The 115343-nt window shown below is 34.3% G+C and carries 102 protein-coding genes, 2 tRNA genes, 4 pseudogenes and 2 other annotated features (2 of these 110 only partly in view); of the genes and pseudogenes, 92 read left to right on the plus strand and 16 right to left on the minus strand.

Annotation, left to right across the window (positions count from 1 at the left end):
• Positions 1 to 584 carry the 5' portion of a ribonuclease H-like domain-containing protein gene (locus VZL98_03885; GenBank protein WVH64090.1) on the minus strand. The gene continues 388 nt to the left of window position 1, outside the view, so only the first 584 of its 972 coding nucleotides appear in the window; its start codon is at positions 582 to 584; its stop codon lies beyond the left edge, outside the window.
• A 125-nt stretch (positions 585 to 709) separates the two neighbouring features.
• Here VZL98_03885 and VZL98_03890 point away from each other — a divergent pair, with 125 nt between their 5' ends.
• The 11 genes from VZL98_03890 (at position 710) to VZL98_03940 (ending at position 13308) form a co-directional block, all read left to right on the plus strand.
• Entirely contained in the window at positions 710 to 1849 is a 1140-nt protein-coding gene (locus VZL98_03890) for a cysteine desulfurase family protein (GenBank protein ID WVH64091.1), read from the plus strand.
• Entirely contained in the window at positions 1842 to 3011 is a 1170-nt protein-coding gene (thiI, locus tag VZL98_03895) for a tRNA uracil 4-sulfurtransferase ThiI (GenBank protein ID WVH64092.1), read from the plus strand. Before VZL98_03890 ends, thiI begins: the two co-directional genes overlap by 8 nt.
• Positions 3012 to 3044: 33 nt before the next feature.
• Positions 3045 to 3272, plus strand: a binding site (T-box leader).
• Between the two features lie 40 nt (positions 3273 to 3312).
• Complete coding sequence (gene trpS / locus VZL98_03900; GenBank protein ID WVH64093.1) at positions 3313 to 4305, plus strand: tryptophan--tRNA ligase; 993 nt, start codon at positions 3313 to 3315, stop codon at positions 4303 to 4305.
• A gap of 498 nt (positions 4306 to 4803) precedes the next feature.
• Entirely contained in the window at positions 4804 to 5343 is a 540-nt protein-coding gene (locus tag VZL98_03905; GenBank protein WVH64094.1) for a helix-turn-helix domain-containing protein, read from the plus strand.
• An 8-nt stretch (positions 5344 to 5351) separates the two neighbouring features.
• Positions 5352 to 6389, plus strand: a complete 1038-nt coding sequence (potA, locus tag VZL98_03910; GenBank protein ID WVH64095.1) for a spermidine/putrescine ABC transporter ATP-binding protein — start codon at positions 5352 to 5354, stop codon at positions 6387 to 6389.
• Positions 6389 to 7219: an ABC transporter permease gene (locus VZL98_03915; protein ID WVH64096.1), complete on the plus strand. Its 831-nt coding sequence runs from the start codon at positions 6389 to 6391 to the stop codon at positions 7217 to 7219. The genes potA and VZL98_03915 overlap by 1 nt, the downstream gene beginning before the upstream one ends.
• Positions 7213 to 7983, plus strand: coding sequence for an ABC transporter permease (locus VZL98_03920; GenBank protein WVH64097.1), 771 nt, complete (start codon positions 7213 to 7215; stop codon positions 7981 to 7983). Before VZL98_03915 ends, VZL98_03920 begins: the two co-directional genes overlap by 7 nt.
• A 3-nt stretch (positions 7984 to 7986) precedes the next feature.
• Complete coding sequence (locus VZL98_03925; protein WVH64098.1) at positions 7987 to 9021, plus strand: spermidine/putrescine ABC transporter substrate-binding protein; 1035 nt, start codon at positions 7987 to 7989, stop codon at positions 9019 to 9021.
• 185 nt (positions 9022 to 9206) lie between these two features.
• The gene (locus VZL98_03930) at positions 9207 to 10367 is read left to right on the plus strand and encodes an FAD-dependent oxidoreductase (protein ID WVH64099.1); all 1161 of its coding nucleotides are present in this window, start codon (positions 9207 to 9209) and stop codon (positions 10365 to 10367) included.
• The gene (locus tag VZL98_03935) at positions 10364 to 11989 is read left to right on the plus strand and encodes an MBL fold metallo-hydrolase (GenBank protein WVH64100.1); all 1626 of its coding nucleotides are present in this window, start codon (positions 10364 to 10366) and stop codon (positions 11987 to 11989) included. Before VZL98_03930 ends, VZL98_03935 begins: the two co-directional genes overlap by 4 nt.
• 26 nt (positions 11990 to 12015) lie before the next feature.
• Positions 12016 to 13308 carry a MurT ligase domain-containing protein gene (locus tag VZL98_03940; GenBank protein ID WVH64101.1) on the plus strand — a complete coding sequence of 431 codons (1293 nt, stop codon included), beginning with the start codon at positions 12016 to 12018 and terminating at the stop codon, positions 13306 to 13308.
• Between the two features lie 21 nt (positions 13309 to 13329).
• On the opposite strand, the gene VZL98_03945 is transcribed toward VZL98_03940, so the two are convergent.
• Positions 13330 to 14379 (minus strand): DNA polymerase IV, encoded by a 1050-nt coding sequence (locus VZL98_03945; protein ID WVH64102.1) that lies wholly within the window; start codon positions 14377 to 14379, stop codon positions 13330 to 13332.
• Between the two features lie 224 nt (positions 14380 to 14603).
• Here VZL98_03945 and VZL98_03950 point away from each other — a divergent pair.
• Positions 14604 to 15828 (plus strand): annotated as a pseudogene (locus tag VZL98_03950) (IS256 family transposase).
• A gap of 424 nt (positions 15829 to 16252) precedes the next feature.
• Here the strand turns inward: VZL98_03950 and VZL98_03955 are convergent.
• Positions 16253 to 17599: an MATE family efflux transporter gene (locus VZL98_03955; protein WVH64103.1), complete on the minus strand. Its 1347-nt coding sequence runs from the start codon at positions 17597 to 17599 to the stop codon at positions 16253 to 16255.
• 208 nt (positions 17600 to 17807) lie between these two features.
• Here VZL98_03955 and VZL98_03960 point away from each other — a divergent pair, with 208 nt between their 5' ends.
• The 3 genes from VZL98_03960 (at position 17808) to argJ (ending at position 21067) form a co-directional block, all read left to right on the plus strand.
• A complete protein-coding gene (locus VZL98_03960) occupies positions 17808 to 19259 on the plus strand; it encodes a YdiU family protein (protein ID WVH64104.1) in 1452 nt (483 codons plus the stop codon).
• 21 nt (positions 19260 to 19280) lie between these two features.
• Entirely contained in the window at positions 19281 to 19721 is a 441-nt protein-coding gene (locus VZL98_03965; protein WVH64105.1) for a transposase, read from the plus strand.
• A 134-nt stretch (positions 19722 to 19855) separates the two neighbouring features.
• Positions 19856 to 21067 (plus strand): bifunctional ornithine acetyltransferase/N-acetylglutamate synthase, encoded by a 1212-nt coding sequence (gene argJ / locus VZL98_03970; GenBank protein ID WVH64106.1) that lies wholly within the window; start codon positions 19856 to 19858, stop codon positions 21065 to 21067.
• A gap of 47 nt (positions 21068 to 21114) precedes the next feature.
• Here the strand turns inward: argJ and VZL98_03975 are convergent, their stop codons facing one another.
• Positions 21115 to 22410: a M18 family aminopeptidase gene (locus VZL98_03975; GenBank protein ID WVH64107.1), complete on the minus strand. Its 1296-nt coding sequence runs from the start codon at positions 22408 to 22410 to the stop codon at positions 21115 to 21117.
• A 658-nt stretch (positions 22411 to 23068) separates the two neighbouring features.
• On the opposite strand from VZL98_03975, the gene VZL98_03980 reads away from it, so the two are divergent.
• From VZL98_03980 to VZL98_04025, 10 genes are all read left to right on the plus strand, one after another.
• Positions 23069 to 23629, plus strand: coding sequence for a hypothetical protein (locus VZL98_03980; protein WVH64108.1), 561 nt, complete (start codon positions 23069 to 23071; stop codon positions 23627 to 23629).
• 10 nt (positions 23630 to 23639) lie between these two features.
• Positions 23640 to 24044 carry a hypothetical protein gene (locus VZL98_03985; GenBank protein WVH64109.1) on the plus strand — a complete coding sequence of 135 codons (405 nt, stop codon included), beginning with the start codon at positions 23640 to 23642 and terminating at the stop codon, positions 24042 to 24044.
• A gap of 28 nt (positions 24045 to 24072) precedes the next feature.
• The gene (locus VZL98_03990) at positions 24073 to 24798 is read left to right on the plus strand and encodes a Cache 3/Cache 2 fusion domain-containing protein (protein WVH64110.1); all 726 of its coding nucleotides are present in this window, start codon (positions 24073 to 24075) and stop codon (positions 24796 to 24798) included.
• A gap of 471 nt (positions 24799 to 25269) precedes the next feature.
• Positions 25270 to 25512: a hypothetical protein gene (locus tag VZL98_03995; protein ID WVH64111.1), complete on the plus strand. Its 243-nt coding sequence runs from the start codon at positions 25270 to 25272 to the stop codon at positions 25510 to 25512.
• Positions 25513 to 26052: 540 nt separating this feature from the next.
• Positions 26053 to 26700: a hypothetical protein gene (locus VZL98_04000; protein ID WVH64112.1), complete on the plus strand. Its 648-nt coding sequence runs from the start codon at positions 26053 to 26055 to the stop codon at positions 26698 to 26700.
• Positions 26697 to 28745: a hypothetical protein gene (locus tag VZL98_04005; protein WVH64113.1), complete on the plus strand. Its 2049-nt coding sequence runs from the start codon at positions 26697 to 26699 to the stop codon at positions 28743 to 28745. The genes VZL98_04000 and VZL98_04005 overlap by 4 nt, the downstream gene beginning before the upstream one ends.
• A complete protein-coding gene (locus VZL98_04010; GenBank protein ID WVH64114.1) occupies positions 28735 to 30423 on the plus strand; it encodes a hypothetical protein in 1689 nt (562 codons plus the stop codon). The genes VZL98_04005 and VZL98_04010 overlap by 11 nt, the downstream gene beginning before the upstream one ends.
• 310 nt (positions 30424 to 30733) lie before the next feature.
• Positions 30734 to 31090, plus strand: coding sequence for a hypothetical protein (locus tag VZL98_04015; protein WVH64115.1), 357 nt, complete (start codon positions 30734 to 30736; stop codon positions 31088 to 31090).
• 101 nt (positions 31091 to 31191) lie between these two features.
• Positions 31192 to 31866: a hypothetical protein gene (locus VZL98_04020; GenBank protein ID WVH64116.1), complete on the plus strand. Its 675-nt coding sequence runs from the start codon at positions 31192 to 31194 to the stop codon at positions 31864 to 31866.
• Between the two features lie 123 nt (positions 31867 to 31989).
• Positions 31990 to 33309, plus strand: coding sequence for an IS1380 family transposase (locus tag VZL98_04025; GenBank protein WVH64117.1), 1320 nt, complete (start codon positions 31990 to 31992; stop codon positions 33307 to 33309).
• Positions 33310 to 33871: 562 nt separating this feature from the next.
• Here VZL98_04025 and VZL98_04030 read toward each other — a convergent pair.
• On the minus strand, positions 33872 to 35188 hold the full coding sequence (locus VZL98_04030) for an ISL3 family transposase (protein ID WVH64118.1): 1317 nt from the start codon (positions 35186 to 35188) through the stop codon (positions 33872 to 33874).
• Between the two features lie 257 nt (positions 35189 to 35445).
• Here VZL98_04030 and VZL98_04035 point away from each other — a divergent pair, with 257 nt between their 5' ends.
• From VZL98_04035 to VZL98_04050, 4 genes are all read left to right on the plus strand, one after another.
• Positions 35446 to 35847: an SRPBCC family protein gene (locus VZL98_04035; GenBank protein ID WVH64119.1), complete on the plus strand. Its 402-nt coding sequence runs from the start codon at positions 35446 to 35448 to the stop codon at positions 35845 to 35847.
• Positions 35844 to 36557: a DNA alkylation repair protein gene (locus VZL98_04040; protein WVH64120.1), complete on the plus strand. Its 714-nt coding sequence runs from the start codon at positions 35844 to 35846 to the stop codon at positions 36555 to 36557. Before VZL98_04035 ends, VZL98_04040 begins: the two co-directional genes overlap by 4 nt.
• Positions 36558 to 36642: 85 nt before the next feature.
• Positions 36643 to 37674, plus strand: coding sequence for a virulence RhuM family protein (locus VZL98_04045; protein WVH64121.1), 1032 nt, complete (start codon positions 36643 to 36645; stop codon positions 37672 to 37674).
• 80 nt (positions 37675 to 37754) lie between these two features.
• Positions 37755 to 39155, plus strand: a complete 1401-nt coding sequence (locus VZL98_04050; GenBank protein WVH64122.1) for a relaxase/mobilization nuclease domain-containing protein — start codon at positions 37755 to 37757, stop codon at positions 39153 to 39155.
• Between the two features lie 200 nt (positions 39156 to 39355).
• Here VZL98_04050 and VZL98_04055 read toward each other — a convergent pair whose 3' ends face one another.
• Positions 39356 to 39718 carry a helix-turn-helix transcriptional regulator gene (locus VZL98_04055; protein ID WVH64123.1) on the minus strand — a complete coding sequence of 121 codons (363 nt, stop codon included), beginning with the start codon at positions 39716 to 39718 and terminating at the stop codon, positions 39356 to 39358.
• A 159-nt stretch (positions 39719 to 39877) separates the two neighbouring features.
• Between VZL98_04055 and VZL98_04060 the strand changes: the two are divergent.
• From VZL98_04060 to VZL98_04105, 10 genes and pseudogenes are all read left to right on the plus strand, one after another.
• Positions 39878 to 40018: pseudogene (locus tag VZL98_04060) on the plus strand (conjugal transfer protein).
• A 254-nt stretch (positions 40019 to 40272) separates the two neighbouring features.
• Complete coding sequence (locus VZL98_04065) at positions 40273 to 41187, plus strand: ABC transporter ATP-binding protein (GenBank protein WVH64124.1); 915 nt, start codon at positions 40273 to 40275, stop codon at positions 41185 to 41187.
• Between the two features lie 2 nt (positions 41188 to 41189).
• Positions 41190 to 42137 carry an ABC transporter permease subunit gene (locus VZL98_04070; GenBank protein WVH64125.1) on the plus strand — a complete coding sequence of 316 codons (948 nt, stop codon included), beginning with the start codon at positions 41190 to 41192 and terminating at the stop codon, positions 42135 to 42137.
• 59 nt (positions 42138 to 42196) lie between these two features.
• Complete coding sequence (locus VZL98_04075; protein WVH64126.1) at positions 42197 to 42580, plus strand: GntR family transcriptional regulator; 384 nt, start codon at positions 42197 to 42199, stop codon at positions 42578 to 42580.
• A complete protein-coding gene (locus VZL98_04080) occupies positions 42573 to 43436 on the plus strand; it encodes an ABC transporter ATP-binding protein (GenBank protein WVH64127.1) in 864 nt (287 codons plus the stop codon). The genes VZL98_04075 and VZL98_04080 overlap by 8 nt, the downstream gene beginning before the upstream one ends.
• The gene (locus tag VZL98_04085; protein WVH64128.1) at positions 43420 to 44091 is read left to right on the plus strand and encodes an ABC-2 transporter permease; all 672 of its coding nucleotides are present in this window, start codon (positions 43420 to 43422) and stop codon (positions 44089 to 44091) included. Before VZL98_04080 ends, VZL98_04085 begins: the two co-directional genes overlap by 17 nt.
• Positions 44092 to 44929: 838 nt before the next feature.
• Complete coding sequence (locus VZL98_04090) at positions 44930 to 45355, plus strand: sigma-70 family RNA polymerase sigma factor (GenBank protein ID WVH64129.1); 426 nt, start codon at positions 44930 to 44932, stop codon at positions 45353 to 45355.
• Complete coding sequence (locus VZL98_04095) at positions 45348 to 45587, plus strand: helix-turn-helix domain-containing protein (protein ID WVH64130.1); 240 nt, start codon at positions 45348 to 45350, stop codon at positions 45585 to 45587. The genes VZL98_04090 and VZL98_04095 overlap by 8 nt, the downstream gene beginning before the upstream one ends.
• 407 nt (positions 45588 to 45994) lie before the next feature.
• Positions 45995 to 46207 (plus strand): helix-turn-helix domain-containing protein, encoded by a 213-nt coding sequence (locus tag VZL98_04100; protein ID WVH64131.1) that lies wholly within the window; start codon positions 45995 to 45997, stop codon positions 46205 to 46207.
• Positions 46208 to 46312: 105 nt separating this feature from the next.
• Positions 46313 to 47872: a tyrosine-type recombinase/integrase gene (locus VZL98_04105; GenBank protein ID WVH64132.1), complete on the plus strand. Its 1560-nt coding sequence runs from the start codon at positions 46313 to 46315 to the stop codon at positions 47870 to 47872.
• A 14-nt stretch (positions 47873 to 47886) separates the two neighbouring features.
• On the opposite strand, the gene VZL98_04110 is transcribed toward VZL98_04105, so the two are convergent.
• Positions 47887 to 47973 (minus strand) — tRNA-Leu (locus tag VZL98_04110).
• Between the two features lie 321 nt (positions 47974 to 48294).
• On the opposite strand from VZL98_04110, the gene polA reads away from it, so the two are divergent.
• From polA to VZL98_04160, 10 genes are all read left to right on the plus strand, one after another.
• Positions 48295 to 51024 (plus strand): DNA polymerase I, encoded by a 2730-nt coding sequence (gene polA, locus VZL98_04115; protein WVH64133.1) that lies wholly within the window; start codon positions 48295 to 48297, stop codon positions 51022 to 51024.
• Positions 51011 to 51607 (plus strand): dephospho-CoA kinase, encoded by a 597-nt coding sequence (coaE, locus tag VZL98_04120; protein ID WVH64134.1) that lies wholly within the window; start codon positions 51011 to 51013, stop codon positions 51605 to 51607. The genes polA and coaE overlap by 14 nt, the downstream gene beginning before the upstream one ends.
• 17 nt (positions 51608 to 51624) lie before the next feature.
• Positions 51625 to 52269, plus strand: a complete 645-nt coding sequence (locus VZL98_04125; protein ID WVH64135.1) for a lytic transglycosylase domain-containing protein — start codon at positions 51625 to 51627, stop codon at positions 52267 to 52269.
• An 85-nt stretch (positions 52270 to 52354) separates the two neighbouring features.
• Positions 52355 to 52441 (plus strand) — tRNA-Leu (locus VZL98_04130).
• A gap of 40 nt (positions 52442 to 52481) precedes the next feature.
• A complete protein-coding gene (gene rsxC, locus VZL98_04135; GenBank protein ID WVH64136.1) occupies positions 52482 to 53807 on the plus strand; it encodes an electron transport complex subunit RsxC in 1326 nt (441 codons plus the stop codon).
• Between the two features lie 12 nt (positions 53808 to 53819).
• Positions 53820 to 54776 (plus strand): RnfABCDGE type electron transport complex subunit D, encoded by a 957-nt coding sequence (locus VZL98_04140; GenBank protein ID WVH64137.1) that lies wholly within the window; start codon positions 53820 to 53822, stop codon positions 54774 to 54776.
• Positions 54776 to 55351 (plus strand): RnfABCDGE type electron transport complex subunit G, encoded by a 576-nt coding sequence (locus VZL98_04145; protein ID WVH64138.1) that lies wholly within the window; start codon positions 54776 to 54778, stop codon positions 55349 to 55351. Before VZL98_04140 ends, VZL98_04145 begins: the two co-directional genes overlap by 1 nt.
• Positions 55352 to 55361: 10 nt before the next feature.
• Positions 55362 to 55973 (plus strand): electron transport complex subunit E, encoded by a 612-nt coding sequence (locus VZL98_04150; protein WVH64139.1) that lies wholly within the window; start codon positions 55362 to 55364, stop codon positions 55971 to 55973.
• Entirely contained in the window at positions 55973 to 56548 is a 576-nt protein-coding gene (gene rsxA, locus VZL98_04155) for an electron transport complex subunit RsxA (GenBank protein ID WVH64140.1), read from the plus strand. Before VZL98_04150 ends, rsxA begins: the two co-directional genes overlap by 1 nt.
• Positions 56549 to 56557: 9 nt before the next feature.
• Positions 56558 to 57433 carry an RnfABCDGE type electron transport complex subunit B gene (locus VZL98_04160; GenBank protein ID WVH64141.1) on the plus strand — a complete coding sequence of 292 codons (876 nt, stop codon included), beginning with the start codon at positions 56558 to 56560 and terminating at the stop codon, positions 57431 to 57433.
• Between the two features lie 154 nt (positions 57434 to 57587).
• Here the strand turns inward: VZL98_04160 and VZL98_04165 are convergent, their stop codons facing one another.
• Complete coding sequence (locus VZL98_04165) at positions 57588 to 57749, minus strand: hypothetical protein (protein ID WVH64142.1); 162 nt, start codon at positions 57747 to 57749, stop codon at positions 57588 to 57590.
• Positions 57750 to 58150: 401 nt separating this feature from the next.
• Between VZL98_04165 and VZL98_04170 the strand changes: the two genes are divergently transcribed.
• From VZL98_04170 to VZL98_04235, 14 genes are all read left to right on the plus strand, one after another.
• Positions 58151 to 58531, plus strand: coding sequence for a NusG domain II-containing protein (locus VZL98_04170; GenBank protein WVH64143.1), 381 nt, complete (start codon positions 58151 to 58153; stop codon positions 58529 to 58531).
• Positions 58532 to 58544: 13 nt separating this feature from the next.
• The gene (locus tag VZL98_04175; GenBank protein WVH64144.1) at positions 58545 to 59063 is read left to right on the plus strand and encodes a Gx transporter family protein; all 519 of its coding nucleotides are present in this window, start codon (positions 58545 to 58547) and stop codon (positions 59061 to 59063) included.
• Entirely contained in the window at positions 59060 to 59842 is a 783-nt protein-coding gene (gene radC / locus VZL98_04180) for a DNA repair protein RadC (protein WVH64145.1), read from the plus strand. Before VZL98_04175 ends, radC begins: the two co-directional genes overlap by 4 nt.
• Before the next feature lie 13 nt (positions 59843 to 59855).
• Positions 59856 to 60878 carry a rod shape-determining protein gene (locus tag VZL98_04185; GenBank protein ID WVH64146.1) on the plus strand — a complete coding sequence of 341 codons (1023 nt, stop codon included), beginning with the start codon at positions 59856 to 59858 and terminating at the stop codon, positions 60876 to 60878.
• A gap of 9 nt (positions 60879 to 60887) precedes the next feature.
• Positions 60888 to 61742, plus strand: a complete 855-nt coding sequence (mreC, locus tag VZL98_04190; protein WVH64147.1) for a rod shape-determining protein MreC — start codon at positions 60888 to 60890, stop codon at positions 61740 to 61742.
• Positions 61729 to 62223, plus strand: coding sequence for a rod shape-determining protein MreD (gene mreD, locus VZL98_04195; protein ID WVH64148.1), 495 nt, complete (start codon positions 61729 to 61731; stop codon positions 62221 to 62223). Before mreC ends, mreD begins: the two co-directional genes overlap by 14 nt.
• A gap of 8 nt (positions 62224 to 62231) precedes the next feature.
• Positions 62232 to 65558, plus strand: a complete 3327-nt coding sequence (locus VZL98_04200) for a penicillin-binding transpeptidase domain-containing protein (GenBank protein WVH64149.1) — start codon at positions 62232 to 62234, stop codon at positions 65556 to 65558.
• Positions 65555 to 66220, plus strand: coding sequence for a hypothetical protein (locus VZL98_04205; protein ID WVH64150.1), 666 nt, complete (start codon positions 65555 to 65557; stop codon positions 66218 to 66220). The genes VZL98_04200 and VZL98_04205 overlap by 4 nt, the downstream gene beginning before the upstream one ends.
• On the plus strand, positions 66213 to 68063 hold the full coding sequence (locus VZL98_04210; protein WVH64151.1) for a TIGR03960 family B12-binding radical SAM protein: 1851 nt from the start codon (positions 66213 to 66215) through the stop codon (positions 68061 to 68063). Before VZL98_04205 ends, VZL98_04210 begins: the two co-directional genes overlap by 8 nt.
• Positions 68054 to 68752 (plus strand): TIGR03936 family radical SAM-associated protein, encoded by a 699-nt coding sequence (locus tag VZL98_04215; GenBank protein ID WVH64152.1) that lies wholly within the window; start codon positions 68054 to 68056, stop codon positions 68750 to 68752. The genes VZL98_04210 and VZL98_04215 overlap by 10 nt, the downstream gene beginning before the upstream one ends.
• Positions 68753 to 69832, plus strand: a complete 1080-nt coding sequence (locus tag VZL98_04220; protein ID WVH64153.1) for a ribonuclease E/G — start codon at positions 68753 to 68755, stop codon at positions 69830 to 69832.
• Between the two features lie 87 nt (positions 69833 to 69919).
• On the plus strand, positions 69920 to 71020 hold the full coding sequence (locus VZL98_04225; GenBank protein WVH64154.1) for a TAXI family TRAP transporter solute-binding subunit: 1101 nt from the start codon (positions 69920 to 69922) through the stop codon (positions 71018 to 71020).
• The gene (locus VZL98_04230; GenBank protein ID WVH64155.1) at positions 71020 to 71550 is read left to right on the plus strand and encodes a DUF1850 domain-containing protein; all 531 of its coding nucleotides are present in this window, start codon (positions 71020 to 71022) and stop codon (positions 71548 to 71550) included. Before VZL98_04225 ends, VZL98_04230 begins: the two co-directional genes overlap by 1 nt.
• Positions 71547 to 73634, plus strand: a complete 2088-nt coding sequence (locus VZL98_04235) for a TRAP transporter permease (protein WVH64156.1) — start codon at positions 71547 to 71549, stop codon at positions 73632 to 73634. Before VZL98_04230 ends, VZL98_04235 begins: the two co-directional genes overlap by 4 nt.
• A gap of 27 nt (positions 73635 to 73661) precedes the next feature.
• Here VZL98_04235 and VZL98_04240 read toward each other — a convergent pair whose 3' ends face one another.
• The 5 genes from VZL98_04240 to VZL98_04260 all read right to left on the minus strand — a co-directional run bounded on the left by VZL98_04240 (position 73662) and on the right by VZL98_04260 (position 79146).
• Positions 73662 to 74612, minus strand: coding sequence for an oligopeptide/dipeptide ABC transporter ATP-binding protein (locus tag VZL98_04240; protein WVH64157.1), 951 nt, complete (start codon positions 74610 to 74612; stop codon positions 73662 to 73664).
• The gene (locus tag VZL98_04245) at positions 74612 to 75601 is read right to left on the minus strand and encodes an ABC transporter ATP-binding protein (GenBank protein ID WVH64158.1); all 990 of its coding nucleotides are present in this window, start codon (positions 75599 to 75601) and stop codon (positions 74612 to 74614) included. The genes VZL98_04240 and VZL98_04245 overlap by 1 nt, the downstream gene beginning before the upstream one ends.
• 11 nt (positions 75602 to 75612) lie before the next feature.
• A complete protein-coding gene (locus VZL98_04250) occupies positions 75613 to 76503 on the minus strand; it encodes an ABC transporter permease (protein ID WVH64159.1) in 891 nt (296 codons plus the stop codon).
• 11 nt (positions 76504 to 76514) lie between these two features.
• Positions 76515 to 77441, minus strand: coding sequence for a nickel ABC transporter permease (gene nikB, locus VZL98_04255; protein WVH64160.1), 927 nt, complete (start codon positions 77439 to 77441; stop codon positions 76515 to 76517).
• 61 nt (positions 77442 to 77502) lie between these two features.
• Entirely contained in the window at positions 77503 to 79146 is a 1644-nt protein-coding gene (locus VZL98_04260; GenBank protein ID WVH64161.1) for a glutathione ABC transporter substrate-binding protein, read from the minus strand.
• 537 nt (positions 79147 to 79683) lie between these two features.
• Here VZL98_04260 and VZL98_04265 point away from each other — a divergent pair.
• Together VZL98_04265 and VZL98_04270 are read left to right on the plus strand one after the other, a co-directional pair.
• Positions 79684 to 81060 carry a C40 family peptidase gene (locus VZL98_04265; protein WVH64162.1) on the plus strand — a complete coding sequence of 459 codons (1377 nt, stop codon included), beginning with the start codon at positions 79684 to 79686 and terminating at the stop codon, positions 81058 to 81060.
• A 200-nt stretch (positions 81061 to 81260) separates the two neighbouring features.
• Entirely contained in the window at positions 81261 to 82112 is an 852-nt protein-coding gene (locus VZL98_04270) for a bifunctional 5,10-methylenetetrahydrofolate dehydrogenase/5,10-methenyltetrahydrofolate cyclohydrolase (GenBank protein WVH64163.1), read from the plus strand.
• Between the two features lie 61 nt (positions 82113 to 82173).
• On the opposite strand, the gene VZL98_04275 is transcribed toward VZL98_04270, so the two are convergent.
• A complete protein-coding gene (locus VZL98_04275) occupies positions 82174 to 85080 on the minus strand; it encodes a transglycosylase domain-containing protein (protein WVH64164.1) in 2907 nt (968 codons plus the stop codon).
• Positions 85081 to 85460: 380 nt separating this feature from the next.
• Here VZL98_04275 and hflX point away from each other — a divergent pair, with 380 nt between their 5' ends.
• The 24 genes from hflX (at position 85461) to cysS (ending at position 111750) form a co-directional block, all read left to right on the plus strand.
• On the plus strand, positions 85461 to 86720 hold the full coding sequence (gene hflX, locus VZL98_04280) for a GTPase HflX (GenBank protein ID WVH64165.1): 1260 nt from the start codon (positions 85461 to 85463) through the stop codon (positions 86718 to 86720).
• Position 86721: 1 nt separating this feature from the next.
• The gene (locus tag VZL98_04285; GenBank protein ID WVH64166.1) at positions 86722 to 87360 is read left to right on the plus strand and encodes a YigZ family protein; all 639 of its coding nucleotides are present in this window, start codon (positions 86722 to 86724) and stop codon (positions 87358 to 87360) included.
• Between the two features lie 13 nt (positions 87361 to 87373).
• Positions 87374 to 88111 carry a YebC/PmpR family DNA-binding transcriptional regulator gene (locus VZL98_04290; GenBank protein ID WVH64167.1) on the plus strand — a complete coding sequence of 246 codons (738 nt, stop codon included), beginning with the start codon at positions 87374 to 87376 and terminating at the stop codon, positions 88109 to 88111.
• On the plus strand, positions 88112 to 88756 hold the full coding sequence (locus VZL98_04295; protein ID WVH64168.1) for a TIGR01906 family membrane protein: 645 nt from the start codon (positions 88112 to 88114) through the stop codon (positions 88754 to 88756).
• A gap of 3 nt (positions 88757 to 88759) precedes the next feature.
• The gene (lgt, locus tag VZL98_04300) at positions 88760 to 89524 is read left to right on the plus strand and encodes a prolipoprotein diacylglyceryl transferase (GenBank protein ID WVH64169.1); all 765 of its coding nucleotides are present in this window, start codon (positions 88760 to 88762) and stop codon (positions 89522 to 89524) included.
• A gap of 196 nt (positions 89525 to 89720) precedes the next feature.
• On the plus strand, positions 89721 to 90155 hold the full coding sequence (mraZ, locus tag VZL98_04305) for a division/cell wall cluster transcriptional repressor MraZ (protein ID WVH64536.1): 435 nt from the start codon (positions 89721 to 89723) through the stop codon (positions 90153 to 90155).
• A gap of 9 nt (positions 90156 to 90164) precedes the next feature.
• On the plus strand, positions 90165 to 91097 hold the full coding sequence (gene rsmH, locus VZL98_04310; GenBank protein ID WVH64170.1) for a 16S rRNA (cytosine(1402)-N(4))-methyltransferase RsmH: 933 nt from the start codon (positions 90165 to 90167) through the stop codon (positions 91095 to 91097).
• A 67-nt stretch (positions 91098 to 91164) separates the two neighbouring features.
• Entirely contained in the window at positions 91165 to 91650 is a 486-nt protein-coding gene (locus VZL98_04315; GenBank protein WVH64171.1) for a cell division protein FtsL, read from the plus strand.
• Between the two features lie 2 nt (positions 91651 to 91652).
• Complete coding sequence (locus tag VZL98_04320) at positions 91653 to 93890, plus strand: penicillin-binding transpeptidase domain-containing protein (protein WVH64172.1); 2238 nt, start codon at positions 91653 to 91655, stop codon at positions 93888 to 93890.
• Positions 93891 to 93957: 67 nt separating this feature from the next.
• Entirely contained in the window at positions 93958 to 94923 is a 966-nt protein-coding gene (gene mraY / locus VZL98_04325) for a phospho-N-acetylmuramoyl-pentapeptide-transferase (protein ID WVH64173.1), read from the plus strand.
• Positions 94924 to 94935: 12 nt separating this feature from the next.
• Positions 94936 to 96276: a UDP-N-acetylmuramoyl-L-alanine--D-glutamate ligase gene (gene murD, locus VZL98_04330; GenBank protein WVH64174.1), complete on the plus strand. Its 1341-nt coding sequence runs from the start codon at positions 94936 to 94938 to the stop codon at positions 96274 to 96276.
• A 23-nt stretch (positions 96277 to 96299) separates the two neighbouring features.
• The gene (ftsW, locus tag VZL98_04335; GenBank protein ID WVH64175.1) at positions 96300 to 97406 is read left to right on the plus strand and encodes a putative lipid II flippase FtsW; all 1107 of its coding nucleotides are present in this window, start codon (positions 96300 to 96302) and stop codon (positions 97404 to 97406) included.
• 4 nt (positions 97407 to 97410) lie between these two features.
• Positions 97411 to 97590: a glycosyltransferase gene (locus tag VZL98_04340; protein ID WVH64176.1), complete on the plus strand. Its 180-nt coding sequence runs from the start codon at positions 97411 to 97413 to the stop codon at positions 97588 to 97590.
• Positions 97547 to 98509 carry a UDP-N-acetylglucosamine--N-acetylmuramyl-(pentapeptide) pyrophosphoryl-undecaprenol N-acetylglucosamine transferase gene (locus tag VZL98_04345; protein ID WVH64177.1) on the plus strand — a complete coding sequence of 321 codons (963 nt, stop codon included), beginning with the start codon at positions 97547 to 97549 and terminating at the stop codon, positions 98507 to 98509. The genes VZL98_04340 and VZL98_04345 overlap by 44 nt, the downstream gene beginning before the upstream one ends.
• A 14-nt stretch (positions 98510 to 98523) precedes the next feature.
• Positions 98524 to 99336 (plus strand): FtsQ-type POTRA domain-containing protein, encoded by an 813-nt coding sequence (locus VZL98_04350; GenBank protein ID WVH64178.1) that lies wholly within the window; start codon positions 98524 to 98526, stop codon positions 99334 to 99336.
• Positions 99337 to 99589: 253 nt separating this feature from the next.
• Positions 99590 to 100642: a cell division protein FtsZ gene (gene ftsZ, locus VZL98_04355; protein WVH64179.1), complete on the plus strand. Its 1053-nt coding sequence runs from the start codon at positions 99590 to 99592 to the stop codon at positions 100640 to 100642.
• Positions 100643 to 100651: 9 nt separating this feature from the next.
• Positions 100652 to 101101, plus strand: a complete 450-nt coding sequence (gene nrdR, locus VZL98_04360; protein WVH64180.1) for a transcriptional regulator NrdR — start codon at positions 100652 to 100654, stop codon at positions 101099 to 101101.
• Positions 101102 to 101155: 54 nt separating this feature from the next.
• The gene (locus tag VZL98_04365; protein ID WVH64537.1) at positions 101156 to 102469 is read left to right on the plus strand and encodes a replication-associated recombination protein A; all 1314 of its coding nucleotides are present in this window, start codon (positions 101156 to 101158) and stop codon (positions 102467 to 102469) included.
• An 18-nt stretch (positions 102470 to 102487) separates the two neighbouring features.
• A complete protein-coding gene (locus VZL98_04370; protein WVH64181.1) occupies positions 102488 to 103960 on the plus strand; it encodes a DUF1538 domain-containing protein in 1473 nt (490 codons plus the stop codon).
• Positions 103957 to 104622, plus strand: coding sequence for a P-II family nitrogen regulator (locus tag VZL98_04375; protein ID WVH64182.1), 666 nt, complete (start codon positions 103957 to 103959; stop codon positions 104620 to 104622). Before VZL98_04370 ends, VZL98_04375 begins: the two co-directional genes overlap by 4 nt.
• Before the next feature lie 61 nt (positions 104623 to 104683).
• Positions 104684 to 104872: a binding site (T-box leader), on the plus strand.
• Between the two features lie 34 nt (positions 104873 to 104906).
• Positions 104907 to 106292 (plus strand): asparagine--tRNA ligase, encoded by a 1386-nt coding sequence (gene asnS / locus VZL98_04380; GenBank protein WVH64183.1) that lies wholly within the window; start codon positions 104907 to 104909, stop codon positions 106290 to 106292.
• Positions 106293 to 106295: 3 nt separating this feature from the next.
• The gene (locus tag VZL98_04385) at positions 106296 to 107186 is read left to right on the plus strand and encodes a DMT family transporter (protein WVH64184.1); all 891 of its coding nucleotides are present in this window, start codon (positions 106296 to 106298) and stop codon (positions 107184 to 107186) included.
• A 15-nt stretch (positions 107187 to 107201) separates the two neighbouring features.
• Complete coding sequence (leuS, locus tag VZL98_04390) at positions 107202 to 109613, plus strand: leucine--tRNA ligase (GenBank protein WVH64185.1); 2412 nt, start codon at positions 107202 to 107204, stop codon at positions 109611 to 109613.
• A gap of 724 nt (positions 109614 to 110337) precedes the next feature.
• Entirely contained in the window at positions 110338 to 111750 is a 1413-nt protein-coding gene (gene cysS / locus VZL98_04395) for a cysteine--tRNA ligase (protein WVH64186.1), read from the plus strand.
• Positions 111751 to 111866: 116 nt separating this feature from the next.
• Here cysS and VZL98_04400 read toward each other — a convergent pair.
• Positions 111867 to 111968 (minus strand): annotated as a pseudogene (locus VZL98_04400) (transposase).
• 291 nt (positions 111969 to 112259) lie between these two features.
• Positions 112260 to 113484: pseudogene (locus VZL98_04405) on the minus strand (IS256 family transposase).
• A gap of 123 nt (positions 113485 to 113607) precedes the next feature.
• Between VZL98_04405 and VZL98_04410 the strand changes: the two are divergent.
• From VZL98_04410 to VZL98_04420, 3 genes are all read left to right on the plus strand, one after another.
• The gene (locus VZL98_04410; protein WVH64187.1) at positions 113608 to 114612 is read left to right on the plus strand and encodes an MBL fold metallo-hydrolase; all 1005 of its coding nucleotides are present in this window, start codon (positions 113608 to 113610) and stop codon (positions 114610 to 114612) included.
• Positions 114599 to 114868 (plus strand): rhodanese-like domain-containing protein, encoded by a 270-nt coding sequence (locus tag VZL98_04415; protein ID WVH64188.1) that lies wholly within the window; start codon positions 114599 to 114601, stop codon positions 114866 to 114868. The genes VZL98_04410 and VZL98_04415 overlap by 14 nt, the downstream gene beginning before the upstream one ends.
• Positions 114869 to 115005: 137 nt before the next feature.
• A protein-coding gene (locus VZL98_04420; GenBank protein ID WVH64189.1) for an L-threonine 3-dehydrogenase crosses the window boundary here: on the plus strand, positions 115006 to 115343 show its beginning. 607 nt of this gene lie beyond the right edge of the window; the window shows 338 of its 945 coding nt (coding positions 1-338); it begins with the start codon at positions 115006 to 115008; the stop codon falls past the right edge of the window.

Here is a 115343-nt window from a genome sequence, read left to right on the forward strand (position 1 = left end):
TTTTTATTTTCTACATTATAATAAATTACAAATAATTCCGCTAAATACAGAACATCAAGCTTATTATATAGGCTCATTTTTTGGTATAATTCAGGATTTCCTGTCCTTAAGTATTCCTTATAATGGTCAACGGCAATTCTACCGTCCATTTTAAAGGGACGCTTTAAACCCATAAGCAATTCGAGCTGCTTTTGATTGGTAGCGGGTATATCTGTAAATATTTTATTATTCTTCAAATATACATATAGATCAATTTGATAAATATCTTTTAGGCTAAATTCTATATTATGGTACTCAAATCTCTTTTCTATGAAAGGGATATCAAATCTCATACCATTAAAAGTTAGAATTTTATGGCTTTCTTTTATTGATTGTACTAAATTTAAGAGTAGGATTTTTTCATCTTCAATTGATTCCGCAAAATACTGATGAAAATTAAAGTTATGTTCATCTTCATCATACATAATATAACCTAATATTGTTATCATATTATTAATTGCAGAAAATCCTGTAGTTTCTATATCCAGTACGATACAATCATGGGGAATTGTTTTTATGTCAGTATTTTCAACTAATATCTTCATTTTAACCTCCAAGTATTGCATAAAATTAGTAAAGTTATATTTTACCAATACACGCTCAAATGATATAATTATGAGTGGTATTTGTCAATAGGTATGCACTACCTTAAATACTATAGGAGGACTTAATGATTTATTTAGATAATGCAGCGACTACCAGAATGAGAGAAGAGGTAGCTGAGCATATAATAGAATATTTAATCGAGGATTATTCTAATCCTTCTTCAGTGTATAAATTTGGGTTTGAAATGGAAAAAAAAATCAATGATGCCAGATCTATTATCGCCTCAGCTTTAAAGGTAAAAGCTGAGGAAGTGTATTTTACGCCTGGAGGTACATGGAGTAATAATATTGCAATCAGAGGTATTCTGGATAAAGGAGATTTCGGAAAAATAATTACAACTGAGACGGAACATTCTTCAGTATTAAATCCAATCAAAAAATTTGGAGAGGGAAGAGAAATAAAATATGTTAAAGTAGATGAGTTTGGGTTTGTGGATTTAAAAGATTTAGAAATCCTATTGGACAAGGATACTGCTTTAGTTTCAATAATGCATGTCAATAATGAACTTGGAACCATACAAGATATAGAGAGAATTGGAAAACTGATTAAAGAAAAATCTAAAGCACTATTCCATGTCGATGGCGTACAGGGATTTTGTAAAGTACCTGTAGATATAATAAAATCCAAGGTAGATTTTTATACCTTTTCTTCCCATAAAATACATGGACCCAAGGGTATTGGAGCTCTTTATATTAAAAATGGTATTAAACCCATGCCTATTGCGTATGGAGGAGAGCAGGAGAGTGGTATAAGTCCCGGCACAGAAAACACTACCGGGATTTTAGGCTTTGCCCATGCTGTAAAAATCGCAATTGATAATTATGAAGAAGAATTGAGCTATGTAGAAAGACTAAAAAGCAGAATAATTGATGGAATAGGTGAAAAAATAAAAGGATTTAGAGTTAATTCACCTGGTGAAAACAGTTCTCCATTTATTATAAACATTGGATTTTCGGGAATCAAATCCGAAATCCTTCTTAGGATGCTCGATGATGAAGGTATTTGTATTTCAGCCGGTTCCGCTTGTAGTAAGAATAAAAAGAGCAAAACTCTTGAAAGTGTAGGCGTTCCAAAAGAATTTATTGACGGATCTATTAGGATTTCGCCATCACATTCGAATACACCGGAAGAATGCGATATATTTATTGAAAAACTAAATAAATGTTTAGTGAATATTAGAAAGGTGATTGGAAAAAATGGATAAAGTAATAAGTGTGAGCTTTGGAGAATTAGTGCTCAAAGGTGCTAATAGAAGAGTTTTTGTAAATAGAGCAATAAAAAAGATTAAAAAGGCCATTTCTCACTTTAATTATAAATCTTTGTATATGGAGCAAGGTAAGGTTTATATAGAAGCGGATGAAAGTCTATTTGAAGAAATGATAGCTGCTATACAAAAAGTTTTTGGCCTAATCTACATTAGTCCATGTATAAGAACCGAGAAAGCAATCGATTCAATTTATGAAGCACTTAGTGAAGAAATAAATCAGTATAAAGGCATGGAGAAGACTTTTAAAGTGCATACAAATAGAGTTGATAAGAGCTTTAAACCGATTTCGCCTGAACTGAATAAGATGTTTGGGGCTCATATCCTAAAAAATTATGATAATTTAAGTGTGGATGTCCATAACCCGGAGATCGAAGTTTTTGTTGATATTAAAGAGCATGCATATATATATACTAGAAGATATAAAGGGCTTGGTGGTTTACCAATGGGATCCAGCGGTAGAGGATTGGTTTTATTTTCTGGAGGGATTGATAGTCCTGTAGCAGCTTTTCAAATGGCAAAAAGAGGTGTGGAGATTTCAGCACTACATTTTCATTCCTATCCTTATACGGGCGAGAGATCTTTAGAAAAAGTAAAAAAACTTGTTAGCATAGTCTCTGATTATATAGGACCAATTACGATGTATAGCGTAAATATTCTACCAATCCAAACAGCCATCAATGAAAACTGCCCGGCTAGAGAAATGACGGTTTTATCTCGTAGGTTTATGATGAGGATAGCCGATAGAATTGCTAAAACAGAAGGACATCAGATGATAATTACAGGTGAGAGTCTAGGTCAGGTCGCAAGTCAGACGATTGAAGGCTTAACAGCTGTAAATGTAATCACGGATATTCCAATACTCAGACCACTTATAGGAAATGATAAAACCGAAATAATTGAGATTTCGAATTTTATAGGTACTTATGAAACATCTATTTTACCTTATGAAGATTCGTGTACGGTGTTCCTACCTAAAAAACCCGTAATCAAGCCTAGAATTATTGATTTAGAAATTTCAGAAGAAAAATTGGATATAGAAGCCCTCGTAGACGATGCAATCGAAAAGATGGAAAAGTTTAGAATAGTAAACGAAGATTGATTGACTTATTTATTAAATTGATGTATTATAGCAATATATTCTAAGATAGAGAATAGTAATGAAAGTTTAAACCATACAGAGAGCTCCGTAAGGTGGAAAGGAGTTGGATAGCTATCATGAATGGACTCTTGAGAAGTCAGAGGGAATAAAGTATCTTTGACCGTATGCCTACGTTACAAGGACGGAGCATTATTGTGCTCTATTGAGAGGTCTTAGGCCTAAAATTAAGGATGGTACCGTAAACACCTGTTTGCTCCTTTGGAGTTAACAGGTTTTTTTATTATAGTAAAGGAGCGAGAAAATGGAAAAGAAAACAGTCTTTAGTGGAGTACAACCTTCAGGCGATTTAACTATAGGAAACTATTTGGGAGCAATTCAGTATTTTAGTAGATTACAAGAAGAGTACAATTGCTATTATTGTGTTGTTGATATGCATTCAATAACAATTAACCAAGTACCGGCTGAACTTAGAAAAAATAGCTTATCTCTTATGGCATTATATATTGCTACGGGGATTGATCCGGATAAATCTGTTCTATATATGCAGTCGCATGTTCCGGAACATGCTCAGCTGGCTTGGGTTTTAAACACCATATCTTACATGGGGCAGTTGTCTAGGATGACTCAATATAAAGAAAAAATAAGTAAGAATCCCGACAACCAAAATGTTGGACTCTTTACTTATCCGGTCCTCATGGCAGCGGATATCCTGTTATACCAAGCTGATTTTGTACCTGTCGGAAGTGATCAAAAACAACATCTTGAACTTACCAGGGATTTGGCAGAGAGATTTAATAATAAGTATAGTCCAACTTTTGTAGTTCCAGAGCCTTTAATTCCTGATAGTGGTGGAAGGATTATGAGTTTAAAAGACCCTAGTGCAAAAATGAGTAAGTCGGATGAAGATGAAAGTGCAAGTATATATATACTAGACAATACTGATGCGATAATCAGAAAGATAAAAAGAGCTGTAACAGATTCCATAGGAGAGTTTAATTATAGAGATGAGCAACCGGGGCTTATGAATCTAATCAATATTTATTCCTCATTTAGCGGATTAAAACCGGATGAAATTGTAGGAAGATATGAAGGCGAAAACTATGGAAGATTTAAAGAAGAATTAGGAATATTGGTGGCTGAAGGTTTAAAACCAATACAGGAAAGATATAATGAGATTTTTGCAGACAAGGAATACTTACAAAAAATCTGTAAACAGAATGCAGAAAGAGCGTCATATGCAGCTCAAAAAACACTCAGAAAAGTATATAAGAAAGTCGGCTTTTATCAACCATAAACTTCGGAACATGCTCATTTTTATGGTAATTAACTAGGGCATACAATTCAAAACTATTCAAGATCTAAACTATTAAAAGGTGTCTGCTAATTATCCTACGGATGAGGTAGACACCTTTTCTAATTACTACTTAAGACTAAACAGGAATGTCAGTAATATAATATTAAGTAATTTTCTATTTCTCATCACATTTATTTTGTCAGAAGAATTAGTTTAATTATGAGTTAATGATTATTACTAAGCATTTAACTCAATATATTAGTAGTATCATTGTGGATATTTAACTCCTTAACCATTAATTAATAAAAATAATATGCATATAGCCAATGTAAGATATAATGAAATTCAAGTAAAGGTCATGAAGATGCTTGAATTGTCGCATTATCTTTATATGCTTAAATGATAAAATATTTGTTGACTATAAAACTAAATACTGTATAATATTATATGCTAGTTTAATATACTATATTTTATGTTTAATATAATAGGAGAAGACAGATGGACATTGGAGAGAGATTAAAGCAGCATAGATTGCAATTGGGACTTACACAAGAAGAATTAGCTGAAAGATCTGAACTAACGAAAGGCTTTATATCGCAAGTCGAACGTGATCTTACCTCGCCATCTGTTGCATCTTTAGAAGATATATTAGAAGCGCTCGGAACAAATCTGGGAGATTTTTTCAATGAGGAAAAACCATCCCAAATAGTTTTTAGGGATGAGGACTATTTTATTTCTAAAGATGAAGAACATGGGGTTGAAATTTCATGGATTGTACCAAATGCGCAAAAAAATGATATGGAACCAATAATGGTAAAAATTGATAAGAATGGTGAAACTAAACAATACTTACCTTATGAAGGACAGGAGTTTGGTTATGTAATAAAAGGTTCAGTAGTATTGATTTCCAATAACGAGGAATTTACTGTAAGTGAAGGTGAATGCTTTTATTTAGACGTTAATGGAACCAGACAATTAAAAAATAATTCAAATAAAGTGGCAGAGGTACTTTGGGTTTCTTCGCCACCAGGATTTTAGGAGGTCATATGTCAACGATTATACAACTAAATGGAGTATCTAAATCTTTTGATGAAGATAAAGTGCTGGATAATATAAATTTAACTGTACAAAAGGGAGAATTTATGACCCTCCTCGGTCCAAGCGGTTGCGGAAAAACTACAACACTTAGGATTATAGGAGGTTTTGAAACACCTGATGAAGGCTCTGTAATATTTGATGGAAAAGATATAACTAATGTCCCTCCATATGAGAGACAATTAAATACCGTATTTCAAAAATATGCCCTTTTTCCTCATCTAAATGTATACGATAATATTGCGTTTGGATTGAGAATTAAAAAAGTAAACAAATCTGAGATAGAGAGAAGAGTTAAAGAAATCTTAAGATTAGTAAATCTATCAGGTTTTGAAAACAGAAGAATTGATAGATTAAGTGGGGGACAACAGCAGAGAATTGCAATTGCAAGAGCACTTGTAAATGAACCGAATTTACTATTGTTAGACGAACCTCTTGGAGCATTAGACCTTAAACTTAGAAAAGAGATGCAGCATGAGCTAAAGGCTATTCAGCAAAGGGTAGGTATTACCTTTATATATGTAACACATGATCAAGAAGAAGCTCTTACAATGTCCGATACAATAGTGGTAATGGATCACGGTAGAATCCAACAGATAGGTTCGCCGGTTGATATCTACAATGAACCTGTCAATTCATTCGTTGCAGATTTTATAGGAGAATCCAATATAATAGATGGAATCATGCTTAAGGATTATCTTGTAAACTTCTCAGGAAAAGATTTTGTATGTCTTGATAAGGGGTTTGCAGAAAAGGAAAATGTTGAGATAGTAGTTAGACCTGAAGATGTTGAAATAACTACACCTGAAAGTGGTATGTTAGTTGGTGAGGTAAAATCAGTAGTATTTATGGGCGTTCATTATGAGATGATTGTCGATGTAGATAATTATGAGTACCTAATACATTCTACCAGATACTCTGAAGTGGGAGAAAAAGTCGGTTTGATACTGGAACCCGATAGTATTCATATAATGAAAGCAGGCAAATGATGAGATTTAAGAAGATGGCTTATCCTTATCTAGTGTGGCTTGCAATTTTTATAATTGTGCCGCTACTATTGGTTTTGTATTACTCTATTACAACAGGAAAAATAGACTCATTTAGCGATATGAGTTTAAGCCTTGACAGTTTTTCGAGGTTTTTTACTCCTCAGTATTTATTAATATTGGTAAAGTCCTTAAAAATTGCACTTTATACAACCTTGCTTTGTTTAGTCATAGGTTATCCAATGGCATATTTAATATCAAGGCTAAAAACTAAAATACAAAATACTATGATACTCTTGGTAATAATTCCAATGTGGATGAATTTTCTTCTAAGGACCTATGCATGGCTTAGCATTCTGAGCAAGAATGGACTGATTAACAGTTTTTTAAGCATAATCGGTATTGAGCCTCTGGATTTACTCTATACTGAAGGAGCTGTAATGATTGGTATGGTGTATAACTTTTTGCCATTTATGGTACTTCCAATTTATTCAGTACTGGCAAAAGTAGAACATGAACTTGAAGAAGCTGCATGGGATCTTGGAGCAAATAGAAATTATACATTTTGGAAAGTTATATTTCCTATGAGTATACCCGGTGTTATAACCGGAATTACAATGGTATTTATACCAGCAGTGTCGACCTTTGAAATATCTTCATTACTCGGAGGTAATAAAGTAAATCTGATAGGAAATATTATTGAACAGCAGTTTAGAGTCACAGGAGACTGGCATTTTGGATCATCTATGAGCATGATATTAATGGTACTTATAGTAATATCCATGTTAATAACCAATAAATTTGGGGAAGAAGGTGGTGGAGAACTATGGTAAAGAAAAGAATTTCAAACTTTTATCTTATTCTTACATTTATCTTCCTCTATGCACCTATAGCTGTACTGATAGTTTATTCTTTTAATGACTCTAAACTTAGAGGTCAATGGGGCGGTTTTACTTTTAAATGGTATTTTGAATTGTTTAAAGATAGAGAGGTAATGGCTGCTCTATATCATACATTATTGGTTGCCGGACTAACTACGATTATATCAACAATTACAGGCGTATTTGCGGCAATGGGGCTCTCTAATTTTAAGAAAAGGACCAGAGCACTCATCCTTAATTTTAACTATATACCTGTACTAAATCCTGATATTGTTACGGCAGTTTCATTAATGGTTTTATATGGTGCATTTAAGCTTAAATTTGGGTTATTTACGATGTTATTATCCCATATTGCATTTACGATTCCTTACGTGGTTTTATCGGTTTTGCCGAAGTTAAAACAGATGAACCGGCATTTACCGGAAGCTGCGATGGACCTTGGAGCCACTCCGTTTCAGGCTTTTACAAAAGTTGTATTGCCTGAGATAAAACCGGGGATTATAACAGGAGCAATGTTAGCTTTTACACTATCAATAGATGATTTTGTTATCTCGTTCTTCACAACGGGACATGGCGTTGCCAATATATCGACAACGGTATTCTCTATGGCAAGGAGAGGAATAAATCCTATAATAAATGCACTATCTACACTGATGTTTGTTACTATGCTTATACTTTTAATACTAATAAATAAAAATACGAAAGAGGAGGAATGATAAGTGAAAAAGTTTGTAATTATCTTATTGACTGCCCTAATCCTTACCGGCTGTGCCGGTGGTGGTGGAAAGTCTGAGAATGTTGTCAATGTATACAATTGGGGAGAGTATATGGACAAAACTATCCTTGAAGATTTCGAAAAAGAAACAGGAATAAAAGTAAAGTACGATACATTCGTTACTAATGAAGACCTATATGTAAAGATGAAAAAAGGTGGAGATGCATATGATGTCATCGTACCATCCGACTATATGATTGAGAGAATGATCAAGGAAAATTTGATTCAGCCGCTTGATAAAAGCAAAATAAGTACTCTCGAAAATATTAATCCAGATCTTATGAACGCATCATATGATCCCGAATCAAAATACTCAGTGCCATTTTTATGGGGAACTCTAGGTATTGTATATAATAAAAATAATGTAAGTGAAACAGTTGATTCTTGGGATATACTATGGAAGGAAGAATATAAAAACAAAATAGTTATGCTAGAGAGTTCAAGGGACTCAATAGGTATAGCTCTAATAAGACTGGGATATTCTATAAATACTAAAAATGAAAATGAACTTGAAGAAGCTAAAAAGCTGTTAATAGAACAAAAACCACTGGTTCTGGCTTATCAAGTTGATCAAACCAAAGACATGGTTATAGGAGAGGAAACTGACTTAGCAGTAATGTATTCCGGAGATGCGTATGATGCAGTAAGACAAAATGAAAACTTGAACTATGTAGTACCTAAGGAAGGCTCTAATCTATGGTTTGACTCGATGGTAATTCCAACAAATGCAAAAAATGTGGAAAATGCTCATAAGTTTATAGAATACATGGGAAGACCTGAAGTAGCTGCTAAATTGGCAAACTATGTTGGTTATTCAACTCCAAATATAAAAGCCAGAGATTTACTTGAAAATGATATGAAAAATTCTCCGATAGTATTTCCGGAGCTGGATAAGCTCAATAATTTAGAAGTTTTTAATGATCCAGGCGATACTATAGTTTTATACGATAAAATATGGACAGATGTCATATCTGAGTAGTATAATATTCGCTTGAAGATGAATTTAAATCATCTTTAAGCGAATTTTTATTTTTATAGACAGTAGATAATTCTACTTCAGTTTTTCTAAGATTGAATTATGTATACCTAATATGATATTATAAATACATAATATCATAACATAATATATCGATATAGATAAAAGATTAAAGGGGGTAGGTCGATTTGGATAGAACAGAATATTTAATTATTGGATCAGGTATATCCGGTTATAGTGCTACAAAGGTAATCAGAGAAAAAGAACCTGATAGTATGATAACAGTGATAACCAGAAACAAGGATTTGGAGAAATATAGAAGTAGATTATCATCATCTGCCTATGATAATTTTGAAGAAAAAGACTTATGGATGCAGTCAATAGACTGGTACTATGATAATGATGTTGAACTCATACTAAATGCTGAAGTTGTAAAAGTGGATACTGCAAACAATACACTTCATCTTGATGATATGAGAAGTATTAAGTACTGCAAACTCTTAATTGCTACAGGTAGTAGGATAGTACTTCCTGTCGTTGATTATGGTGATATGGAGAATGTAGTCATGATTAAAACACCTCAGGATTTAATCTCTGAGGAATTTACCAATCCTAAAAATATACTCGTAATAGGTGCGAGTGTTCCAGGAATTCAGGAATCCATATTGCTAAAACAAATGGGCAAGGAAGTAAGCATAGTTGAACACGGAGATACCATACTTTACCCTGCACTTAATACAGAATTATCCAAGAAGATTATTGGAGACTTGGAAGAATTGGGCATTAAAATCTATATCGGTTCAGAAATAGAAACTGTCATTGGAGAGGAAGAAATAGAAAAAATCATAACTACCAAAGGTGACAGTATAGATGTAGATCTTCTAGTTTTAAATAAAGGTATAAAATCAAATATAGAATTCATCATGGGATCGGAAATCGACTATGATATCGGAATCAAAGTTAACGAATACCTTCAAACCAGTGTAGAAAATATTTTTGGAGCAGGCGATTGCGTTGAATTCGATAAGCAATTAGTTGGACAATGGGATTCATCCCTTAAACAAGGTAAGACAGCCGGAGAAAATATGACGGGTGGAAAACAAAGATATAGGTATCCTGATGAAGTGAAAATAATAGAAATCGGAAGTAAAAGCCTATTCACATATGGTGAAACATCGTCCAATTCAAATTATGAAACAGTGGAAAATCCTAAACAATTTATGCAGCTGTTTTATAACTCAGAGGATAAAAATGAAGATAATCTAATCGGGGTTGCACAATATGGTAATATCACCGACAAGGACAAATATGTTGAGAAAATATTAGATAATAGGCGGAATAAAATATGAAAATAACTTTTTTAGGTGCCACTAAGGAAGTGACCGGCTCCAATATATTAATTGAAACAGAAAATGAAAAGTTCTTAATAGATTGTGGTATGTTTCAAGGATCAAAAGACCTGGAAAGACTCAACGCAGAAAACTTTAGGTTCAATCCGGAAGAAATAGATTTTGTAATACTATCCCATGCTCATATAGACCATAGTGGAAGATTGCCCAAACTGTTAAAGGATGGATTTAGAGGCAAAATATATACCACAAAACCCACTATCGACCTATGTGAAGTAATGCTTACAGATAGTGCTACAATACAGGCCAATGATATTGAATGGGAAAACAAAAAGAGGCTAAGGGCAGGGAAACCTCCGATAGAACCATTATATACTGTGAAACATGTAGAAGATACATTGAGACATTTCATTGGAAATCATTATGATTATAATATAACAATAAATGAAAATATAAGGATTAGATTTAAAGATGCAGGGCATATTCTGGGGTCTGCTATTGTTGAGATGTGGATTCGTGAAAAAGGTAAGGAATTAAAATTAGTATTTTCAGGAGATTTGGGCATGCCTGATAGACCCATTATAAATGACCCTGAATTTATAAACGGTGCCGATTATCTAATCCTGGAATCAACTTATGGAAATACAGTTCATGAACCATTTGAATCCAGTATCAATAATTTAATTGATGTAGTAGATAAAGTAACTACTAGGGGAGGATCGGTAATAATACCGTCTTTTGCTGTAGGAAGAACACAGGAGTTGATATATGAACTCAATAAATACTATGAAAATATCGATAGAATAGTGGAATACAGAAGAATTCCAATATATATCGATAGTCCAATGGCAGTGTTGGCAACGAAGGCATTTATGAAAAATTCATATGTATTTGATGAGGAAGCGAAAGCTTTAATCCGTTCAGGGGATAATATATTTGAATTTCCAAATCTTAGATATGTTAATACTGTAGAAGAATCTAAAATGCTAAACAATGTAAGATTCCCTAGAGTTATTATATCATCTAGTGGTATGGCGACTGCAGGGAGAGTAAGACATCATTTAAAACACCATCTCTGGGATCCTAAATCTGCTGTTGTATTTGTAGGTTATCAGGCAGAAGGATCACTAGGTAGAATTTTACTTGATGGAGCAGAATCAGTAAAATTATTGGGTGAAACAATAGCTGTTAATTGTGAAATCCATAGAATGGAAGGATTTTCTGGACACGCAGACGAACCCATGTTGTTGAAATGGGTAAATAAAATGAGTGTAAAACCCAAAAAGATATTTTTAGTACACGGAGAAGAAGAACAAAGCGAACCACTTTCAATAACACTTCGAGAGAACCTGGGGATAAATACGGAAATAGCTGAACTTGGGAAAACTTATGAATTAATTGGCTATGAGGACAGGCTGCCCATCGAAGATATTGCCGAAGAACAAAAGAACGAAATTGAAAATGAAATAGTTGATTTGTTCTTAGGAATTGATTCTCTTGAAGCCAATGATAAATTATTAGAAATTGAAAAATTAAATGCAGAAAAATATGCTGAATTAAAACGAAAATTAAAAGATATCAATGAAAATATCATGGATATAAATCTTATGCTAGGAAAATAGTAAATAAATGATGGAAAGAGGAATTTATGAAGGTAATTGCGATAATAATTGCAAAAATAACACTTATAGTAGGTAGAATACTGAAAAGAGGATCAAGTCTACCTGGATATATAGCAAGAAGAATTAGTCCCAATATATTAGGACAGCTGAAACAACCACCAAATATAGTAATGGTTACAGGTACAAATGGAAAAACTTCAACAACCCATTTTATTTCCTCAATAATGGAGAAAGCTTCTTACAAAGTAGCACATAATAGAGAAGGAGCTAATATGCCGCAAGGTATTACAACTGTACTCTTAGAGAATTCAAATTTAGCAGGAGTAATAGATGCTGATGTTTCGGTATTGGAAGTAGATGAAGGCTTTCTAAAAATGGTAACCGATGAAATCACACCCGACTACTTGGTCTTAACAAATTTATTTGAAGACCAATTAGACAGATTTGGCAATCTCGAAGAAGTAGCAAAAAAGATCAAAAATGCTGTACCTAAAAAAACCAAACTAATTATAAACGCAAACGATCCATTACTGGTAAAAATTGGTAAAGACTTGATTGAGAATGAAAAAATCTACTATGGAGTAGAAGGTTTGGAGATAAAAAATGAAAAAGCAGAAACAAAATGTCCAAACTGTTCAAAGGAGTTAAACTACGATAAATTATTCTATGATAAAATAGGATATTACACTTGTAGCTGTGGCTTTAAAACACCTGAAATTGACTACTTGGCTAAAGATGTAAATCTAGAAGATAAAACATTTATGCTAAATGGTCATAGATTCAAGTCTTCCTATGGCTCTGATTACTTTATATACAATATTTTAGCTGCCATATCTTATGCAAAAGAAATGGGAATTACCGATACAATTATAGAAAAAGCAATAAAAGATTATAAAATCGGTAGTGGAAGAATGGAAAGCATAGCTTTTGGTAAGCACAATACCATTTTGAATCTCGTTAAAAATCCTGCCGGACTAAATAGATCTATAGAATTTATAGATAAAAATCAAAATGAGGATTACTATCTATTGATTTCTGTTAACAACAGACCTGCGGACGGAGAAGATACAACTTGGCTGAAAACAGTTAATTATCAGCCTTTACAGGCAGATAAACTAAAGACGATATATATCTTTGGTGAAGCAGTTCAAGACTTAAGAGCAGCACTTATTGAATCAGGTATTGACACAAGTAAAATTGAAGTTATCGAGGATTTAGAAGTAACACTTATAAAACTTAAAAACAGTCCAGAAAAGACATACTTCTTAACCAATTACACTGCGATGGAGCGTGTTTCAAAAGCTCTAGAAAGCATATAAGCCGGCAAATGCCGGCTTTTTTTAATCAAATAAACTAAGCTGTTTAAATGTATTATCTATTAAATTCGAGGCAGTTAAACCCATTAATCTATAATTGGCTTCTCTAAATAATGATCTCAGTAATTGACGTGCTTTAATACTTATTGTATCGATATCATCCGTATACTCTATAAAAGTTTCAGATCTGGATTTTGATTTAAAATCGCTGTCTTTAAGTTTAACTGTTAGAGTTTTTGTCATAAAACCCTTTTTAATAAGTAAAGCTGTTATTTCCTTAGAATACTCATCCATAATACTTTCCAGTTCATCAAGATTAGAAATATCGCTAGAAAAGGTACTCTCAGTACCGATTGACTTTCTTTCCTGATACGGAATAACTAATCTATTATCAACTCCACGAATCCTATAATAGATTTCAGTCCCATGAGTTCCTAGAAATTCAACTAAGAACTCTTCAGATAACTGATAGAGATCCTCTACAGAATAGATACCAATATTATTGAACTTCTTAATTGAAACATTACCGAGGCCGTGAACCTTTCTTAGAGGCAAATCCAAAAGTATATCCGGAATCATATTTTCTTTTATTTCCTTAATACCATTGGGTTTATTCCAATCAGACGCTATTTTTGCCAGAAACTTATTATAAGAAATACCGATTGACATGGTCAGACCTGTTTCAGTAAAAACTCTATTTTGTATGTTTTCAGCTGTCAAAAAGGGATCATCAGTACACTTCGTCATATCCATATAAGCTTCATCCAGCGAGACCATTTCAGTTATTGGTGTAAACTCATTCAATATGGAATAAATCTTTTTGGACATCTCGCTATATCGATGTTTTCTAACCGGAACTATAACTACATGCGGACACAGTTTCTTTGCCATAAATACAGGCATAGCAGAATGTAGACCGTATTTTCGGGCAGGATAATTAGCAGTAGTAACAACACCTCTGTCGGAACTTCCTGCTACAATTACAGGATATTTTTTTAAATTTGGATTATCAAGCTCCTCCACAGAAGCAAAAAAAGCATCCATATCTACATGAAAAATTATGCGATTCGCCATATCATATCACCAATATGAGTATATCAAAATCTGATTGGACATCCAAGCTATACTCTGTATATTAAAAGAATTATATATTAACTTTGTTAAGTATCAATGTTTTAGAGCAAGCTCCATGATAAAGTCTATATAATGGTGTAAATTAGTTTTACAAAAAAATATGAACCATCCCCAACCTTTTGGTATAATAGTTTCACCACAAAACTAACCAGGAGGTAAAAGAGATGGCTCAATTAAATTTTACACTAGATTCAGAAATAATTAAAGGTTTATTTTCAGCTTCAGCTAAAGAAAATGCTATTGCAAAACTCTTAGAATCAATTTTAAACCAAGTTTTAGAGGCTCAAGTTACTGAGGCAATCGGAGCTGAGCCTTATGAACGTACTGAAGAACGTACATGTTACAGGAACGGTTCTAGAGTTAGACAAATTAAAACTCGTGTAGGAACGTTAGAATTGCTAGTACCAAGAGTTAGGGGTGGTGAGTTTTCTCCTGATTTATTCAATCGATATCAACGAAATGAACAAGCTTTTGTACTGGCTATGATGGAGATGGTAATCCAGGGTGTATCCACAAGAAAAGTAACAAAAATCACCGAAGAATTATGTGGAACATCATTTTCAAAATCAACAATATCAAACCTCTGTTCAAACTTGGATCCTTTAGTTGATGAGTTTCGAAACAGACCATTAGAGTCACAATATCCTTTTATCGTAGTTGATGCTATGTATTTAAAATCAAGAGATGCAGTAAAAGTTAGAAGCAAAGCTCTAATGATTGAGTAGAGTTCGCTCTGACGGTATCCGTGAAATTCTTGGTTTTATGTGTGGTGATAGTGAGACTGAACTAGGATGGAGAAACTTCTTTTCATCATTAAAGGATAGAGGATTATCAAATGTTGATATAGTTGTTAGTGATTCACATAAAGGCTTAAAATCTGCAATCCTTAAAGAGTTTCAAGGCAGCTCATGGCAGAGGTGTCAAACACATTTTAGTAGAAACATACTTGATGTATGTCCTACTAGACTACAGCCTGAGATAAAAAATCGATTAAGAGAGCTTTATGATGCGCCAACTACAGAAGTTGCCAGAACAGTATTAAATGATATCCTTGATGAATACTCAAATACTGCACCAAAGGCTATGGAATTACTAGATGCTGGTTTTGACGACATAACCCAAGTATTAAATATTCCAATAAAGTATCGAAAAAGATTAAGGACATCAAATATCATTGAACGTCTAAATCAAGAGATTCGTCGTAGAGAACGAGTAATACGAATATTCCCAAACGATGAATCCATGAACCGTTTAATTGGGGCAATATTAATTGATTTAGATGAGAAATGGAGTAGCGGGAGAATATGGTTGGATATGCATGAATACCATGAATCCAAACAAGATCAAGCCGAGCTTCAACAAGTTGAACCTACAAAGGTAGTTGCATAAGTCTGAGTTTAAGCTAATGCACCGCCAGCCTTGCACCAAGAACTTAAAAAACGGTAAGTGTTAACCACCGAAGGCGATAAACTCACAACAAAATGGTGTAATTATCCTTCGTTTTTTTAGTGTACCATTTTTTAAGTACTTGCCACAAGGCCAAGCCCTTCGGGTGGCTGATGTAATACCTCAGGCTCCAAATCTGCAACAAATCAAAAAAAGAAACTGCTAATCAAAAGGTAAGATAAAACAATTTACACACTAATTTGGACTTGACTTTTATCTACTGACCCTAAAAATAAGGAAATCACAATAAATTTATCAAAAAAAAGCAATCCTAAGAAATTCGAGGCTGTAGAATGCCTGTTATTCTCAGGATTGTTTTATTTTTTGTATTAACAGTTAAATGATGGTATTAACCGAAAAATCCTTATTATTTTATTATCTTCTCTCTCCACTTTCCAGTTCTTATAAAAAGTATAGAAAAAGTTATGGACAAAATCGAAGCCAGAGTAACAGAAAGTCCTAATCCATACAATCCTTTCGCAAGTTTAACTCCAAGAATATATGCGAGCGGTATTCTTATAAATATAGAAGAAAAAATACCGTTAAACATGGCAAATGTCGTACGACCTGATCCGTTTAAAAAACCGTTTAGATTGAATTTAAACGATACCAGTAAGAAATCAATACTATAGAACTTTAAGTATTGAGCACCGGCTATTGCAACCCCTATATCGGCACCAAATATTGCCATAATGGAATGAGGATGCAGCTGAGCCCATAAAAGGAATAGGAAAGCAGTTACTAATGACATAGCTATACTTATCTTAAGTGCTTTCAGTGCTCTTTCAGGCTTATCTGCTCCGATATTTTGTGCTGTCATTGCCGCGATGGCATATGAAAGTGCCATGGGAGGCAGCATGGAAAAGGTCTCAAACTTAGCGACTATTCCAACTGCAGCAGATGCATTGACACCCATACCATTTGCTATAGCAGCAATAACTAAGAAAGAACCCCACAATAAAACTTCTTGGAATGCAAGTGGTAGACTTATCTTTAAGATATTCCATATTCTATTTAAATCGACTCTTAAATTTTCAGTTGTAAACTTAAAATAATTGCTTCTTCTAGTAAGATACCAAATAGCGATAATCAAGCTTAATAATTGCGAAATAACAGTAGCGAGTGCTGCACCGGAGGCACGAAGTCCAAGGTTTGCGACAAATAATAAATCCAAAATGATATTGACAATGCATGCAATAGCTATGAAATACACAGGCCTTTTAGAATCACCAAGACCTCGAAGTACAGCGCTCACTGCATTGTATCCGAATATGAACACTGTCCCAGCAGATGTTATCAATACATAGTTCTTTGCATCATTGTATGCTTCAGCAGGTGTGTTTAGAAGATTTAATAGTCCATCCTTGAATATAAACATCGAAACAGTAATGATAAGTGACACAAAAGTTCCGATTATCATCAAACTACCTATAGTTTTTTCCGTGTCACTTTGTCTATTGGCACCATAGTATTGACCCACCAATATAGTTCCGCCCATTGTAAGTCCAAGAATAATACCGTTCACGATTTGCATCACTTGGGTTGCAACTGCTACTCCGGAAAGTCCGGCAGTATCGGTGAATATACCTATTATAAACATATCTACAGCACCGTAGAGTGCTTGCAATAGATTAGCTATGATAAATGGTATTGAGAATTTTATTAAAGATTCATAGATATTTCCTTCCGTAAGTAGGATTTTATTTTTTTGCAATTAAATCACCTATAAATTAATAATAATACAATTCTATCATATAAACTTAAAATAATAAAGTTGAACGCAATATGCTTTAGTTAGGAGATGTATGAAAAGCGGTTCACATTACTTAATTATCTCATTCCAATTATTTAATTAAAATCCCTTAGATTAAAGGACTTGATAATTGGGTAAATTTAAATATAGTATAGGCATGGAGGATGAGATGTCATTAAAATTACAAAGTGATTATTATGATAAATTAGATAATAGATTTTATACAATTACAAAACCGTCAACTGTCAGCAATCCTGTTTTGGTATTATTTAACAGTACCTTGGCATCAGAACTGGGAATGGAGTTAGCTGATTTAGACATGAAAGCGGAAATTTTCTCGGGAAATTATATAGATGATTCTTGGACGCCAATCTCCCAGGCATATTCAGGACACCAGTTTGGTTATTTTACCAGACTGGGAGATGGACGAGCAGTTTTATTGGGGGAATGGAAAGATAAAAATGGATATTTATGGGATATTCAGTTAAAAGGTTCAGGTAGAAATGCATATTCCAGAGGTGGAGATGGAAGGGCTACCATTGGTTCAATGATTAGAGAATATATTATCAGCGAAGCCATGCATGGTTTGGGAATACCCACAACAAGATCACTTGCAGTCGTTCAGACGGAAAATAAAGTTAGAAGAGAAGTCGTTAAAACCGGAGGAATTCTGACAAGAGTAGCATCCAGTCATATAAGAGCAGGAACTTTTCAATATGCTTATGAGGTAGGTGGGATAGGACTTGTTAAACAGCTTGCAGATTATGCTATAAATAGACATTATCCGCACTTGGACGGTTCTAAAGACAGATACCTGAACTTTCTGGACGAATTCACAAAGAGACAAGCTAAACTAATTTCGCTCTGGATGAGCAAGGGCTTTATTCATGGAGTCATGAATACCGACAATATGACGATAAGTGGAGAAACAATTGATTATGGACCTTGTGCTTTTATGGATTACTACAATCCTGATGAAGTTTTCAGCTCAATTGATACCATGGGAAGATATAGATACTCAAACCAGCCTAAAATAGGTATTTGGAATATTACAAGATTATTGGAACTGTTCGTAGAGATTATCGATTCAAATGAAGAAAAGAGCATAGCAAAATTATCGGAGATAATCAAATCCTTTAATGAATACTTCAGTTATTATTATTCCATGTTAATGAGATCTAAACTGGGATTAGTAAAAGAGTTTAAGGGTGACTTAAAATTAATAGAAGAACTGCTTCAGTTTATGTATGCAAATAATCTGGATTTTACCAATACATTTAGAATACTAAGTCAGAATAATTATAAAAATGAAGAAGTTTTTAAGCACATTAACTTTTTAAGTTTTGAGAAAAAATGGATGGAAAGACTCGAAAAAGAGGAGTCTAATATTGAAAAGGCTCAAAAGATAATGAAAAACCACAATCCTCAGATAATCCCAAGAAATCATTTGGTAGAAAAGGCAATTAGAGAAGTAGAGGATAAAGGTGATTATAGTTTTGTGAGAATCTTTATGGAATTATTAAAAAGTCCATTTGATTACTCTAAAAAGATACCGGAAGGGTTTTTAAAGCCTATGGATTTGGATGAAAAAGTAAATTACAAAACTTATTGTGGAACTTAGATTAAAGTAAAGGAGGGAAATATGGCTTACGAAAAGGATAGTAAACAATTATCGTTTTATGATGGGCCATCCCAGTTTGAGGGCGTTGATTTAGATCCTGAAAACAGATGGGTTAAGTTGGCTGACATTATTCCATGGGATCTGGTTGAGGATGTGTATGCTCAAAATTTCCCTTCAAATATGGGTAGAAAGGCTTATTCTTCAAAGATAGCTTTTGGAGCAATCCTGGTCAAAGATATACTCAAGGTAACAGATCAAGAATTGGTTTATTTAATTACTGAAAACCCTTATCTACAGTATTTTTTCGGTGAGATGAGCTTTAGTAATCAGCCGATATTCTCTACGAGCTCAATGACCAGATTTAAGAGAAGATTTAAAGAAGAAGATATAATCTACTTGTATGATCAGACTAATCTGCTGCTTGAGAATGAAGATATCGAAATTAAAGCAATCTTAAGATGACCTTTGGTTTTTTAACTGCTACTTTATAAAGTTGATTAAATTACAAACAATGAAATGATTATACTAAAGCACTTTACTTATATACCATATTAATAGTATAATTGTAATAATATTTTATTTTAGAGGAGAAGGATATGAAAGTACTTGAAGGAAATATAACCGCCCCAAAGGGATTTTTAGCTTCGGCTATAGGTGTAGATTTAAAAGGTTCCGGAAAAGAAAAAGAAGATATAATGGTAGTTTATTCTGAGGTTCCTGCCAAGGCAGCTGGAACATTTACAAAAAATCTAGTTAAAAGCGGAACCGTTACTTATTGTATGGAAAATATAAAAAATGAAAATGCGAGAGCTTTTCTAGGTTTAAGCGGTGTTGCAAATACTGCTGTAAAAGATGCTTTAGAAAAAGCTGACATGATGTGTTCTCTTGCTGCAGATTTTTTAAATATAGATAAGTCAGAGGTCCTTCCCGCCTGCACAGGTAGGATAGGAAAAATAGTAGATATAGAACGTATAAAATCAGGATTTGATAAAATGAAAGCACCTGATAAAAACAGTTCTGATGCAGTTTCAAGAGCGATTATGACTACTGACTCATTTCCTAAAAAAATAACTGTACAAGAAGAAATAGGGGGCAGTACAGTAACAATTTCCTGCATAGGTAAGGGAAGTGGAATGATTCATCCAAATATGGGAACAACTATAAATTTTGCAACCACTGATATTGCAATTTCAAAAGAGTTATTGCAGGAAGCTTTAAGCTCTGCAATAGATGAAACATTTAATATGCTAAGTATAGACGGCGACATGTCTACAAATGATACCTTTCTTATAATGACCTCTGGATTAGCAGGCAACGAAGAAATAGTATCTAAAAATGAGGATTATGAATTGTTCAAGAATGCACTCACTGAAGCTACTAGAGTTATCGCTAAATTAATTGCTTCTGATGGAGAGGGTGCTTCAAAACTATTGATTTCTAAAATAGAAGGAGCAAGAACACGAGAAGATGCAAGAATTCTAGCAAAATCCGTAATAACCAGTCCAAGGTATAAGGCTGCAGTAAATAAATTTGACGACTATGCAGCTAGGATATTGGCAAATATGGGTTATTCCGGAGGAATGTTCGACTATCTAAAAGCCACCATAAGTTACAGATGGGGTGAGTATGATAAAGTCATGTATGATAGAGGAGAATCATATGGACTGAGTGATGAAGAAAAACAATCCATGCTCGATATTGAGGAATTGATAATCTTCGTAGATTTACATGAAGGTGAATTTTCGTCTGAAGCCTATGGCTGTGATCTGGGATGTGAATATATCAATGGACTGGTGGAGTATAAATAATCAGCTAATAAAAAAGGGTTGCAGCGTATTGCAACCCTTTAAAGATTTTAGCTATAAAACTCAAGAAAACTCTTATATACATAATAGTGGTCATCTACTCCTGCCAATTCTCTTACTGAGTGCATAGAAAGAGTTGGATTACCTATATCTACAGAGGCAATATCCAGATGTTTGGATGTAATAGGTCCAATAGTAGAGCCTCCTCTGGAATCAGAACGATTTGTAAACTCCTGAACCGGTACTCCTGCATTTTTACAGATTTCCTTATAAACCGATATAGAATATGCATCGGATGTATAGGATTTGGATGCTGCAATCTTGATAACAGGTCCACCATTGATTACAGGATACACAGTCGGATCTGATTTTTCAGGATGATTTGGATGTAGTGCATGAGCCATATCTGAAGAAATCATAAAACTTCTGGAAAGCGCTTTAAAATAGTCTTCGATATCTCCGGTTAATGAAAGTGTAATCCTCATAAGGGTATCAGCTATCATTGGACTGTCAGCACCTTGTCTGGTCATACTTCCAACCTCTTCATTATCAGTTATAATAACGACATTTGTACTTTCGGATTCACCGGAGTCGATAAGTGCTGTCAATGAGGCATGTGCCATTGCGAGATTATCCAAACGTCCGGATGAGATAAATTCCTTATTCAGACCGACTAAAGCGGCTTTTTCTCTGGCATATAAATATAGGTCAAAATCCAAAATATCGTCTTTACTGATTCCAAGTTCTTCCGACAATAGATTGATTAGAATATTCTCTTTCTCTAAATTCTCATTAATCATAGACAAAAGCGGAAGAGTATCTACTTGTGCATTATAAGAATAACCGCTGTTTATTTCCCGATTCATATGGATTGCCAGGTTAGGGATAATCATTAAATTCCTGTCTATATTGATTAGTTTTAGAATCGGTTCATACGTATTGCTTCCCCTAAGAAAAACTCTTCCAGCTATCGATAGAGGACGATCAAACCAAGTTGAGAGTATTGGACCGCCATATACTTCTGTATTAAGTTTTATATACGAATCTTTTACCGGCATCTCGGACGAAGGTTTAACTCTAAAAGTAGGAGAATCACTATGAGATCCTATTAAATGAAATTTTAAGGAATCGGTATCAGTGCTGCCAATTCTAAATGCAATTAAAGCTGAATCATTATTTACTATATAGTACTTCCCGTTGGCTTCGAGCTTCCAATTATCTTTTTTATCAAGCTTTACATATCCATTATATTCAAGCATTTCTGCCGAATATTGTACTGCTTGATAGCAAGTGGGCGAAACATCCAAGAAAGTCATCAAATTATTAATAATTGTATTTTTGTCCATATTGCCTCCATTAATTTAAATTTAAATTTATTATATCATAAATTACATAATATAAATAATCCATGAGATTTATCCGAATATAGATTCAAACTCAATTATAAGCTCATTATAATAGTGTTATTTATTTTAAACTCACTAACAATATCAAGCCATTTTATAAAAATCTAATAACCGGAAGGCATAATGGTGCTTTAACAAATGGTATATGCAGATAGTTTAATAATAAATGTTAAACGTTTCAAGTAATCCACAGAAATCTACTATTAATTCCCTCCATAATACAATTTGTTATCAGAGTTGCTAAAGTCTATAATCATGGAGTGAATTAGACATTATTCTTGCTTCGAACACGGTATTTTGTTAATGTTTAATTTTTGGTATAGTACTTTAATTAATTATGTGGTAAAATCAGTTATAAGAGGGCTTTATTAACTTGTATTCTTTGTTTTTGACAAATATTAAAATATTAGTCCTCGTTTTCAAAATTATAAAATCATTATATACAGATTATTTCATGGGATGATAATGTAAATAATTTGGTATAATAATTGATTAAGTAAAGTATATTGAATATATTATTTTGTAGTATATCTATTATTAAGGAAAGGGAGGTAAACGAACTTTAAGTAGATTGTATATCTCAAAAAGTTGAAAAGTGATGAAGAGAAAGATATTTGCGAGAAGAAATGCTAAAATTTTAGGACTGATAGCTTTTATAGCCACCGGTGGGGGACTTATTGCATCTACAGCTATAAATGAAGATAATTTTTATAAGACGGAGATTCTAATCATCTTGGGATGTTTTTTTGTAATAAGTTTAGTCGATCATTATAGAAAGCTAAAAGAAAGCGATGATAAAAAGATTTTGACAAAGAGAAGTTTGTACATATTGGCCTGCTCCTTTATAGGTGTTACTTCAACTTGGTTTATCAATCATAAAATGGGATACGGAGCTGTAATAGCCAATGGACTCGTAGGAGTTATGGCGGCAACCTTCTTACCCAATGATTTGGCAGGTATCACATATACCTCATCTTTTGTAGGGATGAGTTCATTGAAAGTGATTCCTTCAATGCAAGCTGCAATCTTAAGTAGTGTAATAGTCGGTTTTGTATTTTTAACTACGGCAGAAATCTACGCAGGTATTGGAGGCAAGGGTGGAACTACTGCTGCTTTATCGACGATTATAACTAGAGCTATAACAAGGATTTTGGGTTAGGGGTGCCGGTATGAATGAAATTATAATCTTAATTACTGCAATAATAGCCGGTATGGCTACATATGTAGTTTCAAATATTCTGCAAAGAGGTGCAGTCATTGCTTCTGCAATCGTTACACTTATGTCCGGACTATTACTTCCGTACTTTTTCCCATCCATGTCAGGGGCACTAGTAACTGCTGCAGCATGTGCTTCATATGCCGGTATGATATCTGTGGAAAATGCTTTAAATGTTTTTGAAATGGCAATTATATCACTTATCACAGGTATACTTTTCATCGCAGCGAATACCGCATATGTTGGAATCGGAGGAAGACTGGGTACCATAGCAGCAATTTCATGCTTTGCTTGGCTTGGATTTAAAAAAGTATTTTTAGATGTGGATAAAAAAATGAAGGACTCATCCAATTTATAGTGAAGATTCTTTATTAGGAGGTAAAATTGTGAAAAAGAGTGGAGTTAGATTCATAGCTTACTTTGGAATGATTGCACTTTTAGCCAATCTTATCCTGGGCTTAATGGGGTATTCAAATCATACTAAAGAGATTAATAATGTAAAGAACCAATTACTTAAAAAACATGTTGAAAACAATATAGATTTGACTATGAAGTATCTTAACAATTCCTATGGAACCCTAAGACAGGGAAGCGGAACTCTTCTGGATAGCGAAGGCAAAAGTATAGAAGGAAGATTCGGAGTTGTCGACGAAATACTCGAAGACTTGGGAGACAAATCAAGTATTTTCGTAAAAGAAAACAACGATTTTAAAAGAATTTCAACCAATATTATGTCGGATGAAAATGAGAGAGCTACAGGTACATATCTGGGTACCAACCACAGAGCTTATCAGACTGTAATAAACGGACAAGTATATATTGGAGAAGCGGAGATATTAGGTGAGAATTATTATACAGCTTATAAGCCGATAACAGATGACAATAATAATGTAATAGGCTTATTATTCGTAGGAACACCGACAGAATCACTGGATAATATAATTAAGGTACATGACGATAGGATGGATGCAATAAATGTTTTAATTATAGTTTTAAGAGCAATTTCATTGGGCTCACTGATAACACTTGTAGGGGTTTCTGTGGCGGGCTCAAAATCCGACGATGAACCAAAGAAAGAAATAGTTAAAACTGAAAAACAAATAGAGAGCTAGATTTTAAAAAGCGGCTTACAGAATTCTGTAAGCCACTTTTTTTACTTGTTTTAATATGTGTTATTTATTAACGGTATAGTATTAAATAAAAAATGTGTATATTACCATATCCTAGTAAGATATAGAAGTATACACATTGATTGGTGCCGAAGGCGGGATTTGAACCCGCACGGTGTTGCCACCACAGGATTTTGAGTTTTACGGTTCATTCCGAAGTATTTGGAATGTAGTGGAACAAGTTGGAACTTAGAACTTGTAAAACCCGCATAAAATCAAGTAAATTGAAGCTTGAGAAGCATATTTTATTGTAATTACAAGACATATAAAAATCTATAATTTAGTAAGAAAAAATCTCGTTGGAGGGATATTAGGAGGGATTTTCATTATTCCTTACAAATAGAGTATAGCAAATTTTAGATTACGCAGTCAGCATCTATCACTGGCAAGATGATTATAAGGAGCTGGCTTAAAATGAGAGATAAACAATATTATCGAGAACGATTTAAGGATTATCCTGATGTTGTAACACTTGAGCAATTTAGAGAAATGCTAGGTGGTATTGGTGATGGTACTGCAAGGAAGCTTATGAGAGCGGATAGAGTTAAGCATTTTTATATAAGAGATACCTATATGATACCTAAAGAATATGTAATTGAATATGTACTTGGTGAACATTACGCTGAATATAAATATGATTTGAAGGTTCAAATATAGTTTGAGAATTATGGGATATTCAGAGATGTACATTTTTTTATCTCCAAGATTAGGGAATGTAAGTATGTATTCATGGATACGCATGTTAAGACAGTAGTATCCCTCTACCATAAAAATGCAGATAATTATATAAAGATAAACATCGAGTTTGGTGAGGGTAATATAACACGGAAAGCTGAATTAATATAATCATTTGGGTTAGATAACATAAATAGTATTTAAAATAAAACATCATAATATTAGAGGCTAAGTTTAGGGCAATAACAGAATATCTAAATTTAGCCTTTTTTAAGTTAAATAATGGAAATATTTTGACGAAACATGTATAATGAAAGAAAAGGGCGTAAGGGGTGTGAATATGGGATGAGTCTACTGGATGTAAGTGATAAAAAAATAAGTACATATTATAGTAACCACGAGAAGTTAGATAGACCGTTATATCTACCACCATTAAAATGATTACGGTATATGGGCAACCTTATACTCAATAGGATTGATGAGCAGTTTATGATATTCTAAAACATATTTAGGAGGGTCAAGATGGAAGAAATAATACGGCTATATAAGGACAGAATTAGAATTTTTTTAATCATATATTTCTTTTCAGAAGATTTTCATGACTCAAATAATTTGAACCTGGTGCGTGTTTTATATACTGAAACTAGGATACAAAAGATTGATTTTTTACTTAGAAATCCGGATTACTTTGCACTTGAATTGCTGAATTTGCTTCCTGAAAAAAAACATGATAGAAATCAAATCAAAAGTATTATTATTGATATTTTTAAAAATAGAGAACCTGAAATTAGAAGGCTTGAAATGGAAAAATTCTTCTTTGGAGCCTATGAGGATATAGATGATGTAATTGCATTTTTAGAAAGCTATGGATTCATTGTTTTTAAAAGCAAAAGAAATATTGAGTTAAATGTTATCGATAAACAATATTATGTTACCAAATTTGCTAAAGAAAAAACCGATAAAATTTTATCGGAAATGGATTCACTAAAATGGTATATTGATCGTTGTGAACAAATTAAGCAATATTTTGGTGATTACACTGGAACACAACTTAAAAATATGCAATATGAAGAAGAAACTTATAGAAATACATCCTATAAAGAATTTATAGCAGATGTACAGGAAAAGGTGAAAACTATTTTTAAAAAGGAGTTTGGTGAAAACTTATGAAAAAGTTAACTATTGAACTCAAGAAAGAACTTGAGATAAGAGATTTAGTCATTGATGATAATGAATTAAATCAAATATTAGAGCTTAACGAATATGCAGCAGAACTTCCAATTGCTACGGGGAAAAGGATTTTATTGGAAGAGCTAAGATTTGTAGGGATCAAAAATAATGGTGATAAAATTGATTATGTGCAAAAATTTACTTCTGGAATCAATATATTAATTGCAGATAATCTAAAAGGTAAGTCAAGTGTATTTAAGGTTATTAAATTTGCCCTAACAGGTAGAGACAGTTTGAAATCAGATGTATCTTCTTGGATTAAAACAATTATGCTCGGTTTTAGTATTGCAGATAAAAGTTATACAATTTTTATTGATAAAACATCTTCTAGAATGTCCAGCACTCTGTACAGTACTAATATTGATCAAGTTAATATCGAATATGACGATAATGTTATTTTTAAATCAAACACAAAAAGTGATTATGAGATGCAAATTCAAGATTTCTTCTTTAATCGGTTTTCGTACTATCCATTGAGCTGGACTCAAAAGGATTCTGCAAAGGATAGCATAGAGCTAAGAGAGGCAAAAGCGAGCTGGAGTACTTACTTCAAATCAATTTACCTTGAGTCAAAAGATACAAATTCTTTCTATGGGAATCAGGGTTCAAAGATATTTCAAATATTATTAGGTCTTAAATATACTAAAATCATTAATAAGTTAATGATAAAACGAGATTTTATAAAAAATTCATTAGCTAAAAAAGATGGAATAAATAACATAGTATTAGTTGGAAAAGAAGATTTACTAAATGAATTAAAGGAGATTGAGGAATGCCTTGATTCTATTCGTACAAATTCAGAACATGTCAAATTTCAATCATTAAAGGAACTCCAAAACAGTCTTTTTATGGAGATTCAAGCATCTTCTATGATATTTAGTTCTAGCAGTAATCGGCACTATCAACTTCTTGCTGAATTGGATAATAACCGAAGTATCCGTGATAGTCTTATCAAAGAGAAAGATGGTCTAGAAAAAGAAGTGGTTAAACTAAAAAGAAAAATTAATGATTTAAAAGAATATTTGGAATCAGGGTATTTTTTCTCAAATCTAACAATCAAAATGTGTCCCTCATGTAATCATGAAATAGACATGCCATCCACCAATGAAGAACATGAATGCAATTTGTGCCAAAAACCTGTTGTTTCTGAAATTGAGAATAAAGAGCAGTTTTCTGAAAGGCTAAAGCAATTAACAGAAACAAAAATAATTATAGAAACTAAGATAAATGAAATTGAGGAAAAAATTAGTGTTTTGCAAAACAATATTAATGATTTTGAAAAAGAAAAACTAGATATAGAAAAAACTATTCAAAACAATGACTATGCTGAATTGTCTCAAAAAAGCGAACAAATAAGCAAACAACTAAATGAGCTAAATGAAAAATTAAAGCAGTCTACTGAAAGAGAAGATGAACTCATTTCTCAAAAAGCCATTCTTAACTATAAATTAAGTTTACAGGAGGTAGATAGTGACGACAATGTTGGTAAGTTAAATAAAAAACCAGATGTGCTTGAAATTTCTATAGATTATTTTATTAATAAGCGTTTTGAGGAAAGCAAATCAATTTTAACATCATTAGAAGATTTGATGTTGAATGAAATTCATGCTTTTGGATTACCTTCAATAACCAAGATTCATATTGATAAGCTTTTTAATATTGAATATACACAAAATGGAATAAGAATAAAGTTTGGAGACATAGCTGAAGGTGAGCAATTGCGCGTTAAGTTGGCATTCTATCTTAGTATTATTCAACTTGATATTCAAAAGAATTATGGTAAGCATCCCAGACTTCTAATGATTGACAGCCCCGCTAAGGAAGAAGGCGATAACAAATATTTAGAAGGATTAAAGGCTGCACTCGTAGATATAGAAAATAGATATGCAGATAAGTTACAAATATTAATCGGAACTGCTGAACGTAATATGAGTGATATTGTTAGAAGTCAATTTATCTATGAGGCTGATCAATATGTATTTTGATGTTGAGATTCTAGATACATATAAAACAAAAAATGAAGTAGAAAAATTAGATTTTTGGGATAGACAACTTCCTTTGTGTAATTTTAAAAAACAAAACTCAAAACAATTAGTAAGTTTTATCCACCAAATCATTGCAGATTCTCAAGAAACAATTTATTCAAAATGTCAAGCAATCGACTTCTCTATGAGGATGTTTTTAGCCGACATTTTAAAAGATAGAAATATCTTGGATATACTTTTGGATTCATGGGAACCAACAAGCGATATCCACCTTGAAACATTAAGAATTAAGCGACTCGCATTGCTATATCCTTATGATACGGATATTCATTCTGTTTTAAATGAATTGGCTCAAAATGATTCACTGGTATCAACAGAAAGTAACTATCAATTAGGATTGATAAATTTATTTGTCGCAAGAGAAAAAGGAACAATTGATGAAGTAGTTGAAGTTCTAAGAATTGCATATGATAATTTTGATGTAGCATCCAAAGAGGAAAATAGAATAGATGCAAACTTATTTAAAATCATTACAAATTCTATTATTTATATTTTTTGCAATAATTGGTTGGAGTTTGATAAATGCATTAAAGAACTAGAATATATAATTTTCATCCAGAGAATATATAGCTGGAACCCTGATGTGGTTACACTGCATCGTGCAATATACTCTAAATTGTTTAATGCAAAATTGATAATAGAAAAAGATACGCGAAACTGGATAAATTATAAAGCTGAGTTTGATCAACTTTGTTTGGAGTTTTTTAATATCCAAAATCAATCTGTAAAATCAGATTTATTTTCTATGGAAATTGAGTATGGTATATCCGATAATTTAATAACTAAAGTGATTGAGCCTGTCTTTAAAACGAACTTCAAGAGTGTTTTGTGCAAAATAGATTGTTTACTAGATGGTGAGAGTATTGAGGAAAAACAAGCTGAGTTCCTTATATATTTGAAAAATGTTATTCAACAACAATCAGAAGCAGAAATAAGTGAATATGATTTTTTTAATCAGAGCATCATAAAAAATTTTCCACATTTAGCAGAAAATAAGAGAAGGATATTTTATGATGCTATAAAGGATTCTAACCTACAGATAATTTCGAATATGTTGGACCAACTCCTGAATAGCAATGGATATGATAAGTTAATTGAACGGATAATGCATGCCTGTGTAACACTGCAGGGAACAAGACATTACTACGGTTCAGGGGAAAATGTTCGCAACAAATTTATTGCCCAATTATTAGAGGCTTCTGGATTTTGTACAAAAGATCAGACACAGTGGGGGCTTTCAAATAAAGGCATATCTGATGGAGAGATTGATGTTCAAATTGTTAATAGTAAGGGAACCTCTTATTCTATTATTGAAGGACTTATCCTTAAATCATTAGATACCACCTATCTAAATCTACATTTAAATAAAATTTTTAAATATGACACAACAGGTCTAGAATATATATTTATTGTAAGTTATGTTGCAGTTTCCAACTTTTCTTCATTTTGGAGTAAATATTGTGAACATATAAGAAATCATGACTTTCAATATCCTTTAGATGCTTTTGAAGAAAATGTTTATAAAGAAAAGTATTCTGAAATAAAAACAGGACGGTCTTCCCATCAGAGAAATGGAACTATAGTTTATCTTTATCATATTTGCATAAAAATGCCCTAATGTGTGATAGTAGTTTAAGTATTTTACGCTAGATGAGACATTAAAACTGTAAATCTCAAACAACATAGGTATGCAAACATACTAGAATATATATTTCTTATTACATTTAGTAGTAGGATTTTATATTTTTCTATAAAACTATTGATATACTTTTAATAAGATTTCATAGTGATAGTTGGTGGAATATGTTTAAAAAATTGTATAACTGTTGAGGCAGCAATTCTGATGACGTATTGTGGTTCTGGTGAGAAACAATAGACTTTGACCACAAGATGTAGTGGTTTGAGGATGAAATTAGGGTCGAAAATCGGTGGAAAAATACCCTTTGGATGAAGCAATTTATAATGCACATGCCCCTAAGTTAAAATGGAATCTAGATGAAGAAATTGATGAGGAAGACTTATCACTACTTCCAGAAATGAGAACTGAAATAGTGGTTGAAAATAAGGCTACAAATACTCAGCTAATAAGTGATACTAAATACTATGCACAGACATTGATTTCAAGCAACTGGACAGATATTGAAAGGGTCCGTACAGGCCATTTATATCAAATCTTTGCTTATGTTTGTAATAGTGAATTTTTAGGTGATGTAAAAGGAATGTTATTGTATCCCACAATAGATAAAGAAGTTAATGCCAAATTCCCTATTGGGGGAAAGGGATAAGGGTAAGAACCCTAAATTTAGATGCAGAATGGAATGGGATAGCATATAGATTGTTATCCTTAGTGTCATAACCATCTTATAAAGAGGAAAGGAGAGATAGGTTGAATAACTATGAACGATATATTAATAGACTCTTAAAAGAGATGGAAGATATTCAAAGTTATGTGAAGTATATTGAAAATAATTTCTATACACAATATAAGAATGTTAAATGGGAGATAGAAACGGAGAAAGTGCAATCTTTAATTGATGAATTTGTGTTTTATTCTGATGATGCTAGTATTATTAAGCATAATCAAAAAATTATAAGTAAGGTTTATACAGAGATAGAAAAATCAATAGTGGATAAAAAAGAATTTTTAAAACATAACATTAAGTTGGAAAGCCCCTATTTTCCCTGTGATTATAAGGTGCTAGATGAAGAATACGGGTTAATAGAATACTTAAACCCAACATATACAGATAATTCTTATGAACAGCATCAGGAGTATTTAAAAAACTTAAAACCACTAGAGTTAAAGAAGGAAATTGATAGTCTTCCAACAAGTGGACCCCATTATTCAGATTTCAGTGTAGATGATTATGAAAAATTAATCAAGTACTCAACAATATATTACCATAATGAATACATCTACAATGTTGAACATGATCTATATAATTTAATGGAATTACAAACTTTATATAGAATTTTTGATTATAATAATACTATTAATATATATAGACAATCTTTTACCTTAATTATTCATCGTAAATCTAATAATAATACTACACACTAGATATTTCCAATAGTTTCAGAAATTACTGCTTTCACTTAAAAAGTGAAGCTAACAATAGAAAAAGGGCTTCAACTTTGTTAAAATGAAGTTACAAGCAAACAAATCAACAAAGGAGAATCCCTTATGTATAGTTTAAATAATCTTCATTTAGAAAGCAATAGTAAAATTAAATTAAATTTTAATGGAGGAGATTTATCCTCCGATTCAGGACTATTCCTAATAAAGGAATTTGCCCATAAGATTGGCTTTCACAAGCTAACCAAGAAAACATTTAAAACAAATGACACTGCTAATAGAAACCATAAGGACGATGAAAATCTATGCCAAATGATTTATCAGATATTAGCCGGATATTTCAATGATGACGATGCCGACGAACTCACTAATGAGCCTGTTTTGAATACCATTCTTAATAAGGATGGATTAGCTTCTCAACCAACTCTTTCTAGATTCTTTAATCGAATGGATGAAGATACCTTAAAGCAGTTTGAAGAGATTATGAGGCACCTTAGAAATAACATTTATTCAGTTAATAGCCCAGAAATGGTCCTATTAGATCTGGACTCTACTCTTCTTAATACATATGGGAAGCAAGAAGGTGTAGGATACAATTATCATTATTCTGCAAATGGTTATCATCCATTGCTTTGTTATGATGGTCTAACAGGTGATTTGTTAAAAGCTGAGCTTCGTGATGGTACTGTATATTCCTCTACTGGTGTTACTGAGTTCTTACAGCCGCTTTTGGATGAATATCAAGAAAATTATCCAAATACAAAACTCTATTTACGCGGTGACAGTGGATTTGCAAAACCCGACTTGTTCATACAGGCTGAAACTAATGGTATATCTTACGCTATAAGACTAAAAGCAAATCAAAATCTCTATAGGCTATCAGAGGCTGCAGATAGTACACTAAATGATATAACCAGAAATAACAAGGTCGATTATGCAGTGGTATACGATGAATTCTACTATCAGGCAGCTAGCTGGGAATATCCAAGAAGAGTAGTAGTAAAGGTCGAAAAACCATATAACCAGTTTAATTACCAACATGCTTTTATTGTGACTAACATGGACCTAGGCCCTAAAGATATACTTATGTTTTATTGTAATCGTGGCAAAATGGAGAATTTCATTAAGGAATCTAAAAATGGATTTAATTTCAATTCAACCAGTAGTTACAATAAAATAGTAAATTCAAATCGTTTACAGCTACACGTGTTGGCATATAACCTATTCAATTGGTTCAGACGTCTGGTGTTGCCTAAAAGCATGAAGAAGATGCAGATAGACACCATTCGAATAAAGCTGATAAAGATAGCTTCAAGGATTATCAATACAGCTAGATACATCATATTTAAACTTTGCAGTAGTTGTCCTTATCAGAAAGAATTTTACGAAACTCTTGGTAATATCAGGTTATTGCCTAAGTTAGAGTAACTAGTATGCACCTTGAAAGTTTCAAAAAACTAAATTCACCAACCAAGGGATTGCTGTATCCTTTTTTAGCTAATAATTTGGTGTGTTTGGTGACTGGAGCTTTCAAGATAGGTTTGGTGATAGAAATTTAACTTTTATATTACCGTGAATAATTCAGGTTGACCATTATACTACTCATCTGTGAGTTTATATGTATGTTTGGAACAATGCTACTGTCCATTCTAGCTTTGCTCTTGTTCGTCCTAGCACTAGCTACTATGATTTTCCTGAAAGATGTACAGGATGGATTAAGGGCGATGGTACTCGCCTATCTTATAAGTCCCTATGGAATACCTTTATTTGCCTCTTGGCTAATAGGAAAGGTAGGGCAGGTAAATGAACGGCTTAAAGCTATTTAATTATTAAAAAGGGCGAAAGCATTTCTAGGCTTTCACCCTTAACTGACACACAGCAGGAGTGCCAGCGAAAAGCAAGGGCGGCGTAGCCGTTTATCTCGACCCTTGATTTTTGAGGTTCTTTGTCAAATAGTGTTGGTATATAAATTAATCACAAACTATTAATGTCAGGCAGCGTTAGCTGCCTGACGTTTTTTTACACTTACAGTGTCTTTTGGTACTATCATTTTCTTGCAAATTAATATTCGATTCCTAAAATGATAGTACGACCTGTATCCGAAAGCAACTCTTTTTAAACACTTAATAAAATTATTAATACCTTCTAAACATCCATTTGTAACATTGACTTCTAAGCAATTTTTTACGTACTCAAAGTCCTTTAAAAGCGTGTTAATACTAGTTTTCATAGCATCTGATACCTCATCTGAATAATATTCTAAATGTGCCTTTAAGGAGGCAATATCTCCGTTTTCTACATCCTTTAAAAGAATCTGATAACAATCATAAGTATTTAGAAGTGTTTTGTTGACACTAATACTATCCATAACCACATCTCTAGCACTTTTCCATCTTTCAAAATGTATCCACTTTCTAAAACCTGTAGAATTAAGCTTTAAATAAGGCTTTTGTATCAGCTTCCAATACCTTTTTAACCTTTTGTATTCCATAGAATACTTAGAAAAACCATTCATAACTTCTATTCTTGTTTTGTTCAATGCTCTAGATAAGTGGTTAACTATATGGAACTTATCAAATACTATCTTAGCATTAGGGAAAAGATCAGAAATTAGACTAATGTATGGCTGATACATATCTATACATATACTTTTAACCGATTCTCTAGCACATTCACTAAACCTAGAAAAATAGCGCTTAAGATAGTGTAATTGCCTGTTTTCAACAATATCGATAATATCATGAGTAATAGCATCACAGAAAATAAAGCTCATAGATCCTTTAGCAGTTTTTGTGGATTTAAACTCATCAAAACATAGATGTTCTGGTAAAAACTGATAATTAGGCTTAAACTGTTCAAAAGCTTGATCTACACATTTAGAAACCGTAGAATGAGAAACATAATGTAAACTAGCAACATCTTTTTCACTTACTTTCATGGTCAAATTAGTTGTAATATGAGCTTTTACTCTATTAGAAATAAAACAATTCTTTTTAACAATATCAGTTTCAGCTATAAAAGTAGAATTACACTCCTTACATAAAAATCTCTGCTTTTTAAGTCTCAAGAAAGTAGGTTCGCCATTAAAAGGAAGAAGTTTAATATCAGAAGACTTAGTGCCGTGTTTAATAATGCTTGGGCTATGCACGTTACCACAAACGGGACAAACAGAAGCATTATAGGTAAGCCGGCCAAAAATCAAATTGTAAGAGATATTCTTCTTTTTAATCTTCTCGACCTTTTCAAAAATCTCAATATTTTCATCTTTTAAATCTAATAAATTTAAGATATAATTACTAATAGACATAGTGGCCTCCTTATTTTTTTGTTGTGGTGATTAAATTATAAAGGAAATTGGTCACTATGTCTTTATTTTTTTAAAAGAAAATAGTGCCAGCAAAGAAACTAATATTTCTTCACCAACACTATAAATTATAGAGCCATTTTTGATGGTACTCCTGCTATTTTTTGATTTGATATTTAGAGGGTATAGAGATATAATTTTATGTAATAGTTAATTAAGGGAAAACTGATAAAAGATGAGTTGTAAAGGAGGGAGATAGTGTGGCGACATCAAATATTGAGGCCATTTTGCCATATGATATAAAAAAAGTATGGGATATTGTAACTTCCTTTGATGATTATTCTTGGCGAAGTGATTTAAGTAGGATTGAAGTTTTAGATGAAAATAGTTTTGTAGAGTATACAAAGACTGGCTATAAAACCATATTTACCATAACTTTAATGGAAACATATCAGCGTTGGGAGTTTGATATGGAAAATGAGAATATTAGTGGAAGCTGGGTAGGAATATTTACCCAAAAAGGGAATGAGACAGTAATAGATTTTACAGAAAATGTTACTGCAAAAAAGGTTTTTATGAAGCCATTTTTAGCTATGTATTTAAAGAAACAACAAAAATCCTATATTAAAGATTTAGAAAAAGCATTGAGGGATAGGCTATGACTTGTCAGGAAATAATTACCAAGCTTAAATCAAAAGCTGATGTAAAATATAAAGCAAATGTAGTTAGAATGGGTATACCAGAAGAATATAGTATTGGTGTATCAACTGCAATGGTTCGCAAGATTGCAAAGGAAATTGAAAACTCTAACGAACTAGCATATGAACTATGGAAAACATCTTATCATGAAGCTAGATTATTAGCGGTACTTTTATTTGAAAAAGATAAATTATCTATAGAAGATGTAGAAGGGTTAATGAATGAAGTTATTTCATGGGATTTATGCGATCATTTATGTAAAAATTTAATTATTAAGCAAGTCTACTATAATGATTTAATTATAAAATGGGTAGAATCATCCCGTACATATAAGAAACGGGCAGCCTTTACTTTAATGGCTTCATCTCTAATACATGATAAAAATATTTCTGATGATAGACTGGATAATTATTTAGACCTAATCCATGAAAAATCCCAAGATAATCACCAACATATTAAAAGGGCTATTTCTTGGGCATTAAGAGAAATCGGAAAGAAAGATTTCAAGTACAATGAAAAGGCACTTTTATTAGCTCATGATCTTAAAGATAATGGAACCAAGATACAAGCTTGGATTGCAAAGGATGCTATAAAAGAACTTGAAAATATAGTAAAAGTTGATGAGAGAAAACGACTTATATCTAGACAAAGCAAAATGGGAAGAAAGATATAAATTCATAAAGTTCTTATCCTGTACAAATAAAGATTTCTATATTTATATGGAAGAAGAATATTTTTAATTAGAAAGGAAATTAAATATGAAAGGTAAAAATATGCAAATACGCAATAGTACAGTAGATTTTATGGTTTTCACCAAAGATGCAGGAAGTGACTCCATAGAAGTACGTGTACAAGACGGTGATGTTTGGTTAACCCAAAAAGCCATATCCATGCTATTTGATGTAGATAGAAGTGTAGTGACAAAACATTTGAAAAACATATTTGAAACAGGTGAACTCGATGAAGATTCAACTTGTGCAAATTTTGCACAAGTTGCGGATAATGGTAAAACCTATCAATATAAATTCTATTCTTTATCAGCAATTATTGCTGTTGGCTATCGTACTAATTCGGGGAGGGCATTACAGTTTAGGCAGTGGGCAACTAAAGTCTTAGATACCTTTACAAAGCAAGGGTATGTTTTAGATAAAAATAGATTAATCAATGGACAAATTTTTGATGAAGATTATTTTGAACATTTGATTTCGGAAATTCAGGAAATAAGAGCTAGTGAAAGACGATTTTATCAAAAGATCACTGATATATATTCAACCGCCGTTGACTATTCTAAAGATAGCAAAACTACAAGGGACTTCTTTGCTACTGTTCAAAATAAAATGCATTATGCAATTCATGGTAATACAGCAGCAGAAGTTATAAGTACAAGGGCAAATCATAAAAAGAATCATATGGGATTAACCAGTTGGAGAAATGCACCAGATGGTAAGATTGTAAAAACAGATGTATCCATTGCTAAAAATTATTTAGCAAAGAATGAGGCAGAGGAACTGAATGAAATTGTGACAATGTATCTTGATTATGCAACTAGACAAGCAAGAAGGCATATCCCCATGACTATGGCTGATTGGGCAGAAAAATTAGATGCATTTTTAAAATTTAATGATGCTGAAATTTTATTAGGTAAAGGAAAAGTAACTGCAAAGATTGCAAAAACATTTGCAGAAAGTGAGTTTGAAAAATATCGTATTATCCAAGATTCTTTATATAAAAGTGATTTCGATAAATTAATGGAAGAAAGCAATAAAGAACTAGAGAAAAAAGATGAGTAGACAAATAGTTTCATAGGATTTACTTATAAGGAGTTGCCAATTGGTAGCTCTTTTTTCATGCTGTGAAGGAGGTTATACTTATGGCAACAACCCGCTTAATTTCCATGCATAAAAACAAAGGAAAGTCTATTGCAAAATGTCTTGCAGACCGCATAGATTATGCATTAAATCCTGATAAGACCAATGATGGTAAATATGTTTCTTCCTATGAATGTGACCCCAAAACAGTGAAGGGAGAATTTCTCTTATCTAAGAAAATATATTATAACATTACAGGTAGAGAACAAGAAAATAATGTGATACTTTATCAGATACGCCAGTCCTTTAAGCCGGGAGAAATTACACCAGAACTTGCTAATAAAATTGGCTATGAACTAGGTCTGAGATTTACCAAGGGAAACCATGCCTTTTTTGTAGCCACCCATATAGATAAATCTCATATTCATAATCATATTATATATAATTCTACTTCTTTAGATTGTACAAGAAAGTTTAGGGACTTCTTAGGCTCAGGTAAGGCTGTAGGAAAAATATCTGACCGCATTTGTCTTGAAAATGGACTATCAATTATTGAAAATCCAAAGCGTGGAAAAACTCATTATGGTAAATGGCTTGGAGATAAAAAACCTATTACCCATTCACAAAGATTACGGGGTACTATAGATGAAATTCTTTCAAAAAAACCTATAGATTTTGATGCTTTCCTATTTGAAATGAAACAAGCTGGTTATTCTATTAAGCAAGGAAAATATCTTGTCTTTAAGAATAAAGGACAAAAGAGATTTATTCGTTTGCGTTCTCTTGGAGAGGGTTATTCAGAGGAAGAAATTAAGAAGATTATAAAAGGTGATAAACCTTTTATTAATAAAAAACAAGCAAATGAAAAGCAACAATCTCCTGTCAATCTATTGGTAGATATACAGACAAAATTGCAAGCTGGAAAGGGGGCTGGATATGAACGGTGGGCAAAAATTTTTAACCTCAAACAGATGGCACAAACTATTAATTTTTTAACGGAAAATAATCTACTTGGTTATGAAGATTTAGAGAAAAAAGCACAGACTTCAACAGATAATTTTAATAAAATATCAGCACAAATTAAAGACATTGAAAAGCGTATGAAAGAGATAGGAAATCTTAAAACTCATATAATAAACTATTCAAAAACCCGTGATATTTATACCGCTTACCGTAAGGTAGGATACTCTAAAAAATTCTACGAAGAACATACTACTGATTTACTTTTACACAAAGCTGCAAAGGCTGCTTTTGATGAATTAGATGCTAAGAAAATACCTACGGTAAAGACTTTACAAAGGGAATATACTGAGTTGATTTCTGAAAAAAGAAAAGCCTATACAAAGTATCATTCTACAAAAAAAGAAATGAAAAATATATTGACTGCAAAGGCAAATGTTGACCGTCTTTTAGGAGAAGATTCAGTAGAAAAAGATAAAGAAAAATCACAGAAAGATAGGTGATATTCTTATGAATTTTAAGCTCCCAAAGGGAGCGTAGCCACACAATTTATTGTGTGTTCAGTGGGGATTGGGGATACTCCCCAACAAGCAGATTTGGCGAAAATTCCGTAAGGAAATTTTGAGAAAAATCGCAAGGTGTGTACCACCTTGCCCTGCTTGCCACTTTTGTTTGGGAAAAAGCATAAAACAAAAAGGACGGTTCAAATTTCCGTCCTTTCCTCTGACTTAGCTTCTTGTATTCCATTTGCAGTAGCTGTCATAATGGTTAAATCTTTGTTATCCATTTCATCAAGTAGACTTTCAAGTTGTCTGCGTTGTGTTGATTTTTCCGTTTTTTTATTTGGAAAAAAGAATTGATCTACTGATACATCTAAAATAGTAACAAGTTCATAAAAAATTTGTAGGCTTGGATGTTGTCCGCTGTTTTCAATAGACGCAATATACCGAGGTGCAATGTTCATTTTATCTGCTAATTGATTTCTGGACATTCCCTTTGCATTTCTTGCTTCTTTTATAGCTTGACCCAAAGCCTTGAAATCATATTTTTCAACTTTGCGTTTCATAATTTAGTTCACCCTACTACATTTTACAATTCATCCTTTTGCTTTGGATATGAGTACACATATCATATATATAATGTAAATAAATCAAGATTATAATTTAAAATATTACTATGAAACCTCACTCATAATATATTAACTTTTTACTTACTTTTTAAGCTTGCAGTATTCAAGTACTTTACAGCTATAGAGACCGTACATGAAACTAAAATCATATAAAAAGAATATGTCGATACTCACAATGTAGAAAATCTTGTAGAGAACTTTGCAACAATCTATTATTCATGGGAGATAAACGACAAATTAAATCAATTGATAGTCAAATAAATAAACTGATGTTTGTAAGCTGCTTAATTATCTAATTATTGTGAAATTTATTTATCTATTTTATAGACTATTGATAATTATGAAGCTTGTTTTCCATAAATTAAGATTCTTAATTAATAAACAGAGGTTGACAAAAAACGCTTAACTGCCTATACTGTATATAAGTGTATATGTTAAAAGGATTGATTATAATAATTGTTATTTCAAATTTAAAAGGGGAGAGTCTTTATATGAGAGAATCAATTGTTCAAATTAAAGATTTGGAAAAGAAAATAGGAGATAAGTTGATTATTAAAGGGATTAATTTAAATATTTATACAGGAGAAGTATTTGGTTTCTTAGGACCTAATGGAGCTGGAAAAACGACAACCATACGTATGATGCTAGGATTAATATCCATAACAAAAGGTAAAATTTTAATTCAAGGGCATGACATTGAAAAAGACTTTGAGAATGCAATGCTATATGTTGGGGGGATTGTTGAAAATCCCGATATGTATAAACAACTTTCTGGTTATAAAAATCTTATCCATTATGCAAGAATGCATGGAAAAATTGATGTAAATAGAATTAATCAAGTGGTTAATTTGGTAGGACTTGAAAAAAGGATACATAATAAAGTAAAAACCTACTCTCTTGGAATGAGACAAAGACTCGGAATAGCCCAAGCATTGCTACATTCTCCCTCATTACTTGTATTGGATGAACCGACAAATGGATTAGACCCTGCAGGAATATACGAGATGAGGGAGCTAATTTTAAATTTATCAAGGAAAGAAAATATAACAATATTTATATCTAGTCATTTATTATCTGAAATGGAACAGATGTGCGATAGAATTGGAATTATAAAAAATGGAGAGTTAATAGAAATCAAGGATATTAGTAAAACAGAGGATACTAACATAAAAAGTATTATAGATTTAGTTGCGGTTCCTGAAGATAAAGCTAAATCTATAATCGAGAATTTAAATTATGAATGCCATACTGACAAAGATGATTCAAAGTTTCAAGTATTAATTAAGTTTGAAGAGATACCCAAACTCATAGAGACATTAGTTAAAAAGAATATTAAGGTTTATTCCATTAGCAAGTCAAAAAATAACCTTGAAAATGAGTATCTCAGGGTAACGGGGGAGGAATAAAAATGATTAGAATGTTTAATTTAATACGCAATGAAAATATGAAATTATACTCAAGAGCTAGTACATTGGTTATGTATGGAATTCTTACGGTCTTAGTGGTAGCAATTGCAATAATCATAAATTTCACATTAGTAGATAAAAACCATAATTGGAAGCAAAATCTTATGGAAGAAAATATGTCTTTAGAAGCAAATATATCTCAAATGGATGATTCAAACCTTGCAAAGAAACAACATATTAAAACAATGGCAATAAATAAATATAGGATTGAAAAAGGGATTGCCCCATTGAATCATAATTCGTTTTGGGGACTTATAGTAAATGCAACATCTTTAATTTCTATTATTTCTATATTTGTGATAATAATTGGAACAGGAATACTGACATCAGAATTTTCAGTAGGAACTATAAAATTATTATTAATACGTCCTTTTAAGAGATATAAGATTCTTTTATCAAAGTATTTTACAATAATACTAAATAGCTTATCTATGCTTACAACACTTTTAATTTTGTCAATTATTATTGGCGCTATATTTTTTGGATTTGAAAGTATTAACCAACCATATTTAATATATTCTAATGGGGCGGTAAGGGAAGTAAATATGCTATGGTATATTCTTAGTATATATGGTTATAAAAGTATTAATTTATTAATGATATCTACTTTTGCTTTTATGTTATCAATAATATTTCAAAATAACTCGTTAGCCATAGGTCTCTCAATATTGCTTTTATTTACTGGTAGTTCCATTGTAAATCTACTATCTAGATATACATGGTCAAAATATATATTATTTGCTAATACAAACCTACATGTTTACATGGATGGGATTCCACCTGTGGAAGGTATGACTTTAGGTTTTTCCATAGGAGTGTTACTTATATATTATTTAATATTTATGATTACACCGTTAGCTGTATTTCAAAAAAGAGATGTAGTTGTATAAAGATGACTTATCTGACAGACTATACTGTGGATGTGTACATATGAAAAAGGGGTTGAATTATGAAAATTGTTATTTCAAATTTATCAAGTGTTCCAATTTATGAACAGATAAAAAATCAAGTTATTGAAGCTATCCTTACAGATGAGTTAAAGGAAAATGACAAATTACCTTCAATTAGGAAACTAGCCAAAGATTTGAAAATAAGTGTTATTACTACAACACGTGCTTATAAAGACTTGGAAGAAGAAGGATATGTGGTAAATGTCCAGGGAAAAGGATGTTATGTACTGCCTAAGAATAAAAGCTTAAATTTTGAAAATACAATGTCTAAAATTGAAGATTTGCTTTTTGAAATTTTTGAACTACAAGGACGAATTTCTTTAACTGATGAAGAATTATTAAATGTAATTACAACTTTAAAAGGAGGAATGCACAATGAGTAAGGCAATTAGTTTTAATTCGGTTACTAAACAATACAGTGAATTTACACTAGATAAAGTGAGCTTTGATATACCAAAGGGATTTATTACAGGTTTTATTGGTCCGAATGGCTCAGGCAAGACCACATCTATTAAGTCTTTACTGTCTTTAATAAATCCTGATAGCGGTTTAATCAAGGTTTTCAATAAAGATATTAAATATAGTAAAGATTATTTACAAGAAATTGGTATCGTGATGGATGAATCCTTTTTAGTTAAGGATTGGTTAGTTAAAGATATAAGTAAGAGCTTTTCTATGTTTTATACTTCATGGGATGATATGACCTTTACTAAATATTTAAAACAGTTTTTAATTCCAAAAAATATTAAAATTAAAGAATTATCAAGGGGAATGGCAGTAAAATTGATGTTAGCTATTGCATTATCTCATGATACGAAAATTCTTGTACTTGATGAACCTACTAGTGGACTTGATCCATCTGCACGTGAGGAAATATGTGAAATACTTCAGGAATATGTAGAAGATGACAATAGAACTGTTTTTTTCTCAACCCATATTACAGCAGACTTAGAATCAATTGCAGATTACATTGTCTTTTTGATAGATGGGAATATTGTATATTCTGGAACAAAGGATGGGCTTATAGAACGTTATGTTTTAATAAAAGGTGGCTTAAAAGACTTGGAGTTTTTAGACAATACAAAACTTATTGGAATGAAAAAAGGCAGTACTTTTTTTGAAGCAATTATTGATAAAAATCTTATAAGGAAAAATGATAAACTGGTTATTGAACCTGCTTCACTTGAGAAGCTGATTATATTTTTTAATAGGGGGGCAAAACATGAAAAAAATAAGTAATCTTCTAAAATTGGATTTTATGATAATTAAACCATATATAACCTTTATACATTTATTCATATTTCTTGCTGTTACACTGTATACGTCATACAGTAATGCTTCACCTATTTCTTCTATAATATTAATTCTAATGTTTACTATGTTATATGCTTCATATCCTTTTGCTATAGTTGACCAAAATGGTGTTGATTCCTTATATACTATTTTTGGACTTAATAAAAAAGATGTTATTAAAGGCAGATATGCATTTCTTTTAGCAATTAATATACTTGGGGCGACTATTGGAATTGCTATAAGTTTTATTTTGTCTATGATTTTTAAAACTGAATTTATTTTAAAGGAAGTATTAATCATAACAATTTCAACAATTTTAGCATTGTCCACCACACAATTTATTCAGTATCCAATATTATTTAAAAATGGTTATTTAAAGTCAAAAGCCACTCCCTATTTACCATTTGCAATTGTTGGTTTAATAGTTATATCTGGCGAATTGTTATTTAAAGACCAAACTTTGATATTTATTAATAAAGTTACTCAATTTTTTGTATTTAATCCTATACTAGGTGCTTTCGGTGTATTAATAATTTGGTTAGTTCTTTTATTTATTTCATATAGAACATCGTATAAATATTATATTCGGAGAGAATTCTAGCACCAAGTATAGTTGATTTGCTTTTTATAATTTATTAAATCTTGGTATATTTGACTTGATAGACAACTTTTATATTAGGCTTCATGGTGATAGATACATATGCAATAGGATTTTTTGGATGGATAGTTTATAGAAAGCAAGTACCTGTAATAGTCACATAAATAGTAAATTTAAAATCATTCTCTGCTGACTGTGACGATGCTTAATTTATAATTAGTGAAAGAACTTTATATAATCATATCAACAGCATTTATGAAAAATTTGGAGTAGACAACATTATAGAGGCCTATAATTGTGCTATGGAATTAGGGTATCTTGAACCTAAATTTTAGATGGTTTAATTTAATAAAACATAATTAATTTAATATAATATAATATAATACCGACTTCAGCGGAAATAAAAAAACCGTTGTTGTGCGGTCAGATAGTTGTGCTAAACGGAAATATTATAGCTTGATGGCGGTTTTGAAATAACAATCAAAGCCGCCGTTTTTCTTTTCTTAAAACTAGACATATAGGAGTGGTTTTTCAGGGATACGGCGGTATCGAGGAGGTATCGCCGTGTCTATTTTTTATTACCATAAGCCATATAAATTCTATCCATTAAAAAAGCCTATATCCCCCAATGGGATATTATTGCTATCAATATGAACACACATATCATGTAACAAACATATATAGTTCCAAAAATGCTCGACTGTATTTTCAGTCGGGCATTTTTGCGTTTAATTTAAAGTTTTTTAAAAAAGTTTCTCAAAAGTTTGGCAGTTTTGCAATTTCTACCGTAGTAGTGGTGAAAGGGGAACAAGGAAATCACCACCCGAAAGGGGGTGAGAATGTGAAACCTAGTAACCATGAACAAAGTAAAAGACACACCTTTGATAGTTTTTGTAAAAAAATCCTCAAGCATGAAGCAAGAGATTATTATGACGAATTAAAACGACAACGCAGCAAGGAAAAGACTTTTTCAGATTTGTCTGCAAAGGAAATGGAACAGCTTTACACAGTAGATAAATACTTTGTAACTGAGGAAATTTTCAATGTGCTAGACCTTAATATCATTGTTACAGATGATCTTATCATCAAAGCTTTACAAAGTTTGCCAGAGTGCAAACGAGATATTATTCTTCTTTCCTATTTCTTAGAATTATCTGATAGAGAAATAGGGGACAAGCTTAATATGCTGCGTTCTACTGTGCAGTATCAAAGGACAAGAACTTTACAACAGATAAAAACTTTTATGGAGGGAGATGTCTATGAGTAACAAAGTAAAAAATAATCATCTACTTTCCTACCCACTTATCGCATTAGCTTCAAGTGGTGATGTTGACGCTATCAATACCGTTCTAAAGCATTATGAAGGGTATATAGCTACATTATCTACAAGGCAGCTATACGATGAGAGTGGCAATCCACATCTTTGTGTGGATGAGACATTACGCCGGAGATTGGAAACAAAATTGATTACCAAAATCTTAGCCTTTAATGTAGCTTAACAGACAAAGCCATATGAGAAGTACATCCCCTTTCTATATTTCTCTTTTATGGCTTTCCTAATATAATAGCAATGTTCTTTGACAAAGAAAGCAGGCCAGATAACGGCTTTGCAGTATAAAGTAAAACGGATACATTCCATTTATAAATAGCCAAGAGACTGATGCGCCAAGACCTCTATCTAGGGGGAGCGAAAAATATCCAGCCTTAAAGCAAATGTGGCAGTTTGCAGGCGATGACATATAAATGGGACAATGATACTCCCCTATAGCCACCGTCCGAGCGTTAAAAGCGTCGCAGGCAATGGGTAGGGTTTCAGCAGAATGCTGAAAGGGTAAAACCCCGTGGAGCTGTGCCAACAGCCGTCCGTTTTTACTTAAAATAAAATATTGTGATAGGAGGTATTTTAATGGAAAGAAAAGCAATAAAAAAAGATACCTACCTTCTTATGTTTAAAAAATATCCAGATGTAGTGGATGTGGAACAAATGAGTGAAATGATTGGAATAAGTACAAAGACAGCGTACAAATTGCTTAGAGAAAATAAGATCAAGCATTTCAAGATTGGAAGAACTTATAAAATTCCAAAGCTTAATATTTTACTTTATATAAATGTTCTTTGAAAATTTATTCTACTGCGTCACAAGATTGTAAGCAGTCAATTTAGCTGATATACTTAAGTTGTCAGTGGTAGGTGATTGACTGCTATTATTTTAGGAGGGACTAATATGGTAGCAGGACACTTACGAAAACAAAATGGATATTTTCAAATGATATTAAGTTACAAGGATGGTGATGGAAAAAGGCGTACAAAATCAATTAGTACAAGATTACCAATAAAGGGGAATCAAAAACGTGCTGAAGCTATGCTTTTGGAAACAAGAAAGAACTTTAATCCAGAAGATGCCATGACGGATAAAAATACTCCCTTTCATAAATTTCTTGAAAAATGGCTGAAAGATAATAGCAAAAGTATAGGTATTGAAACATTTGCTTTATACTCATACAACATAAGAATGTTCATTAAACCCTACTTTAAAAAATCAAAGATTCCTATATGTGATTTAAAAAGCTCACATATAGAAAGTTATTACAATCATGAGAAATCAGAGAATCATGCTAGTAAAATGGTTATCCTGCAATTACATGAGGTAATTACTATTTCTCTTGATTATGCAGTAGAACTCGGATGGATTGATAGCAACCCAGCAAAAAATATTAACCCAGCCACAGATGAGGTATCTATACTCTTTACAGACTTTATGCTTGAATGGTTGGAAATGATGAAATCTAGTGTAGAAAAAACAACATACGCTTCCTATAGTAATACAGTAGAAAGACGAATTGTACCCTATTTTTTAGAAAAGAAGTACACACTTACAGAAATGGAAGAAAACCCTAAATATATTCAAGATTATTATCAATATGAATTAAATTTAGGATTAACAGCAAACACAGTTATTCATCGTCATGCTAATATCCGTAAGGCATTGCAATATGCCTTTCAACTTCATCTAATTAAATCTAATCCAGCTGATCGAGTAGAACGACCTAAAAAAGAGAAATATATTGCAAGTTACTATAATCCGGAGGAACTTAGCACATTATTTGAAGTTTCCAAAGGTGATCCTATGGAGCTGGCAATTATCTTAGCATCTTTCTATGGGTTGCGTAGAAGTGAAATAGTTGGTTTGAAATGGGATGCTATTGATTTTAAAGCTAAAACAATCACAATACAATATACTGTTACAGAGGCAAATATGGCTGATGGTAAGGGAAGTATTATTGTAGAAAAAGAACGGACAAAATCTAAGTCTAGTAGACGCATATTACCACTAGTAAAACCTTTTGAGGATTTACTTATCAAAATGTATATTGAGCAGAAAAAAAATAGAAAACTATGCGGTAATTGTTATTGTAATGACTACTTGGAGTTTATATATGTCAATGAGCTTGGTGAAAGAATAAAGCCAGGGTATTTGACACAACACTTCCCAATTTTATTGAAAAACAATAACTTGAGAAGAATTAGGTTCCATGATTTAAGACATTCTTGTGCTAGCCTCTTATATGCTAACGGAGTGAGTTTGAAAGAAATACAGGAATGGTTAGGTCATAGTGATATCTCAACAACCTCAAATACTTATACCCACTTAGACTATAGTAGCAAGGTTTCCTCTGCTAATGCAATTTTGCCTGTATTTCCATCAAAGAAATCAGAGCCACAGGTAGAGATTAAAAGTGACGAAGAAATGCAGGCAATAAAAAAACTCTATAGTACAAACTAAAGAGTTTCTAAAAATGGTGCCGGTAGTGGGACTCGAACCCACACACCCTTGCGGATAACAGATTTTGAGTCTGTCTTGTCTGCCAATTCCAACACACCGGCCTATATTTTAAAATCCAAAACACTTACTTATCCTAAAAGATTTAAGAGGGATATGTAAGAGGGATATTAAAAACAAAGTAATTTATTTAGTTATAGAAACCTTCATATATCAAGGCTTCAGCTATATGTGTATATGGTACACGCAGTTGATTTTGAGTCCAGCACGTCTGCCAATTCCATCACTTCGGCTTGTAAGTGATATAATAGCATAAAATGAATGCTATTACAATAGTTAAAGTTCAATTTCTTTATTTTTAACCCGGCTTATTATATACTAAGTGTAGGGAATAAATAATTTAGAATAATATAAATGGAGGATACATGAAAAGAATTTTACTGATAGATGGATCAAGTATGATTTTTCGTGCTTTTTATGCAATAAGGGATTTAACTACGAAAGACGGTATACCGACCAATGGAGTATACGGTTTTTTAAGCATGTATTATAAGATGATAGATGAATACGATCCCGATTATATTTTAGTGGCTTTTGACAGGTCTGGACCGACTTTTAGAGAAAAGGATTATAAGGATTACAAAGCGAACAGACAACAGACGCCTTCTGAATTAAGTGCACAGTTCGGAATACTAAAGGATGTACTTGATTCCATGGGAGTAAGTCATATTGATATTGATGAATATGAAGCTGATGATATTATTGGGACACTGTCTACTGAATTTAATAAACTTGGTATTGAATCAGTAATCGTCACCGGAGATAGGGACTATCTGCAGCTGGTTGATGGTGATACTAAGGTTGTACTCACTAAAAGAGGTATAACCCAAACAGAAGTCTACACGCCAGATATTATAAAAGAGGAATTCGGACTGGAGCCAAAACAATTAATAGATGTTAAAGGTTTTATGGGAGATCAGTCGGATAATATTCCGGGTGTTCCGGGAGTTGGAGAAAAGACGGCCTTAAAGTTAATAAAAGAATATGGCAGCATGGAGTCCGTGTATGAAAACCTTGATAATATATCCGGTAAGGTATTAAAAAAGAACTTGGAAGACTATCATGAAATTGCACTTATGAGTAAAAAGTTGGGAGAGATTTATGTAAATGTACCACTAGACTTAGAAATTGACAATTACAAATTTAAGGACCCTGATTATCCTGCATTAAAAGAAAAATTTGAAAGATTGGAATTTAGAACATTTGCAAGCAGAGTGCCGATAGATGATGATACAGAAGAGTTCATTACTGAATATGTAGTTCTAAATGATGATTCCATAAAGGACTTGGTAGAAGAGGTTAAAAAGTCAAAATCATTTACTTTTAAACTATTCTATGATGAAGAATCCTATATAAAATCAAATGTATCTGCAATTGGGATAAAAGCAGCAGGCAATCCCGCCATATATGTATCCAGGATTGCAAATGAAGACAATGACTCAGCTAAAGGAGTGCAGTTAAATTTAACAGAAGAGATTGTAGAAGAAGATGATGTAAGCAGTATAAACTATACTGATTTAATAGATGGCAGACTATCAGAAATCTTTACTGAAAATTCTTATACAAAGCTTTCTTTTGACATAAAATCAGATATTTTCTTCTTTCTAAAACACGGTATTTCATTGGAAAACTATAGGGATGTTATGATATCCGATTATCTTGTCGATCCTTCTCAAACCAGTTATAGCATAGAAAAACAAGCTCTCAAGTATCTAAATAAGAGTATTATTTCCTATGAAGAACTTACCGGAAAAGGAAAGAATAAAAAGAAGCTTTCAGAACTGCCCGATGATAAACTCTTCCAATTTATCTCTGAATATGTGACGATAACTGAAAGAGTATATCCCGTACTGGATGAAATAATTGAAGAAAGAGAAATGCACGAATTATATTATGAAATCGAGCTTCCGCTTATAAAAGTACTTGCTGATATGGAGAGAACAGGCTTTAAAGTTGACATTGATGAATTAAGAAATATGGGCAAGGAACTGGAAAAGAAGATTAGCGCTCTAGAGCTCAAGATTTATGAACTGGCAGGTATGGAATTCAATATTGCATCACCCAAACAACTTGGAGAAGTACTATTTGATAAATTGGGACTACCTGTAATTAAGAAAACTAAAACGGGCTACTCAACCGACGCTGAAGTCTTGGACAAGCTCTATGATAAACACGAAATAATTGAATCAATTTTGGAATATCGAAGCGTTTCAAAATTAATGAGTACCTATATAGACGGCTTGATTCCACTTATCGGTAGTGATGGAAGGATACACTCAACCTTTAGACAGAATATTACAGCTACGGGTAGAATTAGCTCAACTGAACCTAATCTACAGAACATACCCATAAAAACAGAGGAAGGCAGAAAGATAAGAAAAGCTTTCGTTGCTTCCAAAGGTTATAAACTGGTGGACGCCGACTATTCTCAGATTGAATTAAGAGTACTGGCACATCTATCGGGTGACAAAGTCATGATAGACGCATTTAAAAATGACGAAGATATTCACACAAAAACCGCTTCAGAAGTCTTTCACGTTGGTATGGACGAAGTAACTCCGCTGATGAGATCAAGAGCGAAAGCCGTAAACTTCGGGATAGTATATGGAATAAGTGACTACGGTCTATCTAGAGACCTTGACATCCCCAGGTCAGAATCTAAAGAATATATAGACAAATATCTAGCTACTTATCCGGATATTAAAAAATACATGGCAGATATTATAGTCTCCGGTAAAGAATTGGGTTATGTTGAAACCATATTAAATAGAAGAAGATACATTCCTGAGCTGAAATCCAAGAATTTCAATATTAGGGGATTTGGTGAGAGAATTGCACTTAATACGCCAATACAGGGATCTGCAGCCGATATTATCAAGATAGCTATGGTAAGGGTATACGATGTATTGAAAAAGGATGGATTAAAATCCAGATTAATCCTACAAGTTCACGATGAGTTAATTATCGAAGCTGCTGAAGACGAGTTAGATACTATAAAACAAATGGTAGTCAAAATCATGGAAGATGCTCATAAACTAAGTGTTGACTTAAAAACCGATATTAATATTGGAGATTCATGGTATGACTCAAAATAAAATTATCGTTATAACAGGAGGGATAGCCTCAGGTAAATCATCTGTATGTAATATTTTAAAAAAATATAATGAAATTGTTATCAGTAGCGATGAAAAAGTTAGTGGAATTTATGATATAATGGAAGTCAAAGAAAAAGTTATTAAAGAATTTGGTAACTTAATTTTAGATGAGAATGGAAATGTCGATAAAGCCAAATTGAGGCTGGAGTTATTTGAAAATCCTGAAAAGCTTCCAGCCTTGAATAAAATCACCCATCCGGTTATAATGGATAGGGTAAAAAACTGTGTCGATATGTATAAAAATAAGAGGATATTTGTGGAAATACCAGTTTATTTTGAATCAAAAGCACTGATTGACAAGGTTTTAGACATTTATAAAGTCATCTATATCGATGCAGATGTCGATACAAGAGTTGCAAGATTAATTAGAAGATCTGGACTTGAAAAAGCAGAAGCAGAAGCATTTGTCAGACTTCAAATGCCTGATGACGACAAGAAAAAAAGTTCAGATATATTAATATATAACGACTTTGATCTGATTTCACTTGAAGAGAAAATCATCGATGTATTAAATTTATTATAGAGATAATGAGGTGAACGATGAAAGCACTCAAAAACCTATTTTTATTGATAATAATAATTGCATTATTGTCTGTAGGTATGTCTTTAGCACTGATAACTATGAAGACAGTTGATACTAAAGTTAAATATATAGATATAATTGATAAGTACAGTAAACAGTATAATTCAGATCCACTTATGATTGCAGCTATTATTAAAGTAGAGTCTGACTTTGATACAAATGCTGTTTCTCCTATGAATGCCAAGGGATTAATGCAAATCGTCCCTGATACAGGGAAGTGGATATCTGAAAGACTGGAAGAAGAGTATCATGATGATAAACTCCATGATCCGGATTACAATATTCATCTAGGCGCTTATTATTATGAATATCTATATGAACATTTTGGAGATGTTGAGATTGCTCTTGCAGCATATAATGGCGGTATGGGCAATGTCGAGGAATGGTTAAAAGATCCGAATATTTCGTACCATGGAGATAAATTGGATAATATTCCATTTGGTGAAACAAAAAACTATGTTGAAAAAGTTATGAATACTTACAAAACATATAAACTTTTTTACGAAAACGAGCTTCCAAATCAAGCAGAATTCGATAATCCCATCAGTTTGATATGGAACAACTACAAAGCATTTGTCAAAGATATAATTAAAAGCTTTTAGAACAATGAATACCTATTAAGCATTATTAATTATTGACTATTGAAAAAATATGAAAATGCTATATAATAAGAACAGTAAGAAAAAAGCAGAAGTGGTGGAATTGGTAGACACGCTATCTTGAGGGGGTAGTGAGCGAATGCTCATGGGGGTTCGAGTCCCCCTTTCTGCACCAATAAGCAATTATAAATTAAATAAATGTGAGGTGGAGTTACATGAGTCTTGAAAACGCAAGTTTCAAAGGCGGAGTACATATGCATGATTTCAAAGAATTGACATGCAACAAGCCTGTGATTACAGGCGAAAGTCCAACATCTGTAACCATTGCTCTCCAGCAGCATATCGGGGTACCTTGTGAAAGTTTGGTCAAGGTTGGGGATCGTGTATTAGTCGGAGAGAAAATTGGTGAGTCTAAAGCTTTTATGTCTATTCCGGTTCATTCAAGTGTTTCCGGTGAAGTAAAATCAATCTCAGAAATTATTACCCCATCAGGAGTAAAATGTAAAGCAGTGACTATCGAGTCGGATGGACTTGATGAGATAGGTTATAATGTCGTTAATAGAACGATTAATGACGTAAGCAAGGAAGAGATAGTAGAGATTATCAAAGAGGCAGGAATAGCAGGTCTAGGTGGAGCAGCTTTCCCAACTTTTATAAAATTATCTCCTCCGGAAGGTATAAAAATAGATACCGTATTAGTTAATGGTGCTGAATGTGAGCCTTATTTAACAGCTGACCAAAAAATCATGGAAATGGAAACCGATAAAGTAGTCGGAGGATTAAAAATTGCCATGAAAGCGGTAGATGCTGAGAAGGGCTTTATTTGTATTGAAACAAATAAACCTGATGCTATAGCTAAAATGAAGGAAGCCGTTAAGGACGAACCTTCAATTGAGGTAGTGACTCTTAAGCCCAAGTATCCACAAGGTGACGAGAAAAGGATTATCGATGCAGCTACTAAAAGACATGTGCCTTCAGGTGGATTACCTATGGATGTCGGAGTAGTAGTTATCAATGCTTATACATCTCATAGCATCTATGAAGCAGTAACGACAGGCAAACCGTTATATGAGAGAATCGTAACCGTTACAGGAAATGCATTAAACTCTCCTGTCAACGTGATGGCAAAAGTAGGCGTACCTCTAAGATATCTACTAGAAGCTGCAGAAGGCTTCAAAACAAAACCGGGTAAGGTAATAATCGGTGGGCCTATGATGGGTGAAGCTCAGTTTTCAATAGATGCACCTACTGTTAAAGCAACAGGTGGAGTATTGGTTATGACTGAAGAAGAAGCAAGACCACATAGAGTAGAAGCTTGTATAAAATGTGGTAAATGCTTAGATGTTTGTCCTGTATTTTTACAACCACTCTACTTAGAATCAATGGTTAGATTTGATCAATACGAGTCTGCCAGAGAACTAAAGATAATGGATTGTATTGAATGCGGTTCATGTTCTTTCATTTGTCCTGCAAAAAGACCTCTATTGGAGACTATAAGACTGGGCAAGAGAGAGATTAGAAAAAATTCACAAAGGGTATAATAGGAGGAAAATATGGAAAACACTGAAGTAAGAGGAAATGAAGTCGTCCTGGACGATCTTCTAGTCGTGTCTTCATCTCCTCATATTAGATCTAATGAATCAGTATCGAGGATAATGCTTGATGTAATAATAGCGCTTATTCCAACTAGTATAGCTGCAGTCTACTTTTTTGGTATGAGAGCATTAATGCTAATTGGAGCTTCTATTTTAGCTGCTGTAGTATCTGAAGCGCTTATTCAAAAAGCTTTTAAAAAGGAAGTCACTATAAGAGATTTATCTGCTGTTGTAACAGGATTGCTACTCGCACTAAATGTACCGGTTTCATTACCGATTTGGAAAGTTGTTGTAGGTTCAGTATTTGCAATCGTAGTTGTAAAACAGTTCTTTGGAGGTTTAGGATCAAACTTTATGAACCCGGCTCTTGCTGCCAGAGCGATGTTAATGGCATCATTTGCTAAAGATATGGGTAAGTTTACCGAGCCTTTAACAGATATGATATCCATGGTTACTCCATTGTCTGGAGGACCTACACCTACTGAAATGGAAATGTTTATAGGAAACATGGCTGGATGCATGGGTGAGGTATCAAAAGCTGCATTATTAATAGGAGCTGCTTACTTGGTCTTTAGAAAAGTAATAAGTTTAAGAATACCTGTAGTTTACATAGCTACAACATTGATTTTTGTAGTCTTATTTGGCGGAAAACCAAATGATGCATTATTCCATCTACTAAGTGGTGGTTTAATCTTAGGAGCGTTCTACATGGCTACAGACTATGCTACTTGCCCTGTAACTAAAAAAGGACAGATAGTATTCGCAATCGGATGTGGATTATTAACAGCGGTTATAAGAAAATTTGGTGGTTATCCTGAGGGAGTTTCATTTGCAATCATCATCATGAACATGTGTGTACCGCTAATAGAAAAATTCACAGCTGAAAAGACATTTGGTTCCGGAGGTGCTAAATAATGAAAGAATTAAGAACACTGGTCATCAGACTATTTTTAATAACTGCTGTTGCTGGTTTGGTCTTAGCTCTTGCAAATACCTTTACTGCACCGGTTATAGCTGAACAAAAAGCAAAAAAACTTGCAGAATCACTAAAAGATGCATTCCCGACAGCTGAGAAAATTGAACCAATGGATAAGGATGAAATGACAAAAACCATTGGGGATAATGAGGCTGTAAAAGATATATACAATGTAACTGTTGGCGGTGAAGTAAAAGGCTTTATTTTTAGAACAGTTGCTAAAGGTGGTTTTGACGGTCCGATAGAATTCATCGTAGGAGTTTCAAAAGAAGGAAACATAGAAGGTTTTAAGGTTTTAAACAATACTGAAACACCTGGATTCGGTAAGCAATGTGAGACACCGGCATTTGCTGAAGGAGTAACAGGCAATAAAGTTGATCAAGATTTAACCTATGCAGAAACACCTTCTACAGATTATGACATTCAAGCAATAAGTGGATCTACTATCACTACTAAAGCGATAGTCGGAGGACTTAACAATACAATTGCAATAGCTAGAGAGCTAATTAAATAGGGGTGACAATATGAAGAATGTATTTTTTGATGGGATATTTAAAAATAACCCGGTAATCGTTCAGTTAGTTGGACTCTGTTCTGTATTAGCTATAACTACTACAGTAGTAAATGCTATTGGAATGGGAGCGGCAGTAACTTTCGTACTATTGGGTTCAAACATTGTAGTATCATTACTTAGAAACTTTATACCGGATAAAGTAAGGATTCCTTCATATATAGTAATCATAGCAACATTCGTTACTATAGTAAAAATGATGATGGAAGCATATATGCAGCCGCTTTATCAATCACTTGGTATTTTTATTCCGCTTATAGTTGTAAACTGTATAATACTTGCAAGAGCTGAGTCTTTTGCATCTAAGAGAACAATTATAGAATCTATAGTTGATGCCCTTGGACAAAGTGCCGGTTATACAGTATCCGTTGTTGTTTTAGCGGCAATAAGAGAACTATTCGGCTCAGGAACACTTATGGGAGCAAGAATAATACCTGAAGAATATGTTATAGGAGTATTTACTCAAGCACCGGGTGCTTATATAATACTTGGAGTAATGATTGGAGTTTTCAACATACTACTAACCAGATCTAAGAATAAAGAGTTAACAGGAGGTCATAACTAATGGGAAACCTATTTACAATAATAATCGGATCCATATTTGTTAACAACTTCGTATTAGCTCAGTTCCTTGGTATTTGTCCGGTATTAGGGGTTTCGCAAAAAACCGAAACTGCTTTTGGTATGGGACTTGCAGTAACATTTGTTATCACCATGGCATCTGTTATTACATACACCATCCAAAGATTAATACTTGATACACTAGGACTAGGATATCTTCAAACTATAGTTTTCATACTTGTAATAGCAACATTGGTACAATTTGTAGAGATGGTACTTAAAAAGACATCTCCAAACCTATACAATGCTCTTGGAGTATACCTACCACTTATTACTACTAACTGTGTAGTACTAGGGGTAGCAATACTGAATATTGAAAAAGAGTACAATATCATTGAAGTTGTTGCAAATGCTATAGGGGCTTCAATAGGTTTCATAATTGCAATCGTAATTCTTGCATCAATTAGAGAGAAACTTGAGCATGCTGATATCCCTGAGTATTTTAAAGGAGTACCTGCAGCGCTATTCACAATAGGACTAATGTCCATAGCATTTATGGGCTTCTCAGGACTAGTGTAGGAGGCTGAAATGGAGAATATTAATAATATAATAATCCCCGTGGCAGTACTTGGAGGTTTAGGAATTGCATTCGCAGCATTATTGTCCTATGCTTCAAAAGTATTCCATGTGGCAGTAAATAGAAAAGTTGAAGAAGTTAGAAATGCACTTCCCGGTGCAAACTGTGGGGCATGTGGATTTCCAGGTTGTGACGGACTAGCTAAAGCCATAGCACTGGATGGAGCTCCTATCAACAAATGTCCAATAGGAGGACAAGCGTTAATCGATGCTCTTGCAGTAATTATGGGACAAGATGCAGTCGAATCTTCAAAACAAGTTGCTGTAGTACTATGTCAGGGTACAAATGAGAGAACCGGCAATAAGTATGATTATGAAGGAATAGCTGATTGTAGATCCATTGCAGCATTACAAGGTGGTAACAAAACCTGTTCATATGGATGCCTGGGAGGCGGTACTTGTAAAGATGTATGTCAATTTGGTGCAATTCAAATGATCGACGGACTTGCAGTAATCGACAAAGATAAATGTACAGCATGTTTAAAATGTGTTGAGATATGTCCTAAGCAAATAATAGAAATGGTTCCTTATGAAATGGAATCAGTAGTTAAATGTAAGAGCCATGATGCAGGTAAAGTAGTAAGAGCTGCTTGTAAGGTTGGATGTATCGGTTGTAAGATATGTGAAAAACAATATCCTGAAGGATTCAAAGTAGAGAACTTCCTGGCAACTGCAGTATATGATCCTGAAAATGTCGACATCGAAGCACTTGATAATGCAATAGCTAAATGTCCTACCAAATGTATTTATCCGGGACTTGAAAGAAAAGCTGAAGCAGACAGGATAAAAGCTGCTGAGAAAGCTGCCGAAGAAGAAAAAGTAGGTTAATATTAAAAGAGATAAAATGGTTCTTTGTCAAATAGTGTTGGTATATAAATTAATTACAAACTATTAATGTCAGGCAGCGTTAGCTGCCTGACGTTTTTTTACACTTACAGTGTCTTTTGGTACTATCATTTTCTTGCAAATTAATATTCGATTCCTAAAATGATAGTACGACCTGTATCCGAAAAGAGTTCTTTGTTAAACACTTAATATAATTATTAATACCTATCAAATATTTAATCTTCTCACTTATTTCAGAAATCTTGATATTTTCATCTTTTAAATCTAATAAATTTAAGATATAATTACTTATAGACATAGTGGCCTCCTTATTTTTTGGTTGTGGTGATTAAATTATAAAGGAAATTGGTCACTATGTCTTTTTTAAAAAAGAAAATAGTGCCAGCAAAGAAACCAATACTTCTTCACCAACACTATAAATTATACAGCATAAATTATAGAGCTTAAATAAATTGTATAGATAGTACAAAAAAATTTTGTCTTTATCCCGGGTAAATAGGCAGTGAGAGTAAGTATCATTAGGTAGATGTAGACATACGACATCTAAATTAGGAATCTTGAGTACAGGAGATTTTTGGTTTGTAATGAGACTACAAATCTGTAATAAAATGCGATGCTTACAACGAAAACAATGCTTTACGCCTTGTTAAATACATCTAAGAGTGATAAACTATATCTATAATGTTTTAGGAGAAGATGATGAAAAAAGGCGATAAGATTTTAATTATTATTATTTTAGTGTTTTCAATTTTTATGATGTATATAGTTAACAAGGCCCCTGAGCTATCTGACAGTGCCTATGTTAGTGTACAAGTAGAAGGCAAAGAAGTTAAAAAAATAAATTTCGATAAATCAGTAATCGGAAAAACATATAAAATAGAAACGGACCATGGTTACAATATCATTGAAATCGGTGATAAAAGTGTCCGAGTTATCGAGGCGGATTGTAAGGATAAAATTGATGTTAAACAAGGCTGGATTTCAAAGCCGGGTGAAACTTTGGTTTGTTTACCGCATAAACTTGTGATTGAAATCATCAACGAAAGCGAAATAAGTGATGTAGATCATATTAATTATTAATAAAAGGTTTTTTATGAGAAGATATATATATTTAGCAGTTCTAGTTGCAACTGCACTAGCTCTATCGATAATTGAAATGTCAATACCCTTACCATTTATTGCACCGGGCGCTAAACTCGGATTGTCAAATATGGTAATTTTAGTGACTCTTGTTTTATTTGGTTTCAAAGATGGAGTATTGGTGGCTGTCATGAAATCTGTAGTACTAATGCTTGCGACAGGAAGCATTAGCAGCATGCTATACAGCCTTGCAGGTTCGGTATTGAGTGTAGTTGTTATGCATATAGCATATAAGTATTTTAACAGCTTCTTAAGCATAATAGGTGTAAGCATATTGGGAGCGGCAGCTCATAACTTTGCTCAAATTACCGTTGCTGCATTAATCACAGAGAATATAAGGATGTACACATATTTACCTGTACTGACCATAGTTGGAATATTTACCGGATATTTTGTAGGAATTTCTTCAAAATATATATCCGAGCATCTTTACAAATTGGGAGTCTATAATTTGCCGAGGAGGAATGAATGACAAAAGATATTATAGTAGATGAAATTTTAGAGATTATTGAGCCGAGTGATATTGAAAAAACAGCCAAGGAATTGGAACGAGTTGAAAATACCGATTCCGATGGTTATAGAATAAAGGATTTAAACGAATTTGACAGACCAAGGGAAAAACTTATGCTGGAAGGCAGAGAATCTCTTAGTGATGCAGAATTATTTGCCATTCTAATCGGATCGGGAACCAAGTCTTGTTCTGCTATTGAATTGGCAAATAAGGTGCTGGTACATATTGGCAATCATGAAGCACTAATGGATGCAAGTTTGGAAGAATTCATGGAAATTAAAGGCATAGGAATTTCGAAAGCATCCAGGTTGGTAGCAGGATTAGAGCTTGGAAAGCGTCTAAGTAGACGAAATTCTATCAGAAATATCAAAATAGGTTCCCCGGAATCTGTAGCTGATATTTTTATGGAAAGATATAAATATGAAGAAAGAGAACATTTCTCACTACTTCTTTTAGATACAAAAAACCAAATAATAGGAGAAGTAAGAATTTCTACGGGTGACTTAAATAGATCCATTGTAAACCCCAGAGAAGTTTTTAAGATTGCAGTAAAAAGAAGTGCAAATTCTATTATCTTAATCCACAATCATCCTTCTGGAGACACAAGGCCATCAAAAGAAGACATTGCCGTTACTCATAGGTTGATAGAAGGTGCTAAGATTTTAGGAATTAATATACTTGATCATATAATAATAGGATATAATGAGTATTTTAGTATGAGAGAGTCCAATATTATTTAAATGGGAGAAACTTATGAGAAGATTATTTAGCCTAATAGCCGGAGACATAGGCATAGACTTGGGAACGATAAATACACTTGTATTTGTCAATAGGAGGGGAATAGCTATAAATGAACCTTCTGTTGTTGCAATAGATATAAATAACGGAGATATAGTAGCTGTAGGACAAAGAGCATGGGACATGGTGGGCAAAACGCCTGGAAATATAGTATCCATGAGACCACTTGAAGAGGGAGTAATCTCTGACTATGAAGTTACACAAGCAATGCTTAAATACTTTATAGACAAGTCATCTTCAGGTTTTTCTCTGTTGGCTGCAAGAGTTGTAGTTTCAATACCGTCGGGAATAACCGATGTAGAGAAAAGAGCTGTAGAAGATGCTGTTCTTCAAGCGGGTGCGAGAGATGTACTTTTAATAGAAGAATCACTTGCCTCAGCTCTAGGTACAGGACTGCCCGTTTATGAACCCGCAGGAAATATGGTGGTTAATATTGGTGGTGGAACCACAGAGGTCGCAGTTATTTCACTTGGTGGAATAGTATGTTCAAAATCCATATTTATAGGTGGGGACAGATTTAACCAAATAATCATAGAACATGTCAAAAATGTATATAATATGATGATTGGCTACAGTACAGCTGAAGAAATAAAGCTGGCAATAGGTACAGTAAATGTGAACAGAGACGATATGAAATATGAGGTATCCGGTAGAGATCTAATTACAGGACTACCTCAAAAAACCATGATCAGTTCCAAAGCGCTTGCAAAAGTACTGGAACCTGAGGTTTATGAAATCATAGATGGTATTAAGTCTGTACTGGAAAGAACGCCTCCTGAATTATCCTCAGATATAATGAAAAACGGAATAACCCTCACTGGTGGCAGCTCGAGACTGAACGGATTGCCCGAAATGTTATCCAGAGGAATTAATATGGCATTTGTCTTGGATGATGATCCGATGGTTAGTGCATGTATTGGTACTGGTGAGATACTGAAGAAATTTAACGAAGTTAAAAAATCCAGAAGAATAAAGTAGGTTTGTGATATGAATACTGATAATAGAAAAAAAATCATAGTTGCAACGGTCACAGTTTTTATCCTCTTGATTATGATGGCGATATCATCAAGATATAAAAATATAATTCCTTTTGCTGAAGATACAGTAGGAAGAGTTTTTGAACCGGCAAATAAAGCCGTGAGTTTCACTTCTACAAAGACAAAGGAATTATTTGTGTACCTATTCGGTACTAGAAAAATGAGAACTGAAAATGCTGAATTAAAACTGGAAAATCAGAAATTAAAAGAAGAGATAGCAATTTATTCTTCTATTATTGCTAAAGCAGAGTTTCTTGAGGATGAGTACAATCTACTTAAAAAGACTGAATACGACCTAAAACCCGCCAATATCACTGCAAAAGATCCAAGCAATTACTTTATTAACTTCACAATAGATAAAGGAGAGAACGACTCTGTCAAAGTAGGAGATGTAATTGTAACGGGAAAAAAACTGACTGATTCAACCTTTATAGAGGCAATCATAGGTAAAGTAGAAAAAGTCGGTAAGAGTTGGGCTAAGGTTACTTCAGTTATAAGCGAAAGTTCAAATATTTCTTTTATTAACTCCAGAACTCTAGAAGCAGGTGTACTTACCGGGAGAAATGAGAAGGGTATGTCAGGTTATGTATTTGAGCCCAATTCAGATATAAAAATCGGAGATAAACTAATGACCTCGGGAGTTGGTGGAGTTTATCCCAGAAATCTATATATAGGCGATGTAGTAGATGTTAAATTGACAGAAGATTTAATAGTTGAAATCATTGTCGAAACAAAAGTTGATTTTACAAGCCTTTATAGAGTACTGATACTAGATAGGAATGAGGGGAAATATGAACAGGATTAGAATATTATTGGTTATTATAATAAGTACCATACTACAAGTGACAATCTTTTCTAAAATAAAAGTTCTTGGTGTAAGTCCCAACTTTGCACTACCGGTCATTGCAGCATTGTCAGTCGGATTCGGATCCTATATAGGTGGTTATTCAGGTTTGTTTTTTGGTTTAATTGAAGATGTACTCTTTTCTAAATTACTTGGATTTAGAGCGCTTATTTATTTTATAATGGGCTTTGTTATAGGAAACAATGAATATAGATTAAACTTTAAAGACAATAGAACCGGGATGTTGATAACAGCCGGCATGACTTTAGTTTACTTTTTATTTATGTTGGCTCAGGGTTTTGTAACCGGAACATACTTAAATGTACTAAACTATCTAAAGGGACCGATTATAATTGAAATAGTATTCAATTCAATGCTGTACTTTCTTGCGATGAAGGTATTCCGTAAGATATTTATTTTCCCAAATATCAGATTTTACTAGGTGATACGATGAATAAATCACATGATCAATTAAAGAGATTCAGTGTAATAACTGTCATTTTAATTTTAATGATGACAGCTCTTGTCGTGGGTTCATTTAAATTAATGATAGTTGAAGGTAAGAAATACAGAGAGATTTCTGATACTAAAAGGATAAAAGACATACATGTAACAGCTCCCAGGGGAAATATATATGATAGAAACGGAGTATTACTGGCCGGAACGAGACCTTCCTTTACAGTGCAGCTATTGGCAGATGAGATAAAAAACTTGACTGCCAAGGAGAGAAATGATGAATTTTTAGCTTTAATCAGGCTTTTAGAAGTAGACGGAGCTAATTATATAGAACAAACACCCATACAATTAAATACATTTATATATGAGACAGAAGAAGATTATTTAAAGGAAGAATTATCACCTGATGACAAAGTTTTAGATATTATAGTTAAAAATGAATTGGTACCGGAGCTTTTAACGAAAACCAAATCGATTAGAGGCGATTTAAATTATGATTTTATAATTGCCAATAGAGCACTAAATGCATTGGAATCCAAGGGTACGGCATTACCAATAAATATAGAATTTGATGGACAAATTAATGCGAAATTTAAAGGCGTTGAAGTTCTCGACGAATTTCTAAAAAAGCATGAATTGACAGGTAAAGAAGATCCAATTTCAATAATAGGTCAGTTTATAAATAATGATAAAACTACAATTAGAAAAATAATAAATCATCCATATGCCAGAGAAATAGTTTATGATTTATTAAAATCCAAGAATTTAGTAGAAAATATCAAACTTAGAGATTTTGAATTATCAGATGACAGAAAATATTTGTTGAACAAGGTAGAATTGAGTAAACTCTATCCGGAAATTACTTTAACTAGTAGTCCTAAAGATGATTTTGTAAATTTGGTAGCCAAGAATTCATTAAAACTATTTCTTGAGAAGATGGATATCACTGACAATAATGAGGTAATTAAACCTGCTGAAATCTTAATCAATATGATTGAGAAAAAGACAGGAATAGATACATCCCTTGTTGCAAATGTGAACCTTGTATCAGAGGTAGTGACGATAGAGTACAAGGACGCTGATGAAAGCACATCCGAGAAACCTCTGGATAAGCTTATAAGACTGGCTAATGAAGCCGGAGTTCTTAGTGAATTTATAACAGATGAAAGGATAAAATACTTAGCACAGGAAACTAATACGAAAGCAGGAATCATTCCTCAAATATCTGTTATAGAATGGGATTATATTTTTGTTAAGAATAAATCCGATTTACTTGAAAAATATAAGCTGAAAAATGATGCAAGTCCTGAACTTTTACTCCAAAAAATGAAGGAGTACTACGATATAGAGCATAGTGATGAGTATATATCACTTTCACTTGTTTCATTAAACAGAATGCTCGAAGGACAAGGCCATTTAAGCTATCAACCTATAAATATAGCCTATAATGTTAAGGAAAAAACCGTAGCAAAAATAGGCGAACAGATTAAAAATAATGCGGGAATTGCCGTATCAGTTCAACCGGTCAGATATTATCCGGAAGGAAAATCTGCGGCGCATGTTTTGGGCTACATGGGTAGGATTTCACAACCGGATGAAATCCAAAAATATGTTAAAGAAAACAAATACGATCCAAATGAACTAATAGGTAAAACAGGTGTCGAAGAGAGTTTTGAGTCTGTACTTAGAGGACAAGACGGCAAAAGAGTAGTAGAAGTTGACTCTTTAGGTAATAGAACCAGGACTCTTGATGAAAAACCTCCTGTTCCGGGAGGATCGGTCTACTTAACCAATGATATAAAACTTCAAAAAGTTGCTGAAGCAGCACTTAAGCAAACCTTGGAAAAACTGCGTACAGGAGGAAGTTTTGAGTCCAAGTGGGGGAATGCTCCACTTAGACATAATGAGCAGGAAGGCAGACCTTACTATAATGCGACAAGTGGATCGGTAGTAGTACTGGATGTAGAAACAGGAGAAGTCCTTGCGCTTGCAAACGAAAAATCATATGATCCAAACCTGTTTGCAACCGGTATATCCGAAAGTGATTGGAAGAGTTTATTCCCCTCAGATGATAAAAATCCACTAGCTGACAGACCGCTTCTCAATATTGCAATGCAGTCACAAATTCAGCCCGGTTCAATATTCAAGCTGACAACTTCATTAGCAGCTCTTGAAAAAGGTTTTGATCCTTATAGAGAGATAGAAGACAAAGGCTTTATTGAAATAGGAGATACTATATTTGGATGCTGGATTTGGAATACTGTAAAAGGCACTCATGGTAATGAAAATGTCTTTAGAGCTATAAGAGACTCGTGTAACTATTACTATTACTGCTTGGCACTGGGTGAAAATCCACAAACAGGAGATCAGTTAAATGTCAAACTAGATATTAACGATATAAGAGCCAGTGCAATAAAACTCGGACTCGATGCTCCTACGGGTATAGAAATTAACATCCCGTATGAAAGCGGTGGAAGACTTCCAAACCCTGAAGAGAAGAAACAAACCATGAAACAGCTTTTGCATTATTTCCTGGAAGAAAATATTGAACAATATATTAAACCTGACAAGAAAACAAATCCAATAATAATAGAAGAGATGATAAATAAGATCACTTCTTGGATTGAAGAAGAGGAGACTATAACCAGAGAGGATATAGAAACCAGGCTGGATGAACTAGGTATTGACGCTGAAAAGGTACTGGAAGGAAAGACGGAAACCTTGGTTGACATCATAAAGTATACCTATATAGATCAATCAGGCTGGAATATAACCGACATGTTAAATGTTGTAATAGGCCAAGGTCAGAATGCGTACACACCACTTCAGATGGCAAATTATGCCTCAATATTTGCAAATGGCGGATACAGAAATAAGGTGTCTGTAATAAAAGAAGTAAAAAGTCATGACAATACACGAGTGTTATTAAAAAATGAACCTGTAAGAAATAGGCTTGATTTAAATAATTACGAGAACTTAAAACATATTGGAGAAGGTATGAATATGGCTTCGCATTTCGGTTCATTGCAATTGGTATTCGGTAACTTCCCGATAGAGGTTGCTTTGAAAACAGGAACAGCTGAAAGAGAAGGTATAAATCCTACTACAAATAAGGGATTCGATGATTACAGTTGGATGGTCGCTTTTGCTCCATATGATAATCCTAAGATTGCAATAGCCTCGCTATTGTATCAAGCGGGATCAGGATCAAACAATGCTGCGATTGTTCGTGAGATTGTAGGAGAATATCTAAAACTTGAGCCTAAAGCAGATCAAAACACAGAAGAAATTAAAGTTCCTGAGGGTGAGAGAGTAGAATGAGAATTATCAGAATATTCGGAAAAGAAACACTAGCTACCAAGCTAGTGATTTCTTTCTGTAATGAAATAAAAAGTGAAGAAAGAGTATTAATTATTGATACCATATGTGGAAAAAGGCTAATTCCTATCCATTTTGGTGTTGAGGATGAAACGATATACGATATCTATGACTATTTCAACGGAGTCGTGGATTTTTATAAGACATTTGTGGAAGTTGATAGCAGCTTAGGAATAATTGCATCTTCTTATTTGGAGGATAAATTAATAGCCGAAGAAATAGACACAGAGAAATTGATTGATGACGCAGCTGAAGATTATGATGTTATTATTATTTTAGCAAATGAGGCTGCCAAAAACTGGGGATTTGGTGACGACTGTAAGAATATTCAAATTTACGGTAGAAACAATAGCATCAGCAGTATCAAAGGCGACAATAAAATTGTAGTAGATAATACAGACAAGCTGCTTTCAGATGGTGTTCATTTACAGGAATTAAAATGGCTTGTTGAAATGGGTTTTGGTATAGTGGGAGTCTTGGAAGATGAGAATTCATCTCAAAAGGTATATCAAGAAATCTATCAGAACACCATAAATGATAAGCACATTGAAATTAAACCGAAGGGTTTTTTCAATAGAATAAAAGAGGTTTTTAAAAATGATTGATATTAATAAATTAAACAGAGTTTTAAACAGAGTAGATAAACCGGCGAGATATGTTGGAATGGAAGTAAATTCTGTAAATAAAAACATCTCTGAGGTAGATGTAAGTGTAGCTTTTGCCTTTCCCGATGTCTATGAAATAGGGATGAGTTATAACGGTTTAAATCTTCTTTATGGCCTTATAAACGGAAAAGAAAACATGCTTCTTGAAAGAGTATTTTCACCATGGACCGATATGCAGGAAGAGATGCTAAAAGAGAAAATAAATTTATTCACATTGGAGTCTAAAACAGCAGTATCCGAGTTCGATTTTTTTGCTTTTACCTTTCAGTATGAAATGAGCTATACCAATATACTTAGACTATTGGATTTAGCAGGACTTGAACTTAAATCAAGCGATAGAAGCGAAGAAGATCCTATAATCATCGCTGGAGGACCATGTGCCTATAATCCCGAACCTATGGCGGATTTTATAGATCTTTTCTTTATAGGTGAAGCAGAAGAAGGATTACTGGAATTATTAGAACTCTATATTGAATTGAAGAAGTGTGGAGTCACCAAGTCTGAATTTCTTAAAAAAGCATGTAAAATCAAAGGCATCTATGCTCCTAAGTTTTATACTGAATACTATAATGAAGACAATACCATAAATAGAAGAGAAAAGAATTATCTTGAGGCACCTGATATTATCCAAAAGAGGTATATAGAGAATTTAGATGAGGTCTATGCAACTGAAAAACCGATATTGCCGAATATAGAGGCAATTCATGACAGAGTAGTTGAGGAAATTTTTAGAGGCTGCACAGCCGGATGTAGGTTTTGTCAAGCCGGTATGATTTATAGACCAATTAGAGAAAAGAAAATAGACACTATTGTAAATCAAATAGATACTATGCTGGTTAATTCAGGATATGATGAGATTTCTCTTTCTTCACTGTCCACATGTGATTTTCCGGAGCTTGAATTATTAGTAAAGAAGTTGGTGGAATCCTATTCTGACCAGAATATAAGGATTTCACTACCATCTTTAAGGCTTGACTCGAAGAGTCTTGGAGTACTTAAAGAAATCGAGAAGATGAAAAAAACAGGACTTACATTTGCTCCCGAAGCAGGAACTCAGAGACTTAGAAATGTAATAAATAAAAATATAAGTATAGAAGATATTGATAGAGCGGTGAGATTTGCATTTAGTGAAGGATATACTACTATAAAACTGTACTTTATGATAGGTCTCCCAACGGAAACCATAGAAGATGTACTTGGAATAAAAGAGATAGCTTATATGATCAAGGACATCTTCTTTGAACAGGATCTAACAAATGTTAAGGGCAACTTAAAGATAACTGCGAGTAGTTCATGTTTTGTTCCAAAACCATTCACTCCATTTCAATGGGAAGCTCAAGACGACATAGAAACTCTATATGAAAAAGCAAACCTTTTAAAATCGGAGATTAGAGACAAGAAAGTCAAATACAATTTTCATGACCCAAGAATAAGTAAACTCGAAGCGGTAATTGCAAGAGGAGATAGAAGAGTGGGTAGAGTCATAGAAAATGCATATAGAAGAGGTTGTCATTTCGACGGTTGGGGCGAACATTTCAAATTTGAAAAGTGGATGGAAGCTTTTGAAGAAGAGGGAATTGATCCGGATTTCTATGCTAATAGGCAAAGAAGTACTGATGAAATTCTACCTTGGGATTTTATTGACATTGGGGTTAGTAAGAAGTTCTTTATAAGAGAAAGACAAAAAGCCTTAAATGAAGAAGTTTCAAAAGATTGCAGAGAAATCTGTCATGGTTGCGGTGTGAATAGAAGTTATCCCGGAGGGTACTGCCCATGCATATAAGAGGAAAATTTATTAAAATTGGATTTATGCGATTAATAGGTCATTTGGATTTAATGAAACTATTTCATAGAGGTCTTAAAAGGGCAGGTATTGAACTAAAATATTCTGAAGGATTTACTCCATCTCCAAAACTTTCAATACCCAATCCATTGCCACTTGGAACGGAGTCGGTTTGTGAATATATAGAATTCGATACAGATAATACATTCAATCCTAAAACATATATCGAACTGATTAATGAACAATTGCCTAAGGGGATAGAAATTATTGATCTATATGAATCTAGTATTTTATCTTCAATCTCAAGAGAAATAGTCTTTTCCTCTTACAGGATATATATTCCCGATGAGTACAGTCATAAAGATATTGAGGCAGCAATAGATGCATTATTGAAATTGGATAGTTATGTAGTAATTAGAAAAAAGAAAAATAAGAAAAAGAGAAGAATTGATGAAATTCCGATAGATATAAGAAGTTTGATTATAGATATAAAGGCATCGAGTGATGATAGGGGCTTCTATATTGAGTATGTATGTCATTCAAGTGACGGATCAAATCTTAGAGCGGATGTATTAATTAAAGGGATATCTAATATCTTGGGAGTAGTTATAGATATGACGGATTTGTCAGTGGTAAGAACAGGACAGTATATTGACGAAAATAGAACAGAAGTTTCGTTGGAGGGTTAAATGAATTACGGATTTATTGATATTTGTGACACACCAACTCTTGGTGTATTGATAGATGGGAAATTAAGACATTATAAAGAGTATAAGACAGATGAACTTCCAATAGGATCGATAATAAGGGCTAGGGTAGTAAAAAAACTACCCTGGCTTGAATGTTTTGAAGTCCAGATAAGTGATGAGGAAACAGCACTTTTACCATATAAACAGAAACTTGATGAAACTTCATCGGATCAGATATTAGTACAATTAGTTAAACCTAAGCTTGGTAAGAAAAATGCCAGAGTAACTGAAAAAATAAAATTAAAAGGAAAGTATATAATAGTTGACCCCTATACTAAAGGAGTTAATATTTCCAGAAAAATAGAAGATGAATATAAAAGGGAATTACTTATCAGTACCGTATCAGACTGTAATCCTGAATATGGGATAATTATAAGGACTGATGCTGAGTATGCCGACATTGAGTCAATAAAATCTGAGCTTAGAATACTTGTGATGAGAACGGAAATGATTTTGAAAGAGCTGAACTTTCTACCCACACCAAAAGTTATATACTGGCAAAAGCCTGACTATGCAGCAGAAATAAAAACTTTTGCAAATGATTTAAATCAAGTCATCACAAACTCTACCTCCGTTTTTGAAGAATTGTCTAAGGATCATCTATTAAAAGACAAAATAGTAATAAAAAGAGCTTATGATGTATCAGAGGACAGAGAAGTTCAATTTAGATTAGGGAATAGAGTAAATAGAGTTATTGAGCTTAACTCAGGTGCTAATATCGTAATTGATGAGTTGGAAGCTTTGACGGTAATAGATGTAAACTCGAGTTCATTCACATATGGTTCTAATAAAGAAGAAAGTGCATTAAAAGTTAACCTCGCTGTGATAGAAGAGATATTGAACCAAATAATGATACGCAGCTTAGGTGGGATAATAATTATCGATTTTATTAGGATGAATAGTGGCAACTCAGAAATTGTTAAGAATATATTTATATCTACCTCTAAAGAATATAATTTAAACATAAATTATATCGGTTTTACTAGATCAGGGTTATTAGAAGTAGTGGTAAATCGTTAATGCTCTATAACTTGACAAAGGACGGCTTAATGATATAATTTAAGTAGAATGCAAATGTTTTCATTTGTAAAAAAGGAGGGAGAATATATGAATAAGAAGTGGATTGCACTTCTATTAGCACTTGTAATGGTGTTAACATTTGTTGTAGGTTGTGGAACAAAACCTGCTGAAGATGCAAAGAAAGAGACTGAAAAGGTTGAAGAGAAGAAGGAAGAGCCTAAGGAAGAACCTAAGGAAGATGCCAAAGAAGAACCTAAAGAAGAACCTAAAGATGAGAAAAAGCCAGCGAGCGGTGAAACTCAGTTTATCTCTATAGCTACAGGTGGAGTTGCGGGTACTTACTATCCTCTTGGTGGTGCGATGGCTACAATCTTAAACGATGCCGGTCTAGGATTACAGGCAACAGCTCAGTCAACAGGAGCATCTGTAGAGAACGTTGAACTAATCACTAGGGGAGATGCAGAAATAGCATTCGTACAAAATGACGTAACATACTATGCTTATAACGGAATCGAAGCCTTCAAAGACAAGGGAGAAATGAAGGACATAGCTGGAATGGCAACTCTATATCCGGAAGTAGTACAGATAATAGCTAGAGGCGATTTAGATATTAACTCTGTCGAAGATCTTAAAGGTAAGAAAGTTGCAGTAGGAGCTCCGGGTTCAGGTACTGAGGTTAACGCAAGACAAATACTTGAAATTCACGGATTAAGCTATGATGATCTTGCTAAGGTTGATTATCTATCCTTTGCAGAAGCAACCGACCAGTTGAAAAACAAACAAGTAGATGTAGCATTTGTAACTGCTGCAGTACCTACTTCAGCTGTAACAGAAGTTTCTACTACTGCAGATGTAAAATTAGTACCTATGGATGAAGCTAAAATCAAAGAACTTAGCGAAAAATATCCATACTACATCCAAGTTGATATCGAGCCGGGAGACTATAAAGGCCAAGAAGAGAAAGTTGTAGCAACCGCAGTAATGGCAATGCTTATAGTTCCAAAGAATATGGACGAAGACTTAGTTTACAATATGACTAAAGCCATCTTTGAAAATACAGATGTTATTGTAGAAGCACATGCCAGAGGAAAAGATATTACCCTTGAAACAGCTCTTAGCGGTATGCCGATAGATGTTCATCCAGGTGCTCAAAAGTACTTTGATGAAAAGGGAATAAAAGCTGATTAATGGATAATAATAAAGAGGAAGTGAGGAGTTTTCCTCCTTCCTCATATTTTTTATTTATTTTAGTTATATTAATTGCACTTGCAGTATTAATACTGACTCCTGTAAAAATACTTGTGGCAGAAAATTTTGAGTCGAAAGAAATCTTAACATTTTGGAAGATAAGAGAAGATGACGACTTAGCCATTTCCTATACCCATTCTGTTGAAAGAACCGAAGTGTCCGAATGGTATAAAGTCAAGAATTCCAAGCTTGTTTTGATGGAAGAGCATTTTAGTTCATATGGAGCGGGACTGCCTGCAGACAATACTTATCCTTTCAAGATTACAGATAAAGGATTTGTTATTTATGATATAAATAAACCGATGGATGAAGTAATATATAGAACAGGAGCTGTTAGGGCAAATCACAGACTGAAAATAAATAATGAGGATGTAGCCTTTGTTAGTTTTAGCAAAGCAAGAGAAGCTGTATGTTTTAAGATAATGGATATTAATTTGATGAGGTATTTAATAGGGAGGTGTAGGAATTGAATGAAGAAAACAATCACAATCCTCTAAATGATAATCCGGAAATGAAATCAGAAGATCCTATAGAAACTAAAGACGAAACAAAAAAAGAAGATGTGGAAATTTCTATTGAAGATCTGATACCTGAAGATACTGATGTCGATGAGTTATTGGATAAATACGATAAAGATAGTTCAAAACTAAGAAAACTCACTGGACCAATAGCCTTAGCAGTTAGTGTGGTGGCAATTTTTATGTCACTATTCCATCTGTATACTGCATATTTTGGAACACTATTGTCCATGAAACAGAGATCTCTACATATTCTGTTAGCATTCGTTCTAGGACTGGCATTATATCCGGCTACAAAACGCAGTAAAAAAGAAAGACCTACTATAATAGATGTTCTACTGATGGTCTTAGCCGTAATCGTATTTGGATATATATTTATGAATGTCGAGACAATTGCCATAAAGGGCGGACAAATGACCAAGATCGACTATGCATTCGGAGTTATAGCAATTTTATTAACACTTGAAGTTACTAGGAGAGTTGTTGGACCGGAGCTTCCAATAGTAACTATTGTATTTTTATTATATGCATATTTCGGTAGAAAACTTCCGGGACTTTTTGCTCACAGGGGCTTTAATGTACAGAGGATAGTTTCACATATGTACTTGACTACTGAAGGTATAATGGGAACACCTATTGCCGTATCGTCAACTTTTGTATTTATGTTCATCTTGTTCGGATCATTCTTAGACAAGACCGGGGTAGGTAAATTCTTTATAGATTTTGCATTTGCCTTAACGGGAAGTACAAAATCAGGACCGGCTATGACTTCCGTACTATCTAGTGGACTAATGGGATCAATATCAGGTTCATCTGTAGCAAATACGGTTACTACAGGTGCATTTACCATTCCGCTGATGAAGAAAACGGGATATGAACCTCATTATGCGGGTGCAGTTGAAGCGGCATCTTCTACCGGAGGACAGATAATGCCCCCTGTAATGGGAGCTGCAGCATTTATAATGGCAGACTTTACCGGGTTTAAGTATGTTTCAATAATTAAAGCAGCACTTATACCGGCTATTCTTTACTATATTGCTATTGGAACCATGGTTCACTTAGAGGCTTCTAAAAAGAATCTGAAAGGTCTACCTAGAGAGCAATTGCCAAAGATGAAGAATATATTCCTTTCGACAGGATACTTGGTAATACCGCTAATTATAATCATTTATATGTTGATTATGCAGTACACACCTACTTATGCTGCTCTAGTTGGAATCTTTTCGGCAGTTGTAATAGCGTCAATAGTATCTATAATTAAAAAAGATAAGTCGTTTACTTATAAATCTTTGCTGGATGCACTCGATTCAGGAGCTAAGGCTGCACTAGGCGTTATTTGCGCCTGTGCCTGTGCAGGTATGGTAGTTGGAGTAGTTACACTTACAGGATTTGGACTTAGAATTGCTGAATTAATTGTTAAGATTTCAGGTGGAAACCTGTTGTTGACACTATTTCTAACCATGATCGCTTCGATTATATTGGGAATGGGACTTCCAACAACTGCAAAATACATCGTACTTGCAACTATGGCAGTACCCGCTTTGACTAAGTTAAATGTAAACTTAATGGCAGCACATTTATTTATACTCTATTTTGGAGTTGTTGCAGACGTAACACCTCCTGTCGCTCTTGCAGCTTATGCCGGGGCGGGAATTGCGGGGGCAAACTCCATGAAAACGGGGGTACAAGCCTTTAAGCTGTCTATGGCGGCCTTTATTATACCATATATCTTTGCACTTAATCCGGCACTCATATTGGTTAAGGGGACAGTGGGAAGTACTATTGAATGGTTACCGTTTACTGCAGCATTGCCTAATATAGCAACGGCCATAATCGGTATAATATGTCTAGGTGGTGCTATGGAAGGGTACCTGTTCTACAAGGCTAAATTCTATGAACGGATTATCCTGTTAGCTGCTGCACTTTCATTGCTAGTACCTGGATGGATATCTGATATTATAGGAATAGCAGTTATAGTATTATTGTTCTTCTTGCAGACTAGAAGAAAGAAAGCAGATATGGCTGCAAGTGCATAAAAAAAGCCCGCAAGGGCTTTTTTTGTACTATTTATTAACCATGTAGCAAGCTACGAAATGATTAGGTTCTGTTTCAATAAGTTCAGGATCTGCTTGCGTACATTTATCGAAAGCGTATGGACATCTTGAAGCAAATCTACATCCCGGTTTCGGGTTGATAGGGGAGGAGATTTCACCTTTCAATAGTATTCTCTCTCTCTTACGTTTTAAAGACGGAACCGGAATTGCAGATAATAATGCTTGTGTATATGGATGCAGCGGTTTATCAAAGAGTTTATTCTTTGGAGCTTTTTCAACCAATTGACCTAAGTACATAACAGCTATATCGTCAGAGAAGTGTTTAACTACTGAGAGGTCATGTGTTATAAATAGGTAAGTTAAACCAAATTCGTCCTGTAGATCTTGCATCAGGTTTAATATCTGTGCTTGTATCGATACGTCAAGGGCAGATACCGGTTCATCAGCAACTATAAACTTAGGTTCAAGTGCCAAAGCTCTAGCAATACCGATACGCTGTCTTCTTCCTCCGTCAAGTTCATGCGGGTATGAGTTGATAAGTCTATCAGCTAGTCCAACTCTATCCATAAGACTCTTTACAGCATCTGCCAACTCTTTTGAGCCTTTTACTTTATTGTGGATGATTAGTGGTTCTCCTATGATTTCTGAAATACTCATTCTAGGATTTAATGAGGAGAATGGGTCCTGGAAGATAATTTGCATATCTCCACGCATTTTAACCATCTCTTGCTTGGAAAGATTAAATATATCTTTTCCATCAAATTCTACTCTACCATCAGTGGCATCTAAAAGTCTTAGTATAAGTCTTCCAATTGTGGATTTACCACATCCCGATTCTCCTACCAGACCAAGAGTATCACCTTTGTTGATAGTAAAGTTTACTCCGTCAACTGCATGTAGTAGTCCTTTAGGTGTATTAAAGTATTTTTTAAGTTTTTCAATTTTTAGTATGGCTGTCATTATTCTTCCTCCCATAAGTTCTTATTAGGGCCAAACATATGACATTTAACAATATGTTCATCTTCTATCTCTGTATACATAGGATTCTCTACACTGCAAAATTCTTTTGCATGAGGACATCTAGGGTGGAATCTGCAACCTGATGGTAAAACAGTTGGATCCGGCATTAATCCCTTAATCGGCTCAAGTCTATCAACATCTGTATCCAAACTAGGTATTGAACCAAACAGACCCTTTGTATAAGGATGAGATGGATTTTCAAATAGCTTTTCTATAACTGCATACTCAATTATTTCTCCGGCATACATTACGGCGACCTTGTCACAAGAGTCGGCAACTACTCCCAAGTCATGTGTAATCATAAGCATGGCAGTATTAAATTCTTCCTTAAGATTTCTCATAAGTTCCAAAACTTGTGCTTGGATGGTTACATCAAGAGCAGTAGTAGGTTCATCAGCTATAAGTAGTGTCGGATTACAGGCAAGTGCTATGGCGATGATTACCCTTTGTTTCATTCCACCTGAGAACTGATGGGGGAATTCATGGTATCTTTCACCGGGTATACCAACCATCTCGAGCATTTTCAAGGCTCTTTCCTTGGATTCTTTCTCGTTTAGCTTTTGGTGGATTTGAACACCTTCGGCAATCTGATCTCCAACTGACATTACCGGGTTTAATGAAGTCATTGGATCCTGGAAGATCATTGAGATTTTGTTACCTCTAATCTGTCTGACTTCTTCCTCTGTCTTTGTAAGTATATTTTCTCCTTCAAAGAGGATTTCTCCGCTGATTATTTTTCCGGGCGGATCAGGTACCAGTCTTAGCATACTAAGTGCTGTAGTTGTTTTTCCGGCGCCTGTTTCTCCTACAAGACCCATGGTCTCACCATAATCTATACCGAAATTTAATCCGTTTACGGCTTCGACTGTACCTTCTTCTGTTATATAATGGACAACTAAGTCCTTAATTTCTAAAATTCTTTCTCCCATAAGATCCTCCTTTATTGCTTAAGTCTTGGGTCAAGAGCATCTCTCAAACCGTCACCTAACAGGTTTAATGCTAGAATAGTAATTACTATAGCCAATCCCGGGAAAGTTGCCATATGAGAGGCATTTCTCATATAGTTCCTCGCGTCGGCCAACATAGCACCCCAGTCAGGTTGTGGTTTTGGAACGCCAAGACCTATAAAAGCAAGTCCTGCAGTAGATAGTATAGCACCTGCAACTCCCAGAGTACCTTGAACTATAATTGGTGCCAGTGAGTTTGGCAGTATGTGTTTTCTTATTATTCTTGCATCGGAAGCACCTATTGCTCTGGCAGCTTCAATAAATTCTTCATCTTTTACTTGCAGTACAGAGGCTCTAACAATTCTTGCATAAGATGGGATAGATGAAATACCTATGGCTATCATGAGGTTAAAGAGGGTAGACCCGAGCGCTGATACAATTGCAATCGCAAGCAGTATACTTGGGATTGCAAGAAATATATCCATTGCTCTCATTATAAAGTTGTCGATTCTACCACCATAAAATCCTGCTATTGCTCCAAGGAAACCACCTATGACAATCGCAAAACTCACTGCAACGACCCCAACGGCGAGCGAGATACGGGTACCATGTACCAATCTGGCAAAAATATCCCGACCAAAGTTATCGGTTCCAAGCCAATGAGCTGCTGAAGGACCTTGTAGTCTCTCTTTTGTGTTTTGTTTAATTGCTATATCGTTATAATCCGCAATCTGATCGGCAAATACCGCTACTAAAATCAATGCTAAAATTATTGCTAAACCGACCATGGCCATATGATTCTTTTTAAGTCTTCTCCAAACCTCTCTCCATGGTCCTCGTTTCACTTGTTTAGTGGATTTAATATTCGTATCTGTTTTTGACATTAATATCCTCCTTATCTATACTGGGACTTGATTCTAGGATCAAGATATGCGTATAGGATATCTACAAATAAATTAACTATACTGAAAGTTACGGAAAGGAAAACTACAGAAGCCAGTACTGTCGGAGTATCCTTTCTTTTTATTGCTTCAACTAAAAGTCTACCTACTCCAGGCCAAGTAAATACCGTTTCTGTAAGAACAGCACCGCCTAAAAGATAGCCGAATTGAAGTCCTATAACTGTAACTATTGGAATAAGTGCATTTTTTAGAGCATGTTTATTGATTACAACACTTTCTGCAACACCTTTTGCCCTAGCGGTTCTTATATAATCCTGTCTTATTACCTCAAGCATCGAAGATCTTGTCATCCTGGTGATAATAGCTGCAACTCCTGTTCCAAGTGTAATAGCAGGAAGGATTAGGTGTGCCAAGGTACCTGATCCACCGGAGGGGAGCATTCCATACCGTACTGAAAAGAACAGTATAAGCATCAAACCGAGCCAGAAGTTCGGCATCGATACCCCTAAGAGTGCAAGTATCATGGTAGAGTAGTCCATAATGGAATATTGTTTAGTGGCTGAGATTATACCAACAGGTATACCGATTAAAACTGCAATTATTATTCCCGCAATTGTCAATTTTAAAGTTGCAGGGAATCTTGAGAATACTTCATGGAATACAGGTTTTTTAGTGTCGTAAGATCTACCGAAATCACCGGTAAGAGCTTTTCCTACGAATCTTGCGTACTGAACGAGAAAGTGGTCATTAAGTCCCATCTCTTCTCTCATTTTATCTACCTGTTCCTGAGGGGCATTTTCCCCTAATGCTATCTTTGCGGGGTCACCGGGTGTTAAATACATTATGAAGAATACAATGAAAGTTACACCTAGAATTACCGGAATTAAAAGAAGTAGTCTTTTAATTATGTACTTATGCATTTCGTCACTCCTTTTACATGATAAATAATAAAGGGCCCTTGAAAGGGCCCAGTTGACTCAATTATTGAGCTTTTTCAACAGTGTACAGTCTATGGTGTCCTGCTGGATGTAGTTCGAACCCTTTTATAGTTTTTTGGATTCCAGCATTTTGGTTCTGGAAGTATAGGAAGATTTGAGGAGCTTCTTCTACTATAATTTCTTGTGCAGGTTTGTAAGATTCTAATCTCTTTTGAGGATCACTTTCTTTTCTTCCAGCGTCAAGTAGCTTATCTACTTCAGCGTTTTCGAAGAAGGTTCTATTTCCAGCACTACCTTTTTGGCTACTGTGGAATAATGCGTATAGACCGTAGTCAGCATCACCTGTTACAGTTACCCAACCAAGTATAAACATGTCGTGTTCACCAGCTGCTGTTCTGTCTAGGTAAGCACCCCACTCAACGATATCGATTTCAGCTTTAACCCCAACTTCAGCCAATTGAGCTTGAACAAGTTCAGCGATTTTAACTCTAACCGGGTTGTCATTTGTCCAGATCTTAGTTTCAAATCCTTCACCTTTACCCGCTTCTTCAAGAAGAGCTTTAGCTTTTTCAGGATCGTAGTCATATGACTTTAATGATTCGTCATATCCGAATACCTTGTTATTGATTGGTCCGGTTGCAGGTTTTCCTGATCCTTCCAGAACTACCTCGATTATTTCTTCTACATTTACTGCATGGTTAAGAGCTTTTCTAACTTTAACATCAGTAAATGGCTCTTTTTGAGTATTGAATCCGATATATGCAGTTGAAAGTGATTCGTCATCGATCAATTCAAGCTTGTCATTATTTCTAACAACGTCGAAATCATTTGGCTCTATATCATAAGCGATGTCAATTTCGCCTGTTTCAAGACCAATTGTTCTGGTTGCATTTTCAGCAACGTTTTTAATAATTAGAGTTTTAAATTTAGGAGCTCCTTTGTAGTAATCAGCAAAAGCTTCCAGTGTGACTTTATCACCGGCGTCTTGGCTTACAAATTTGAAAGGACCGGTTCCTACAGGATTACTAACATAATCATCACCAGCTTCAGTTACAGCTTTTTCATTTAATATTGAAGATGCAGTATGAGCTAAGTGAGCTAGTATTGGTGCGAATGGCTCTTCAAGTTTAATAACTACAGTGTGATCATCTTTAGCTTCAACTTCTTTAACAAAACTAACGATATGTCCTGTACTAGCAGACTCTTTTTCTCTATTAATTGAGAAAGCAACGTCAGAAGCTTTTAATTCTTCTCCGTTGTGGAATTTAACGCCAGTTCTTAGTTTAAATTCCCAAGTAGTTTCGTCGATTTGCTTCCAAGATTCAGCAAGACCCGGTTGTAATTCCATATTAGTATCTTGTTCTACTAATGTGTCATAGATCTGCTTATTAACTCTTGATGAAGGTTGGTCGTTTGTCGCATGAGGGTCAAGTGATTTAGGATCAGCACCTTGAGCTACTATTATAGTACCTTCACCGGCATCTCCGGATGGAGCAGGTTCTTCTTTCTTGTCCTCATCCTTCTTTTCTTCGTCCTTCTTTTCTTCATCTTTTTTCTCGTCTACTTTTTCAGTAGTCTCTTCCTTTTTGCCTTCATCAGCAGGTTTAGTAGGGGTACATGCACTTAGAAATACAGAAAATACCATTACTAAAGCTAAAATAAGGCTTAACTTTTTCAGTCTGTTCAAATCTAATTCCTCCTTTTTTTGGAATAAATTTACATAGTGCAACCAAAACATTATGCATTTTTACTCCGGTTGCTGAACTCATTATATAATATTAAAAGAAATTTAGCAACAATGATTTAAACGTTTTCATTTAGCTATATGCTTATTCCTTGAGAAATACGTCAATTTCGTATAATAATACTATTATGAACTGTTATATCTATTAGTAATAGTTCTTTAATGAATTATCACAAAGTAACAATAATTGAAGTACAAAACGATATTTTTTAGAGTGATGATACAGCTATGATTTACTTTAAGATTAAAAATAAAAATTTAAAGCTTATATTTATGTAAGATTGGATGATAAATCATAATGCAAAACTATGATATATTAACAAAAATTATAAAAAACACTCAAATTATAAGTCAATTATTACAAAAAAGTTACAATGTAACAAAACGTAACCAAATTGTAACCTTTCTCTTGACATAAAAATGCAAGTAATTTATCATTTACTATAAGCTTAAATCTTAAAAACCTTTGGGAGGTACACTGTGAAAAAAGGAAAGATAGGCTTAGCGGTTGGTTTATTGGCAATAACATCATTTGCCGGATTAAAAGCACCTGCTGTTAAAGTAGTTAATACAGAGGCAGCTAGACCAATCGATAAGTCAGTGATTGAAGAGTATGCAAATAAGTCAAAATCGAATATTGTTTATAAAATTAATGATAAAAAAATTGTAAAAGCAGAAGAGTTCAAGGAAATAAAGAGCAATGAACTACATGAAGTAAGTGATAATATTACTTTAGCCGCTGCTAAAACTGAAACCATGGTTAAAAAGCCTGAAACAGTAGCTGTAAACAATCCTATCGAAACGATAGATGTCGTAGAACCTAAAGCAGATGAAGTAGTTCATCTATCAACTGCAGAACCAGATGAAGAAAAAACAGTAGTGAGTAATGAAGAAAAATCTTCCGAATTAGACCTTGCAGAAAAAACTGAGTCACTAGAAAATAATGAAACTCAAGAGTTTTCAGAAGTAAAACCAGGTGATGAAACAGAAGCTGAAACAGATGTTGCGAAAGAAGAGACAGTATCACTTTCAGTAAAAGGCTTTATAAAAGAAGATGTTGAAGTAAAAAGCGGAAGAGGAGACTCAGCTCAAGTTATCGGCGTTCTTGATAAAGGACATGAAGTTATCGGGGAAGCTCAAAACGGATGGGTCAAAGTAAGTTTTAATGGTATGATAGGATACATATCCGAGTCGCTTTTAAGTACAACTGAAGCTGTTCTTACGGATGAAGAAGAACCTAAGACCGATGAGAATAAAGAAGTAAAAGATACAGAAGATCCGAAGGTAGAAGAACCTGAAGTTCCGGTAGAAACACCTGTAGTTGAGGAACCTGTAGTTGAGGAACCTGTAGTTGAGGAACCTGTAGTTGAGGAACCTGTGGCCGAAGAACCAAAAGTAGAAGACCCTGTGGCAGAAGATCCAAAGGTCGAAGAACCTGTAACTGAAGAGCCTGTTCGTGATAATGAAGTATCAGGAGATGCTATTACCAATATAGTAAATGCAGCAAGATCCTTAGTAGGTTCGAGTTATGTATGGGCAGGAAGTTCCCCAGATGTTGGTTTTGACTGTTCAGGGCTAACTTCATATCTATATAGAGAGTATGCCGGAGTTGAACTATCCAGAATAACGACGGGTCAAGCCGGAAATGGTTATGCTGTTTCGAAAGAAAATATACAACCCGGAGATATCATATTATTCCAAAATGACTGGTCAGATCATGTAGACCATGTCGGAATTTATGTTGGTGGTGGAAGTTATGTTCATGCAGCTACTGAAGAAAGAGGAGTAGTTATAGACAGTGCTGAAGGTTCATATTTCCAAAACAATGTAGTTGGAGTTAGAAGAATCTTAAATTAATAATAAAATACCAATCGACAGCTTAGCTGTCGATTTTGTTTTTTATTGTGAATGGGTTATAATAATATTAGCTCAATTATATTTTAATAAATAATTCATAAACGGAATTCTGAGTTGTTATATAGTTTTTCTTTATGAACTACTTATTCTACTAAGCTGTATAAGAATAATATAGCTAATTTTAAAAATGGAGGGATGGTATGACTGAAATTTTGAGAGGTAAACCGGTTGCGGACAAACTGAAAGGCGAAATCATTGAAAGAGTCGGCAAACTTAAAGAGAGAGGACATAATCCTAAACTTGCCGTTGTTCGTATAGGTGATAATCCAAATGATGTTTCATATGAGAGAGGAATATTAAAGAATTGTACCAATCTTGGAATTGAAACAGAGGTTTTTGAAAAACCGGTTGAGGTAACAACTGAAGAGATGCTTGAGTTATTTGACAAATTAAACAATGATGCAAGCATTTCAGGAATACTTTTATTTAGACCTGTTCCAAAGCATGTAGACGAAGAAGCCCTAAGATATGCTATAAATCCCGATAAAGATGTTGACTGTATGCATCCTATAAACTTAGCCAGAGTTTTTGAATCTGACTTTTCTAAGCTTGTTCCAGCCACTCCAATGGCTGCAATGAAAGTTATGGAATACTATGGTATTGAATTGGAAGGAAAGAATGTTGCAGTTATAAACAGATCATTAGTTTTTGGTAGACCAATTGCAATGATGCTATTAAGTAAAAATGCGACTCCAATGATCTGTCATTCGAGAACAAAAGATCTGCCACAAGTAACCAAAGATGCCGATGTAGTGGTAGTGGCAATAGGAAGAGCAAGATCACTCGGGAAGGATTATTTTAACGAGGACAGCATTATAATAGATGTAGGGGTAAGCGCTGATAAAGACGGAAAAATCGGCGGAGACGCTGATTTTGAAAGCCTGGAAGAATATGTAAAAATGATTACACCTGTTCCGGGTGGAGTTGGATCAGTTACCACTACCATCTTACTGGACCAAGTTGTAAAGGCTTGTGAACTACAAAATAGTTAATAATTTATAATTTAAAAATGAGTTCCCATTATTAGGGAACTCATTTTTGTCTTAAAAATTTCTAATCATCATCGTTAGTATCATCGTCCGAGTTTGAATCATCAGGATTTTCTTGTTCGTTTTTCTTTTTATCTTCTTCTTCCTTCTTCTTTTTCTCCTCTTCTTCTTTGGCTTTTTTCTCAGCTTCTATTTCTTCAGGAGTCTTATAAACAATTGGGGAATAGGAAGTAGGTGGCATCATAGACCAGTCTTCAGGTACTATTCCGTCGTTATCCTGAGGATTGTATTTAATAAGTCTGGTTATATAAGATCTTACAGACTTTTCTGAATCAGGAGTTTTTTCGGTAACCAATAAACCGTCATTTTTGTCGACTGTTCTCCAAACGTGAACATTACATTCTTTTTTAGGTTCGGTTCCCTTGACGAAGATTTCTTTCTTAACTACATCTCTATGATCTGCACGGCAAGCATCTGTTGGGAGCATACCTGATTTTGTACAAACTTCAACCTCAACTATATTGGATGGTTTAGAGAATGGTATACTTTGTTTTCCTTCAAGGATGGCTTTGTTTATAACGCTCCAAAGCTTTGTTGAATATATACTGACTTCTTTAAGTTTGAGCTGAGGATCGTCTGAACCCATCCAAACTCCAACGGTATAGTAGGGGCTGTAACCAACAAACCAAGAGTCTTGGTTTTCCGTAGCTGTACCCGAGGTACCTGTCTTTCCGGCTATTTCAAAACCTTCAACCTGTGCATTCTGTGCAATACCTTGTTGAGTGGTGGTGTGTAGAGCATCAGTTAATAGATAGGCCACTCCTTCGCTTAATACTTCTCTTGATTCAGATTCGTTTTCAAGTACCACATTACCACGTCTATCGGTAACTTTAGAGAAACTGAGTGGTTCTAGGTAGGTTCCTTTATTGGCAATCGTAGCATATGCTGCTGTAAGATCGACATTGGTTACTCCGTAGGTCATACCACCAAGGGCCATTGCCGCTGTATTTTCATCGTTCGTATATGGGTCTTCAGCCTTAGAGATAAAGTTATCAGCTTCAGGATTTAATCCATTTATCAAACCGAATTTTGTTAGATATTCTTTTGACTTTGGAATCCCGATTTTTTCGAGCGTTTTTACTGCGTTTACATTGGCAGATACTTCTATACTCTCTCTTAAAGTCATCAATCCTTTATAATTACCGTACCAGTTCACAGGCCAGATTTCATGTCTGTCATTATAATGAGGAAGATCGTCTATAATGCTGGCTAAGGTATAATCATTGTCTAGCGCGGGTGCGTAGACTGCAAGCGGCTTCATGGTAGATCCTGGTTGTCTAACTGATGTATAAGCTCTGTTTAGGATGCTTGATCCTGATTGTCCTCTTCCACCTATAATCGCTTTAATAAGGCCGGTATTATGATCTATTACGACAGTTGACGATTGAGGCTGCAATGTACCGGTTGTATCAATCGTATAATAGGATTTATTGAGCGTAATCACACCATCTGCTTCATTATAGAAATCTGGGTGTTCAGCCAAATAAGCTGAGCTTATAACAATTCTATCATCACTTGATAAGCTTAGCATTTCAGAATCTATTGAAATTGAAGATCTGGAATGCGTTTTTAAATCTCCATCTTCTGTCTTTGAATAAAACGGTTGTAGTATTATATTTCCTTCTGTATGTTTAAGTGATGATTGTTTAATATATAGATTTCCGTCGACGAATTCGTAATCGCCTGAAGGTATCATAATACTATCATTTTCATCGAGTATATTAGACTTTTTAAAATAGATTACATTATCATTCGCATTTGTAATATCACCGGCTTCATTTAATTTCCAGTCCAGGAAGTTTACGCCTGATTCATCTGCAGTATCTGAGCTAAGGATATTGGCTGTGAAATTAGCATATACCTCTTCTAATTTTCTCTGCATTTCTAAATCTATAGAAGCGGTTATCTGTAATCCGCCGTGATACAGTTTGTCCTGTGCTTCTTCTCTGGTGAGATTATATTTCTTCATGAGCTTGTCAGTTACTTGTGATTTAACCAAGCTGGTAAAGTAACTTGAAAGATCAGCCATTCTTCTTTCAGGGGGATTAAGAGCTGAAGCTATATCTTCATTAAGTGCAGATTGATATTCTTCATCGCTTATCATTTCTAATTCCTTCATTTTAAATAGTACATACTTCTGTCTATCTTCAAAGTACGGATTGTATACTGCAAAGTACTTCTCTCCGCTTAAGTTGATTTCACTTAAAACTCTTTGGTCGCCGGCGTCTTCCGGTGGAACGGTATAGTAAAGTGCGTAATCAGTCGGTGCTTTAGGAATGGAAGCTAAAGCGGCTGCCTCGGCTATGGTAAGTTCCGAGAGGTCTTTTGAAAAGTAAGTATTGGCTGCTGCTTGTACACCGTAAGCATTTTGTCCAAGGAAAACTCTGTTTAGGTATATTTCTAAGACTTCATTTTTATCGAGCGCTTTGTTCATTTTCATTGCAATGTATGCTTCTTTAATTTTTCTGTCCAATGATTTTTCGTCATTTAGATATAAATCTCTTGCCAACTGTTGGGTGATAGTAGAGCCTCCTCTAACGATACCCCCGGCAGAGATATTATCCATTACCGATTTTACAATACCAACTAAATCTACACCAATATGATTATAAAATCTTTCATCTTCTACTGCCACAAATGCATCCCTAACATGTTTAGGTATGTCGTTGATGCTCTTTACTTCTCTATACTCCACAGTCTCAATTTGTTCCAATAAGTCTCCGTTTGAATCTACAATGGTAGAGTTCTCACTCAGTGCTTCACTAATTTTGGATAAATCTATTGGTGGAGTTTCTTTTATTACTGCAATTACAGACGCCCCTACAGATCCTGCAAAAACAGCAACAAGCATAAGTAATAGGAGCACTAAAATTTTTATATATTTTAAAACTCTTTTTAAACCAGGTTTCATTAATACAACCCTCCTAAATCGTATTAGTAATTTATATTCAATAAATAATCTAATTAGCAAGACAGCTCTGTTATTACCTAAATCATAAAATTTATGCTTTAAACATAGTTATAGAAAATAACCTAACTGCCACTATCTAATATTGTAATATAAAAAGACATTAATACTAAAATATTAATAAATTAATTATAACATAAAGACGAGAGCATAGTCCATTATACCAAGATTACTTAATTGTAAGCTTTAGTAAAAATCATTAAATAATATCGACATATTATGATGGTATTGTTAAGATATTCAGTCAAATCTTTACCTATATTGCTAAAATTAACCTTAATCATGTATAATTGAAATGAGTAATTATGTATGGATGTGAGAGAATGAGTGAAAAAGTATTAATTGTAGGTTTAAAAATGCCGGAGAACAGGCATTCATATGAGGATTCCATGCAGGAACTTGAGGCTTTGGCAGAGAGCGCCGGAGCAGAAGTACTTGGAAGGGTCGATCAATCAGCAGACAGGATAGATTCCAAAACCTTTATCGGAAGTGGTAAAGCTGTAGAGATTGGAGAGTTGGCTGAAAACATGGAGATTGACACGGTTATAATTAACCATGAACTTTCGGGATCCCAGATAAAAAACCTCGAGGATGTAATAGGCAAGAAGATAATCGATAGAACAAATCTTATTTTGGATATATTTGCTCTCAGGGCAAAAAGTGTCGAATCCGTTTTACAAGTTGAGCTTGCTCAAGCCAATTACCGGTTGCCGCGATTAGTCGGTTATAGAAATTACCTAAGTAGAACCGGCGGAGGAATAGGGACAAGAGGTCCCGGGGAACAAAAACTTGAAACGGATAGAAGACATATCAGAAGAGAGATTGCATCAATAAAAGCCAGACTAAAAAAGCAAGTTGATAATAGGGAGATAACGAGAAAACAGAGAAAATCTTCAGAACTTCCCGTCGTGGCTTTATTAGGATATACAAATGCAGGAAAATCGACTATTATGAATCGGTTAATAGAATATACAGGAAGAAGTGCAGATAAAAAAGTATATGCTGATGACAGACTATTTGCAACACTGGACACCAGGCATATACGCATTATGCCTGAAGAACACGAGTCCTTTATACTTGCTGATACCGTAGGACTAATCAGAGATATCCCTGTCAATCTGATAGAGGCTTTTAAAAGTACCTTAGAGGAGATTAAGTATGCAGATTTAATCCTCATAGTTTTAGATGCATCGACAGAAAGCCTGGATAGACAAAAAAGTGCAATAAATGAGACTATTGAAGATTTAAAAATTGGCGGTATACCGATTATTGAGGTCTATAATAAGATGGACCTGGTAGGAGATGATCTTCTTTTAAATTCTAAAAATTCAGAAAATGAAGTAATATATATTTCGGCTCTTGAGGATGCCGGAATAGAAAAACTGCTTCAGAGTATAGATAGTGTATTAAATCAAGATTCGATTGAGGTAGAAATAATTATACCGTATTCTGAACCTGCTTTGATAAATCAAATAATAGAAAAATATAAACCTCAGATAAAAAAATCTGTTGATAATGGAATGCAGATGCGTATAATGATAAACAGAGATGATTATGACAAGCTTGAAAGGTATGTGATATAGTATGTCTGAAAAGTACAAGTCGGTAGATTCCTATGGTGAGGATGAGGTAATAATAGAAAAATCCAGGTTTATCGGGTATTGCAAACCTGTAGAGACAGAGGAAGAAGCGAATGATTTTATTAATGAAATAAAGGAACTGCACAAGACTGCAACTCATAATTGTTATGCATATGTAATAGGAAAGAATGTACAGAGGTTTTCTGATGACGGTGAGCCTTCGCATACTGCAGGAATGCCCATACTGACTACTCTTATGAACGAGGGTCTTACAAATGTTTGTGTGGTTGTTACCAGATACTTTGGCGGTGTGCTACTAGGTAAAGGCGGACTGGTTAGAGCTTACACAACCGGATGTAAAATTGCCTTGGAAAAATCTGTAATTGTAGACAAGATTATGCATTATAGAGTGAAACTAAAGCTGGACTACTCAAATCTTGGGGTAATAGAAAACTATTTAAACAATGCAGAAATTAAAATCCTGGAGAAGGTTTTTTTAGAAGATGTGGATATTATCCTATATATGGATGTAGAAAAATACGATTCTTTTTTAGAAGATATGCTGGAACTTACGAGCGGAAATATCAGTTCTGAAATTATAGATAGTGAATATCTATCAATACTAAATGGCAAAATAATATAGTGAGGAGATAATAATGGCTGGACATAATAAATGGAGTACTATTAAAAACAAAAAAGGCAAAGAAGATGCAAAAAGAGGTAAGGTTTTTACAAAACTTGCCAGGATGATTATCGTCGCTGCAAGAGAGGGAGGAATTGATCCTGAATACAATTCGTCACTTAAAACAGCAATAGAAAAAGCTAAAGCTGAAAATATGCCTAATGACAATATCGAAAGAGCACTGAAAAAAGCTGCCGGAGATGCTGATTCAGATAATTTTGAAGAAGTTATCTATGAAGGATACGGACCTGAAGGAACAGCTGTATTGGTAAGCTGTTTAACTGACAACAGAAATAGAACTGCTGCTGATGTGAGACATGCTTTTGATAAGTACGGCGGAAATCTAGGTCAGACCGGATCTGTTTCATATATGTTTGAAAGAAAAGGTCTTTTGGTTTTAGATGGAGAAAAATTGGATGAAGAGGAATTTATGATGGAGGCTCTGGAAGCAGGAGCTGAGGACTTCACTTCTGAAGACGGTATCTTTGAAGTGGTTACGGCTACAGATGATTTTTCAAGTGCTAGAGATACACTTTCAGCTGCCGGACATGAGTTTTTAAAGGCCGAATTATACTACCTTCCATCTAATTACAATGATATCAATTCAGAAGAAAATATTAAGAATATGGAAAAAATGATTGATGCACTTGAAGACAATGACGATGTACAAGATGTTTATCATAACTGGAATGAACCTGAAAGCGTGGAATAATTGAAGTATGTACTAAGTTTCATAATGTGTTTGTCCTTGTCATTGGTATTATTGTTGACAAGTTTGGACTACTATTCCGGGAATGAGAAATTTTATAAAAATTTTCAAAACAGAAACGATATTGCTAAGGAAGCAGGACTAAGTGTGGAAGCACTGAATACTGTAAATTCCGATCTGATTCAATATCTAAAAACCGGTGAAAATAATTTATTAGAGAAGCATTTTAATACTCGTGAGATAACACATATGGAAGATGTATTCAAGCTTTTTGAACTTGGAAGGACAGTTAGAATTGCACTGGTAGTAATAGCTGCGTTACTTATTGCCTTTTCTATATACAGATATGGGGCAGAGAGTACTTTTAAGACTTCTTCCATTACGATGTTATTTGTTTGGGGTTTGGGAGCGGTTCTGGCTCTATTGATTCTTTCTGATTTTTCAGAAAGTTTCATAAAATTTCATCATATTTTCTTCGATAATGATTTGTGGTTATTAAATCCGGAAACCGATATGATGATCAGGATGCTTCCTCAAAACTTTTTTATGGAGATGGTATATAAAATTCTTATGGGATTCGTTACCGCTTTGGCGTCTGTGCATATTTTGTTTTTCGTAATATTTAATGTAATAAAAAAGAGAGGTTAAAAAATGAGTCCTACAGTTGATAGAGTAGCGTTTACGCTATTTGGAATAGAAATAATGTGGTATGCCGTCCTAATCGGTCTAGGTATGCTGCTAGGAATTTATTTGGCGGAAAGAGATGCAAGGCGTAGAGGAGTAAATCCTGATAATTTAATGGATGTCCTAATTTGGGCACTGCCATTGTCGATAGTTGGAGCAAGACTTTACTATGTAGCTTTTGAATGGAATCAGTTCAAGGACAATCCGATTCAAATTTTAAATATTAGAGGCGGTGGACTTGCAATCTATGGAGGAATTATCGCAGCTTTCCTTACGGCATATATAGTATGCAGAATAAAAAAGATTTCATTTATTGAAATGGCGGACATTACAGTACCTTCGCTTGCATTAGGACAAGCAATAGGAAGATGGGGTAATTTCATAAACCAGGAAGCCCATGGATATCAAACTGATTTGCCTTGGGCGGTGATTATTGATGGTGTGGGTTATCATCCTACATTTTTATATGAATCAATCGGAGATGCAATAATATTTGCTTTTCTGTTTTACTTCGCAAGAAAACGTCAAAAATATATAGGAGAAATATCTGCGATATACCTTGTACTTTATGGCATATTAAGGTTTTTTGTTGAGGGACTTAGAACCGATAGTCTATATTTTATAGGTTTCAGAGTATCTCAATTGGTAAGTATAGCAGGGATAATACTTGGAGTATTTTTATGGTTTTATAGTCGTAACAAATTAAAACTTGAAAATAAAATTAAAAATTAAACCACCACTTACCACCACCAATTCAATAAAAATATAAAAAGTCTTTAAATCGGCTGATTTAAAGACTTTTTTATTTGGAAAATTTATCTGATTAAAGTAAAAAAAGACTTGTATTTATCTTGAATTTGGGGTAATATATATACAAGTGGTAGAAAGTGGTAGAAAGTGGGTAACAATTCCAAAAGAGGATGATTCCATGTTTATAGGTGAATATCAACACAGTATGGATTCAAAGGGTAGAGTTATAATGCCTTCCAAGTTTCGAGAAAGCTTGGGGCCTAGTTTCTATGTCACAAAAGGCATGGAGAATTGTCTTTTTATTTTCGATAATGAAGAGTGGGAAGAACTTGCTACCAGAATAAATTCAATGAACCAACTTAGCAGAAAAGAAGCTAGGGGTTTTGCCAGATTATTTTATGCAGGGGCGAGTAATATAGAACCCGATAAACAAGGTAGGATACTATTGCCTCCAAATCTTAGAGAATACGCAAATATAGATAAGGAAGTTTACATTATAGGAGTAGCAAAACGAATAGAGATATGGTCTAAAGAGAATTGGGAAAATTACAATGACGATGATTTCCTCAATTACGATACTTTAACTGAAAAAATGGCCGATTTGAATATTTAGGAGGTAATTATGTCTTTCAATCATATACCGGTATTGCTAGATGAAACAATTGCCGGCTTAAATATAAAAAGTGACGGTATATACCTGGACTGCACTCTTGGGGGTGGAGGACACTCCTACGAGATTTTAAAGCGACTGGATAAAGGTATGCTTATCGGTCTGGACCAAGATCGTGATGCAATAGAATATGCTTCAAAAAGACTTAGTGAATTTGGAGATGCATTTAAAGCAGTGCATTCAAATTTTGAAAATGCTGTTGATATTTTAAAGGAGCTGGAAGTAGGGAAGGTAGACGGTGTTTTAATGGACATAGGTGTTTCTTCGTATCAGATTGATCAAGGATCAAGAGGTTTCTCATATAGAATGAATGCGCCATTAGATATGCGAATGGATAATAGAAGTAGGTTTTCAGCGAGCTATGTCATAAATGAATACACCAAAGAAGAGTTAGAAGATATTTTCTGGAAGTATGGCGAAGAAAAATGGGGGAGAAGAATTGCTGAGTTCATAGTCGAAGAAAGAAAGGAACGAGCAATCGAAACTACTATGGACTTAGTCGCTATTATAGATAGAGCTGTCCCTGCTTCAGTTCGCTCCAAAGGTGGGCATCCTGCTAAGAGGATTTTCCAGGCAATTAGAATAGAGGTCAATAAAGAGCTGGATGTACTGTCATCTACCATACCGAAAATAGTAAAAATGATTAAACCGGGTGGTAGAATTGCGATAATTACATTCCACTCACTAGAAGATAGAATAGTAAAGAATATATTTAGAGAACTGAATACAGGTTGTATTTGTCCGAGTGATTTTCCTGTTTGTGTATGTAACCACAAAAGATCACTAAAGCTAATCAACCGAAAGCCAATTATTGCGTCGAATAAAGAGCTTAGGCAAAATCCACGTTCAAAATCAGCTAAGCTTAGAATCGCAGAAAAAGTCTAGAGCACTAAAATACATAAGAGCTCAATAGAATGGAAATTTATTTACTTAAAATGTAAGGAGGAGGATCATGGGACTTGCCGTTAGAGAAAGAAATGAAAAGCAGAGCCAAATAAGAAGCAAGCAGATAAAAGTCATCAATGATGTTAATAATTTCAATGAAATGAACAGGAATATAAAAAAATCAAACTTAAAAAAGTTCTTGATCTTCTCTACATTGGGTAGTATAATCATCGTCATGACTATGTTGGTACTGATGCGGTATACAAAAATAACCGAATTGAACAGTCAAGTAAAAGTATTAAATAAAGAAGTAGAAGAATTAAAAACCAAAAGAGATTACTTAATTATCCAATTAGAACCGTATAAAGCAACAGCTAGAATTGAAACATTAGCAAAGATAAACCTGGGTATGGACTATCCTAAATCTCAGCAACATGTTAAAATTGAATCCGGCTATACTGAAGTAAAAACTGCAAATGCAGATACATCGGATACCATTGGAGCTTTTAAATCATTCTTTTCTGCACTCTTTGGTGTTTTTAATGAGGAGTAATTATGAACTTTAATAAAGGATCTAAGAAACCAAACTACAAAAAAAGAGTGAATTCTGTATATGCCATAATTGTTATTATGGCATTAGTTTTTGTGGGAAGACTTTTAAGCCTTCAAATATTTGGAGGCGATGAATACAAACAAAAGGCATTGGAACAAAGGAAATCAGTCGTAGAAATTGCACCTACAAGAGGGAAAATTTACGACTCAAACATGAATCCGCTTGCCATCTCCGTAAAAATTAATACATTATTTATTCTTCCAAAAGAAATAGAAAATAAACAGAGTACTTCCGCATTCCTTGCTGAAGTGCTGGATAAGAGACAAGAGGATTTATTGAGACTTATGGAAGGTGATGAAATGGTTAGGGTTGCCAACAAACTCAGTAATGAGCAGACTGATAAAATAAAGGCGGCCAAAATCAGAGGAGTCTCTATTGCACCTGAAACAAGTAGATTCTATCCGGCAGGCGAATTTGCACCATATGTGCTAGGATTTTTGGATCATCAAAATCATGGTTCTTATGGCGTAGAAAGAAGCTTTGATTCCGAGTTATATGGAAAGAGTGGATTGAATATTGCCTCGGTTTCTCCATTTGGAGACATAATACCATATGAGGACTTCGAAAAACACAATGCCAGAGAAGGGTCGGACATAGTTTTAACTATAGACGATAGGATACAAGAACTTGCGACAAGATTTGCAAAAGAAACCTATGACAAATATAGACCAAAGAAACTAACCATCTTGGTAATGAATCCTAAAGACGGTGATGTACTCGCTCTTGAGAATCTTCCAAAATATGATCCCAATAATCCAAGAAAAGCGAGAACCAGTGAAGAAGAAAATAAATGGAAAGAGTATTCCGAAGAAGAGCTGCTTCAAACATATTTCAATATATGGAGAAGCTTTGCCGTAAATGATATATATGAACCCGGCTCTGTATTTAAGTTTATTACCGCAGCAGCAGCTGTAGAAGAAGGGACTGCAACTGATGACTCTGTGTATCATTGTAATGGTATAGTTACCGATATACCGGGTGTGGTTCTAAAATGTTATAGATGGTACGATCCCCATGGAGAACAAAATCTTGTAGAAGCTATGGACCATTCATGTAATCCGGCATTTATCCAAATGGCTAGGGAATTGGGGCATGAGAAGATGTACAAGTATATAAGGGATTTTGGTTTTGGAAAACCTACCGGAATAAGATTGCCTGCTGAAGCAGAAGGACTGATTCCGGAAGCTGCCAGTGCAATAAATTTACCGCAGCTGGCAACCATGTCTTATGGTCACGGTATAGCTGTAACACCGATACAGATGATATCTGCAATATCTGCTGTAGTTAACGGCGGGAAACTCTATACACCTAGAATCGTAAAAGAAGTTATAGATGTAAACACACAGGAAAAATTAATCGTTCCTCATCAATTTAAAAGACAGGTTATCTCTGAAAAAACTTCAGAAAAAATGAGATATATGATGGAACATGGAGTAGAGCATGGGACTGCCGACGGTGCAAAGATACCGGGTTATAAAATTGGAGGAAAAACCGGTACAAGTGTAAAATTTGTAGACGGAAAGTATGAAAATGAGACTACTGTAGCATCATATATCGGAATTTTCCCTGCGGAAGATCCGGAATTCATAGTCTTAGCCGTGGTAGATGAGCCTCATGGAGCAAGTAGCGGTAATGTAGTGTCTGCACCGCTTGTAAGAAATATAATAAAGGGAATCATAGACCTGAAAGGTTATCTGCCTACTGAGCCTATAGATGAGCATACAGACGGCAATGTGGAAATACCATATGTAGTAGGCATGCCTCTAAGTAGAGCAGTTCAAGTTCTAAAAGACCTTGGATTCCAGCATTTTGTAGTCAATCCAAATATGAATAAAGAGTCCTTGGTATCAAGTCAAGCTCCTGAAGCTGGAGAGTTATTACCATATGGTTCGATAATAGACCTTATGAGTGATGAAACAGGAATGCAGTGGATACAGATGCCGAAATTAGTGGGAATGGATGCTTCAGAAGCCAAGCAGCTGCTAGACAGACTTGGTATCAAATACGCAAGTAATGAAACTGAAGGTGTAATACAAACACAATCTCCATTAGAAGGAACTCTGGTAGATCCTGAATCAACTGTTGAATTTAGTACTGTATCAAATACAGATGACGATAATTCCAGTACTGAATCAAATTCTATAGAAAATGATACTCAGGAAGATAAACCGGAAGATTAGTTAAATAAAAATATTTCAATTAAGTCATTGAAATATATATATGTTATAATACTTTTGGAGGTTTTTTATGGATATTAATAACATAGCAATAACAATTTTAATGTCGATTACGACATCGATTATTCTTGGGAGATTTATTATTCCCATTTTAAGAAAACAGCGTATAGGTCAAAATATTAGAGATGATGGACCACAGTCTCATCTTGCGAAACAGGGTACTCCTACTATGGGGGGAGTTATCATAGGACTTACTTTGATTATCGGTTTGTTTATAGCCAGGGATTTTGATTTACCTTTAATAATAGTCCTTATATCGACTTTTTGTTTTGGTGCAGTAGGTTTTATTGACGACTTTTTAGGACTTATCTTAAAGAGATCAATGGGGCTGGACGCCAAACAAAAGATACTTCTACAAATAGTATTCAGTATTATTATGATGATGCTATTAAAAAGATATAATCCGACGGGTTTTAGTATAATAAGAGTTCCTTTCATCAATTATGATTTGGGTTTGGGTTTATTTGCATATATTTATTTTCCGTTTTTATTAATAGGTACAGTAAATGCTGTAAATCTTACGGATGGACTTGATGGACTCCTCAGCTCAGTCACTGTACCGATACTGCCATTTTTATTTGTAGTTGCCATGGGGTTGGGAATGACAAGCATTCAAAGTTTTATTTTGGTACTGCTTGGCGCAATATTAGGATTCTTAGTATACAACTCAAATAAAGCATCCGTATTTATGGGAGATACCGGTTCGATGACGATTGGTGGAGCAATTGCAGGACTTGCAATTATTACCAATACAACACTATTCCTTCCGATATTTGGAATAATCTATGTAATTGAAGCAGGATCGGTCATTATACAGGTCATCAGCTACAAGACGAGGAATAAGAAACGTGTGTTCCTTATGAGTCCTATACACCATCACTATGAATTGAAAGGACATAATGAACAGAAAATTGTAACTGCATTCACTGTAGTAAGTACTATTGCAGTTTTACTTTCAACAATACTATACTTTTAACGGAGATTCAAAATGATACTACAAGACAAGAAAATACTAATACTTGGTTTTGGTATTACAGGTATTTCTGCAGCTGAAACTCTGCATAAAAAAGCTGCAAAGATTTATGTACAAGATTTTAAGTACGATGAGATAATTAGTAAAAATCCTAGACTAACGGATTTGAATTTGACGGAAATAAAAACTACAGAAGAAATTCTAAAAATAAAGCCAGATTATTGTATTAAAAGTCCGGGCATACATCCTAACAATGAATTTGTAGTAGCTGTTAGGGAGGCCGGTATTCCACTGATGTCCGATTTAGAGTTGGTCTATCAACTATATGGAGATAGAAAGATTATTGCAATAACCGGAACCAATGGTAAGACCACGACAACAGCTTTGGTAGGAGAGATTATAAACAGTTCTAAACATAAGGCACATATCGCAGGCAATATCGGCATAGGCATGTTACCTGTTTTTGAAAATAATCGTCCTGACGACTTTTATATTATTGAATGTTCGAGTTTTCAACTTGAAGATACTGTTGACTTTAGAGCAAACATAGCGGGTATTATCAATATAACCCCTGATCACTTGGATTGGCATGGCAGTTATGATGCATATAAAGAATCAAAACTAAAAATTTTAAAGAATGCTGATAAAAATGATGTAGTAGTTTTAAACTATGACGATAAGTACTTGAAAGATTTGAATATAGAAACTGATGCAAAGGTACTATATGTAAGCAAAGAAAATGAAATCGATGGAATTTTTGTCAAAGATGGAAAAATTATTAATAATGAAGATGATTCCTGCGTCATGGAAGTCAAAGAAATTCCCCTATTAGGGAAACACAATTTAGAAAATGTGCTAATGGCTATCGGAATTTGTACAAGTGCGGGAATTGATAAAAGTACAATCAGAAACGCTGTAAATAACTTCAAAGGAGTAGAACATAGGATTGAATTTGTACGAGAAGTACAAGGTACAAAATACTATAATGACTCCAAGGGAACCAACGTAGATGCAACGATTAACGCACTAAATGCATTTGAAAGTAAAATTATACTCATTGCAGGCGGATATGATAAAAAAATAGAATTTGATGAACTGATAGAGAATTTTAATAATAAGGTAAAAGCCCTGGTTTTAATGGGGGAAACTGCAGAGAAGATAAAAAGTGCAGCATTAAATGCAGGTTATGAGAATATTTTTATCGTAGATAATATGATGTCAGCGGTTAAAAAGTGTCAAGAGCTTTCTAAGCCTGGTGATTCTGTTTTATTGTCTCCTGCTTGTGCCAGTTGGGGAATGTATAACAATTTTGAAGAGCGTGGGGTAGATTTTAAAAATAATGTTAAAGCGCTGTAATCTTTAACGATTCGGGTGATTTTATGCAAAAGACAAAATTAGATATAAAACTACTGACCATAGTCATCATACTGCTCGCAATAGGAGTGGTTATGGTATACAGCTCCAGTTGGCCTTATGCAATAGATATAGGTCAAAAACCGTATTATTTTGCACAAAGACAATTGTTTTATGCGCTCTTAGGATTTGTTATTATGATTGGGGCTTCTTTTATTGATTATAAAATATACAGGAAATTGGTCTTAATTTTGTACCCCGGAGCATTATTATTATGTTTACTGCTATTCACACCGCTTGGAAAATCTTATGATACTTTTGCAAGAAGGTGGCTCGCTGTCGGACCTATAAGTTTCATGCCTTCAGATTTTATGAAGGTAGCTTCGATTATGCTGATGGCATTGTTTTTAACTTTAAAAAAGAACAGCAAAAATGATTTTAAAACCGGTTTTTTGGTTGTAATAGCCATAATTGGTCTATCGGTTTTACCCGTATATTTACAACCTAATCTATCAACGACAATTACCATAACTCTTGCATTGGGCGCGATGTACTTATTGAGTGGGATGAACTTAAGATATTTTCTTGTGATTATTCCAGTTGCAATTGCTGGCGGATTTATGCTATTTGTAGGTGAGAAAAATGCCTATAGGATTGAGAGGATAAAAATTTTTCTAAACCCTCTAAATGATTATTTAGACAAGGGTTGGCAGCTCTCACAAGCATTATTTGCAGTGAGCAGTGGAGGATTTTTCGGTTTAGGACTTGGTAAAAGCAGACAGAAGTACCTATACCTGTCTGAATCACACAATGACTTTATTTTTGCAATTATAGCTGAAGAATTGGGTTTTTTAGGATCTCTATTTATAATTTTCATGTTTTTAATGTTCATTAAAAGGGGTCTTGAAATATCGGTAGAATGCGGCGATGAATTCGGAAGATTGTTAGCTGCGGGTATCACTATGATAATTGGACTTCAAGCTTTAATTAATATGGGCGTATCTTTTGGATTAATTCCTCCGACCGGCTTGGTTTTACCTTTTGTAAGTTATGGTGGAACTTCACTGGTAGTTACAATGGGGATGGTGGGAATTCTATTAAACATATCTAAATTCAAGACAAAGAGAAGGTGACAATATGAAACTGATAATAAGTGGTGGAGGAACCGGTGGTCATATTTATCCTGCAGTTGCAATACTGGAGGAGATAAGACGAAGAGATCCGAGTTCCGAAATCCTTTATATAGGTACTGCTGATTCCATGGAAGAAAAAATTGCTAAAAAACTGGGTCTTCGATTTGGAAGCAATAAGAGTTAAAGGACTTCCAAGGAGACTAAATAAAAAATCATTTATTGCCTTAAAAGAGTTGTTAATAGGGCTAAGACAGGCAGGAAAATTGATAGATAGTTTTAAACCCGATTTGGTAATTGGTACCGGAGGATTCGTAAGCGGTCCTGTATTGTTTCGTGCAGCAATAAAGGGCTACAAGACTATGATTCATGAGCAAAACAGCCTTCCCGGACTTACCAATAGAATCCTATCCAGATTTGTTAATACTGTTGCTGTTACATATGAAAGCTCAAAGACTTATTTCAAGCATCCTGATAGAGTAAGAGTAACAGGTAATCCAATCAGAGCTGCATTGGATAGAATTACAAAATCTGAAGCTTCTTATAATAAATACAGTCTAAATTCAGATAAACCCGTTGTATTTTCTTTTGGAGGAAGTAATGGCTCAGAGGAACTGAATGATGCCATTGCACAAATGATAATTGAAAAATCGGGAAATTTAAATTTCCAACTACTCCATGCGACGGGAGAAAATCATTATAAGAGTTTTTGTGAAAAGATAAATGTGGCTGATATGGACGGTATAAGAATTGAACCGTATATACACGATATTAGCAAAGCTTATGATATTTCAGATTTGACAATTGCCAGTTCGGGAGCTATAACTCTAGCAGAGATTTCGCTACTTGGATTGCCTAGCATATTGATACCTAAAGCATATACTACCGAAAATCACCAGGAGTATAATGCGAGATTGTATGTGGAAATTGGTGCCAGTGAAATGATACTTGAGGATGATTTAAATTCAGAAGTATTGTATAATAAAATAGAAGATATACTTAAAGATGAGAATACATTGGCGATAATGGGAGAAAATGCCAGAAAATTAGGAAATCCCGATGCAACGTCAGATATTGCCGATTTAGCATTTTCGCTTATTAAATAAGAGGGTGGACTCGTATGTTTAAGAAGAAAAAATATGATGAAAGTGATTTGTCAAATAGAAAAATACGTGATGAACATGTAGCAGATAAAAAAAGGAAACCCAGATCCTTTTTATGGATTATGGGGACTTCAGTTCTGTTAATAGCAGGACTCATCCTTATAGGATTGTACTTAGGTTATACTCATCCCTATTTTACTATTGACAATATTATAGTCAGTGGGAATAAACTGGTTACTGACGAACAGATAATAGAAGCTGCTGCCGTAGCCAAGAATCAAAACATCCTTAAATTGGATGCATCTACAGTAAGTGCAAAAGTCGAGGCACTTGATAATATATCAAATGTCAAGACTACTAAGATACTTCCCGACACTCTAAAAATTACACTGTCCGAGTCAAGTGATTTTGGTTATATTCATGTTGATAAAGGTTATTTAATAGTAACCGGAGATATGAATATAAATAGACATGAACCTCAACTAAAAGAAGAGGACAAAAATAAACTAATAAAGATATCAAATGCGTCATATTCAACTCTTGCAATTGGTTATAAAGTATCAGAAGATAAAAACGAGTTGGAATTCATAAAAAAACTTATTGACCAGGAATTGGTAAATGTAACTAGAGAAATTGACTTTGGCAACAAAATCAAGGATTTAAAGATGAAAGTAAATCAAGATACAATAATAGATTTTGGAAAGATTGATGATTTGGACTACAAATTTTCGTTGATTGAAAAAATCATGGTTGACTTGAAGTCCAAAGGTATTAAATCGAAAGAAATCATATTAAATGGCACTTCAAACCCCGTAATAGTCACGGATTAATAACTTCGTATTTTAAATACAAGATGTTTATATTCGATTTCGTTTAGCTGAAAAGATGGCTAAATTTAAACAAAGAGCCCAATGTATTATAAATACAACAAAATCGACAAAAAGCCTGTTTATAGCGATAAAACAGGCTTTTTTAGTGTTTTTTAGGTTTTCAAATTGGAAATGAAAAAAATATTCTGATATAATCTTCAATGTAAAGTAAAAAACGAATATTTTAGATATTGGATCGAGAGGGAGTGTGAACATGACAATGTTTGATATGGAAGTTTATTCTAATGATTTGGCAAAAATTAAAGTAATAGGCGTAGGTGGCGGTGGAAACAATGCACTGCAAAGAATGATTTCGAGTGGTTTAAAAGGTGTAGAGTTTGTAGTTGTCAACACAGACAAACAAGTGTTGGATTCGTCAAATGCAGATGTAAGATTACAAATAGGTACCAAACTTACCAGAGGATTAGGTGCAGGTGGTGACCCTTCAGTAGGAGCAAAGGCAGCTGAAGAAAGTAAGAATGAAATAGCTGATGTACTAAATGGTTCCGACATGGTATTTATAACAGCAGGAATGGGTGGAGGTACCGGTACAGGAGCAGCACCTGTTGTTGCAGAGGTAGCAAAAGAACTTGGCATACTTACTGTGGGAATTGTTACAAAACCATTTTCTTTTGAAGGTAGAAAAAGACAAATACAAGCTGAACAAGGCGTGGAACTATTAAAAGAGAAGGTCGACACATTGGTTACTATACCTAATGACAGACTTTTACAAATTGCTGAGAAGAGAACTACTATGGTTGAAGCTTTCGAGATGGCCGATGAAGTTCTTATGCATGGTATCCAAGGTATATCTGACTTAATAGCAGTACCGAATCTAATCAACCTTGACTTCGCAGATGTTAAGTCTATAATGTACAATCAAGGAATTGCACATATGGGAATAGGAACTGCAAGTGGAGAAAATAGGGCTGTTGAAGCTGCTAAGACTGCTATAAAGAGTCCGCTTCTTGAAACTTCAATTGACGGAGCAAAATCTGTACTAATAAATGTTACAGGCTCAGAGCTTGGTATTTTTGAAATCAACGAAGCAGCAGATCTTATTCGAGAATCAGTAGACAAAGATGCTAATATAATCTTTGGTGCAGGAATCGATGAATCATTGAAAGACGATATTAAGATAACAGTTATTGCTACGGGATTTGATCCTGAGAAACCTGTGGTAAATACTACAAAAGAAGCTAAAAAAGAAGCAGAAAGTGATAATGATATAGATATTCCAACATTTTTAAAAAGACGAGAATTTTAGGTGAATTAAATGAAATGTCCATATTGCAATAATCCGGACACTAAAGTAGTAGATTCAAGACCTACAGACGACAATGTTTCAATTAGAAGAAGAAGATCTTGTTTAAAATGCAATAAGAGGTTTACAACCTATGAAAGGTATGAAGAAGTACCTCTTATTGTAATAAAGAAAGATGATACGAGAGAGCCGTTTGATAGGAATAAGATTTTCAATGGAATGTTAAGGTCTTGTGAAAAAAGGCCGGTCAGTGTAGACAGTATTGATACTGCTACAGATGAAATAGAGAGAGATTTAAATAATTTAAATCAGAGAGAAGTAAGTTCTACTGTTATTGGCGAGATGGTAATGGATAAGTTAAAAGAGCTGGACAAGGTAGCTTATGTAAGATTTGCTTCTGTTTATAGAGAGTTTCAAGATGTAAGCGGTTTTTACGATGAATTAGAAAACTTGAAAGAATGACGGATAAATGCTATGCTAAAGATATTTGGCATAGCTTGTTTTGGTGGTGATTTAATGGATCTATTCAGTTTGAATAAAGAAAAAAATTTAAATAAACGTGCCCCTCTAGCTGATAGAATGAGACCGACCGGAATTGAAGATTACTTCGGTCAATCACATATAATTGGGAGAGGAAAACATCTTACCAGATTATTGGAGATAGGAAATATAAACTCTATGATATTTTATGGACCTCCGGGTACTGGGAAAACAACCCTAGCAAATATTATTGCCAATACCATCAATGCAGAGTTTGAAAAACTGTCGGCTGTAACTTCAGGAATAAAAGAAATAAGAGAAGTGGTTAAAAGAGCTGAAGACAATCTTGGGATATACAATAAGAGTACTATACTTTTTATTGATGAAATTCATAGATTTAACAAAACCCAGCAAGATGCTCTTCTGCCTCATGTTGAAAAAGGACTTCTGACTCTAATAGGTGCAACCACTGAAAATCCGTTTTTCAGTGTAAACAAAGCACTTCTTTCAAGATGCCAAGTAATTGAACTAAAACCACTCTCAACACAGAATATAGAGTCGATTATAAAAAAAGCCATAGCAGAAGACGAAATACTCAGTAAATTAAGCATAGAACTTGAAAGCGATGCACTTGAGTATCTGAAGATAATAGCAAACGGGGATGCAAGAGTTGCTCTAAATGGACTTGAAATTGCAGCGCTGACCTCTAAAATCGAAGACGGCACTAGTAGAATTACAGGAGAAGATATTAGAGAATCCGTTCAAGTTAAAGCTGCCATATATGACCATGATGGAGACGATCATTATAATACCGTATCCGCATTTATTAAAAGCATAAGGGGAAGCGATGTCGATGCAAGTATCTATTACTTGGCTCGTATGATTGCAGGTGGAGAGGATCCGAGGTTTATAGCAAGGAGGCTTATTATATCGGCAGCAGAGGATATCGGACTTGCAGATCCAAATGCACTCAATATTGCAGTGTCTACATTTAATGCTGTAGAAAAAATAGGTATGCCTGAAGGCAGGATACCGCTTGCGGAAGCGACGATTTATTTAGCATTGGCACCTAAATCAAACTCAGCCTATCTGGCTATTGATGAAGCACTCGAGTTTTTAAATCAGGATGAATATCAGCCAATACCACTTCATCTAAGAGATGCCCATTATACCGGAGCAAAAGATTTAGGTCATGGAATAGAGTACAAATATCCACATGATTATTCTAAGGGATATGTAAATCAGGTTTATCTTCCTGAAAAAATTAAAGACATAAAGTTTTATAAGCAGAATTATAATGGAATTGAAAAGGATTTGATAAATTATGATAAAGATAAAAAAGAATTATAAATTCGTAGGTGATCTTGAATGAACAGTCCTATAAAAACATTTAAAGAGGTCGCAGGTTCGGTCATACCAATAATGCTTATAGTATACTTAATCAATATATTTTTTGCACGAATAGGTATGCCAATGCTGATTAGATTTACGCTTGGATCAGCTTTAATTATAATTGGTTTGGGCATATTTCTTTGGGGTGCTGAACTCGCAATAACGGAAATCGGAACCTTGATGGGGAATTTGGTTGCCCATCAAAAACCTGTGGGAGTATTTCTTATGGGTTTCTTCTTAGGGTTTATCATAACAGTTGCAGAGCCGGATTTAATGATACTAGCCAATCAAGTTTCCGGTGTTCTTGGAGGAGCAATTGGGAGTCTTACCATAGTATTAGTGGTTTCGCTTGGAGTTGGACTAATGGTTGGACTTGGTTTTTTAAGAATTCTTTACGACAAACCTATACACTTATTTTTTGCATTTTTTTATATTATACTATTTGCGTCCTTTGCATTTGTACCTGAAGCATATCAAGCTATAGCATTTGATTCATCAGGAGCAACTACAGGTGCTATGACAACTCCTTTTTTATTGGCACTTGGACTTGGTGTATCTAAACTCAAAGGTTCGGTTGAAGGAGAAAAGGATAGTTTTGGCCTTGTCGGTATAGTATCGGTTGGACCGGTGCTGGCTATAGTATTGATGTCCTTTTTTGTAAAACTTAATTTTAATGCCGCTGAAGCTGCAAAGCATACTTCACAATCAGGTATCATTAAACCTTTTATTGTAAATTTTCTGCCCACATTAAAAGATGCTTTAATTGCTTTAGTACCTTTGCTGTTAATGTTTATTGTAACTAATAAAATAAAATTCAAATTAGACAAAAGGGCTCTGAGAAAGATTATTTTCGGATTGATATATACATTAATAGGACTTGTAATTTTTCTGCTCGGAGTTAGTTCCGGGTTTATGGATGTTGCATCTATCATAGGTCAGCAGCTTGCTTCACATCAAAATAGACTACTGCTTCCAAGTGTAGGTTTTTTAGTTGGACTTGTAGTCGTAATGGCCGAGCCGGCTGTATATGTACTATCCAATCAGGTGGAAGAAGTAACTGCAGGATCGATCAAAAGAAAAGTAATAATGGTAGCTCTATGTATAGGGGTTGCAAGTGCAGTTGCACTTTCAATGCTGAGGATTATGGTTCCGGCGTTAAGACTTTGGATGATTATAATTCCGGGTTTCTTAGTCGCAATAATGCTCAGCTTTAAAGTAAAGCCCTTATTTGTAGGTATTGCATACGACTCAGGAGGAGTTGCATCAGGTCCAATGACTGCAACTTTCATACTTGCCATGGCTCAAGGAGCTGCAAGTGTAATACCGACTGCAGATGTCATGATGGATGGCTTTGGTGTAATATCTGCTGTTGCTATGACACCTGTACTGTCCATAATGATACTTGGTATGTTATATGAATTAAAAACACGTGGAGGTATAAAAAAATGATAATAAAGTATAAGGCTGGAGATTATATTGCCCTTTTTGTTATAGTCGATAGACATAAAGCCTCAGGTGTTTTAGAGTTTATGAAGAAATTGGGAGTAACAGGGGGCACTATACTACAAGGATATGGTACTGTTAAATCAGGTCTTCTCAGTTTCTTAGAACTGAATGAGGATAAAAAAGAAATCCTTATGATGATAGTTAATAAAAAACTTGAAGACATGCTTATTGATAAACTTCTTGAAAAGTACAAACTGCACAAGAAGAACCATGGTATAGCATTTAGTATCGATGTTTACAGAATGCTTGGAAGTCATATAGAAAGAGTGAGTGGCGATATGGATAATACAAATAGAGAAATAAAATATGAAGCGGTTTTTGTAATAGTTGAAAATGGTAAGGGCGACTTTGTCGTAGAAGCTGCCCAAAAAGCAGGAGCAAAAGGTGCGACCATAGTTCATGGAAGGGGTTCTGGTATCCACGAAACGGACAATATCTTTGGACTGGTCATCGAACCAGAAAAAGAGATTGTTATAATGCTTATTAAAAGAGAAGATGTGGACAGAGTAACTAAATCTGTAAGAGAAGCCATTGATATTGAAAAACCGGGACAGGGTATAATGTTTATAATAGATGTAAATAGAACGGCAGGTATTTTGGATTAATAATGTTTCTTACAATAAATTGACATGTTATTGAAGCTGTAATATAATCTCAAGTAAGTATAAATTAGCTGGGATTGAGAGAGTAGTGATTGTGAGATTGTCACAGAGAGCCGGGATGCTGAAAGCCGGTACATATCCATTCATGAAGAACACTCAGGAGCTTTCATATCGAATATTAGTAGATATGGACGGTCAGTGCGTTATAACTGATATAATAAGGTGGCATCACGAACGCGCTTTCGTCCTTTGGACGAAAGCTTTTTTTATTTATTTTGGAGGTATAGATGATAACTGTAAGAGAACTATTTGAGAAGAAAACTGAATTTTATGACAAGGAGATTAGAGTCAGCGGCTGGATAAAGAATATAAGAGATACAAAAAAACTTATCTTTATCGAATTAAATGATGGTACCAACTTTAAACCTGTTCAGGTCGTTGCTACAGATGAGTTGGAAAACTTCCAAGAAGTAGCTAAATATCACCTAAGTACGGCAATTACAGTGACAGGTACTTTTATTGAAACTCCGGGAGCCAAACAATCCTTCGAGATTCAAGCTAAAACCATAGAACTTGAAGGAGAGTCAAGCACTGACTATCCACTTCAAAAGAAAAGACATACTTTTGAATATCTAAGAACAATTGCTCATTTAAGACCAAGAGCCAATACTTATAATGCCGTTTTTAGAGTAAGATCGGTACTGGCTTATGCCATCCATAAGTTTTTCAATGAAAGAGGATTTGTATATGTACATGCACCTATCATAACTTCCAGCGATGCGGAAGGTGCAGGTGAAATGTTTAGAGTAAGTACTATAAATCCTGAAAATCCACCAATTGGTGAAGATGGAAAAGTAGATTACACGGAAGACTTCTTTGGAAAACTTGCTCATTTGACAGTAAGTGGGCAGCTCGAAGGCGAAGCTTATGCTCTAGCTTTTAGAAACATATATACTTTTGGACCGACTTTTAGAGCTGAAAACTCAAATACACCTAGACATGCTGCTGAGTTTTGGATGATAGAACCCGAAATAGCATTTGCTGACATAAATGACAATATGAAGTTAGCAGAAGATATGACCAAGTTCATCATCGAATATGTGCTTAAAAATGCTCCTGAAGAGATGGAGTTCTTTGATAGCTTTATACAAAAAGGCTTAATAGATAGGCTTCAAAAAATTGTAGACTCTGAATTTGCGATTCTTACTTATACTGAAGCAATAGAACTGCTTGAAAAGTCAGGTAAAGAGTTCCAATATCCCGTTAAATGGGGCATAGACTTGCAAACTGAGCATGAGAGATATATTTCAGAAGAAATAGTTAAAGGACCTGTATTTATCAAAGACTATCCAAAAGAAATAAAGGCATTTTACATGCGTGAAAATGAAGATAAAAAAACCGTGGCTGCTATGGATTTATTAGTGCCGGGTGTCGGAGAGATAATAGGAGGCAGTCAGAGGGAAGAAAGATACGATATACTAAAACAAAAAATAATTGACAATGGTATGAACCCTGAAGACTACTGGTGGTATTTAGAGCTTAGGAAGTTCGGTGGAGCGAAACACTCGGGATATGGATTAGGATTTGAAAGAATATTGATGTATATAACAGGAATGACCAATATCAGAGATGTAATTCCATTCCCTAGAACTGTAAATTCCTGTGAATTCTAAAATATGAGAATCGGAGAACTTGCTGCACTGGGGGCTGCATTATGCTGGACTATTAATGGGATGTTTCTTGAGTCTGCCGGCAGAAGAATGGGACTGGGACCTGTAAACTTTATAAGACTGATATTCGGAATAATTTTTCTGTCTATTTACATGTATATTAGTAGAGGAAGATTATTACCAACAGATGCCAATATGAATGCCTGGCTCTATCTTTCAATATCCGGGATTATAGGCTTTTTTATAGGTGACTATTTCCTGATTAAATCAATGCTTACAATCGGACCGAGGATGTCAATGCTAATGATGTCCCTCAGTCCGCCTATGGCTGCGTTAATAGATTTTATAATATTTAGAACTGTACTGACCGGTATTCAAATAATAGGTATGATTATCACCTTATTAGGAGTCAGTATCGTAGTAATGGGAAGGAAGAAACCTGAAGATAAAGCTCTTGAAGTAGATATTAAGAGTGGAGTTATATATGGAGCACTGGGTGCGCTCGGTCAAGCAGGTGGGCTGATTTTCAGTAAATTGGGTATGGGAACATACAATCCATTTGCTGCAACACAAATTAGAATAATAGCAGCAATCGTAGTCTTTCTAGTAATTATGGTTGCGACTAATGATTATACTAAGATAACTGAAGGAATAAGACATGCTAGAGAACTTTGGAAAGTGGTTATGGCGGGACTGACAGGACCTTTTGTGGGAGTAGGATTATCGCTATTAGCTTTACAATATACCGAAGCCGGAGTCGCATCTACATTATCATCGGTGATGCCTGTTACAATCTTGCCGTTTTCGGTTATAATATACAAAGAGAAGATTGGGCTTATTGAAATTTTGGGTACAATACTCTCGGTAGTAGGTATAGCAATATTATTCATATTGTAAAATAAGGAGGAAATAATGCAAAAATACAACCCGAATGCCATCGAAAAAAAGTGGCAAAATTTTTGGGATCAAGATAGTACTTTTAAAACTGAAGTTGATAGTAGTAAAGAAAAATTTTATGCACTGGTAGAGTTTCCATATCCATCCGGAGAAGGATTACATGTAGGGCATCCAAGACCATATACCGCTCTTGATGTGGTATCTAGGAAAAGAAGGATGCAAAACTACAATGTACTATATCCAATGGGATGGGATGCGTTTGGACTTCCAACTGAAAACTATGCCATAAAGCATAAGATTCATCCTGCAATAGTAACCAAAAACAATATCAGCCGCTTTAAAGCTCAATTGAAATCCATCGGATTTTCATTTGATTGGGACAGAGAAGTAAATACTACTGATCCTGAATATTATAAATGGACACAGTGGATATTTTTAAAACTGTTTGAAAATGGACTGGCATATAAAAAAGAAATGCCGATTAACTGGTGTACCTCCTGTAAAGTAGGACTTGCGAATGAAGAGGTAGTCGGTGGAGTTTGTGAAAGATGCGGTTCCGAAGTAATTCATAAAGTTAAGAATCAATGGATGTTGAAAATAACCGAATACGCTGACAGATTAATAGACGATTTGGAAGGAGTTAATTTTCCGGATAGAGTTAAAGCACAACAGATTAACTGGATTGGAAGATCCTATGGAATGGACATAGACTTCAAAGTCGCAGGAACTGATGAAAATCTTAGAGTATTCACTACCAGACCGGATACCATCTATGGTTCTACATATATGGTAATAGCTGTAGAACATCCAATAATAGATAAATATGTGGCGAAAATAGAAAATATAGATGAAGTAAAAGCATATAGAGAAGAAACGCTTAAAAAATCTGATTTTGAAAGAGCAGAACTCGTAACGGATAAAACCGGTGTAGAAATTAAAGGCTTAAGGGCAATAAATCCTGCTACCGGAGAGGAAATACCTATCTGGGTTTCGGATTATGTACTGATGAGTTACGGAACCGGTGCCATAATGGCAGTTCCGGGACATGATACCAGAGATTATGAGTTTGCTAAAACATTTAACCAACCGATTATTGAAGTAGTCTCCGGAGGAAATATTGAAGAAGAAGCCTATACAGATTGTAATCATGGTACAATGGTCAACTCTGGAATTCTGGACGGTTTAGATGTAAAAGCTGCACAAGAAAAAATTGCAGAATACCTTGAGTCCAAAGGACTGGGCGAGAAAAAAGTCAACTACAAGCTTAGAGACTGGGTATTTTCTAGACAAAGATATTGGGGAGAGCCAATTCCAATAGTACATTGTGAGGACTGTGGATTTGTAGCTGTACCTTACGAAGAATTACCTGTTTTACTACCTGAAATTGAAAATTATGAGCCTTCTGATACAGGAGAATCACCACTTTCAACTATAAGTGAATTTGTAAATACAACTTGTCCTAAATGCGGAAAACACGCTCATAGAGAAACGGACACCATGCCTCAGTGGGCAGGGTCATCTTGGTACTTCCTAAGATACACAGATCCGAAAAATGATGAGGAATTTGCATCAGCTGAATCGCTTAAATACTATACACCTGTTGACTGGTACAATGGCGGTATGGAACATACTACACTACATCTATTGTATTCCAGATTTTGGCATAAATTCCTATATGATTTAGGACTTGTTCCGACAAGTGAACCATATATGAAGCGTACATCTCATGGAATGATACTGGGCGACAATAATGAAAAGATGTCCAAATCAAGAGGAAATGTAATTAATCCTGACGATATAGTTGAAGAGTACGGTGCCGACACATTCAGAACATATGAAATGTTTATTGGAGACTTTGAAAAGTCTGTACCTTGGTCAGAAAATGGAGTAAAAGGCTGTAGAAAATTCTTGGACAGAGTATGGAATCTACAGGAAATCCTTACTGATTCCGATGAATACACAGCTGAGCTTGAGACCATAATAAATCAAACCATAAAAAAAGTCAGTGAAGATTATGAAACTCTGAAATACAATACCGCAATCGCTCAACTTATGACCCTTTTAAATGAGTATAGAGCATTTGGGGAAATATCAAAAGCGGATTATTCAGTACTTTTACTACTTCTTTATCCGGTAGCACCACATATAACAGAAGAATTATGGGAGATAATCGGTAGAGAAGGTTATATCCATGAAGCAGCTTGGCCGGTTTATGACGAAGACAAACTTCAAGACGATATGATAGAGCTGCCGGTCCAAATCATGGGCAAGATGAGGGGAACCATAATGATACCTGCAGAAGCAGACCAGGACATGATTTTGGAGATATTAAAGTCATCAGATATATATGCAAAACATGTCGAAGGAAAAAATATAGTAAAAGTTATATTCGTTCCCGGCAGAATCTTTAATTTAATAGTTAAATAGAAAAAGTCTCGAAGCATCTAGCTTCGAGATTTTTTATAAACTACGCTAAAATCCAAAAACATATTTAATAAGTCATCGTGTTTCCGGAGTTGTCAATGTAATGAGATAATACATTTGTGACACAATAAAAGAAAATAAGGAAGCCTTATGATAAAATAGTTTGCGACAAAACAAAATTATTTAATCAAGAAAGGACTTCCTTATGAAACTAATCATGTTTGAATTTTAAAATGATTTTATTGATAAGGCATGTAAGAAATGATATAGTGAATAAATAGCTAATTGAACTATTAGCAATAATCAGTAAAAATACCGAATTTTTATGATTTTCAAAATATGAAATGGAATTTAGATATTTTATGTAAGAATTGTCAAAAATCGTCAATAACAACGCATACGCCATTCGATTTTACGGAAAAAACTGATCCACCTCAAAGAGGGGAAAATGGCTACCGCTACTTTATGGTAGAAGACATAGTCAAACTTCAAAGATTATATTCTACAGAAAAATGGGCTTTACAATAGAATCCATTAATTTCTGAAAAAATTAATATCTTGTTACAAGAGATTAATTAAGCAAATAGATGACAAGAGAATAAAAAAATTATAGGATAATGCGACTACTTATTTGACAAACACCGCTAAGAAGAAATAATATTGATATTTAAATGCACAATAATATCAAGCACCAATTATAATACTAAGAAAGCTAGGGAGGTAGTTTATGAAGCTATTCAATACGTTAAGTCGATCTATTGAAGATTTTGAACCTTATACACCTAAAGAAGTTACCATGTATACATGTGGTCCTACAGTGTATAATTATGCTCATATTGGAAATTTAAGAACCTATATACATGAAGACATACTTGAAAAGACTTTGATGGTTCTTGGTTATGATGTTCGAAGGGTCATGAACATTACAGATGTTGGCCATTTAGAGTCTGACGCAGATGATGGCGAAGATAAAATGTTAATGGGGGCATTGAGAGAAAAGAAAACGGTGTGGGAAGTGGCGGCTTACTATACGGATGCGTTTTTCATGGATTGTGAAAAGTTAAATATTAAAAAGCCAAATGTCATCGCAAAAGCCACTGATTATATTGACGATTATATTGTTTTTATTAAAGGGCTTGAAGAAAAAGGGTATGCTTATTTAGCTAATGGCAATGTTTACTTTGATATATCAAAATTTAAAGACTATACCAAATTGTCAAAATTAGATCTTGAAACTTTAAAAATTGCACATCGTGATGATGTGGAAGAAGATGCTCACAAAAAAAATCCTCATGACTTTGTACTCTGGTTTACAAAGTCTAAATTTGAAAATCAAGCAATGAAGTGGGCATCGCCATGGGGAGTTGGTTACCCAGGCTGGCATATAGAATGTTCAGTTATCGCACTGAAAAACTTAGGAGAACAACTGGATATCCATTGTGGTGGTGTAGATCATATACCCGTTCACCACACCAACGAAATTGCACAAACAGAAAGTTTCACAGGAAAACCATGGACCAAATATTGGTGGCATGCAGAATTCTTAATTGATGAGAGTGGTAAAATGAGTAAATCATCAGGTGAATTTTTGACGGTCTCACTTCTTGAATCGAAGGGGTTTGATCCCTTAAGTTATCGTTATTATGTATTGAATTCGCATTATCGAAAACAATTGGCTTTTGATTTTGAAAAGTTAGAAATGGCACAAACAGCCTATAAAAAACTGAAGAGAAAAACCGAAGCTTTGATGCCGTATTTTAACAAAGAGACAAATTTATCTGAGGAAGGCCATCTCCTATCAGATGCATTTAAAATGCAATTAGCCGATGACCTGAATACTGCAAACGCAATAACCGTGCTATACGATGTGATAAAGTCAAATATTTCCAATGCGGAAAAAGCCTTTTTAATTCATCAAATGGATTTCGTCCTTTCACTCAACTTGTTAAGCAATGGAGATAGCAGCGAAGTGACTTCTAATCCTGAAGATGCCGTTTATGTAGAAGAGATGTTAGCAAAGAGAAAAGAAGCGAAAAAAGAAAAGAACTGGGCACTTGCAGACGCCATAAGGGACGAGTTAAAAGAAAAAGGATTTGAAATCAAAGACACACCCGAGGGAACGACATGGGAAAAATGCTAATATGTGAAGTTTATAATGTATTAGTTGTTTGGCACTTTAGACATCCAAAGCATCATACAGTTGCTTTGGATGTCTACAATTGTCACATCTCCCTTTGGAATTAGCATTCTATTAAAAATTAATATTCGATTTCTAAAATGTTCGTATGATCTGTAACCAAAAGCTATCCTTTTTAAGTGTTTAATAAAATTGTTAATACCTTTTAAGTACCCATTATTAATATTCGTTTATTAGCAGTTTAGTCAAGTCCAAATTAGTGTGTAAATTGTTTTATCTTACCTTTTGATTAGCAGTTTCTTTTTTTGATTTGTTGTAGATTTGGAGCCTGAGGTATTACATCAGCCACCCGAAGGGCTTGGCCTTGTGGCAAGTACTTAAAAAATGGTACACTAAAAAAACGAAGGATAATTACACCATTTTGTTGTGAGTTTATCGCCTTCGGTGGTTAACACTTACCGTTTTTTAAGTTCTTGGTGCAAGGCTGGCGGTGCATTAGCTTAAACTCAGACTTATGCAACTACCTTTGTAGGTTCAACTTGTTGAAGCTCGGCTTGATCTTGCTTGGATTCATGGTATTCATGCATATCCAACCATATTCTCCCGCTACTCCATTTCTCATCTAAATCAATTAATATTGCCCCAATTAAACGGTTCATGGATTCATCGTTTGGGAATATTCGTATTACTCGTTCTCTACGACGAATCTCTTGATTTAGACGTTCAATGATATTTGATGTCCTTAATCTTTTTCGATACTTTATTGGAATATTTAATACTTGGGTTATGTCGTCAAAACCAGCATCTAGTAATTCCATAGCCTTTGGTGCAGTATTTGAGTATTCATCAAGGATATCATTTAATACTGTTCTGGCAACTTCTGTAGTTGGCGCATCATAAAGCTCTCTTAATCGATTTTTTATCTCAGGCTGTAGTCTAGTAGGACATACATCAAGTATGTTTCTACTAAAATGTGTTTGACACCTCTGCCATGAGCTGCCTTGAAACTCTTTAAGGATTGCAGATTTTAAGCCTTTATGTGAATCACTAACAACTATATCAACATTTGATAATCCTCTATCCTTTAATGATGAAAAGAAGTTTCTCCATCCTAGTTCAGTCTCACTATCACCACACATAAAACCAAGAATTTCACGGATACCGTCAGAGCGAACTCTACTCAATCATTAGAGCTTTGCTTCTAACTTTTCCTGCATCTCTTGATTTTAAATACATAGCATCAACTACGATAAAAGGATATTGTGACTCTAATGGTCTGTTTCGAAACTCATCAACTAAAGGATCCAAGTTTGAATAGAGGTTTGATATTGTTGATTTTGAAAATGATGTTCCACATAATTCTTCGGTGATTTTTGTTACTTTTCTTGTGGAGACACCCTGGATTACCATCTCCATCATAGCCAGTACAAAAGCTTGTTCATTTCGTTGATATCGATTGAATAAATCAGGAGAAAACTCACCACCCCTAACTCTTGGTACTAGCAATTCTAACGTTCCTACACGAGTTTTAATTTGTCTAACTCTAGAACCGTTCCTGTAACATGTACGTTCTTCAGTGCGTTCATAAGGCTCAGCTCCTATTGCCTCAGTAACTTGAGCCTCTAAAACTTGGTTTAAAATTGATTCTAAGAGTTTTGCAATAGCATTTTCTTTAGCTGAAGCTGAAAATAAACCTTTAATTATTTCTGAATCTAGTGTAAAATTTAATTGAGCCATCTCTTTTACCTCCTGGTTAGTTTTGTGGTGAAACTATTATACCAAAAGGTTGGGGATGGTTCATATTTTTTTGTAAAACTAATTTACACCATTATATAGACTTTATCTAGAAGGAGGGTTATTATGAGATTTAGACGAATAGATACGGATTCATTGAAGTCGTTTTCCTATTATATAAGTGATGACGGCGTTGCCATAGTAATTGACCCGAGGACGGATGTAGAGATTTATCTTGAACTTGCAGCAATCGATAATGCGGAGATTAAATATGTATTTGAAACACATAGACATGAGGATATGATTTCGGGTGCCAAATTACTTGGTGAACTTACTGGAGCAAAGGTCAACATATCAAGCTATGAAGACTTGGGGCACGACTATGGAACCGGTATAAGCGAGGAGGATATCTTTGAGATCAGCGATAGACTGGTACTGTTTCCAATACATACTCCTGGACACACTCTTGGACATTTATCTTATTTATTAAAATACGATGATGAGCCATATATGGTATTTACAGGAGACTCTTTATTTTATGGAGGAGTGGGAAGAACTGATTTTTACGGGAAAGATAAACTTGAGTATATGACAGGCTTACAGTACGATAGCATAATAGGAAAACTAGGAGAGCTAGGAGATGATGTAATCGTATTACCCGGTCATGGAGCCGGTTCTGCCTGTGGTAATGATTTAGACGGTATCCCTTATTCTACTATCGGGTTTGAAATGAAACACAATAAGGCCTTATTTAAACAAAAATCGGAATTTATTGAAAACAATGGATTCGAACATTATAAAAATCCGGCATTTACTTTTATGGAAAAAGAGAATATTGCTGGAAGTGGCGTGTATAGAGTTCAGCTTCCTCCTATAATTTCAGAGATTCCTAAAGATGCACTTGTACTGGATATTAGATCTAAGCAATGTTCTAAAACAAGCATACCTGGAGCTCTCATCATGCCTTCTGATTCTATACCGAGCTACCTGGGGTATTTAGTTGATTCAGATCAAAAACTCGTTCTACTAAATGACGATAATGAAGACGGGTTAAAGGAGGCGGTAAACAATCTTTTTAGAACTGCTAAACTTGGAACGAGTATCAGTTCACGAATATTTGGAAAAGTGTGAGGAGCATGAAATATACACACTTGATGTCAGAAAAGAAGAAGAGTATTTAGAATCTGATAAATTAAAAGGAAGAATTAATATACCATTACAGGAGTTAAAGAATCGTATCAAGGAGCTGGACGGTATAGGTACTGTGTATGTGGTTTGCAGGTCGTCATTAAGAGCAAGTATTGCTGCATCTTATATTGAAGCGAATACTGACACTGTACCCATTGTAGTGCTAGGAGGAATGTTGGCTCTTGATTCTGTCAGGTAAATGCATAAATATAAATACGGTGTTATATTGATTCTGTCAGAAGTAAAATTATAATTAAAGTACTTTTCAAAACTGTAAATCAATGATAAAATGACTATACAACCTAAAGGTTAGGACAAATTTACTAGGAGGCAGAAATGACTAAAAGAAAGATTCTTATGACCGGGGCATTAGGACAAATAGGAACAGAACTTGCTCTATATTTCAAAGATATATATGGAGCCAGCAACATAATTGCTACAGATATAAGTGATAAAAACGTAGATATACTTGGTGATATTAAATATGAACCACTTGATGTTACTGACGGAAAAAGATTGCATGAACTTGTTACAAGTTACAAAGTAGATACAATCGTAAACTTAGCTGCTATATTATCAGCTACTGGAGAGAAAATTCCTCAAAAAACATGGGAAGTAAACATGGGTGGTCTTGTAAATGTACTTGATGTTGCTCTTCAAGAAAATTGTTCAGT

This window comes from Peptoniphilaceae bacterium AMB_02 (assembly GCA_036321625.1).
Classification (GTDB): domain Bacteria; phylum Bacillota; class Clostridia; order Tissierellales; family Peptoniphilaceae; genus Microaceticoccus; species Microaceticoccus formicicus.

Excerpts from the sequence above, each read along its gene's own strand:
- VZL98_03890 (WVH64091.1), top strand. The coding sequence starts at position 710 with ATGATTTATTTAGATAATGCAGCGACTACCAGAATGAGAGAAGAGGTA.
- thiI (WVH64092.1), top strand. The coding sequence starts at position 1,842 with ATGGATAAAGTAATAAGTGTGAGCTTTGGAGAATTAGTGCTCAAAGGT.
- trpS (WVH64093.1), top strand. The coding sequence starts at position 3,313 with ATGGAAAAGAAAACAGTCTTTAGTGGAGTACAACCTTCAGGCGATTTA.
- VZL98_03905 (WVH64094.1), top strand. The coding sequence starts at position 4,804 with ATGGACATTGGAGAGAGATTAAAGCAGCATAGATTGCAATTGGGACTT.
- potA (WVH64095.1), top strand. The coding sequence starts at position 5,352 with ATGTCAACGATTATACAACTAAATGGAGTATCTAAATCTTTTGATGAA.
- VZL98_03915 (WVH64096.1), top strand. The coding sequence starts at position 6,389 with ATGAGATTTAAGAAGATGGCTTATCCTTATCTAGTGTGGCTTGCAATT.
- VZL98_03920 (WVH64097.1), top strand. The coding sequence starts at position 7,213 with ATGGTAAAGAAAAGAATTTCAAACTTTTATCTTATTCTTACATTTATC.
- VZL98_03935 (WVH64100.1), top strand. The coding sequence starts at position 10,364 with ATGAAAATAACTTTTTTAGGTGCCACTAAGGAAGTGACCGGCTCCAAT.
- VZL98_03940 (WVH64101.1), top strand. The coding sequence starts at position 12,016 with ATGAAGGTAATTGCGATAATAATTGCAAAAATAACACTTATAGTAGGT.
- VZL98_03945 (WVH64102.1), bottom strand. The coding sequence starts at position 14,379 with ATGGCGAATCGCATAATTTTTCATGTAGATATGGATGCTTTTTTTGCT.
- VZL98_03960 (WVH64104.1), top strand. The coding sequence starts at position 17,808 with ATGTCATTAAAATTACAAAGTGATTATTATGATAAATTAGATAATAGA.
- VZL98_03965 (WVH64105.1), top strand. The coding sequence starts at position 19,281 with ATGGCTTACGAAAAGGATAGTAAACAATTATCGTTTTATGATGGGCCA.
- argJ (WVH64106.1), top strand. The coding sequence starts at position 19,856 with ATGAAAGTACTTGAAGGAAATATAACCGCCCCAAAGGGATTTTTAGCT.
- VZL98_03975 (WVH64107.1), bottom strand. The coding sequence starts at position 22,410 with ATGGACAAAAATACAATTATTAATAATTTGATGACTTTCTTGGATGTT.
- VZL98_03980 (WVH64108.1), top strand. The coding sequence starts at position 23,069 with ATGAAGAGAAAGATATTTGCGAGAAGAAATGCTAAAATTTTAGGACTG.
- VZL98_03985 (WVH64109.1), top strand. The coding sequence starts at position 23,640 with ATGAATGAAATTATAATCTTAATTACTGCAATAATAGCCGGTATGGCT.
- VZL98_03995 (WVH64111.1), top strand. The coding sequence starts at position 25,270 with ATGAGAGATAAACAATATTATCGAGAACGATTTAAGGATTATCCTGAT.
- VZL98_04000 (WVH64112.1), top strand. The coding sequence starts at position 26,053 with ATGGAAGAAATAATACGGCTATATAAGGACAGAATTAGAATTTTTTTA.
- VZL98_04005 (WVH64113.1), top strand. The coding sequence starts at position 26,697 with ATGAAAAAGTTAACTATTGAACTCAAGAAAGAACTTGAGATAAGAGAT.
- VZL98_04010 (WVH64114.1), top strand. The coding sequence starts at position 28,735 with ATGTATTTTGATGTTGAGATTCTAGATACATATAAAACAAAAAATGAA.
- VZL98_04025 (WVH64117.1), top strand. The coding sequence starts at position 31,990 with ATGTATAGTTTAAATAATCTTCATTTAGAAAGCAATAGTAAAATTAAA.
- VZL98_04030 (WVH64118.1), bottom strand. The coding sequence starts at position 35,188 with ATGTCTATTAGTAATTATATCTTAAATTTATTAGATTTAAAAGATGAA.
- VZL98_04040 (WVH64120.1), top strand. The coding sequence starts at position 35,844 with ATGACTTGTCAGGAAATAATTACCAAGCTTAAATCAAAAGCTGATGTA.
- VZL98_04045 (WVH64121.1), top strand. The coding sequence starts at position 36,643 with ATGAAAGGTAAAAATATGCAAATACGCAATAGTACAGTAGATTTTATG.
- VZL98_04050 (WVH64122.1), top strand. The coding sequence starts at position 37,755 with ATGGCAACAACCCGCTTAATTTCCATGCATAAAAACAAAGGAAAGTCT.
- VZL98_04055 (WVH64123.1), bottom strand. The coding sequence starts at position 39,718 with ATGAAACGCAAAGTTGAAAAATATGATTTCAAGGCTTTGGGTCAAGCT.
- VZL98_04065 (WVH64124.1), top strand. The coding sequence starts at position 40,273 with ATGAGAGAATCAATTGTTCAAATTAAAGATTTGGAAAAGAAAATAGGA.
- VZL98_04070 (WVH64125.1), top strand. The coding sequence starts at position 41,190 with ATGATTAGAATGTTTAATTTAATACGCAATGAAAATATGAAATTATAC.
- VZL98_04075 (WVH64126.1), top strand. The coding sequence starts at position 42,197 with ATGAAAATTGTTATTTCAAATTTATCAAGTGTTCCAATTTATGAACAG.
- VZL98_04080 (WVH64127.1), top strand. The coding sequence starts at position 42,573 with ATGAGTAAGGCAATTAGTTTTAATTCGGTTACTAAACAATACAGTGAA.
- VZL98_04085 (WVH64128.1), top strand. The coding sequence starts at position 43,420 with ATGAAAAAAATAAGTAATCTTCTAAAATTGGATTTTATGATAATTAAA.
- VZL98_04095 (WVH64130.1), top strand. The coding sequence starts at position 45,348 with ATGAGTAACAAAGTAAAAAATAATCATCTACTTTCCTACCCACTTATC.
- VZL98_04100 (WVH64131.1), top strand. The coding sequence starts at position 45,995 with ATGGAAAGAAAAGCAATAAAAAAAGATACCTACCTTCTTATGTTTAAA.
- VZL98_04105 (WVH64132.1), top strand. The coding sequence starts at position 46,313 with ATGGTAGCAGGACACTTACGAAAACAAAATGGATATTTTCAAATGATA.
- polA (WVH64133.1), top strand. The coding sequence starts at position 48,295 with ATGAAAAGAATTTTACTGATAGATGGATCAAGTATGATTTTTCGTGCT.
- coaE (WVH64134.1), top strand. The coding sequence starts at position 51,011 with ATGACTCAAAATAAAATTATCGTTATAACAGGAGGGATAGCCTCAGGT.
- VZL98_04125 (WVH64135.1), top strand. The coding sequence starts at position 51,625 with ATGAAAGCACTCAAAAACCTATTTTTATTGATAATAATAATTGCATTA.
- rsxC (WVH64136.1), top strand. The coding sequence starts at position 52,482 with ATGAGTCTTGAAAACGCAAGTTTCAAAGGCGGAGTACATATGCATGAT.
- VZL98_04140 (WVH64137.1), top strand. The coding sequence starts at position 53,820 with ATGGAAAACACTGAAGTAAGAGGAAATGAAGTCGTCCTGGACGATCTT.
- VZL98_04145 (WVH64138.1), top strand. The coding sequence starts at position 54,776 with ATGAAAGAATTAAGAACACTGGTCATCAGACTATTTTTAATAACTGCT.
- VZL98_04150 (WVH64139.1), top strand. The coding sequence starts at position 55,362 with ATGAAGAATGTATTTTTTGATGGGATATTTAAAAATAACCCGGTAATC.
- rsxA (WVH64140.1), top strand. The coding sequence starts at position 55,973 with ATGGGAAACCTATTTACAATAATAATCGGATCCATATTTGTTAACAAC.
- VZL98_04160 (WVH64141.1), top strand. The coding sequence starts at position 56,558 with ATGGAGAATATTAATAATATAATAATCCCCGTGGCAGTACTTGGAGGT.
- VZL98_04165 (WVH64142.1), bottom strand. The coding sequence starts at position 57,749 with ATGTCTATAAGTAATTATATCTTAAATTTATTAGATTTAAAAGATGAA.
- VZL98_04170 (WVH64143.1), top strand. The coding sequence starts at position 58,151 with ATGAAAAAAGGCGATAAGATTTTAATTATTATTATTTTAGTGTTTTCA.
- VZL98_04175 (WVH64144.1), top strand. The coding sequence starts at position 58,545 with ATGAGAAGATATATATATTTAGCAGTTCTAGTTGCAACTGCACTAGCT.
- radC (WVH64145.1), top strand. The coding sequence starts at position 59,060 with ATGACAAAAGATATTATAGTAGATGAAATTTTAGAGATTATTGAGCCG.
- VZL98_04185 (WVH64146.1), top strand. The coding sequence starts at position 59,856 with ATGAGAAGATTATTTAGCCTAATAGCCGGAGACATAGGCATAGACTTG.
- mreC (WVH64147.1), top strand. The coding sequence starts at position 60,888 with ATGAATACTGATAATAGAAAAAAAATCATAGTTGCAACGGTCACAGTT.
- mreD (WVH64148.1), top strand. The coding sequence starts at position 61,729 with ATGAACAGGATTAGAATATTATTGGTTATTATAATAAGTACCATACTA.
- VZL98_04200 (WVH64149.1), top strand. The coding sequence starts at position 62,232 with ATGAATAAATCACATGATCAATTAAAGAGATTCAGTGTAATAACTGTC.
- VZL98_04205 (WVH64150.1), top strand. The coding sequence starts at position 65,555 with ATGAGAATTATCAGAATATTCGGAAAAGAAACACTAGCTACCAAGCTA.
- VZL98_04210 (WVH64151.1), top strand. The coding sequence starts at position 66,213 with ATGATTGATATTAATAAATTAAACAGAGTTTTAAACAGAGTAGATAAA.
- VZL98_04215 (WVH64152.1), top strand. The coding sequence starts at position 68,054 with ATGCATATAAGAGGAAAATTTATTAAAATTGGATTTATGCGATTAATA.
- VZL98_04220 (WVH64153.1), top strand. The coding sequence starts at position 68,753 with ATGAATTACGGATTTATTGATATTTGTGACACACCAACTCTTGGTGTA.
- VZL98_04225 (WVH64154.1), top strand. The coding sequence starts at position 69,920 with ATGAATAAGAAGTGGATTGCACTTCTATTAGCACTTGTAATGGTGTTA.
- VZL98_04230 (WVH64155.1), top strand. The coding sequence starts at position 71,020 with ATGGATAATAATAAAGAGGAAGTGAGGAGTTTTCCTCCTTCCTCATAT.
- VZL98_04240 (WVH64157.1), bottom strand. The coding sequence starts at position 74,612 with ATGACAGCCATACTAAAAATTGAAAAACTTAAAAAATACTTTAATACA.
- VZL98_04245 (WVH64158.1), bottom strand. The coding sequence starts at position 75,601 with ATGGGAGAAAGAATTTTAGAAATTAAGGACTTAGTTGTCCATTATATA.
- VZL98_04250 (WVH64159.1), bottom strand. The coding sequence starts at position 76,503 with ATGTCAAAAACAGATACGAATATTAAATCCACTAAACAAGTGAAACGA.
- nikB (WVH64160.1), bottom strand. The coding sequence starts at position 77,441 with ATGCATAAGTACATAATTAAAAGACTACTTCTTTTAATTCCGGTAATT.
- VZL98_04270 (WVH64163.1), top strand. The coding sequence starts at position 81,261 with ATGACTGAAATTTTGAGAGGTAAACCGGTTGCGGACAAACTGAAAGGC.
- VZL98_04275 (WVH64164.1), bottom strand. The coding sequence starts at position 85,080 with ATGAAACCTGGTTTAAAAAGAGTTTTAAAATATATAAAAATTTTAGTG.
- hflX (WVH64165.1), top strand. The coding sequence starts at position 85,461 with ATGAGTGAAAAAGTATTAATTGTAGGTTTAAAAATGCCGGAGAACAGG.
- VZL98_04285 (WVH64166.1), top strand. The coding sequence starts at position 86,722 with ATGTCTGAAAAGTACAAGTCGGTAGATTCCTATGGTGAGGATGAGGTA.
- VZL98_04290 (WVH64167.1), top strand. The coding sequence starts at position 87,374 with ATGGCTGGACATAATAAATGGAGTACTATTAAAAACAAAAAAGGCAAA.
- lgt (WVH64169.1), top strand. The coding sequence starts at position 88,760 with ATGAGTCCTACAGTTGATAGAGTAGCGTTTACGCTATTTGGAATAGAA.
- mraZ (WVH64536.1), top strand. The coding sequence starts at position 89,721 with ATGTTTATAGGTGAATATCAACACAGTATGGATTCAAAGGGTAGAGTT.
- rsmH (WVH64170.1), top strand. The coding sequence starts at position 90,165 with ATGTCTTTCAATCATATACCGGTATTGCTAGATGAAACAATTGCCGGC.
- VZL98_04315 (WVH64171.1), top strand. The coding sequence starts at position 91,165 with ATGGGACTTGCCGTTAGAGAAAGAAATGAAAAGCAGAGCCAAATAAGA.
- VZL98_04320 (WVH64172.1), top strand. The coding sequence starts at position 91,653 with ATGAACTTTAATAAAGGATCTAAGAAACCAAACTACAAAAAAAGAGTG.
- mraY (WVH64173.1), top strand. The coding sequence starts at position 93,958 with ATGGATATTAATAACATAGCAATAACAATTTTAATGTCGATTACGACA.
- murD (WVH64174.1), top strand. The coding sequence starts at position 94,936 with ATGATACTACAAGACAAGAAAATACTAATACTTGGTTTTGGTATTACA.
- ftsW (WVH64175.1), top strand. The coding sequence starts at position 96,300 with ATGCAAAAGACAAAATTAGATATAAAACTACTGACCATAGTCATCATA.
- VZL98_04340 (WVH64176.1), top strand. The coding sequence starts at position 97,411 with ATGAAACTGATAATAAGTGGTGGAGGAACCGGTGGTCATATTTATCCT.
- VZL98_04350 (WVH64178.1), top strand. The coding sequence starts at position 98,524 with ATGTTTAAGAAGAAAAAATATGATGAAAGTGATTTGTCAAATAGAAAA.
- ftsZ (WVH64179.1), top strand. The coding sequence starts at position 99,590 with ATGACAATGTTTGATATGGAAGTTTATTCTAATGATTTGGCAAAAATT.
- nrdR (WVH64180.1), top strand. The coding sequence starts at position 100,652 with ATGAAATGTCCATATTGCAATAATCCGGACACTAAAGTAGTAGATTCA.
- VZL98_04365 (WVH64537.1), top strand. The coding sequence starts at position 101,156 with ATGGATCTATTCAGTTTGAATAAAGAAAAAAATTTAAATAAACGTGCC.
- VZL98_04370 (WVH64181.1), top strand. The coding sequence starts at position 102,488 with ATGAACAGTCCTATAAAAACATTTAAAGAGGTCGCAGGTTCGGTCATA.
- VZL98_04375 (WVH64182.1), top strand. The coding sequence starts at position 103,957 with ATGATAATAAAGTATAAGGCTGGAGATTATATTGCCCTTTTTGTTATA.
- asnS (WVH64183.1), top strand. The coding sequence starts at position 104,907 with ATGATAACTGTAAGAGAACTATTTGAGAAGAAAACTGAATTTTATGAC.
- VZL98_04385 (WVH64184.1), top strand. The coding sequence starts at position 106,296 with ATGAGAATCGGAGAACTTGCTGCACTGGGGGCTGCATTATGCTGGACT.
- leuS (WVH64185.1), top strand. The coding sequence starts at position 107,202 with ATGCAAAAATACAACCCGAATGCCATCGAAAAAAAGTGGCAAAATTTT.
- cysS (WVH64186.1), top strand. The coding sequence starts at position 110,338 with ATGAAGCTATTCAATACGTTAAGTCGATCTATTGAAGATTTTGAACCT.
- VZL98_04410 (WVH64187.1), top strand. The coding sequence starts at position 113,608 with ATGAGATTTAGACGAATAGATACGGATTCATTGAAGTCGTTTTCCTAT.